Annotated in this window: 104 protein-coding genes and 1 pseudogene (1 of these 105 only partly in view); 64 read left to right on the forward strand and 41 right to left on the reverse strand. The window is 68.8% G+C overall.

All coding sequences use genetic code 11. The features are described from left to right. Positions 1 to 72: 72 nt before the first annotated feature. Entirely contained in the window at positions 73 to 819 is a 747-nt protein-coding gene (locus ABD255_RS10970) for a sulfite exporter TauE/SafE family protein (protein ID WP_344212577.1), read from the forward strand. On the opposite strand, the gene ABD255_RS10975 is transcribed toward ABD255_RS10970, so the two are convergent. Then, the gene (locus ABD255_RS10975) at positions 803 to 1,465 is read right to left on the reverse strand and encodes a TetR/AcrR family transcriptional regulator (RefSeq protein WP_344212579.1); all 663 of its coding nucleotides are present in this window, start codon (positions 1,463 to 1,465) and stop codon (positions 803 to 805) included. The genes ABD255_RS10970 and ABD255_RS10975 overlap by 17 nt on opposite strands. Before the next feature lie 69 nt (positions 1,466 to 1,534). On the opposite strand from ABD255_RS10975, the gene ABD255_RS10980 reads away from it, so the two are divergent. Together ABD255_RS10980 and ABD255_RS10985 are read left to right on the forward strand one after the other, a co-directional pair. Beyond that, entirely contained in the window at positions 1,535 to 2,488 is a 954-nt protein-coding gene (locus ABD255_RS10980) for a quinone oxidoreductase family protein (protein ID WP_344212581.1), read from the forward strand. 21 nt (positions 2,489 to 2,509) lie between these two features. Continuing rightward, entirely contained in the window at positions 2,510 to 2,941 is a 432-nt protein-coding gene (locus ABD255_RS10985) for an organic hydroperoxide resistance protein (protein ID WP_344212583.1), read from the forward strand. Positions 2,942 to 2,987: 46 nt separating this feature from the next. Here ABD255_RS10985 and ABD255_RS10990 read toward each other — a convergent pair whose 3' ends face one another. The 3 genes from ABD255_RS10990 to ABD255_RS11000 form a co-directional block, all read right to left on the reverse strand. Next, positions 2,988 to 3,812 carry a helix-turn-helix domain-containing protein gene (locus tag ABD255_RS10990; protein ID WP_344213856.1) on the reverse strand — a complete coding sequence of 275 codons (825 nt, stop codon included), beginning with the start codon at positions 3,810 to 3,812 and terminating at the stop codon, positions 2,988 to 2,990. Between the two features lie 117 nt (positions 3,813 to 3,929). Beyond that, a complete protein-coding gene (locus ABD255_RS10995; RefSeq protein WP_344212585.1) occupies positions 3,930 to 4,463 on the reverse strand; it encodes a YbaK/EbsC family protein in 534 nt (177 codons plus the stop codon). After that, the gene (locus ABD255_RS11000; RefSeq protein ID WP_344212587.1) at positions 4,460 to 4,756 is read right to left on the reverse strand and encodes a GNAT family N-acetyltransferase; all 297 of its coding nucleotides are present in this window, start codon (positions 4,754 to 4,756) and stop codon (positions 4,460 to 4,462) included. Before ABD255_RS11000 ends, ABD255_RS10995 begins: the two co-directional genes overlap by 4 nt. A gap of 153 nt (positions 4,757 to 4,909) precedes the next feature. On the opposite strand from ABD255_RS11000, the gene ABD255_RS11005 reads away from it, so the two are divergent. The 11 genes from ABD255_RS11005 (at position 4,910) to ABD255_RS11055 (ending at position 13,337) form a co-directional block, all read left to right on the forward strand. After that, positions 4,910 to 6,382, forward strand: coding sequence for a cobyric acid synthase (locus tag ABD255_RS11005; protein ID WP_344212589.1), 1,473 nt, complete (start codon positions 4,910 to 4,912; stop codon positions 6,380 to 6,382). Positions 6,383 to 6,397: 15 nt separating this feature from the next. Further along, entirely contained in the window at positions 6,398 to 6,961 is a 564-nt protein-coding gene (locus ABD255_RS11010) for a DinB family protein (protein ID WP_344212591.1), read from the forward strand. 3 nt (positions 6,962 to 6,964) lie between these two features. Further along, positions 6,965 to 7,150, forward strand: coding sequence for a hypothetical protein (locus tag ABD255_RS11015; RefSeq protein ID WP_344212593.1), 186 nt, complete (start codon positions 6,965 to 6,967; stop codon positions 7,148 to 7,150). Positions 7,151 to 7,213: 63 nt separating this feature from the next. Continuing rightward, a complete protein-coding gene (gene sigJ / locus ABD255_RS11020; RefSeq protein WP_344212595.1) occupies positions 7,214 to 8,128 on the forward strand; it encodes an RNA polymerase sigma factor SigJ in 915 nt (304 codons plus the stop codon). Positions 8,129 to 8,145: 17 nt separating this feature from the next. After that, positions 8,146 to 8,703, forward strand: a complete 558-nt coding sequence (locus ABD255_RS11025; protein WP_344212597.1) for an SDR family oxidoreductase — start codon at positions 8,146 to 8,148, stop codon at positions 8,701 to 8,703. Between the two features lie 195 nt (positions 8,704 to 8,898). Further along, entirely contained in the window at positions 8,899 to 9,309 is a 411-nt protein-coding gene (locus ABD255_RS11030) for a hypothetical protein (RefSeq protein ID WP_344212599.1), read from the forward strand. A 34-nt stretch (positions 9,310 to 9,343) separates the two neighbouring features. Continuing rightward, on the forward strand, positions 9,344 to 10,468 hold the full coding sequence (locus ABD255_RS11035; protein ID WP_344212601.1) for a CaiB/BaiF CoA transferase family protein: 1,125 nt from the start codon (positions 9,344 to 9,346) through the stop codon (positions 10,466 to 10,468). 80 nt (positions 10,469 to 10,548) lie between these two features. After that, a complete protein-coding gene (locus ABD255_RS11040; RefSeq protein WP_344212603.1) occupies positions 10,549 to 11,691 on the forward strand; it encodes an acyl-CoA dehydrogenase family protein in 1,143 nt (380 codons plus the stop codon). A gap of 52 nt (positions 11,692 to 11,743) precedes the next feature. Beyond that, positions 11,744 to 12,340 (forward strand): sulfite oxidase-like oxidoreductase, encoded by a 597-nt coding sequence (locus ABD255_RS11045; protein ID WP_344212605.1) that lies wholly within the window; start codon positions 11,744 to 11,746, stop codon positions 12,338 to 12,340. Then, a complete protein-coding gene (locus ABD255_RS11050; RefSeq protein ID WP_344212607.1) occupies positions 12,310 to 13,065 on the forward strand; it encodes a ferredoxin reductase in 756 nt (251 codons plus the stop codon). Before ABD255_RS11045 ends, ABD255_RS11050 begins: the two co-directional genes overlap by 31 nt. Then, complete coding sequence (locus ABD255_RS11055) at positions 13,062 to 13,337, forward strand: DUF6510 family protein (RefSeq protein WP_344212609.1); 276 nt, start codon at positions 13,062 to 13,064, stop codon at positions 13,335 to 13,337. Before ABD255_RS11050 ends, ABD255_RS11055 begins: the two co-directional genes overlap by 4 nt. A 37-nt stretch (positions 13,338 to 13,374) precedes the next feature. On the opposite strand, the gene ABD255_RS11060 is transcribed toward ABD255_RS11055, so the two are convergent. Continuing rightward, positions 13,375 to 14,115, reverse strand: coding sequence for a MerR family transcriptional regulator (locus tag ABD255_RS11060; protein WP_344212611.1), 741 nt, complete (start codon positions 14,113 to 14,115; stop codon positions 13,375 to 13,377). 84 nt (positions 14,116 to 14,199) lie between these two features. Here ABD255_RS11060 and ABD255_RS11065 point away from each other — a divergent pair, with 84 nt between their 5' ends. From ABD255_RS11065 to ABD255_RS11110, 10 genes are all read left to right on the forward strand, one after another. After that, positions 14,200 to 15,420: an acetyl-CoA C-acetyltransferase gene (locus ABD255_RS11065; protein ID WP_344212613.1), complete on the forward strand. Its 1,221-nt coding sequence runs from the start codon at positions 14,200 to 14,202 to the stop codon at positions 15,418 to 15,420. Further along, positions 15,417 to 17,561: a 3-hydroxyacyl-CoA dehydrogenase NAD-binding domain-containing protein gene (locus tag ABD255_RS11070; protein WP_344212615.1), complete on the forward strand. Its 2,145-nt coding sequence runs from the start codon at positions 15,417 to 15,419 to the stop codon at positions 17,559 to 17,561. The genes ABD255_RS11065 and ABD255_RS11070 overlap by 4 nt, the downstream gene beginning before the upstream one ends. 58 nt (positions 17,562 to 17,619) lie before the next feature. Then, entirely contained in the window at positions 17,620 to 18,492 is an 873-nt protein-coding gene (locus tag ABD255_RS11075) for an alpha/beta fold hydrolase (RefSeq protein WP_344212617.1), read from the forward strand. A gap of 4 nt (positions 18,493 to 18,496) precedes the next feature. Further along, positions 18,497 to 19,795: an aconitase X gene (locus tag ABD255_RS11080; protein WP_344212619.1), complete on the forward strand. Its 1,299-nt coding sequence runs from the start codon at positions 18,497 to 18,499 to the stop codon at positions 19,793 to 19,795. Then, positions 19,792 to 20,205 (forward strand): aconitase X swivel domain-containing protein, encoded by a 414-nt coding sequence (locus ABD255_RS11085; RefSeq protein ID WP_344212621.1) that lies wholly within the window; start codon positions 19,792 to 19,794, stop codon positions 20,203 to 20,205. The genes ABD255_RS11080 and ABD255_RS11085 overlap by 4 nt, the downstream gene beginning before the upstream one ends. Positions 20,206 to 20,353: 148 nt before the next feature. Beyond that, positions 20,354 to 21,619, forward strand: a complete 1,266-nt coding sequence (locus ABD255_RS11090; protein ID WP_344212623.1) for a branched-chain amino acid ABC transporter substrate-binding protein — start codon at positions 20,354 to 20,356, stop codon at positions 21,617 to 21,619. Between the two features lie 65 nt (positions 21,620 to 21,684). Beyond that, positions 21,685 to 22,779, forward strand: a complete 1,095-nt coding sequence (locus ABD255_RS11095; RefSeq protein ID WP_344212625.1) for a branched-chain amino acid ABC transporter permease — start codon at positions 21,685 to 21,687, stop codon at positions 22,777 to 22,779. Beyond that, a complete protein-coding gene (locus ABD255_RS11100) occupies positions 22,776 to 24,581 on the forward strand; it encodes a branched-chain amino acid ABC transporter permease (protein ID WP_344212627.1) in 1,806 nt (601 codons plus the stop codon). The genes ABD255_RS11095 and ABD255_RS11100 overlap by 4 nt, the downstream gene beginning before the upstream one ends. Positions 24,582 to 24,593: 12 nt before the next feature. Then, positions 24,594 to 25,376 carry an ABC transporter ATP-binding protein gene (locus ABD255_RS11105; RefSeq protein ID WP_344212629.1) on the forward strand — a complete coding sequence of 261 codons (783 nt, stop codon included), beginning with the start codon at positions 24,594 to 24,596 and terminating at the stop codon, positions 25,374 to 25,376. Then, positions 25,373 to 26,098 carry an ABC transporter ATP-binding protein gene (locus ABD255_RS11110; RefSeq protein ID WP_344212631.1) on the forward strand — a complete coding sequence of 242 codons (726 nt, stop codon included), beginning with the start codon at positions 25,373 to 25,375 and terminating at the stop codon, positions 26,096 to 26,098. The genes ABD255_RS11105 and ABD255_RS11110 overlap by 4 nt, the downstream gene beginning before the upstream one ends. A gap of 43 nt (positions 26,099 to 26,141) precedes the next feature. Here ABD255_RS11110 and ABD255_RS11115 read toward each other — a convergent pair whose 3' ends face one another. Both ABD255_RS11115 and ABD255_RS11120 read right to left on the reverse strand, forming a co-directional pair. Beyond that, positions 26,142 to 27,521 carry an LVIVD repeat-containing protein gene (locus ABD255_RS11115; protein ID WP_344212633.1) on the reverse strand — a complete coding sequence of 460 codons (1,380 nt, stop codon included), beginning with the start codon at positions 27,519 to 27,521 and terminating at the stop codon, positions 26,142 to 26,144. A gap of 86 nt (positions 27,522 to 27,607) precedes the next feature. Next, positions 27,608 to 28,993, reverse strand: a complete 1,386-nt coding sequence (locus ABD255_RS11120) for an LVIVD repeat-containing protein (protein ID WP_344212635.1) — start codon at positions 28,991 to 28,993, stop codon at positions 27,608 to 27,610. Between the two features lie 613 nt (positions 28,994 to 29,606). On the opposite strand from ABD255_RS11120, the gene ABD255_RS11125 reads away from it, so the two are divergent. Genes ABD255_RS11125 through ABD255_RS11135 form a run of 3 tightly spaced genes read left to right on the forward strand, consistent with a single transcriptional unit; the run spans position 29,607 to position 32,748 of the window. Next, on the forward strand, positions 29,607 to 30,893 hold the full coding sequence (locus tag ABD255_RS11125) for an ABC transporter substrate-binding protein (RefSeq protein ID WP_344212637.1): 1,287 nt from the start codon (positions 29,607 to 29,609) through the stop codon (positions 30,891 to 30,893). Continuing rightward, a complete protein-coding gene (locus tag ABD255_RS11130; RefSeq protein ID WP_344212638.1) occupies positions 30,890 to 31,864 on the forward strand; it encodes a carbohydrate ABC transporter permease in 975 nt (324 codons plus the stop codon). Before ABD255_RS11125 ends, ABD255_RS11130 begins: the two co-directional genes overlap by 4 nt. Next, positions 31,864 to 32,748 carry a carbohydrate ABC transporter permease gene (locus ABD255_RS11135; RefSeq protein WP_344212640.1) on the forward strand — a complete coding sequence of 295 codons (885 nt, stop codon included), beginning with the start codon at positions 31,864 to 31,866 and terminating at the stop codon, positions 32,746 to 32,748. The genes ABD255_RS11130 and ABD255_RS11135 overlap by 1 nt, the downstream gene beginning before the upstream one ends. Positions 32,749 to 32,814: 66 nt before the next feature. On the opposite strand, the gene ABD255_RS11140 is transcribed toward ABD255_RS11135, so the two are convergent. Next, positions 32,815 to 33,351 carry a YbhB/YbcL family Raf kinase inhibitor-like protein gene (locus ABD255_RS11140; protein ID WP_344212642.1) on the reverse strand — a complete coding sequence of 179 codons (537 nt, stop codon included), beginning with the start codon at positions 33,349 to 33,351 and terminating at the stop codon, positions 32,815 to 32,817. Between the two features lie 149 nt (positions 33,352 to 33,500). Here ABD255_RS11140 and cobT point away from each other — a divergent pair, with 149 nt between their 5' ends. Genes cobT through ABD255_RS11155 form a run of 3 tightly spaced genes read left to right on the forward strand, consistent with a single transcriptional unit; the run spans position 33,501 to position 36,585 of the window. After that, positions 33,501 to 34,541, forward strand: a complete 1,041-nt coding sequence (gene cobT, locus ABD255_RS11145) for a nicotinate-nucleotide--dimethylbenzimidazole phosphoribosyltransferase (protein ID WP_344212644.1) — start codon at positions 33,501 to 33,503, stop codon at positions 34,539 to 34,541. Next, positions 34,538 to 35,785 (forward strand): uroporphyrinogen-III C-methyltransferase, encoded by a 1,248-nt coding sequence (cobA, locus tag ABD255_RS11150; protein WP_344212645.1) that lies wholly within the window; start codon positions 34,538 to 34,540, stop codon positions 35,783 to 35,785. Before cobT ends, cobA begins: the two co-directional genes overlap by 4 nt. After that, the gene (locus ABD255_RS11155) at positions 35,782 to 36,585 is read left to right on the forward strand and encodes a TrmH family RNA methyltransferase (protein WP_344212647.1); all 804 of its coding nucleotides are present in this window, start codon (positions 35,782 to 35,784) and stop codon (positions 36,583 to 36,585) included. The genes cobA and ABD255_RS11155 overlap by 4 nt, the downstream gene beginning before the upstream one ends. On the opposite strand, the gene ABD255_RS11160 is transcribed toward ABD255_RS11155, so the two are convergent. Next, a complete protein-coding gene (locus ABD255_RS11160; protein ID WP_344212649.1) occupies positions 36,567 to 37,781 on the reverse strand; it encodes an MFS transporter in 1,215 nt (404 codons plus the stop codon). The genes ABD255_RS11155 and ABD255_RS11160 overlap by 19 nt on opposite strands. A gap of 231 nt (positions 37,782 to 38,012) precedes the next feature. Between ABD255_RS11160 and ABD255_RS11165 the strand changes: the two genes are divergently transcribed. Further along, positions 38,013 to 38,558, forward strand: a complete 546-nt coding sequence (locus ABD255_RS11165) for a GNAT family N-acetyltransferase (protein ID WP_344212651.1) — start codon at positions 38,013 to 38,015, stop codon at positions 38,556 to 38,558. On the opposite strand, the gene ABD255_RS11170 is transcribed toward ABD255_RS11165, so the two are convergent. Beyond that, complete coding sequence (locus ABD255_RS11170) at positions 38,501 to 39,562, reverse strand: LacI family DNA-binding transcriptional regulator (RefSeq protein WP_344212653.1); 1,062 nt, start codon at positions 39,560 to 39,562, stop codon at positions 38,501 to 38,503. The two genes, ABD255_RS11165 and ABD255_RS11170, sit on opposite strands and share 58 nt — an antisense overlap. A gap of 54 nt (positions 39,563 to 39,616) precedes the next feature. Here ABD255_RS11170 and ABD255_RS11175 point away from each other — a divergent pair, with 54 nt between their 5' ends. Together ABD255_RS11175 and ABD255_RS11180 are read left to right on the forward strand one after the other, a co-directional pair. Beyond that, entirely contained in the window at positions 39,617 to 40,186 is a 570-nt protein-coding gene (locus ABD255_RS11175; RefSeq protein WP_344212655.1) for a phosphotransferase-like protein, read from the forward strand. 176 nt (positions 40,187 to 40,362) lie between these two features. After that, positions 40,363 to 41,229: an EamA family transporter gene (locus tag ABD255_RS11180; RefSeq protein WP_344212657.1), complete on the forward strand. Its 867-nt coding sequence runs from the start codon at positions 40,363 to 40,365 to the stop codon at positions 41,227 to 41,229. Positions 41,230 to 41,314: 85 nt separating this feature from the next. Here ABD255_RS11180 and def read toward each other — a convergent pair whose 3' ends face one another. After that, positions 41,315 to 41,920, reverse strand: a complete 606-nt coding sequence (def, locus tag ABD255_RS11185) for a peptide deformylase (RefSeq protein WP_344212659.1) — start codon at positions 41,918 to 41,920, stop codon at positions 41,315 to 41,317. A 165-nt stretch (positions 41,921 to 42,085) separates the two neighbouring features. Beyond that, positions 42,086 to 42,901, reverse strand: a complete 816-nt coding sequence (locus tag ABD255_RS11190) for an LLM class F420-dependent oxidoreductase (protein WP_344212661.1) — start codon at positions 42,899 to 42,901, stop codon at positions 42,086 to 42,088. Positions 42,902 to 43,004: 103 nt separating this feature from the next. Between ABD255_RS11190 and ABD255_RS11195 the strand changes: the two genes are divergently transcribed. Continuing rightward, positions 43,005 to 43,508 (forward strand): DinB family protein, encoded by a 504-nt coding sequence (locus ABD255_RS11195; RefSeq protein WP_344212663.1) that lies wholly within the window; start codon positions 43,005 to 43,007, stop codon positions 43,506 to 43,508. 21 nt (positions 43,509 to 43,529) lie between these two features. Continuing rightward, positions 43,530 to 44,516, forward strand: a complete 987-nt coding sequence (locus ABD255_RS11200; protein ID WP_344212665.1) for an SMP-30/gluconolactonase/LRE family protein — start codon at positions 43,530 to 43,532, stop codon at positions 44,514 to 44,516. A 16-nt stretch (positions 44,517 to 44,532) separates the two neighbouring features. On the opposite strand, the gene ABD255_RS11205 is transcribed toward ABD255_RS11200, so the two are convergent. Both ABD255_RS11205 and ABD255_RS11210 read right to left on the reverse strand, forming a co-directional pair. Next, complete coding sequence (locus ABD255_RS11205; protein WP_344212667.1) at positions 44,533 to 45,330, reverse strand: dioxygenase family protein; 798 nt, start codon at positions 45,328 to 45,330, stop codon at positions 44,533 to 44,535. Between the two features lie 126 nt (positions 45,331 to 45,456). Beyond that, positions 45,457 to 47,223 carry a BCCT family transporter gene (locus ABD255_RS11210; RefSeq protein WP_344212669.1) on the reverse strand — a complete coding sequence of 589 codons (1,767 nt, stop codon included), beginning with the start codon at positions 47,221 to 47,223 and terminating at the stop codon, positions 45,457 to 45,459. A gap of 187 nt (positions 47,224 to 47,410) precedes the next feature. Between ABD255_RS11210 and ABD255_RS11215 the strand changes: the two genes are divergently transcribed. Further along, complete coding sequence (locus ABD255_RS11215; protein ID WP_344212670.1) at positions 47,411 to 48,268, forward strand: LLM class flavin-dependent oxidoreductase; 858 nt, start codon at positions 47,411 to 47,413, stop codon at positions 48,266 to 48,268. On the opposite strand, the gene ABD255_RS11220 is transcribed toward ABD255_RS11215, so the two are convergent. After that, positions 48,246 to 48,746 (reverse strand): DUF6328 family protein, encoded by a 501-nt coding sequence (locus tag ABD255_RS11220; protein WP_344212672.1) that lies wholly within the window; start codon positions 48,744 to 48,746, stop codon positions 48,246 to 48,248. The two genes, ABD255_RS11215 and ABD255_RS11220, sit on opposite strands and share 23 nt — an antisense overlap. A gap of 117 nt (positions 48,747 to 48,863) precedes the next feature. Next, positions 48,864 to 49,067, reverse strand: coding sequence for a cold-shock protein (locus tag ABD255_RS11225; RefSeq protein WP_012921273.1), 204 nt, complete (start codon positions 49,065 to 49,067; stop codon positions 48,864 to 48,866). 452 nt (positions 49,068 to 49,519) lie between these two features. Here ABD255_RS11225 and ABD255_RS11230 point away from each other — a divergent pair, with 452 nt between their 5' ends. Next, a complete protein-coding gene (locus tag ABD255_RS11230) occupies positions 49,520 to 49,795 on the forward strand; it encodes a protealysin inhibitor emfourin (RefSeq protein ID WP_344212674.1) in 276 nt (91 codons plus the stop codon). A gap of 21 nt (positions 49,796 to 49,816) precedes the next feature. Here ABD255_RS11230 and ABD255_RS11235 read toward each other — a convergent pair whose 3' ends face one another. Next, entirely contained in the window at positions 49,817 to 51,427 is a 1,611-nt protein-coding gene (locus tag ABD255_RS11235; protein ID WP_344212675.1) for a beta-N-acetylhexosaminidase, read from the reverse strand. Positions 51,428 to 51,490: 63 nt separating this feature from the next. After that, complete coding sequence (locus tag ABD255_RS11240) at positions 51,491 to 52,237, reverse strand: fructosamine kinase family protein (protein WP_344212677.1); 747 nt, start codon at positions 52,235 to 52,237, stop codon at positions 51,491 to 51,493. A gap of 157 nt (positions 52,238 to 52,394) precedes the next feature. Between ABD255_RS11240 and ABD255_RS11245 the strand changes: the two genes are divergently transcribed. Further along, positions 52,395 to 52,796 carry a VOC family protein gene (locus tag ABD255_RS11245; RefSeq protein WP_344212679.1) on the forward strand — a complete coding sequence of 134 codons (402 nt, stop codon included), beginning with the start codon at positions 52,395 to 52,397 and terminating at the stop codon, positions 52,794 to 52,796. A 19-nt stretch (positions 52,797 to 52,815) separates the two neighbouring features. Here the strand turns inward: ABD255_RS11245 and ABD255_RS11250 are convergent, their stop codons facing one another. Then, positions 52,816 to 53,607 (reverse strand): phytanoyl-CoA dioxygenase family protein, encoded by a 792-nt coding sequence (locus tag ABD255_RS11250; protein WP_344212681.1) that lies wholly within the window; start codon positions 53,605 to 53,607, stop codon positions 52,816 to 52,818. A 70-nt stretch (positions 53,608 to 53,677) separates the two neighbouring features. Here ABD255_RS11250 and ABD255_RS11255 point away from each other — a divergent pair, with 70 nt between their 5' ends. From ABD255_RS11255 to ABD255_RS11275, 5 genes are all read left to right on the forward strand, one after another. Further along, on the forward strand, positions 53,678 to 54,529 hold the full coding sequence (locus ABD255_RS11255) for a helix-turn-helix domain-containing protein (protein ID WP_344212683.1): 852 nt from the start codon (positions 53,678 to 53,680) through the stop codon (positions 54,527 to 54,529). 39 nt (positions 54,530 to 54,568) lie between these two features. Continuing rightward, positions 54,569 to 55,192 (forward strand): DJ-1/PfpI family protein, encoded by a 624-nt coding sequence (locus tag ABD255_RS11260; RefSeq protein WP_344212685.1) that lies wholly within the window; start codon positions 54,569 to 54,571, stop codon positions 55,190 to 55,192. Positions 55,193 to 55,207: 15 nt separating this feature from the next. Next, entirely contained in the window at positions 55,208 to 55,696 is a 489-nt protein-coding gene (locus tag ABD255_RS11265) for a MarR family winged helix-turn-helix transcriptional regulator (protein ID WP_344212687.1), read from the forward strand. Positions 55,697 to 55,835: 139 nt separating this feature from the next. Continuing rightward, complete coding sequence (locus tag ABD255_RS11270) at positions 55,836 to 58,499, forward strand: discoidin domain-containing protein (RefSeq protein WP_344212689.1); 2,664 nt, start codon at positions 55,836 to 55,838, stop codon at positions 58,497 to 58,499. 61 nt (positions 58,500 to 58,560) lie between these two features. Then, complete coding sequence (locus tag ABD255_RS11275; RefSeq protein WP_344212691.1) at positions 58,561 to 59,379, forward strand: alpha/beta fold hydrolase; 819 nt, start codon at positions 58,561 to 58,563, stop codon at positions 59,377 to 59,379. A gap of 10 nt (positions 59,380 to 59,389) precedes the next feature. Here ABD255_RS11275 and hrpA read toward each other — a convergent pair whose 3' ends face one another. The 4 genes from hrpA to ABD255_RS11295 form a co-directional block, all read right to left on the reverse strand. Next, entirely contained in the window at positions 59,390 to 63,475 is a 4,086-nt protein-coding gene (hrpA, locus tag ABD255_RS11280) for an ATP-dependent RNA helicase HrpA (protein WP_344212693.1), read from the reverse strand. A 100-nt stretch (positions 63,476 to 63,575) separates the two neighbouring features. Next, complete coding sequence (locus ABD255_RS11285) at positions 63,576 to 63,977, reverse strand: universal stress protein (RefSeq protein WP_425554413.1); 402 nt, start codon at positions 63,975 to 63,977, stop codon at positions 63,576 to 63,578. Between the two features lie 70 nt (positions 63,978 to 64,047). Further along, positions 64,048 to 65,652 carry an AMP-binding protein gene (locus ABD255_RS11290; protein ID WP_344212696.1) on the reverse strand — a complete coding sequence of 535 codons (1,605 nt, stop codon included), beginning with the start codon at positions 65,650 to 65,652 and terminating at the stop codon, positions 64,048 to 64,050. After that, entirely contained in the window at positions 65,649 to 66,533 is an 885-nt protein-coding gene (locus ABD255_RS11295) for an SDR family NAD(P)-dependent oxidoreductase (protein WP_344212698.1), read from the reverse strand. The genes ABD255_RS11290 and ABD255_RS11295 overlap by 4 nt, the downstream gene beginning before the upstream one ends. Positions 66,534 to 66,758: 225 nt before the next feature. Between ABD255_RS11295 and ABD255_RS11300 the strand changes: the two genes are divergently transcribed. Further along, complete coding sequence (locus ABD255_RS11300; RefSeq protein WP_344212700.1) at positions 66,759 to 67,892, forward strand: M24 family metallopeptidase; 1,134 nt, start codon at positions 66,759 to 66,761, stop codon at positions 67,890 to 67,892. Between the two features lie 35 nt (positions 67,893 to 67,927). Here ABD255_RS11300 and ABD255_RS11305 read toward each other — a convergent pair whose 3' ends face one another. Beyond that, on the reverse strand, positions 67,928 to 68,914 hold the full coding sequence (locus ABD255_RS11305; protein WP_344212702.1) for a GlxA family transcriptional regulator: 987 nt from the start codon (positions 68,912 to 68,914) through the stop codon (positions 67,928 to 67,930). Positions 68,915 to 68,984: 70 nt separating this feature from the next. On the opposite strand from ABD255_RS11305, the gene ABD255_RS11310 reads away from it, so the two are divergent. The 4 genes from ABD255_RS11310 (at position 68,985) to ABD255_RS11325 (ending at position 73,467) form a co-directional block, all read left to right on the forward strand. After that, entirely contained in the window at positions 68,985 to 70,256 is a 1,272-nt protein-coding gene (locus ABD255_RS11310) for an MFS transporter (protein ID WP_344212704.1), read from the forward strand. Positions 70,257 to 70,309: 53 nt separating this feature from the next. Further along, complete coding sequence (gene soxR, locus ABD255_RS11315; RefSeq protein WP_344212706.1) at positions 70,310 to 70,789, forward strand: redox-sensitive transcriptional activator SoxR; 480 nt, start codon at positions 70,310 to 70,312, stop codon at positions 70,787 to 70,789. Positions 70,790 to 70,855: 66 nt separating this feature from the next. Next, the gene (locus ABD255_RS11320) at positions 70,856 to 72,973 is read left to right on the forward strand and encodes a RecQ family ATP-dependent DNA helicase (RefSeq protein ID WP_344212707.1); all 2,118 of its coding nucleotides are present in this window, start codon (positions 70,856 to 70,858) and stop codon (positions 72,971 to 72,973) included. Positions 72,974 to 73,080: 107 nt separating this feature from the next. Then, positions 73,081 to 73,467 carry a DoxX family protein gene (locus ABD255_RS11325; RefSeq protein WP_344212708.1) on the forward strand — a complete coding sequence of 129 codons (387 nt, stop codon included), beginning with the start codon at positions 73,081 to 73,083 and terminating at the stop codon, positions 73,465 to 73,467. Between the two features lie 60 nt (positions 73,468 to 73,527). Here ABD255_RS11325 and ABD255_RS11330 read toward each other — a convergent pair whose 3' ends face one another. Beyond that, a complete protein-coding gene (locus ABD255_RS11330; RefSeq protein WP_344212710.1) occupies positions 73,528 to 74,382 on the reverse strand; it encodes an ArsR/SmtB family transcription factor in 855 nt (284 codons plus the stop codon). Between the two features lie 121 nt (positions 74,383 to 74,503). Here ABD255_RS11330 and ABD255_RS11335 point away from each other — a divergent pair, with 121 nt between their 5' ends. The 4 genes from ABD255_RS11335 to ABD255_RS11350 all read left to right on the forward strand — a co-directional run bounded on the left by ABD255_RS11335 (position 74,504) and on the right by ABD255_RS11350 (position 78,462). Continuing rightward, complete coding sequence (locus ABD255_RS11335) at positions 74,504 to 76,015, forward strand: SDR family oxidoreductase (RefSeq protein ID WP_344212712.1); 1,512 nt, start codon at positions 74,504 to 74,506, stop codon at positions 76,013 to 76,015. Positions 76,016 to 76,036: 21 nt separating this feature from the next. Continuing rightward, the gene (locus ABD255_RS11340; RefSeq protein WP_344212714.1) at positions 76,037 to 76,837 is read left to right on the forward strand and encodes a GNAT family N-acetyltransferase; all 801 of its coding nucleotides are present in this window, start codon (positions 76,037 to 76,039) and stop codon (positions 76,835 to 76,837) included. 4 nt (positions 76,838 to 76,841) lie between these two features. Then, on the forward strand, positions 76,842 to 77,582 hold the full coding sequence (locus ABD255_RS11345) for an SDR family oxidoreductase (RefSeq protein WP_344212716.1): 741 nt from the start codon (positions 76,842 to 76,844) through the stop codon (positions 77,580 to 77,582). A gap of 175 nt (positions 77,583 to 77,757) precedes the next feature. After that, positions 77,758 to 78,462, forward strand: a complete 705-nt coding sequence (locus tag ABD255_RS11350; protein WP_344212718.1) for a MerR family transcriptional regulator — start codon at positions 77,758 to 77,760, stop codon at positions 78,460 to 78,462. Here the strand turns inward: ABD255_RS11350 and ABD255_RS11355 are convergent. Further along, positions 78,445 to 80,001, reverse strand: coding sequence for an adenylate/guanylate cyclase domain-containing protein (locus ABD255_RS11355; RefSeq protein ID WP_344212720.1), 1,557 nt, complete (start codon positions 79,999 to 80,001; stop codon positions 78,445 to 78,447). The genes ABD255_RS11350 and ABD255_RS11355 overlap by 18 nt on opposite strands. Before the next feature lie 129 nt (positions 80,002 to 80,130). Between ABD255_RS11355 and ABD255_RS11360 the strand changes: the two genes are divergently transcribed. After that, positions 80,131 to 81,522, forward strand: coding sequence for a CapA family protein (locus tag ABD255_RS11360; protein ID WP_344212721.1), 1,392 nt, complete (start codon positions 80,131 to 80,133; stop codon positions 81,520 to 81,522). Here the strand turns inward: ABD255_RS11360 and ABD255_RS11365 are convergent. After that, positions 81,519 to 82,529: a M28 family metallopeptidase gene (locus tag ABD255_RS11365; protein WP_344212724.1), complete on the reverse strand. Its 1,011-nt coding sequence runs from the start codon at positions 82,527 to 82,529 to the stop codon at positions 81,519 to 81,521. The two genes, ABD255_RS11360 and ABD255_RS11365, sit on opposite strands and share 4 nt — an antisense overlap. 163 nt (positions 82,530 to 82,692) lie before the next feature. Here ABD255_RS11365 and ABD255_RS11370 point away from each other — a divergent pair, with 163 nt between their 5' ends. After that, a complete protein-coding gene (locus tag ABD255_RS11370) occupies positions 82,693 to 84,525 on the forward strand; it encodes a M1 family metallopeptidase (protein ID WP_344212726.1) in 1,833 nt (610 codons plus the stop codon). A gap of 146 nt (positions 84,526 to 84,671) precedes the next feature. Next, the gene (locus tag ABD255_RS11375) at positions 84,672 to 85,376 is read left to right on the forward strand and encodes a GntR family transcriptional regulator (RefSeq protein ID WP_344212728.1); all 705 of its coding nucleotides are present in this window, start codon (positions 84,672 to 84,674) and stop codon (positions 85,374 to 85,376) included. 16 nt (positions 85,377 to 85,392) lie between these two features. On the opposite strand, the gene ABD255_RS11380 is transcribed toward ABD255_RS11375, so the two are convergent. From ABD255_RS11380 to ABD255_RS11435, 12 genes and pseudogenes are all read right to left on the reverse strand, one after another. Then, positions 85,393 to 87,162, reverse strand: coding sequence for a gamma-glutamyltransferase family protein (locus ABD255_RS11380; protein WP_344212730.1), 1,770 nt, complete (start codon positions 87,160 to 87,162; stop codon positions 85,393 to 85,395). After that, positions 87,159 to 88,202 (reverse strand): ABC transporter ATP-binding protein, encoded by a 1,044-nt coding sequence (locus ABD255_RS11385; protein ID WP_344212732.1) that lies wholly within the window; start codon positions 88,200 to 88,202, stop codon positions 87,159 to 87,161. Before ABD255_RS11385 ends, ABD255_RS11380 begins: the two co-directional genes overlap by 4 nt. Next, complete coding sequence (locus ABD255_RS11390) at positions 88,202 to 89,230, reverse strand: ABC transporter ATP-binding protein (protein WP_344212734.1); 1,029 nt, start codon at positions 89,228 to 89,230, stop codon at positions 88,202 to 88,204. Before ABD255_RS11390 ends, ABD255_RS11385 begins: the two co-directional genes overlap by 1 nt. Further along, entirely contained in the window at positions 89,227 to 90,111 is an 885-nt protein-coding gene (locus ABD255_RS11395; RefSeq protein WP_344212736.1) for an ABC transporter permease, read from the reverse strand. Before ABD255_RS11395 ends, ABD255_RS11390 begins: the two co-directional genes overlap by 4 nt. Continuing rightward, positions 90,111 to 91,064, reverse strand: a complete 954-nt coding sequence (locus ABD255_RS11400; protein ID WP_344212738.1) for an ABC transporter permease — start codon at positions 91,062 to 91,064, stop codon at positions 90,111 to 90,113. The genes ABD255_RS11395 and ABD255_RS11400 overlap by 1 nt, the downstream gene beginning before the upstream one ends. A gap of 40 nt (positions 91,065 to 91,104) precedes the next feature. Beyond that, the gene (locus tag ABD255_RS11405) at positions 91,105 to 92,814 is read right to left on the reverse strand and encodes an ABC transporter substrate-binding protein (protein WP_344212740.1); all 1,710 of its coding nucleotides are present in this window, start codon (positions 92,812 to 92,814) and stop codon (positions 91,105 to 91,107) included. Positions 92,815 to 93,065: 251 nt separating this feature from the next. Further along, entirely contained in the window at positions 93,066 to 93,575 is a 510-nt protein-coding gene (locus ABD255_RS11410) for a GNAT family N-acetyltransferase (protein ID WP_344212742.1), read from the reverse strand. A gap of 176 nt (positions 93,576 to 93,751) precedes the next feature. Beyond that, positions 93,752 to 94,978 (reverse strand): SWIM zinc finger family protein, encoded by a 1,227-nt coding sequence (locus ABD255_RS11415; protein ID WP_344212744.1) that lies wholly within the window; start codon positions 94,976 to 94,978, stop codon positions 93,752 to 93,754. After that, positions 94,975 to 97,770: a DEAD/DEAH box helicase gene (locus tag ABD255_RS11420; RefSeq protein WP_344212746.1), complete on the reverse strand. Its 2,796-nt coding sequence runs from the start codon at positions 97,768 to 97,770 to the stop codon at positions 94,975 to 94,977. Before ABD255_RS11420 ends, ABD255_RS11415 begins: the two co-directional genes overlap by 4 nt. Before the next feature lie 42 nt (positions 97,771 to 97,812). Further along, a complete protein-coding gene (locus tag ABD255_RS11425) occupies positions 97,813 to 99,693 on the reverse strand; it encodes an ABC transporter ATP-binding protein (protein ID WP_344213858.1) in 1,881 nt (626 codons plus the stop codon). A 239-nt stretch (positions 99,694 to 99,932) separates the two neighbouring features. Further along, complete coding sequence (locus tag ABD255_RS11430) at positions 99,933 to 101,021, reverse strand: RNA-guided endonuclease InsQ/TnpB family protein (RefSeq protein ID WP_344212748.1); 1,089 nt, start codon at positions 101,019 to 101,021, stop codon at positions 99,933 to 99,935. A 52-nt stretch (positions 101,022 to 101,073) separates the two neighbouring features. Beyond that, a pseudogene (locus tag ABD255_RS11435) lies at positions 101,074 to 101,169 on the reverse strand (hypothetical protein); the annotation flags it as partial. 17 nt (positions 101,170 to 101,186) lie between these two features. On the opposite strand from ABD255_RS11435, the gene ABD255_RS11440 reads away from it, so the two are divergent. Genes ABD255_RS11440 through ABD255_RS11455 form a run of 4 tightly spaced genes read left to right on the forward strand, consistent with a single transcriptional unit; the run spans position 101,187 to position 106,341 of the window. After that, positions 101,187 to 101,942 carry a TetR/AcrR family transcriptional regulator C-terminal domain-containing protein gene (locus ABD255_RS11440; protein WP_344212750.1) on the forward strand — a complete coding sequence of 252 codons (756 nt, stop codon included), beginning with the start codon at positions 101,187 to 101,189 and terminating at the stop codon, positions 101,940 to 101,942. Positions 101,943 to 101,984: 42 nt separating this feature from the next. Next, positions 101,985 to 102,587: a TetR/AcrR family transcriptional regulator gene (locus ABD255_RS11445; protein ID WP_344212752.1), complete on the forward strand. Its 603-nt coding sequence runs from the start codon at positions 101,985 to 101,987 to the stop codon at positions 102,585 to 102,587. Continuing rightward, positions 102,587 to 104,320: an ABC transporter ATP-binding protein gene (locus ABD255_RS11450; RefSeq protein ID WP_344212754.1), complete on the forward strand. Its 1,734-nt coding sequence runs from the start codon at positions 102,587 to 102,589 to the stop codon at positions 104,318 to 104,320. Before ABD255_RS11445 ends, ABD255_RS11450 begins: the two co-directional genes overlap by 1 nt. Next, the gene (locus ABD255_RS11455; protein ID WP_344212756.1) at positions 104,317 to 106,341 is read left to right on the forward strand and encodes an ABC transporter ATP-binding protein; all 2,025 of its coding nucleotides are present in this window, start codon (positions 104,317 to 104,319) and stop codon (positions 106,339 to 106,341) included. The genes ABD255_RS11450 and ABD255_RS11455 overlap by 4 nt, the downstream gene beginning before the upstream one ends. Positions 106,342 to 106,445: 104 nt before the next feature. Here the strand turns inward: ABD255_RS11455 and ABD255_RS11460 are convergent, their stop codons facing one another. Further along, entirely contained in the window at positions 106,446 to 107,726 is a 1,281-nt protein-coding gene (locus ABD255_RS11460) for a PucR family transcriptional regulator (protein WP_344212758.1), read from the reverse strand. Between the two features lie 86 nt (positions 107,727 to 107,812). Here ABD255_RS11460 and ABD255_RS11465 point away from each other — a divergent pair, with 86 nt between their 5' ends. The 5 genes from ABD255_RS11465 (at position 107,813) to ABD255_RS11485 (ending at position 111,658) form a co-directional block, all read left to right on the forward strand. After that, a complete protein-coding gene (locus tag ABD255_RS11465; protein WP_344212760.1) occupies positions 107,813 to 108,883 on the forward strand; it encodes a ferredoxin reductase in 1,071 nt (356 codons plus the stop codon). Positions 108,884 to 108,896: 13 nt separating this feature from the next. Next, entirely contained in the window at positions 108,897 to 110,045 is a 1,149-nt protein-coding gene (locus ABD255_RS11470; RefSeq protein ID WP_344212762.1) for a fatty acid desaturase family protein, read from the forward strand. A 100-nt stretch (positions 110,046 to 110,145) separates the two neighbouring features. Beyond that, positions 110,146 to 110,565, forward strand: coding sequence for an Hsp20/alpha crystallin family protein (locus tag ABD255_RS11475; RefSeq protein WP_344212764.1), 420 nt, complete (start codon positions 110,146 to 110,148; stop codon positions 110,563 to 110,565). Positions 110,566 to 110,609: 44 nt separating this feature from the next. Further along, positions 110,610 to 111,275, forward strand: a complete 666-nt coding sequence (locus ABD255_RS11480; RefSeq protein ID WP_344212767.1) for a hypothetical protein — start codon at positions 110,610 to 110,612, stop codon at positions 111,273 to 111,275. Further along, the gene (locus tag ABD255_RS11485; RefSeq protein WP_344212769.1) at positions 111,272 to 111,658 is read left to right on the forward strand and encodes a VOC family protein; all 387 of its coding nucleotides are present in this window, start codon (positions 111,272 to 111,274) and stop codon (positions 111,656 to 111,658) included. The genes ABD255_RS11480 and ABD255_RS11485 overlap by 4 nt, the downstream gene beginning before the upstream one ends. 34 nt (positions 111,659 to 111,692) lie before the next feature. Here the strand turns inward: ABD255_RS11485 and ABD255_RS11490 are convergent, their stop codons facing one another. After that, positions 111,693 to 113,086, reverse strand: partial view of an FAD-dependent oxidoreductase gene (locus ABD255_RS11490; RefSeq protein WP_344212771.1) — the 3' portion only. It continues 100 nt past the right edge of the window; only the last 1,394 of its 1,494 coding nucleotides appear in the window; the start codon falls outside the window, past its right edge; its stop codon occupies positions 111,693 to 111,695.

A 113,086-nucleotide genomic window follows, 5' to 3' on the forward strand; every position in this document is an offset into this window, starting at 1 on the left:
GTGGAGCGGGCCGCGTTCATTCGTCGGACTGATGCACAAGTTGTTCGGTCAGGTGCGTAGAGTCTCTCAGCGATGACATGGTTCGAGGCGCTGTTCGTCTTCGTGGCGGGAATCGGCGCGGGCACAATCAACGCGGTGGTGGGTTCGGGCACCTTGCTGACCTTCCCCGCGTTGCTTGCTGTCGGCATCCCACCGGTCCTGGCGAACGTGAGCAACAGCGTCGGCCTGGCCCCCGGTACAGCGGCCGGCGCGATCGGCTATCGGCGTGAACTCGAGGGCCAGCGCGGCCGGATGCTCCGGCTGATTCCGGCGTCCCTGATCGGCGGTGTCGTCGGAGCGGTCCTCCTGCTCAAGCTCCCGGGCTCGGCGTTCCAGGCGATCGTGCCCGGCCTGATCCTGCTCGGCTGCTTGCTGGTGGCCCTGCAGCCGTGGCTCTCCAAGTGGATCAGCGTTCCCTCGCACACCCACCGCGGTGCTTGGTGGGTGATCCCGGCGGTCTTCGCCACCGGTGTGTACGGCGGCTACTTCGGCGCCGCCCAGGGCGTGCTGCTGATGGCGATCCTCGGGCTCGGCATGGACCCGAACCTGCAACGGATGAACGGCCTGAAGAACGTCCTCGCGACCGTGGTGAACTCGGTGGCGGCGATCTTGTTCATCATCGTCGCCGACGTGGACTGGCTGGCCGCCGGGCTGATCGCGGTCGGGTCGACCATCGGCGGTTTCCTCGGCGCCCGCTACGGCCGCAAGCTGCCCCCGATGGGGCTGCGGGCCCTGATCGTCGTGATCGGCGTCGTCGCCATCGTCACGATGGTCTTCTGAGCTCCAGCCCGGCCAGCAGCAGGTCGAGGCCGTAGTCGAACTGCTCGTCGCCGCCTGTCGTGCGCGCCAGTTCCGGCGCCAGGTCGACCACAGTGGGGAACTCCTTGGCGGACAGCGATTCCATCGTCGTCCGCAGCCGTCGCCAGGCCTCGGGATCACGGCGTTCCGCGGCCATCTGGATCTCCCACGAGGTGGCGCCGAGGACGTAGGTGAACAAGGTCGTGTGGGTCCGGGCCGCCGCTTCGGCGTCGAACCCGGCGGAGCGCAGTACGCCGAGCAGTCCCTCGGCGACCCGGGCGGTCTCGTGACCACTCAGCGGGCGGCTCCCCAGTAGTTGCGCCAGGCAAGGGTGCTGCAGCATCAGTGCGCGCAGACCTCGACAGACGGCGCGCACCTGGTCCTTCCAGTCGACGTCCGCCGGCACCGGGGGGACGAGCGCCATCAGGTGGTCGCGGACCGCGTCGTACAGGTCGTCCTTGTTGCGGAAGTAGGTGTAGAGGGCCATCGGGCCGACCCCGAGCTCGGCGGCCAGCCCGCGCAGGCTGAAGGCGTCGGTGCCCTTGGCCTCCATCAGATCCAGCGCGGTCCGCACGATCAGCTCGGAACTGAGCGTGTTCCGCGGGGTCCGGCTCTTTGTTACCGACATCTCATCCACCTCCCTAACGTACACTGTATAGTACAGCGTAGAGGAACCACGATCGAGAGGAGTTCGACGGTGCGAGCCGTACAGATCACCGAGTTCGGTGGCCCGGAAGTGCTGAAGATCGCCGACGTGGCGGAGCCGGTCCCGGCCGAGGGCCAGGTGCTGATCACTGTCGACCGGGCAGGGGTGAACTACGCCGACACGCACCAGGTCGAGAACAGCTATCTCTCGAAGGCCGAACTGCCGCTCATCCCGGGTGGCGAGGTCGTCGGTCGTACCCCGGACGGCCGCCGCGTCGTCGCATTGGTCGGCTCGGGTGGCTATGCGGAGAAGGCAGTGGCGCACGCGCCGTACGCGTTCGACGTACCGGAAGGTGTCAGTGACGGGGACGCGCTGGCGCTGGTCCTGCAGGGCACGACCGCGTGGCATCTGCTCAAGAATTCGACCCACCTGAAGCCGGGGGAGTCCGTGCTCGTCCACGCCGGTGCCGGTGGGGTCGGCTCGCTCGCCGTGCAGTTGGCGAAGCTGTGGGGTGCGGGTCGCGTGATCGCGACCGCCTCCACCGAGGAGAAGCGCAAGCAGGTTCTGGAGCTCGGCGCGGACGCCGCGATCGACGGCGACCCCGAGGGTCTGAAGGAGCGCATCCTCGAAGCCAACAACGGCAAACCGGTCGACATCGTGCTGGAGATGGTCGGTGGCAAGACGTTCGACGAGTCGTTCGACGCGCTGGCCCGGTTCGGCCGGCTGGTCACCTTCGGCGCGGCCTCGCGGCAGAGCGCCAAGGCGATCGAGCCCGGCCGGCTGATGAAGGGCTCCAAGACCATCGCCGGCTTCTGGCTGGCCGACTGTTTCAAGAACCCGGCGCTGCTGGGCGACCCGCTGGCCGAGCTGTTCGGCCTGGCCCAGGAAGGCAAGTTGCGTCCGATCGTCGGCGGCGACTATCCGCTGTCCGACATCGCCACCGCCCATGAAGACCTGCGAGCCCGGCGGACCGTCGGCAAGCTCGTGCTCGACCCCACCCGCTGAACACCATCAGGGAGTCAATCGATGACCATCGCAGTCGAGAAGGTTCTGTACACCGCCCGCGCCACCGCCCAGGGCGGCCGCGACGGGCACACCGCGAGCGACGACGGCAAGCTCGACGTCACCGTCGCGCCGCCGAAGGAGATGGGCGGCAACGGTGAGGGCACCAACCCGGAGCAGTTGTTCGCCGCCGGTTTCGCCTCCTGCTTCCACAGCGCGCTGAAGCTCGTCGCCCGCAAGGCGAAGCAGAACTCCGACGATTCGACCGTCACCGCGGCGGTCGGCATCGGCCCGATCAACGGCGGCGCCGGTTACGGCCTCGAGGTCGAACTCGTCGTCGCGCTGCCGAACGTCGAGCGCGCCGTCGCCGAGCAGTTGATCGAGAAGGCGCACCACGTCTGCCCGTACTCCAACGCGACCCGCGGCAACATCAAGGTCGCCCTCACCGTCGCCTGACGCACCCTGCGTCGGCAGGAACTGGTCGGCAGCACCGGACCGGTGCTCAGGCCATCCGCTCGAGAGCCTCGGCGAGCAGGGTCTGGGTGGCGCTGACCGGTGCTGCCGAGATCGTCAGCGCTTCCATGATGGCGGCGTACTCGTCGAGGTCCTCGAGTTTGTCCAGGTAGAGCGCGCTGGCGGCGTGCTCGATGTAGACGACGTCGGGCAGATCCCCTTCCGGGAACCGCAGGATGCTGAACGCGCCGCCCGCGCCGGGATAGCCCACCTTGCTGAACGGCATCACCTGCAGCGTGATGTTCGGCTGCTTGTCGACCGCCATCAGGTACTCGATCTGCTCCCGCATGGTCTCGCGCCCGCCGACCGGCCGATGCAGAACGGCCTCGTCGATGACGACCCACAGCCGGACCGGATTCGGCCGGGTGAGGATCTGCTGCCGGGTGACCCGCAGCGCGACCCGCTGGTCCACCTCGTCGGCCGGAAGGTACGTCTTGCCGAGCTGCACGACGGCTCGCGCGTAGTCCTCGGTCTGCAGCAACCCGGGCACGAAGAGCACCTCGTACGTCCGGATCAGCTTGGCCGCCACCTCGAGCCCGACGTAGTTGGAGAACCAGCTCGGCATCACGTCGCCGTACCGGGACCACCAGCCGGGGTTGTTCGCGGCGCGGGCCAGTTCCATCAGCCGATCGCGTTCCTGCGGGTCCTTCAGCTCGTACAGGTCGAGCAGGTCGTTGACGTCGCGTTCCTTGAAGCCGACCCGGCCGAGCTCCATCCGGCTGACCTTGGACTCCGAGGCCCGGATCTGCCAACCGGCGTCGGCGCGGCTGATGCCCGCCGTCTCGCGCATCCGGCGCAGGTGTCCGCCGAGCATGATCCGCAGCGCGGTCGGCCCGCCGTCTTCACCCGTCACACCGTCATCCCGTCCCCACAGATCGCTCCCGGGTCGGTCGAACCGGGTTTCATGAGCAACCTGATGTTATCCCGGGGATCAGCCGGGCACGGAGAGCGCGAGCACCGTGGCGGTCGGAAGTTTGGCCAGATCGGCGCCGTCGACGAGCAACTTCGAGCCGCGGATCCCGCTGCCGATCACGACCAGCCCGGCCCGCGCGACCGCCTCGTCGACGAGCACGGGCCACTCAGCGGGCAGCCCGATCGGAGTGATGCCGCCGTACTCCATCGCGGTCGAGGCGACCGCGTCGTCCTGTGCGGCGAAGGAGATCTTCCGGACCCCGAGGTGCCTGCGGATCACCCCGTTGACGTCCGCCCGGTGGGTGGCCGGCACCATCACCGCGGCGTACGTCGACTCGCCGGCCCGCTTGCCGTGCACGATCACGCAGTTCGCCGACGCGGCCATCGGTACTGCGTACTGCTCGCAGAAGGCCGCCGTGTCCGCCAGCGCCGGGTCGATCGCCGCCGCGTACGCCGGGATGTCGCCGAGTGCGGCGCGGACCGGAGCGGCCAGCAGGTCGGGAACCTCCGTGGCGGCCTGCCAGTCGAGGTTGCCCAGTTCCGGTGTGGTCACCGCTTCTCGTCCACGAGGTCGGCGTACTCGGTGTGCTCAGCCAGGAAGTCCTGGTAGTAGGGGCACAGCGGCTTGACCCGCAGACCCGCCTCGCGGGCATCGTCCAGCGACTTGACGGCGATCCGCCCGGCCACACCGCGGCCGCGGTACTCGGGCAGCGTCTCGGCGTGCAGGAACGCGATCGCCGGGCCGGTGAGCCGGTAGTCGACGAAGCCCATCAGGTTGCCAGCGGCGTCGCGGGCCTCGTACCGGTTGCTTTCCCGGGCGTCCGCGACGGTGATCTCGGTGTCCATGCCAGCCACTGTATCCAGCCGTCCGCAAGCCCTCCGACGACGGTGGGTCTCGCGGTGGTGACTGCCGGGGTACGCGGGTGACAGGCTGGAGATCCAGCGGCCGGAGGACAAGCCGTAGGCTGCCGACGAGCAAGCCGGCCGTAGGATCGCCGGGTGGGTTCTCTCCTGGTGGCCGGTACGACGTCCGACGCGGGCAAGACGACGGTCGTGACCGGGCTCTGCCGATGGCTGGCGCGCCAGGGGCTCCGGGTGGCGCCGTTCAAGGCGCAGAACATGTCGAACAACTCGATGGTCTGCGCGGACGGCGCCGAGATCGGCCGGGCCCAGTGGATCCAGGCCGTGGCCGCGGGGGCCGAGCCCGAGGCGGCGATGAACCCGGTCCTGCTCAAACCCGGCAGCGACCGCCGCAGTCACGTAGTACTGATGGGGGAGCCGTGGGGTGAGCTCACCGCCCGCGGCTTCCTCACCGAACGCGCCGAACTGGCGAAGGCGGCGTTCGCGGCGTACGACGATCTGGCCTCGCGGTACGACGTCGTCGTGAGCGAGGGCGCGGGGAGTCCCACCGAGATCAACCTGCGCCGGTCCGACTACGTGAACATGGGCCTGGCCCAGCACACCCAGGCACCGGTGGTGGTGGTCGGCGACATCGATCGCGGCGGGGTGTTCGCGTCGATGTTCGGCACGGTGGCACTGCTCGACGCGGCGGACCAGCGGCTGATCAGTGGATTCGTGGTGAACAAGTTCCGCGGCGACGTGTCGTTACTGCGGCCCGGGATCGACATGCTCGAGTCGGTGACCGGGCGGCCGACGTACGGCGTCCTTCCGTGGCTGCCGGAGCTGTGGCTGGATTCCGAGGACGCGCTGGACGTGCCGGCTCGGCGGGTGTCGGCTTCCTCTGACGTTCTCACCGTGGCCGTGGTGCGGTTCCCGCGGATCAGCAACTTCACCGATCTGGACGCGATCGCCGTGGAGCCGAGCACGAGCGTGTTCTTCACCGCCAGCCCGGCCGAGGTTCGCGACGCCGACCTGGTGGTGCTGCCGGGATCACGTGCTACCACAGCGGATCTGGCCTGGCTCCGCTCGACCGGGCTCGCCGACGCGGTGACGGCGCGGGTGGCCGCCGGGCGTCCGGTGCTGGGGATCTGCGGGGGATATCAACTGCTGGGCGGGGTGATCTCGGATCCCTTCGGGGTCGAGGGCGGCGGATCGCACTCCGGGCTGGGGTTGTTGCCGGTGGCAACCACGTTCGCGGTGGAGAAGGTGCTCGCGCGGCCGGCGCCGACGGCGTACGAGATCCATCATGGGGTGGTGTCCGTGACTGGTGAGGCTTCGGCCTTCCCCGGTGGCTGCCGGTCCGGGGCGGTCTGGGGGACGATCTGGCACGGGCTGCTGGACGACGACGATGCCCGGCACGCCTTTTTGACCGAGGTCGCTGGATTGACCGGCAAACCCGCGCCGGACGACACCACGTCGTTCGCGGCTCAGCGCGAGGCCCGGCTGGACCGCCTCGCCGACGCGATCGACGAACACCTCGACACCTCCGCCCTGCTGGCGTTGATCGAATCCGGTGCGCCGGCCGGTGTGCCCTTCGTGCCGCCCGGGGCGCCGGAACTGTCGGCGGGCTGATCTAGCGTCGTTCTCGTGGATATCAAGGCAGAGCTACACCAGAAACTCCGGACCACTCGCGCCCTCATGCCGGCGAAGCTCGAAGGCCTCAGTGAATACGACATGCGCCGGCCGCTCGTGCCGTCGGGGACCAATCTGCTCGGCCTGGTGAAACACCTGGCCGGCTTGGAGTACCTGTACCTCGGAGAGTGTTTTGGCCGGGTCCCGCCGGAGAAGCTCGCCTGGGTCGAGGACAAGACGATCTGGGAAGGCGCCGACATGTGGGCGCTTCCGTCGGAGTCGAGCGAGTACCTGATCGGCCTGTACCAACGGGCGTGCGCCTTCGCGGACGAGACGATCGCCACCCTCGAACTGGACGCGCCGGGCTCGGTGCCACACTGGCCCGAGGATCGCCGCGCCACCACCCTCGGCGTCCTCCTGATCCGCATGGTCGACGAAACCGCCCACCACGCGGGCCACGCCGACATCGTCCGCGAACTCATCGACGGCACCGGCGGCTCCGACGCCGACATGCTCGACGAGGCCGGCTGGACGGAGTACTGCACGAAGATCCAGCAGGCCGCGGAGACGTTCAAGTAGGGGGTGACGCGGCAGATTGTCGGACGGGGGTTTGTTAGCGGTGGTGCGGTAAGTCAGCGAGGAGACGCCTACGAAGGCGCGTTCGTCGTGGTCAGCCACGACGAACGGTTCCTCACCGCGCTCAAGGTGTCCCGCCGGCTCCGCCTCGCCGGGCGGCTGCTGGAGATGGGTGCACCTGACCGTGGCTGAGCTCATGATCGCCGGCTTCACGCCCGCTGTCCCACGCTCACTTGAGGCTGAGAGCATGACCGGGTGAGTGACGCGTTGGAGGTATTCGAGCGGCATCGTGGCCGGATGTTCGGGATCGCTTACCGGATGCTGGGCTCTGTCATCGACGCCGATGAGGTGCTGCAGGAAGCGTGGTTGCGGTGGCAGGGCGTGGAGCATTCGAGGGTCGAAGAGCCAGCAGCCTTCCTGGCGAAGACCGTGACCAACCTCTGCCTCAACCAGCTGACTTCAGCTCGTGCCCGGCGTGAGACCTATGTCGGGGAGTGGCTTCCCGAACCGGTTCTCACTGGTGGCAGGTTCGACGACCTCGGTCCGCTCGACGAGGTCGCCCAGCGTGAATCCGTCTCCTTCGCGCTACTGACCGTCCTGGAGAAACTCACCCCGGCCGAGCGCGCGGCGTACGTGCTGCGGGAGGCCTTCGCCTACAGCCACCGCGAGGTCGGCGACCTGATCGGTACTACGGAAGCCAACGCCCGCCAGCTCCATTCACGAGCGCGCAAGCGGGTCGCCGCCGACCAGCCTCTGCGGCCGGTGGATCCGGGACATTGGCGCACGCTGGTCGAACGCTTCCTCGCCGCCGCGCAACTCGGTGACCTCGCCGGCCTCGAGTCGCTGCTCGCGGCGGACGTGGTCTCCCGCGCGGACGGCGGTGGCAAGGTCGTCGCGGCCCGGAACCCGGTCGCGGGCCGGGATCGCGTGGCCCGCTACCTGGTCGGCGCACTGGGACGCTTCGGCGCCGGCATCGCCGCGTACTTCGCCCACGCCAACGGCGAGCCGGTACTCGTTGCCGCCGACCCCGAAGGAGTCCGGGCGGTCGTCTTCCTCAGGTTCGACGGGGAGACGCTCAGCAGCCTCGAGTTCGTGATGAATCCGGACAAGCTCGGCGGGGTCGAGCGGCAGTTGTCACGAATCGGAGGGGTGTCTGGTCTCGGCTGCTGAGCGAAAGGACATCAACCATGCGAACCATCCTCGTCACCGGGGGAACAGGCGTTCTCGGCCGCCCGACAGTCGCCAGACTGCGCAGCGCCGGGCACGACGTCCGGGTGCTGAGCCGCAAACGCGGCCCCGGCCTGATGACCGGCGACTTGTCCACCGGCGAAGGCGTCCGCGAGGCGGTGAACGGCGTGGACACCGTGCTGCACCTGGCCACCAGCCTCGGAAAGGGCGACGTCGAGCAGACCCGGCAACTCCTGGAGATCGCGCGGCCGTCGGGAGTCGAGCATCTGATCCTGATCTCGATTGTCGGCGTCGACCGGATCCCGCTGCCGTACTACCGCCACAAGCTCGAGGGCGAGCGCTTGGTGACGGAGTCACCGATCCCGTACTCCGTACTCCGCGCGACCCAGTTCCACCACCTCGTCGACCTGGTCCTGAGCGCCCAGCGCTTCTCGCCGGTCCTCCTGGCTCCGTCGGTCACGCTGCAGCCGATAGCTGCCGAGGATGTCGCCGAGCGGCTGGCCGAGGTGGTCGCCGCTCAGCCGGGCGGGCCGCCTGCCGGACATCGGTGGCCCTGAGCAACGAGCTGTGCCCGAGCTTGCCCGGGCCTGGAAGCTCGCTGCCGGATCGCGTCGGCCCGTGGTTCCGCTTCGGCTGCCCGGGAAGGTGTTCCGGGGGTATGCCGAGGGAGCCGCGATGCCTGAGGGTACGCCGTACGGGCGGAAAACTTTCGAACAGTTCCTCACCGAACGCTTCGGTGCGGAGGTGGGACGGTGAGTGCCCGAGTGCTGCGGAGCGGGCTGGTGGTCCTTGCTCTGATCCAGTTGGTGGTGGGGGCGTGGACCCTGTTCTTCCCGGCTAGCTTCTACAACGACGTGCCGACGGTCGACTGGACTCCGCCGTACAGCGAGCATCTGTTCCGCGACTTCGGCAGCACGACGCTGGGGATCGGCATCGTGGTGGCCGCCGCCGCGATCTGGCTGGAGCGGCGCCTGGTGATTGTGGCGCTGCTGGCCTATCTGGCGTACTCGCTGCCGCACCTGGTCTTCCATGCGCACCATCTGGAAGGCGAATCCTCCACGCTGTCTGCCGGGCTGCTGGCCGCCCTGATTCTGTCGGTGCTGCTCCCGCTCGCGTTGCTGGCCCTCGTCCTCAAGCCTTCACCACAGCCCACGGTGACTTGACGACTGTGACAGTCGTACTGTCACAATGGTCCGCATGGGGCCGCTGCGTGGGGTGAAGGTTGTCGAGTTGGCCGGGATCGGGCCGGCGCCGTTCGCCTGCATGATGCTGGCCGAACTCGGAGCCGAGGTGCTGCGGATCGAGCGCCCGGGCGGTGGGATCGCGCTCGGGCCGCCGGAGTTGGAGTTGATCAACCGTGGACGCCGCAGCGTCGCGCTGGATCTGAAGAACCCGGCGGCGATCGACGCCGTGCTCCAACTGGTCGCGGGCGCCGACGTATTGGTGGAGGGCTTCCGGCCGGGCGTGGCTGAGCGGCTCGGGCTCGGGCCGGAGGCCTGTCACGAGGTGAACCCGAAGTTGGTCTACGGCCGCATGACTGGTTGGGGCCAGGAAGGTCCGCTGGCCCAGTCGGCCGGGCACGACATCGACTACCTCGCGCTGTCCGGCGCGTTGCACGTGATCGGCCGGGCCGACGGGCCACCGCAGGTACCGGCGAACTTGCTCGGCGACTTCGCGGGCGGCTCGCTGTACCTCGTCGTCGGCGTACTGGCTGCGCTGGTCGAAGCGCGGGGAAGCGGGCGGGGCCAGGTCGTCGACGCCGCGATCGTCGACGGCGCGGCGCACCTCACCACGATGCTCCTCGGCGTCTTGGCGGGCGGGAGTTGGAAGCAGGAGCGCGGTACGAATCTGCTCGACACCGGAGCGCCCTTCTACGACGTGTACGAGACGTCGGACGGGAAGTTCATGGCGGTCGGCGCGCTGGAGCCGCAGTTCTACGACGAGTTGATCAGGTTGCTCGAGGTCGAGGCGCCCGACCGGTACGACGTGGCGAACTGGCCCGACCTGCGGAAACTGCTGGCCGAGACCTTCGCCCAGCGGACTCAGGCCGAGTGGACCGAGGTGTTCGACGGCACCGACGCGTGCGTATCGCCGGTGCTCCCGCTGGCTGCCGACCATCCCCATCTGGTGGCCCGCGGCACCTTCGTCGAGAAGGACGGCGTCCGTCAGGCAGCCCCGGCGCCGCGCTTCTCTCGCACCCCGTCCGAACTGTCGGAGCCGCCCGCCCGGGCCGGGCAGCACACCCGCGAGGCGCTGGCGGACTGGGGAGTGACCGGGATCGACGACTTGCTCGATTCCGGTGCCGCCGTGCAAGCCGACTGACCGACCACCCACCCACTCGCAGCCGACCAACCGCGCCGGCTGCCGACCCGCAGTACGGGATCAACGACAGGAGACCGCCCGTGGAACGTCACCTCTTCGACGCCGATCACGATGCCTTCCGGGAGACCGCGCGAGCGTTCTGCGAGAAGGAGATCGTGCCGCACCACGAGAGCTGGGAAGAGGCCGGCATCGTGCCGCGGGAGTTGTGGACCGCGGCGGGCGAGGCGGGCCTGCTCGGGTTCATGATGCCCGAGCAGTACGGCGGTGGCGGCGTGCGGGACTTCCGCTTCAACGCGGTGGTGATCGAGGAGGTGACCAAGGCTCGCGCGAGTGGTCCCGGGTTCACGATCCACGCCGACCTCGTCTCGGCGTACCTGCTCGACTACGCCTCGGAGGAGCAGCAGGCGCGCTGGCTGCCGAAGTTCTGCAGCGGCGAGATGATTACCGCCATCGCGATGACCGAGCCGGGAGCCGGCAGCGACCTGCAGGGCATCACCACGACGGCCAGGCGCGACGGTGACGACTACCTCCTGAACGGCCAGAAGACCTTCATCTCCAACGGCATCCTGGCCGACCTCGTCATCGTGGTCGTGAAGACCGACCCGGAGGCCGGCTACCAGGGCATCTCGCTACTGGTCGTCGAGCGCGGGATGGAAGGTTTCGAGCGGGGGCGCAACCTCGACAAGATCGGCCTGAAGGCGCAGGACACGGCCGAACTGTTCTTCGACAACGTCCGGGTGCCGGCCGCCAACCTCCTCGGCGAGGAGGGCAAGGGCTTCATCTACCTGATGGAGAAGCTGCCGCAGGAGCGGCTCGCCATCGCGGTGGTGGCAGCCGCGGCCTGCGAGAGCCTGCTCGCGACGACGCTGGAGTACGTGAAGGAGCGGAAAGCGTTCGGCCGGTCGATCGGGTCGTTCCAGAACAGCCGCTTCGTGCTCGCCGAACTGGCCACCGAGACGCAGATCGCCCGCGTCTTCGTCGACCGCTGCATCGAGGAACTGAACGCCGGGACGCTGTCCGTCTCCGACGCCGCGATGGCGAAGTGGTGGACCACCGAACTGCAGAAGAAGGTCGTCGACCGCTGCCTGCAACTGTTCGGCGGCTACGGCTTCATGACCGAGTACCCGATCGCCAAGGCGTACCTGGACACCCGGATCCAGACAATCTACGGCGGCACCACCGAAATCATGAAAGAGATCATCGGCCGGACGATGGGAATCTGACCTCTTCATGGAAGACTGCCAGGCAGTGCTTCCAGCTTGAGGGAGGGTCCTGATGGGCATCGTGTCGCCTGGGTTCACCGGTCGTGGCCGGAGCGGATCGGACTTGCCGCCCGGGCAGTATCTGACTCATGAGTTCCCGGTGCTGTCCGCCGGGCCGACTCCGCACGTCCTCCCGGAGCACTGGGAGTTCACCGTGGCCACCGAGACCGGCGAGACGTCGCGGTGGGACTGGTCGGCGTTCATGGCGTTGCCGAGTGAGGACATCACCAAGGACCTGCACTGCGTGACCAGGTGGTCCAAGCTCGGTACTGACTGGAGGGGTGTCTCGCTGGACACCCTGCTGGCGGATGTGGAGACCGGCGCCGACTACGCGATGGCGCACAGTTACGGCGGCTACACCACGAACCTGCCACTGGAGGACCTCCTGGATGGGCAGGCCTGGATCGCCTACGAGTACGACGGCGAGCCGCTGCACCCGGAGCACGGGGGACCGGCCCGCCTCCTGGTGCCGCACTTGTATCTGTGGAAGAGCGCCAAGTGGGTGCGCGGCCTGGTCCTGTCCGACACGGAGGACCTGGGCTTCTGGGAGACCGCGGGCTATCACGAGTACGGAGACCCATGGAAAGAACAGCGCTACGCAGGCGACTGACCTGGCAGGTCGGCACCGTCACCGAAGTACGGCAGGAGACGGCGACCGCCAGGACACTGGTGCTGGACATGCCCGACTGGCCGGGTCACCTGGCCGGGCAGCATGTCGACGTGCGCCTGACCGCTCCGGACGGGTATCGGGCCTCGCGCTCGTACTCGATCGCCTCCGCCTGGAACGGTGGAGGCGTCGAGTTGACGGTCGAGCAGGTGCCCGAGGGCGAGGTCTCGCCGTACCTGGCCGAGGTGCTCGCTGTCGGTGACCCGCTCGAACTCCGCGGACCAGTCGGTGGCTGGTTCGTCTGGAAGCCCGAGCAGCCCGGACCGGTCCAACTCATCGGCGGGGGATCCGGCGTTGTCCCGCTGATGGCGATGCTGCGCGCCCACGCTGACGCCGGCAGCCAGGCTCCGGCCCGCCTCCTGTACTCCGTACGCAGCCCGGCGTCGGTGTTCTATCTGAACGACCTCAAGGAGGTGGCCATGTCCGAGGACGTGGCGATCACCTTCGCCTACACCCGCGAGGCGCCGCCGGGGGAGTCGCGTCCGCCGAAACGGATCGACGCGGAACTGCTCAAGTCGGTCGCCTTCCAGCCGGAGGACGAGCCGACCACCTACGTCTGCGGGCCGACGCCGTTCGTCGAGGCGGTAGCCGACCTGCTCGTCGCCGCCGGGCACGACCCCGCGCGCGTGAGAACCGAACGCTTCGGACCTACAGGAGGACCGCGATGACTGCGGACGTTCCGACCTATTTGGATGGCAATGCCGCGGCGGGTGCGCTGCGGGAGGTGTTCGCCGTCGACATCACCGCCGCGATCGGCCAGTGCGGCGGCTGCGGCCGTACTGGCGTCTTCGCCGAGGCCCGCCTCTACGTCGACGCCCCCGGCATGGTCGCCCGCTGCTCCGGCTGCGACGACGTCCTCCTCCGCGTCGTCACCACCCCGACCGACACCGTCCTGGACCTCCGCGGCATGACCTACCTCCGCATCCCCAACGCCACCTGACCCGGCCTCTGAGGTCTCCGGAGGTCAGCGGCGAGTTTCAGCGGCGTGGGGGCTTGGTGCGGGAGCGGCGGATGGTGTCGCGTTGGGTTTCGCCGACGGCTCGTTCGTAGGCGAGGACCAGGCCCTGGATGGTGACGGGCTTGAAGCGCTCGACCAGTTGCTGGATGTGCTCCGGCGGACCGCCCGAATCGCGGTAGTGCGGCCAGACCTTGGTCCGGAAGACCTCGGTCAGTTCCTCGGCGAGCGCGCGGCCGTGCTCGGTGAAGATCCGGCCGGCGTCGAGGACCGCCTCCACCGGGAGATCGAGGTCGAGCAGTTCGACCCCGAGGCTGAGATGCGCCGTGGCGACCTGGAAGACGTCCTCGTCGGGGGTCGGCTCGACCACGCCGAGCGCGACCAGCATCTCGATGTCGTCGTCGGTCAACTCCCGCCCGGTACGCCGTACCAGCGTCGCGCGGTCGAGCGTCTCGGGCAGGTCCCGCATCCACGGGGTCAGCAGGGTCCGGTGCAACGCGATGTCCTGCGGGGTGGCGTCGGCCGGGATCCGGTCGAGGTATCCCTCGATCGCGGACAGGGTGAACCCGTGCGCCTGCAACTCCCGGACCAGGTCGAGCCGGGCGATGTGCTCGGGCCCGTAGTACCCAACTCGCCCACGGCGTACCGGCGGGGGGATGAGTCCACGGCCGGCGTAGAAGCGCAGCGTGCGGACCGTCATCCCGACCCGGGCGGACAACTCATCGACGGTGAGCGTCGCCTCTTCCGTGCTGACTTCCGACATGGCGGAGATCATACGAGCCCCCCTTGACCACCGTGACACCATTACTGTCACAATCGGGAGGACGACTCGACCGACGGGATCCTGATGACTACTGAAGCATTCCTCTACGACGCGATCCGGACACCGCGAGGCAAGGGCAAGGCGGTCGGCGCCCTGCACGAGGTGAAGCCGGTCCAACTGGTCACCGGCCTGCTGCAGGAGCTCCGTACCAGGCATCCCGACCTGGACGAGGAAGCGATCGACGACGTCGTGCTCGGCGTGGTCACGCCGATCGGCGACCAGGGCATGGACATCGCCCGTACTGCGGTGCTGGCGGCGGGCTATCCGGAGACCACCGGTGGCGTCCAGCTCAACAGGTTCTGCGCGTCCGGCCTGGAGGCGGTGAACCAGGCGGCGCAGCGAGTCCGTTCGGGCTGGGAGGACTTCATCCTGGCAGGTGGGGTCGAGTCGATGTCACGTGTGCCGATGGCCTCCGACGGCGGCGCCTGGGCGATGGACCCGGAGACCGCGATGCAGACGAACTTCATCCCGCAGGGCATCAGCGCGGACCTGATCGCGACGACGGACGGGTTCTCCCGCACCGACGTCGACGCGTACGCCGCCGAGTCGCACGCGCGCGCGGCCAAGGCCTGGGCCAACGGGTACTTCGCCCGCTCGGTGGTTCCCGTCGTCGACCGCAACGGCCTGCAGATCCTCGACCACGACCAACTGGTCCGGCCCGGGACCACCGTCGAGACGCTCGCCGGGCTGCCGGTGTCGTTCGCGGCCATCGGTGAGCACGGCGGCTTCGACTCGGTCGCGCTGGAGAAGTACGTGACGGTCGAGCGGATCGACCACGTCCACCACGCCGGCAACTCGTCCGGCATCGTCGACGGCGCCGCGCTGGTGGCGATCGGCAACGAGAAGGCCGGCCAGGCGCTCGGCCAGGCACCGCGCGGCCGGGTGGTCGCGGCGGCGGTGAGCGGCACCGATCCGACCATCATGCTGACCGGTCCCGCGCCGGCCGCCCGCATGGCGCTCGCGAAGGCCGGTCTCCAGGTCGAGGACATCGACCTGTTCGAGATGAACGAGGCCTTCGCTGCCGCGGTGCTGCACTTCATGACCGATCTCGGCGTCCCGCACGAGAAGGTGAACGTCAACGGCGGCGCGATCGCGCTCGGCCACCCGCTCGGCGCGACCGGCGCGATGCTGATCGGCACCCTGCTGGACGAGTTGGAGCGCCGCGAGCTCCGCTACGGCCTGGCCACCCTGTGCGTCGGCGGCGGCATGGGCGTCGCCACCATCATCGAGAGGCTTGCCGCATGATCGACTGGAAGAACACCGACGGCGTCATCACGTTGACGATGGACGATCCGGCGGCGTCGGCCAACACGATGAACGAGACCTACATCGCCGCGATGGCGAAGACGGTCGAGCGGCTGCAGGCTGAGAAGGACCAGCTCAAGGGCGTTGTCATCACCAGCGCCAAGCAGACCTTCTTCGCCGGCGGCAACCTGGAGATGCTGTCGAAGATCCAGCCGGAAAACGCGGCCGAGGTGTTCGAGACGATCGAGGAGGTCAAGCGCCAGCTCCGCGTGCTCGAAACCCTGGGCGTCCCGGTGGTTGCCGCGATCAACGGCGCTGCGCTCGGCGGCGGCCTGGAGATCGCGCTCGCCTGCCACCACCGGATCGTTGCCGACGACAACCGGATCGAGCTCGGCGTGCCCGAGGTGACACTCGGCCTGCTGCCCGGCGGTGGCGGCGTGACCCGCACCGTCCGGATGCTCGGTCTGCAGGACGCCCTGATGAAGGTGCTGCTCCAAGGCCAGCGGATGAAGCCCGCACACGCCAAGTCGGTCGGGATCGTCGACGAGGTGGTCCCCGCCGACGACCTGCTCAACGCCGCCTACCGCTGGATCGACGAGTTCGACGGCGACGCCAAGCAGCCCTGGGACCGCGACGGCTACAAGATCCCCGGCGGTACTCCGTCCTCGCCGAAGCTGGCCGCGTTCCTGCCGGCCTTCCCGGCGAACCTGCGCAAGCAACTCAAGGGCGCGCCGTACCCGGCCCCGAAGGCGATCATGAGCGCGGCCGTCGAGGGCAGCCAGGTCGACTTCGCCACCGCGAGCCGGATCGAGTCCCGGTACTTCGTGTCGCTGGCGACCGGCCAGATCGCCAAGAACATGATCAACGCGTTCTTCTTCGAACTGCAGGCGATCAACGCCGGGGCATCCCGCCCGGCCGACGTCCCGCAGTACCGGGCGCGCAAGGTCGGGGTGCTCGGCGCCGGGATGATGGGCGCGGGAATCGCCTACGTCTGCGCGAAGGTGGGGATCGAGGTCGTCCTCAAGGATGTCTCGCTCGAGGCGGCGGAGAAGGGCAAGGCGTACTCCGAGAAGCTGCTCGCCAAGCAGGTCCAGAAGGGGCGCAGTACGCCGGAGAAGGCGGAGCGGTTCCTCAGCCTGATCACTCCGACCGCCGACCCGAACGACCTGGCCGGCTGCGACCTGGTGATCGAGGCGGTGTTCGAGAGCGAGGAACTGAAGCGGAAGGTGTTCGCCGAGATCGCCGGCGTGGTCGAGCCGGACGCGCTGCTCTGCTCGAACACCTCCACGCTGCCGATCACCTCGCTGGCCGAGGGCATCGACCGGCCGGACGACTTCGTCGGCATGCACTTCTTCTCGCCGGTGGACCGGATGCCGCTGGTCGAGCTGATCGTGGGGGAGAAGACCTCCGACCGCGCGCTGGCCAAGGCCTACGACGTGGTCCGGCAGATCAAGAAAACGCCGATCGTGGTGAACGACAGCCGCGGCTTCTTCACCTCCCGGGTGTTCGGGACGCTGGTGATGGAAGGCGCCGCGATGGTTGCCGAGGGCGTCAATCCGGTGACGGTCGAGCGGGCCGCCACCCAGATGGGCTTCCCGGCGCCGCCGCTGGCGATGCTGGACGAGGTCACGCTGACGCTGCCGATGAAGATCCGCGACGCGGCCCGGGCGGCCGGCGACAACGCGGGTGCCTTCGACGACCATCCGGGGATGGCGGTGGCCGATCGGCTCGTCACCGAGTTCGACCGCAAGGGCAAGGCGGCCGGGGCGGGCTTCTACGAGTACCCGGCGGACGGGCCGAAGCACCTGTGGCCCGGGCTGTGGGAGCACTTCGTCAGCGAGGGCGCCGACGTACCGCTGATCGACCTGCAGGAGCGGATGGCGTTCGCGATGTCGCTGGAGACGGTCAAGTGCGTGGACGAGGGCGTACTGCGCTCGGTCGCCGACGCCAACATCGGCTCGATCTTCGGCATCGGCTTCCCGCCGTTGCACGGCGGCGCCCTGCAGTACATCAACGCCTACGCGGGTGGGCTGGCCGGCTTCGTGGCGAGGTCGCGCGAGCTCGCCGCGAAGTACGGCGCGCGGTTCGAACCACCGGCCCTGCTGGTGCGGAAGGCGGAGGCTGGAGAGACCTTCGCCTGACCCCGGTCGCCGATGCCGCCTAACGCCCGATGGGGTTACGGTGGTCGAGGAGGCAGTGATGGCGACACGTCCAGCGTGGGTCAACGATGAGTTGTTCCCGTTCGAGAGCCGGTTCGCCGACGTGGCCGGCGCGCGGGTCCACTACATCGACGAAGGTGACGGTCCGGTGTTCCTGGGCCTGCACGGGAATCCGACCTGGTCGTTCCTGTACCGGCATATCGTGCAGGGTTTGCAGGATCGGTTCCGCTGCATCGCGCTGGACTACCCGGGCTTCGGCCTGTCGACCGCTCCGGCAGGGTACGGCTATACAGTCAGTGAGCACGCCCGGCTGGTGGAGGCGTTCGTCGAGCAGCTGGATCTGCGCGACATCACGCTGATGGTGCAGGACTGGGGTGGCCCGATCGGGTTCTGGGTGGCCGGCCGTCACCCCGACCGGTTCAGGGCGTTCGTGATCGGCAACACCTGGGCTTGGCCGATCGGGGACAGGGCGACCAAGACCTTCTCCAGGACCCTCGGCAGCGCTTTCGTCGGCGGGCTCCTGGTGGAGCGCGCGGACGTGTTCACCAACGTCTTCCTGCGAGGCGGTATCAGGCGAAGGAAGCTCTCGCTCGACGAGCGGTTCATGTACAGGCGCCCGCATCCCACCCGCGAGTCGAGGGTGCCGGTGCACGTGATGCCACGCGAGATCCTGGCTGCCCGCGAATTCCTGGCGGAGGTCGAGCAAGGACTGGCGCGGGTCGCCGGCAAGCCTGCGCTGGTGGTGTGGGGTGACAAGGATCCGGGCTTCAGGACGCCGCACCGGCTCCGCTGGGAACGGACGTTCCCGAACCACCGGACCGAGATCCTCCAGGGTGCGTCGCACTACATCCAGGAAGACGCACCGGACGAGATCGTCGCCGCGATCCGGGACTGGTGGCCGGGCGAAGGCTGAGCAGATGTCGCGCGCTGAGCTGGTTCTCACCGCCCAGGAGGCGCGGATGCTGGCCGGCGAGTACGGCGACGGGGTCGCGCTGGCGATGCGCGTCGTCGTCGGCCTGGGCCGGACCGTCGGCGCGTCGCGGCTGGTGGAAATCACCTCGGCGCACGTCGACTCGTGCCTCTACCACGGCAGGGTGAGCCTCGATTTCGCCGGCCGCCTCGTCGCACTCGGCGCGACCGTGTGCGTGCCCACCACGCTGAACGTCGGGTCGATGGATCTGCTCCACCCCGACCTCGTTCGTACCGATACCGAGGTCGAGCGCGAGGTCGCAGTCGGTGGGCGGCAGGTGATGTCGGCGTACCTGGCGCTCGGCTGTACGGCGAGTTGGACGTGCGCGCCGTACCAGCTTCCGGATCGGCCTGGCCTGGGCGAGCACATCGCGTGGGCGGAGTCGAATGCGATCGTCTTCGCGAACTCGGTGCTCGGTGCGCGCACGGACCGCTACGGCGACTTCCTGGACATCTGTGCCGCGATCACCGGACGGGTGCCCTTCTCCGGTCTCCAGACCGACGAGGCCCGGCGAGGAACCTTGGTGTTCGACTGCAGCCTCCTCGACCGTGCCGTTCTGCGGTCCGAGCTGGCCTATCCGCTCCTCGGTCACTATGTCGGCTCGGTCGCCGGTCCAGAGATACCGATCCTCGTCGGTTTACCGGCCGACATCGGCGAGGACAGGCTCAAGGCCTTCGGTGCGGCGGCCGCGTCCTCTGGTGGCGTGGCGATGTTCCACGTTGTCGGTGTGACGCCGGAGGCAGCCACCCTCGACGACGCACTCCAGGGCAAGCATCCGGCCGGTCAGCGGAACGTCAGCCCGGGAGTCCTTCGGGCGACCCGGGCCGAGCTGTCGATGTTCTCCTCGGGTCGCCTCGACGCGGTGAGCGTCGGGACGCCGCACGCGTCGTACGCGGAGTGCGAGGTGCTCGCCGACCTGCTCCGCGACGGTCCACCGATCCACGGCGATGTCTCGTTCTACTTGTCGACCGGTCGGGCGACGCGGGCCCGGGCCCAGCAGAGCGGCGTACTGCGGATCCTCGAGTCTGCCGGGGTGACCGTCGTCGTCGACACCTGCACGTACGTGACGTCGATCCTGTCGCCGGCGGCGAAGAACGTGATGACCAACTCCGGTAAATGGGCCTACTACGCGCCCGGCAACCTCGGGGTCGACGTGGTGCTCGGCTCGATTCAGGACTGCGTGGCCTCCGCCCGCCTCGGGCGCGTAGTCCTCGACGACTCTCTCCTCGGGGAGGATCCGAGATGATGATCCACGCCGAGGTGCTCACCAGCGGGACCGCGGAAGGGTTCACCACCAGGCTGACCGAACCGCTGTCCTTCTGGGGCGGCACCGACGCGCGCGGACGCATCGTCGACCCGCGCCACCCGCAGTACGGCGCCGCACTGGCGGGCTGCGTGCTCGTCATGGAGTCGGGGTGCGGATCGAGTTCGAGCTCGAGCGTGCTGGCCGAGCAGATCCGCTCGCAGGCCGCGCCGGCGGCGATCGTCCTGGCCAGGCCGGACGCGATCGTCGTCCTCGGTGCGATCGTCGCCAGTGAGCTCTACGGCCTCGACGTCCCGATTCTCCTGGTCGAACCACCGGGCCACACCAAGATCCCGGCCGGCATCGTCGTCCGGGTCGAAGCCACCCGCGGCGGCGGTGCCATCAGCTGGTAAGACTCCGGGTACGTCGAGTAGCAGGTGCTCACGATCGGCGGTGGCGGGTGGGGTCGAAGGGGTGGCTGCCGGTCCGACTCGGAGTAGCATCACGCTTATCGCCACCCCAACCGAAGTGGCGCAAGAGGGGCCTCCTGAAGGAGGTGCGATGAGGACACGCAAGTATCAGTTCACGGCCTGTCTCATCGGTGCGCTGGCGCTCGTCGGCGCCGCGTGCGCACCCGAAGAGGAAGAGGCCGGAGAGTTCACGCCGGGCCCGCTGGGCGCAATCACCGTCGAGACGGGCGCACCGATCAAGATCGGGCTCATCCAAGCCATCAGTGGCGACACCGCCAGCCTGGGGACGGACCAGGTGCGAGCGGTCCAGATCGCCATCGACGACAAAGGTGGAAACCTACTCGGGCATCCGATCCGGAACCAGGTCGAGGACGACCTGTGCAAGGCCGAGGGCGGCACCACCGCCGCCCAGAAGCTCGCCGCCGATCCGCAGATCGTCGCCGTCATCGGAACCAGTTGCTCCGGTGCCGCGGTGCCGGCGATGGAGATCCTTTCGGCTAAGGGCGTCCTGATGATCTCGGGGTCGAACACCTCGCCGACCCTGACGTCCGACCTGCGCGGTACGAAGGGCGCCGCCAACCAGAAGGGATATCTCCGCACGGCTCACAACGACATCATCCAGGGCCAGGCCGCGGCGACTTTCGCGTTCCAGCGGCTGGGGGCGAAGCGGGCGGCCACGATCCACGACGGTGACCCGTACACCGAGGGCCTGGCGAACGCCTTCGGTTCCTCGTTCAAGGAACTGGGCGGCACCATCAGCCTGGCGACCGCGATCAGCAAGGGCGACACCGACATGCGGCCGGTGCTGACCGAGGTGGCCGCGTCGACACCGGATGTGGTCTTCTTCCCGATCTTCCAGCCGGAGGCCGACTTCATCGTCAGGCAGGCCAAGGGATTCCCGCTGCTGGCCGACACGAAGAAGCTGTTCGGTGCCGACGGTCTGCTCTCCGATACGTTCATCGTGATCAGTCAGACCGAGGGCATGCACTTCTCCGGTCCCGCGACGCCGACCGGACCGGCGTACGAGGAGTTCGTCGGCAAGTACGAGACGAAGTTCGGCGAGAAGCCCATCCAGGCCTTCCATGCGCACTCCTACGACGCCGTCAACATGATCTTCGCTGCCATCGAGAAGGTGGCGGTGGAGGAGGACGGCACGGTGCACATCGACCGCCAGAAGCTCATCGACGAGTTGCACGCGACCAAGGACTACCAGGGTCTGACCGGGACGCTGTCCTGCGACGAGTTCGGCGACTGCGCCGACCCGAAGATCGACATCGTCCAGAACACGGCGGGCCAGCGGACGATCGACCAGGTCCGGGGCAACGTGCTGTTCACGTTCGAGCCGCCGGAACGCTGAGCGCGCACGGCCGGGCACCCGAGAGCGGGTGCCCGGTCATGCTCGCCTGACGCTCGAGGAGGCACATGGCCAGGACCAACCTCCCGCCGCGAGGACGGGCGGCCGGCCGGCGGGCATTTCGGCTCCCGATCGTCGGTGCGGTCCTCTGGCTGGTTCGGATCGCGGCGATCGCCCTGCTCCTGATCGGCGCTTCCCGCAGTATCGCCAGCATGCGGCTGAGTGGCCAGCAGTGGCGCGACCTGGTGGTGTTCGGGATCGCCCAGGGCTCGGTCTACGCGCTGATCGCCCTCGGCTACACGATGGTCTACGGCGTGCTCCGGTTCATCAACTTCGCGCATGGCGAGGTGTTCATGATCGGCGCGATGACCGGCTACTTCGTCACCGACGGCCTCTCCCGTACGGCGCTGTGGGAGGCCGCCCCGGTCCTGGCACTGCTGATCGCGCTGAGCTGTTGTATGACCGTCTCGGCGGTCGTCGCTCTGGGGCTCGAGCGGGTGGCCTATCGCCCGTTGCGTGGCGCTCCGCGGCTGATCCCCTTCATCACCGCGATCGGCGCGTCGTTCTTCCTGCAATACACGATGGCCAGCCTGTTCGGCACGTCGGTGAAGGCCTATCCGGAGGTGGACATCCTCACCGGGACGTTCACGGTCCTCGGCTTCCGGATCCTCCGGGTCCATCTGCTGGTGATCGTCGCGGCGCTGCTGCTCATGGCCTGCCTCTACCTGTACGTGGAAAAGACCAGGGCCGGGAGGGCGATGCGGGCGGTCTCCGAGGACCCTGAGATCGCCCGGCTGATGGGGGTCGACGTCGACCGGACGATCGCCAGGGTTTTCGGTGTCGGTGGCGCGATGGCGGGGGCGGGCGGCCTGCTGTTCGGGCTGGTGTTCCAGAACGTCTTCTTCCTCAGCGGGTTCCTGCCGGGCATCAAGGCGTTCACCGCGGCGGTGCTCGGCGGCATCGGCAACATCCCGGGCGCCGCTGTCGGTGGGCTGACCCTCGGCATGGTGGAGTCGATGGGCCCGAGCCTGGTACTCGTCGGGCTCGGCATCCCCGCCGCCCACCAACTCAAGGACGTGGTCGCGTTCCTGACCCTGGTCCTGGTGCTGATCTTCCGCCCCACCGGCATTCTCGGTGAACGGGTGAGGGAGGACAGGGGATGACGACGGCCATCGAGATTCCGGTGACCGGCACCGGCCCGCGGGCGCTCAGGCTCGGACTCGTCGGCGGAGCCACTGCGGTCTTCGTGTCCGCCAACGGCATGGTCGAGGCTTTCTCCGAACGCGGGCTGGTCGGTCCCCTGACGCTCGGAGAGCTGTTGCTGCTGGCCGTCCCGCTGCTGGCCGGGTACTTCGCCGGGCGGCCGGAGCCGGTCCGCGAGGGGGTCGAGACCCGGCGCCCCGGCTGGCGGAATGCCGCCGCCGGCCTGCTGGCGGGGCTCACCGGTGGCGTGATGATGGCTGCGTTCGTGCTGCTGATCGCGAGGGTCGATATCCGCGGTGTGTTCCTGAACGTCACCCCAGAGCTGGTCCGCGATGATCCCCGGATCCTCACCCTCGGGCTGGAGCTCGGAGCAGGTATGGGGCTGCTGATCGGCCTGTACGCCGGGCTGGGCGGTCTCGCCGGTGCGGTTCACCTGCTTCCGGACAGTTGGCGCCGAGCTGTCCTGGCCGCGGCCGGGTGGGTGATCGGCTTCGGGTTGATGCAGCAGGTCGTCACCCAGGTCCTTGGCGGGATCCAGGAGCAGCTAGGGATCTGGACAGCACCGCTCAGCGACTTCTTGTACGACGACAGCGGTGCTCTCAGCATTCCGGGCGTCGCCGTGGTCGCGGTGGTGGGGTTCTGCCTTCAGCTGCAGGCATCGCGGCGGCGGCCCAATCCCGTCCGGACCCGGTTCGAGGGGCTTCCTGACCGGAGCCGCCGGATCCTCCGGATTGCTGCCCTGGCCGGGCTCCTGCTGCTGCTCGGCCTTCTCCCGCAGGTGATCGGGCCGTTCCTCAGCGAGGTGCTCAACATCGCCGGCATCTTCCTGCTGATGTCGCTCGGGCTGAACATCGTGGTGGGGTTCGCCGGTCTGCTCGATCTCGGCTACGTCGCGTTCTTCGCGGTGGGCGCCTACACGGCCGCGCTGCTGACCTCGCCCCAGTCGAGCCTCGGCGTCGGCTGGGTGTTCTGGCTCGCGGTACCTTTCGTGGTGCTCGCCTCGGCGGTGGCGGGGCTGTTGGTGGGTACGCCGGTGCTGGGCATGCGCGGCGACTACCTTGCCATCGTCACGCTCGGATTCGGCGAGATCGCCCGGCTGCTGTTCCTGTCCGACTGGCTCAAGCCGACGTTCGGCGGGGCGCAGGGGATCATCCAGGTCGGCGACATCACCATCGGGCCACTCGAGATCCGAAGCCCGCAGGCGTTCTTCTACGTCATCTTCGCCTTCGTCCTGCTCGCGGCCTACGCGACGTACGCGCTGCAGGACTCACGGATCGGCCGGGCCTGGATGGCGATGCGCGAGGACGAGGCGGTCGCGGAGGCGATGGGTGTCGACATCGTCACCGCCAAGCTCTCGGCCTTCGTCGTCGGGGCCGTGCTGGCCGGCTTCGGAGGCGCCCTGTTCGCCACCAAGATCGGCTCGGTGTTCCCGCACAGCTTCAACGTCATCGTGTCGATCACGGTGCTGGTGGTGATCATCGTGGGCGGCATGGCCAGCGTGCCCGGCGTGATCCTCGGCACCCTGGTGCTCGTGGGTCTGCCGGAGCTGCTGCGCGAGTTCGAGGAGTATCGCTTCCTCATCTACGGCGCCCTGTTGATCTTCATGATGCTCCGGCGACCGGAAGGGTTCGTGCCGAGCAAACGCCGGGCCGAGGAGCTGCATGAAGAGGAGCTGGCGCAGGACGACTGGCTGCAGCCGCAGGACACCGGCACCCAGGACCCCGGCACCCGGGACCCCGGCACCCAGACCAGGCCGAGTTGAGGGGGGATCGGCATGGCACTGTTCGAGATCCGCGGGCTCACCAAGGACTTCGGTGGAGTCCGGGCCGTCGACGACCTCGACCTCCACGTGGACCAGGGCGAGATCGTTTGCGTCATCGGCCCGAACGGCGCCGGCAAGACCACCCTGTTCAACCTCGTCACCGGGATGATCCGGCCCGACCGGGGCGAGATCGTCTTCGATGGGCGCAATGTCGTCGGCCTGCGTCCCAGCCAGGTCATCGAGCTCGGGATCGCCCGCACGTTCCAGAACGTCCGCTTGTTCCCGGAGATGAGCGTCCGGGAGAACGTCATGGTCGCCCGGCATTGCAGGACCGGGTCCGGGATGCTCAAGGCGGTGCTGCGGCCGCCGTCGTTCCGGCGGGAGGAGGCGGAGACCCGGCTTCTAGCCGAACAGGCGCTGGCGTTCTTCGGCAGCCGGCTGGTCGGATGGCGGTTCGACACCCCGGCGCGCTCCCTGTCGTACGCCAACCGGCGGCGGCTGGAGATCGCCCGCGCGCTCGCGTCGGAGCCGAAGCTGCTGCTGCTCGACGAGCCGACCGCTGGGATGAACCCGCAGGAGACCGGGGAGTTGATCGGTCTGATAAGGCGGATGCGGGACGAGATCGGCGTCACGATCGCCCTCATCGAGCACGACATGCGGCTGGTGAAGGGGGTGTCCGAGCGGGTCGTCGTCCTCGATTACGGACACCTGATCGCCGAGGGCCGCTACGACGAGGTAGCGAGCAACGACCGCGTGATCGAGGCCTACCTCGGCCGGAAGGCGAGCGCGACATGACTGACGCCGAGCCGCTCCTCAGGCTGCGCAACGTCAGTACGCACTACGGCGCGATCCAGGTCCTGCGCGAGATCGACCTCGAGATTCGCCGGGGCGAGGTGGTCTGCCTGCTGGGCGGCAACGCCAGCGGCAAGACCACGATGCTGAAGACGATCCTCGGCTCTGTGGTCCCGACCCAGGGCGAGGTGCTGCTCGACGGCCGGCGCATCACCGGCCTGCCGACGCAACGACTGGTCGGCCTGGGCTTGTCGATGGTCCCGGAGAACCGCCGTTTGTTCAAACGCATGACCGTGCGCGAGAACCTGGAGCTCGGCTGCTACCTCAGGCGGGACACCGAGGAGGTCGAGAAGGACTTCGAGCGGGTCTACACCCTCTTTCCGAGGGTGAGACAGCGACTCGGCCAGCGGGCCGGGACGCTGTCCGGTGGCGAGCAGCAGATGGTGGCGATGGCCCGGGCGCTGATGGCACGGCCGAAGCTGCTGCTGATGGACGAACCCTCGATGGGCCTGGCCCCGGTCCTGGTCGAGCAGAACTTCGAGATCATCCGCGAGATCAACCAGCAGGGGACCACGGTCTTCGTCGTCGAGCAGAACGCGACCATGGCCCTCTCGATCGCCGACCGCGGCTACGTGCTGCAGACCGGGAAGATCGTGCTGGCCGACACGGCGGAGAAGCTGATGAGCAATCCGCGGATGCAGGCCGCCTACCTCGGCGAGCTGTGAGGAGCCGGGCCCGCCGGCTGCCGACGGGCCCGTGTCGAGGTGGTCAGGGGAGTGAGAACTCCTGAGTCTGCGGGTTGAGGTGGCCGAGGCGCAGTGCACCAGCGGTCGTCCGGTCGCTGAGCCGGAAGACGTTCAGCCCTTCGGTGATGCTCGACTCGTAGATGAAGTTGTTGTACCAGTACGACGACCAGGCGCCGCCGAGGTCGGGTGGGGAGATGGCAGGCGGGTCGGACCAGCCGACGGTGACCGGGTTGGCCGGGTCGGTGAAGTCGGTGGCCCAGGTGCCGGCCTGGTAGTGCCCGCCGATCGCGACGTACCGGCCGCTGCGAAGCGGCACGATGTTGTAGTTGTGGATCGTGCAGTTCTCGCCGACGCCATCCTGTCCGCGCGGCAGGGTCCACTGACCGAGCTTGGCGCCGGTCGTGGCGTCGTAGAAGAACATGCTCTTGTCCACCGCGGGATCGGTGGTCTGACACTCCGGCTCGGCGCCGCCACCGGGCTCCCAGCCGGCGGCGATGATCTTGCCGTCCCAGGTGAAAATGGTCGAGTGCCAGCGGCCGTTCGTGCCGGCCTGGCCGACGCCGGGTTCGGTGATCGTGAACAGCAGGACCGGATCCTCGGGGCTGCCGCCCGGCGTGCCGTTCGCGCCGATGTCGAAGACGTTGATGGTGTCAGCGCTCGCGCAGACCACCTTGTTGACCTGGCCGAGGATTGCCCCGGCGTCGTGGCATCCGGTCCGGACGTCCGTGGTCGGTCCGGCCAGCGGCTCGCGATGGATCAGGCTCGCGGCGGCCGGATCGTCCACCGGTACGGCGATGACGTCCATGAAGTCACCGACCGGGTCGTCCAGGGCTCGGGTGCCGTCGACACAGCCCGCGCTGCTCGAGTTGTTGCTGTAGACGATCAGACGTCCCTGCGAGACGCCGGCGCCCGTGAGGGTGTGCGAGCCACAGGGCAGCGAGACGGACGCGACGAGCGCGGGGTCCGCGAGGTCGCTGATGTCGAAGACATGCACGCCCTCCCAACCGGCCGGTACGGTCTGGCCGTCACAGAGCCGAGGGGTGGTCTTCTTGGAGTTCCACGACCGGACCAGGATGTCGCCCCGGACGTAGATGTCTCCCTGGTCGCCGTTGCACCGCTGGTGCAGGATCTCCCGCGGGGCGTCCGGGTCGGCGATGTCGATCACCCGGAAGCCGTCGTAGTTGCCGTGGAACGCCAGCCTCCCCCGGAAGGCGAGATCGGAGCTGATGTGGCGCACGCCGTCCGGCTCCCCCAGGAACGTCGCCGGGTGCGGGCTGTGCCCCAGGGCGTGCATGTTCGGTGTGTGCGGGTTGGTCGCGTGGTCGGCGACCGCGGTCGAAGGGATGATCAACACCCCGGCGCTCAGTATCGCGCCGAGGATGTGACGAACGTGCCGTGACATGGTGATGCCTCCCTGATCGTGTGACGGGTTGTCAGGCACGGACCGGATGGCCGGCCCCGGCGGTTCCGGGGCCGGCCAGTCGGCCTTCAGCGGAACAGGATTTCCTGGGTCTGCGGGTTGTCGCGGGACAGGCTCGCCGCGCCGGCCACCGCCGGATGGTTGATGGAGAACACGTCGAACCCACGAGTGATGTCGTTCGCGTAGATGAACCCGTTGTGCCAGTACGACGACCAGGTGTCCGCCGCGATCGGGTCACCCGCCCGGTAGAAGCCGATCTCCACCGGGTTCGCCGGATCGGTGAGATCGGCCACCGTGGTGCCGCCGGTGTACGCGGCAGAGACCAGGATGTCCCGGCTCACACCCGGTACCAGGTTGAAGTTGTGCATCGTGCAGACGCCGGTCTCGGCGCGTGGCAGCTTGTAGTGGCCGAGCTCCGCGCCCGAGGTGACGTCGTAGATCCACACCGCTCCGGTGGTCGGCGGGTCCTGCGCGCGGCACCGCGGGAGGGCGCCGCCGCCCGCCTCGTCACCGAACACGACGCGCTCACCATCCCAGGTGAACGCCGCCGAGTGCCAGGCCCGCACCTCCTCGGTGGTCAGCGTGTGCAGCACCGTCGGCCTGGTGGGATCACTGATGTCCCAGATCTGGCCGACGCTGAGGCACGCCGCCGCCGCGAGCTTGAGCGGCTTGAGAACGGAGAAGTCGTGGCAGCCTCTGGTGTCCAGCAGTGCGCCCGGCGGCACGAGATCGTCGAGTTCCAGCCGCGACGCGTCGAAGGTCGGCACCCCGGTGGTTGGCGGAGTCGCGACGACCCTCGCCTTGTCCGGGTTGTTCACAGCGACGTGGATCACCGAGATCTTGCCGTGGTCCTGCCGGCAGTGCGGTCCGAGCGAACCAGGCGTCACCCCGTACGACGCCACATAGATGAACACGCTGTTCCTGCCGGCAGGAACGAGCGCGTGGGTGTGCGAGCCGCAGTCGGTGCGTACCGACGCGATGTGTTTGACGTTGGCCGGGTCCCGCACGTCGAAGATCCGCACACCTTCCCAGGCGGCGGGGTTGGACGCCGTGGTGTTGGTGCTGTCGCAGCTGGGCTTGGTCTGCGGCGTGTCGACCGAAGAGAACAGCAGGCCGTTGTAGATGGACACGTCCCCCTGCCCGCCGTTACACGGGAAGAACGTGACCTGCTGTGCGGCCGCCGGGTTCGAGATGTCGATGATGCGGAATCCCGTGAAGGTTCCCGCATAGGCGTACCGGCCTTCGAAGGCCAGATCGGACTGGGTCGCGTTGTCGACCTTGGGGAGGTTCTTCAGCAACGTCATGTTGTCGCTGTGCAGATCTGGAGCACCGCCGCCGGTGGGCGGGTGCGTTCCGTGATCGTGTTCCGGATCGTGTGCGCCGGCCGAGATCGGGAGCAGCATGATGCCCATTACCGTCGTCCCGATCGTCAGGAGGCGCCATCGCCGCCTCATGTCCACTCCTTCCGAGAGACGTGCAGTGGCGCTGTTGCCACTGCCCCGTGAGGTGGCCGTGATCGGGCCGAAAGTGTCAACCGGCGAACCAGTCTGACCTGCGCCCCGCGCCGGCCGGCCTGACCAGCCGGCAGCGGATTCCCTCGTGATCGGTCGACAAACCGGGCGCCCCCCGAGGATGCGCGACCTCTGTTGACGATCCGCACGCCTCTGGGCGATGTCAATGGTTCGCGCTCGGTCGCCGACGCCGACCTCGACTCGATCTTCCGCATGGCTTCCCGCCGTCGCACCGCTGGTCCGATGCCGAGACCGGGAGACCCTTCGGCTGACCAAAACGAACACCGAGCGCGGCGCCGGATCGACCCGATGCCTCGCTCGTTTCGGTGATGCTGCGTGATCGCCCTCTCGCGCAGCGCCGGCCTTTCGACCAGTTGGCAAGAAGGGTTGCAACGTTTCATCCGACGGTAACCGCCCAGGCACGCAGCGCTGTGCCCGAACTGTCACCGGCTCAAGGCTGTTGCGATGTTTGACTTAGTTGTAACGTGTGCGAAACCGGAGATGCTTAACCCCGTTAAGTAACCACCGGATCCGCTCGTTTTCGGAGGTGCGACCCATGCCTGCTCGAATCCCGAACGCCGGTCTGTCCCGGCGCGATCTGCTCAAGCGAACCGGTGGACTGGCGGCACTCGCCGCCTTCACCGCGGCCTGCGGCAGCAATACCGGCCGACCGGCCGGCACCGGGGGTGACGGCGGCGGCAGCAAGGCGACGCTGTCGCAGTGGTACCACCAGTACGGCGAGGCAGGCACCAAGGAAGCCGCGCTCAAGTACGCCAAGGGCTACGGCGACGCGACCGTCGGCGTGCAGTGGGTGCCGGGGGACTACGGCGCCAAGCTGGCCTCGGGTCTGCTGTCCAGCAACGGCCCGGACGTCTTCGAGAGCCAGTTGAACGTGGCGATGGTGAAGAGCAACCAGGTGGTGCCGCTCGACGACATCCTCGGCGACGTCAAGGACGACTTCAACCCGAACGACCTGAAGACGAACACCATCGACGGCAAGCTCTACGGCATCAAGATGATCGACGACCCGCAGGTCTTCTACTACCGCAAGAGCCTGTTCGACCAGGCCGGGATCAAGCCGCCGGAGACGGTCGACGACCTGATCGCGGCGGCCAGGGAACTCACCACCGACAAGGTGAAGGGCATCTTCGTCGGCAACGACGGCGGCTCGATCATCGGCGGTCCGGCGCTCTGGTCCTCCGGCGGTGCCTACCTGACCGACGACAACTTGCCCGGTTTCGCGAACCCGCGGGCGGCTCAGGCCTTCGGGAAGCTGCACGAACTGTTCGCGAGCAAGAGCGTCCTGCTCGGCGCGCCGGCCGACTGGTGGGGCCCGGGCGCCTTCGTCCAGGGCCTGGCCGCGATCCAGTGGACCGGCCTGTGGGCGATGCCGGCCATCCAGAAGGCGCTCGGCGACGACTTCGGCGTCTTCGCCTATCCCAAGCTCGATGCCCAGGGCAAGCAGGCGCTGCCGTCCGGCGGCTGGACCCAGTTCGTCTCGGCCAAGAGCGCGAACATCGAGGCGGCGAAGAAGTTCGTCAAGTGGCTGTGGGTCGACAACACCGAGTTCCAGGAGGACTGGAACCTCAACTACGGCTTCCACATCCCGCCGCGCAAGAGCCTGGCCGCCAAGGCGACCAAGCTGCAGAGCGGTACGGCGGCCGAGGTGGTCAAGCTCAACCAGGACTTCGGCGTCGTCGACCGGCCGGCCTGGACGCCGAAGATGGGCACCGGGTTCACCGACCTGCTGACCAACGTGATCCGCAAGGGCGCCGACCCGGCCGCCGAGATCACCAAGCTGGACAAGACCGTGAACACCGAGTTGGCGAGGCTCTTCGGGTGAGCAGCGGGGCCGCCACCAAGACCCGGAAGGCCGGCGCCGCGAAGGCGCCGGCCGGTCCGGCCGGCGACAGGAAGTCGCGGCAGTCGGCAACGCGCGGCAACATCCTGTGGTTCTGGGCGTTCGTCGGGCCGTTCGTGCTCGGCCTGCTGGTCTTCTCCTACCTGCCGATCCTGTGGAGCCTGGTGCTGAGCTTCTTCGAGGCGCAGAACACCGTCACGCCGTCGAAGTTCGTCGGGCTGCAGAACTACCTCGACATGCTGACCGACCGCAACTTCCTCAGCAGCCTGGGCACCTTCACGGTCTTCGCGATCTTCATCGTGCCGCTGACCTTCGTGATGTCGCTGGCGCTGGCATTGCTGGTGAACCAGGTGAAGGTGGCCCGGGCGTTCTTCCGGTCGGTGTTCTTCCTGCCGACCGCCTGCTCGTACGTGGTGGCCTCGCTGATCTGGAAGCTCTCGATCTTCAACGGCGTCCGGTTCGGCCTGGCCAACACCGTGCTCGGCTGGTTCGGGATCGACCAGATCGCCTGGCTGTCCACGGTCGACCCGCCGCTGTACTGGATCCCGATCGTGTCGGTCCGGCTCTGGCTGCAACTGGGCTTCTACATGATCCTGTTCATCGCCGGACTGCAACGGATCTCGCCGACGCTCTACGAAGCGGCGTACGTCGACGGCGCCAGGCCCGGCTGGCAGGTGTTCCGCTACATCACCTGGCCGCAACTGCGGGCCACCTCGGTCGCAGTACTGCTGCTGAACCTGATCGCGGCCTACCAGGCCTTCGACGAGTTCTACAACCTGGTCGGCAACGTGAACTTCGCCCGGCCGCCGCTGGTCTACCTCTACAGCATCTCGCTCGGCTCGATCCAGGATCTCGGCCACGGCAGTGCCGGGGCGATGATCCTGGCGGTGGTCATCATGGTGCTCACCCTGTTGCAGAGCAAGATCTTCGGCTTCGGGAAGGCGAACGACTGATGGCCGCCATCGAGAGGACCGCCGGGACCCCGCAACCGATCGGCTACACCCGCAGCCCGCTGGGCATGGCCGGATCCGTACTGCGCTGGATCGCGCTGATCATCGCGACCGCGCTGTTCATGATCCCGTTCTACCTGGTACTGCGGAACGCGTTGTCGACCGAGGCGGACATCACCGCGGTGGACTGGAAGTTCTTCCCCACCGATCTGCAGTGGGGCAATATCGGCGAGCTGTTCAACGACGAGAACGTGCCGATGGCGCGGGCGCTCTACAACTCGGCCGTGGTCGGCATCCTCGGCACCGGCGGGCAGTTGCTGCTGGCATCGATGGCCGGCTACGGGCTGGCCCGGATCCCGTACCGGCACGCCGACAAGGTGTTCTACGCGGTGATGGCGACGCTGATGATCCCGGCCGCGGTGAGCTTCATCCCCAGCTTCATCGTGGTGTCGTCGCTGGGCTGGGTCTCCACGCTGCGCGGGCTGATCATCCCGACCCTGTTCAGCGGGTTCGCGGCGTTCCTGTTCCGGCAGTACTTCCTCGGCTTCCCCAAGGAACTCGAGGAGGCGGCCCGGGTGGACGGCGCCGGGTACTTCGCCACCTTCTGGCGGATCGTGGTGCCGAACTCGCTGCCGTTCTTCGCGGCGATCGCGGCGATCACGTTCATCGCCAACTGGAACTCGTTCCTCTGGCCGCTGGTGATCGGCCAGGACTCGAGTTCGTGGACGGTGCAGGTGGCGATGTCGACCTTCATCACCGCGCAGACGATCAACATCCACCAGCTCTTCATGGCCGCGGCCGTGTCGATCCTGCCGCTGGTGCTGATCTTCGCGTTCCTGCAGCGCTATCTGATCCAGGGCGTCACCCAGTCCGGCATCAAGGACTGACAAGGTCCGGAAACTGGCGGGGAAAGACCGCGGCGGGAGCCCCTGACCGGCTCCCGCCGCACCGCCTCAGCTTTCGGCCGGCACCTGGTAGGTGGGGGTGATGATGGCGCGGGCGAGCGTGTGGAACGCCAGGTTGAAGCTGACCACCGCGGCGCTGGCCTCGCCGTCGATGTCCAGCGCCTCGACGTCGATCGCGTGCACCACGAAGTAGTAGCGGTGCACCTGGTCGCCCGCGGGCGGGGCGGCGCCGCCGTACGACTTGGTGCTGAAGTCGTTGCGGAGGTGGAAGGCGCCGTTCTCCAGCCGCTCGGTGGTGCCGGCACCGGCCGGGAGCTCGGTCACGCTCGCCGGGAGGCCGACCAGGATCCAGTGCCAGAAACCGGACGGCGTGGGCGCGTCCGGGTCGAAGCAGGTGACGACGAAACCCTTCGTCTCGGCCGGGAAGCCCTCCCAGCTGAGCTGCGGCGAGGTGTTGCCGCCGGCGAAGGCGTGGTCGTCGCTGAGAGGCTCGCCGTCCGTGACGTCGGTACTGGTGACCGTGAACCGGCCGACCTCGGGAAGCAGGCTGTACGGGTCCGGTGCTACTGGCCGTTCGAGCGACATCGGTGATCCTCCGGGATCTTCGCTGACATGTGGTGAATCCGACATTACTGTTCCCGCTGCACGGGACCTGGCCGGGGACCGATCGCAAAGATGGGAAGATCGGTGCTGGTCGTGTCCAGGCGGCCCGAGGCGAGTGGAGGGACCCAGCGGTGGAGGAGTATCTGGCCCGGATCGGGCCGGCCGACCAGACGGCGATGCGCGCGGCCACGGAGCGTCAGCTGGCGCTGACGAAACCGGCCGGTTCCCTCGGCGTGCTGGAGGAGCTGTCGGTCCGGGTGGCCGGGATGACCGGTGTCTGCCCGCCCGCGGTCCCGACCGCCGCCGTCGTGACCGTGTTCGCCGCCGACCACGGCGTGCACGCCCAGGGCGTCTCGCCCTGGCCGCAGGAGGTCACCGGCGCGATGCTGGCGAACTTCGCCGCCGGAGGCGCCGCGGTGAACGCGTTCGCGGCGAACAACCGGGTCGACGTCCGGGTGGTCGACGTGGGCGTGGCCGCTGACGTGGGCGAACTGGACATCGTGCACGCCAAGGTACGTCCCGGCAGCCGGGATCTGTCGGTGGAGAACGCGCTGACCGAGGACGAGGTGCTGGCCGCGGTCGCGGTCGGGTTCGAGCTCGCGGACAAGCTGGTCCGCGACGGGTACCAGTGCCTGTTGACCGGTGACATGGGCATCGCGAACACGACGGCCTCCGCCGCGTTGATCGCGACCTTCACCGGGGCGACGGCTGACGACGTCACCGGGCGGGGGACTGGCATCGACGACGCCACCTTGGCCCACAAGACGGGCGTAGTACGGGATGCGCTGGCGTTGCACGAGGTGCCCGCTTCGGAGCCGCTCGCAGCGCTGGCGGCGTACGGCGGGCTGGAGCACGCGGCGCTCGCCGGGTACATCCTCGGAGCGGCGGCGAACAAGGTGCCGGTGATCCTGGACGGCGTGATCGCCGGGGCTGCCGCACTCGTTGCCCAGGCGCTGCATCCGGCCGTGATCGACTACTGCATCGCCGGACACCGCTCGGCCGAGCCTGGCCACGCGGTCGCGCTGAAGACGCTCGGGCTGCAGCCGCTGGTGGATCTCGACCTGCGGCTGGGGGAGGGGACGGGCGCAGTACTGGCCTTCCCGATCCTGACCTGCGCGGTGCGGGCCCTGGCCGAGATGGCGACCTTCGAGTCGGCGGGAATCGACGCGTGAGCGATCAAGCGCCGTACCTGTCCGGGCTGGTTCTCACCGGCCGCCGGGTCGTGGTCGTCGGCGGCGGCGGTGTCGCCCAGCGACGGCTGCCGCGGCTGCTCGAGACGGGTGCGCAGATCGACGTCATCTCCCCGGCGATCACGCCGACGATCGAGGGCCTGCTGACCAATCCCGACCTGCGCTGGATCGAGCGCGGGTACGCCGACGGCGACCTCGCCGGCGCCTGGTACGTCGTGGTCGCGACGGATGATGCCGCGGTCAACGACCAGGTCTCCGCCGAGGCCGAGGAGCGGCGGATCTTCTGCGTCCGCTCCGACGACAGGTCCCGGGCGACGGCCTGGACGCCTGCCTCGGGACAGCACGACCAGGTGACCATCGGCGTCCTCGGCGGCGGGGACCACCGGCGGTCGGCCGCGGTACGGGACGCGATCCTGGAAGAGTTGCGTGAAGGAGCGCTCGGCGCGCGGGACTCGCTGGCCAAGCAGCCCGGCGTGTACCTCGTCGGCGGTGGCCCGGGCGACCCGGATCTGATCACCGTGCGCGGGCGGCGGCTGCTGGCCGAGGCGGACGTGGTGGTCGCCGACCGGCTGGCTCCGCAGCCTCTGCTGGAGGAACTGCACTCCGACGTCGAACTGATCGACGCGGCGAAACTGCCCCGCGGGCGATCGGCCCAGCAGGAGGAGATCAACCGGATCCTGGTCGACCGCGCCCTGCAGGGCAAGGTGGTGGTCCGGCTCAAGGGCGGCGATCCGTACGTGTTCGGCCGCGGCTTCGAGGAGGCGCTGGCCTGCGCCGAGGCCGGAGTGACCTGGACCGTCGTGCCCGGGATCACCAGTTCGATCGCGGTTCCCGCTGTGGCGGGGATCCCGGTGACGCACCGCGGGGTGACGCACGAGTTCACCGTGGTGTCCGGCCACATTCCGCCCGGTCACCCGGACTCACTGATCAACTGGGAGGCTCTGGCGCAGCTGCGCGGGACGCTCGTACTGCTGATGGCGGTGGAGAACCTGCCGGTGATCGCCTCCACTCTCATTTCTGCCGGCAAGGATCCCGGTACGCCGGCGGCGGCGATCGCCGACGGCACTCTGCCGGGCCAGCAGCAGGTGACCTCCAACCTGGCCGGGATCGCCGAGGCGATGTCGGCAGCGGGTGTCGGGGCTCCCGCGATCGTTGTCATCGGCAACGTAGTGGACGTGGCGTCCGGGCTGGCCACGGCTGGTGCCGCGCCGGCTGAGGGGTCATGAGTCCACTCGTTCCGGTCCAGGACGCCGCGGACGCGCGGCTGGGGGACTACGTCCAGTTGCGCGAGGTGAATCTGCGCCGGCTGCTGGAGGAGGAGCACGGGCTCTTCATCGCCGAAGGCGACAAGGTGATCCGCCGGGCGGCCGAGGCGGGGTACGAGCCGCGGTCGTTCCTGCTGGCTCCGCGCTGGCTGGACTCGCTGGCCGACGTGCTGGAGAAGTGGCCGACGGTGCCGGTCTACGTGGTGACCGAGGAACTGGCCGAGCAGGTGACCGGATTCCACGTACACCGCGGCGCGCTGGCGTCGTACCGGCGTCGGCCGGCGGCCGGGCTGGACGGGCTGCTGACCGGCCGGCGGATCGCGATCTTCGACGACATCGTCGACCACACCAACGTCGGGGCCGGCTTCCGCGCCGCCGCGGCGATGGGCGTCGACGCCGTGCTGATCACGCCGACCTGTGCCGATCCCTTGTACCGGCGCTCGATCAAGGTCTCGATGGGCACGGTCTTCCAGGTGCCGTGGACCCGCCTGACGTCCTGGCCCGGTGACCTGGCGCAGGTGAAGGACCGCGGCTTCGTCACCGCCGCCTTCGCGCTGACCGACGACTCCATCAGCCTCGACGAGTTGACCGCCCGCCGAGACGAGAAGCTCGCCCTGATCTTCGGCACCGAAGGCCACGGCCTCAAGCCACACGTGCTCGACCAGGCCGACCTGACCGTACGCATCCCGATGGCAGGCGGAGTCGACTCCCTGAACGTGGCATCCTCAGCAGCAGTCGCCTTCTACGCCACCCGGCCCTGACCGCGAACTTCTCGCGTGCTCAGCGCGACGAAGGCCGCGGTGGCGAAGGCGGTCAGCGCTGCCGGTACGAAGAACACGTGCGGGAGGCCGATGGCCGCCACGCCCAAGCCCCCGATCGCGCCGCCTATCGCGGAGCTGACGGGGATGGCGCTGAGGAAGACGCCGGATGCGGTCGCGACGCCCTCGGGGTAGAGCCGTTGGGCGATCGACACTCCGAGCGCTCCGACGCAGGCCCAGAGGCCGGCCGTCAGCGCTTGTCCGAGGAACAACATGCCGACTGAGCCGCTCGTCGCGTACGCGAGGTTGCCGGCCAGACCCAGCGCGGCCCCGCCGGTCATGACCGGCAGCGCTCCGAATCGATCGGCCAGCCTGGCCACCACGGGGAGCAGCAGCAATTCCAGCAGCGGCTGGATTCCGATCACCGCGCCGCGCATCGAGTCGGACAGGTGCAGCTGATCGGCCATGTAGATCGGGAGGTAGCCGAACTTGATCGTGTCGCCGGTCATCGCCAGCACGCAGACGGCGGTGAAGACCAGCAGCGGCATCATCTGGTCGATCTGTCGCCGGCCCGTGGGGCGCTCGGGCAGGACCAGATCTTGATAGCGCTCCACCTTCTGCCGACCGAACGGGATCATTTGGGCGAAGACGCAGGTGGCTGTCGCCACCAGCAGAGCGCGAAGGCCGAAGACCCCACCGAACCAGCTGCCCAGGACCGGGCCGAGGATCCAGCCGGCCGTGAAGGCCATCCGGATGGTCGCGACGACGCGGTTGTCGGCTTTCGTCGGGTGCCGGCTGAGTTCGTCGCGGCAGGCCGCGAACAGTAGTGCCATCGAGCCGCCGGAGATGCTCAGGGCCACCGCGCTGATCACGAAGGGAAGCCAGACCGAGTTCGCGGCTGCCATCGCGAGCCAGCCCGCGGCGCCGATCAGCGCGCACAGCCGGAACAGGAGCAGCCGGTCGTGGGTCCGGTCCGACAGCCGGCCGACGAGGAAGCCCGCCACCGGGGCAGCCAGGTTCGTCACGTAGTAGAGGCCGGCCACGGGGAGCGGAGTGCCCAGTTCGCGGACCAGGAACAGGGTGAGTTGAGGTGTCGCGGCCGACATCCCGATACCGGCGATCAGCAAGGACAAGAACGCCGAACGGTAGAAACGCGACCGGAGAACGACGCTCAGCGCAGACTCGGACCGGTCGAGCATCAGCCTCCACCTCGTCGATCGGGACAATCCCGCGCCAGGGTCGGGGCGGCTCATTGACGAGGCGTACGCCGAGGTCGGCGCGACGAGCGGGTGCGTCGCAGTGGGAACGATATCCGGCCGTTCGGGGCGCAGCCTTGCCGTCTCGCCGTGCGGGCAGGTGGAGCCGACTCCCTCGACATGGCATCGTCGACTTTGCCCATCCATCAGGCGCTGCTCACGCGGAGGTTGCTGATGCGCACAACAGAACGCCTGTTACTGCGCCCTTTCCGCGACGAGGACCTCCCGGCCTGGGGCGACCTGAACACCGACCCCGAGGTGATGCGGTACCTCGGTGGTCAACCCTTGAGTCGAGCCGAGTCGGACGCGATCGCCGCCGGCGTGAACGCGCAGTACGTGGCCGAGGGCATCGGATTCCTCGCGATCGAACGCCGCTCGGACGGCGCCTTCCTCGGCGCCGCCGGCCTCACCCGCGAGCAGTGGCACCCAGACGACATCGAAATAGGCTGGCGCCTGGCCCGCTTCCACTGGGGCCACGGCTACGCCTCAGAAGCTGCGTCCTCTTGGCTGGCCTACGCCTTCACCGACCTGTCGTTGCCTCGGGTGATAGCCACCACGGACGCTCCTAATCTCCACAGCATCGCGGTCATGAAGCGCATAGGCATGACCTTCGACCACGCCACCGAACTGGTCGAAGATGGCGAACCATTCGACGCCGTCATCTACTCGATCACGCAAGAAGCCTGGAGCGGTGGCGTGCTGGCTCGCAGTACTGGATAGGCAGGGACTGTGGTTCTGGTGGGCTCAGAGTCAGAGGTAGTCGCCCGGTAAATAGCCTCCTGAGCCACTGCGTTAAGCGCGACATGCACCGTAGTCAACTGCGGCACTACGTCGCGCAGCGTCGTGATGTCGTCGAAGCCGGCGACGCCGATGTCCTCGGGGATCCGGAGGCCGCGTTCTCTGAGGCCGGCGAGGGCGCCCAGCGCCAGGTCGTCGGTCACCGCGAAGACGAGTTGGAGGTCGCGTACGTCGGCGTCGGTGAGCGCGAGCACGAAATCGCGGGCACCGGTCCAGCTGAACTCGGGATGGTGAACCCTGGCGCCGTTGACGCCGGACTCGACCAGCCCAGCGACGAACCCCTCGACCCGCCTCTGCATCGAGAGCAGGGGAGTGCCGCTGCCGAGGATCAGGCACCGCTCGTAGCCGAGCGCGGCCAATTCGCGGGCGAGTTGCCGGGAGCCCTCGTGGTTGTCGAAGTCGACGGTCTCGAACGGTAGGTCGGACCGGCTGATGAGGACCACCCGGCCGCCGGTCTCCTCGTACCGGCGCAGTTCGTCGATCAGCTGCTGCTCGGACGGCGGATCGACGTACCCGGTGCCGGCCAGGATGATCGCCCGCGGCTGCTGGCCGCGCAGTTCGCGGACCAGGTCGAGCTCGCGATCGGCCTGCCGCTCGGTGACCGCGATCGAGACGTGCAGGCCGATCGCCTCGGCCTGCTTCATGATCTCGGCCGCCATCGCGGCGAAGTACGGGTCGGAGATCAGGCTGATCACCAGGGCGATCGTCCGCGAGGTGCCACGCGCCATCGCCTGGGCCGGCAGGTTCGGCGTGTAACCGAGCTCGCGGGCGGCCTGCAAGACGCGCTCCCGGTAGGCCTCGGCGACCTTGCGGGAGCTGCCGTTGAGCACCCGGGAAGCAGTCGGCTGGGACACCCCGGCCTGCCGCGCGACGTCGTCGAGCGTGACGGGCCGCCTCGATCCCGAGCCACCTGACAGCGCACTCACCGCGGCAGCTTATCGGCCGGAAAACCGCTGGACGTGGCTGATGGGATGGACGGCATGCGGAAAGTCGTCCTGATCACCGGTATGCAGGCCGCCGGGAAGTCCACCATCGCGCCGTTGCTGGCCGCCCGGCTCGGCCCACCGGCCGCGACCGTGGACGGCGACGTCTTCTTTCACGCGGTCGTCTCCGGCGCGGTAGGCATGACCCCGGACCCCGATCCCGAGGCCGTCCGCCAGCTCGAACTCCGGTACGACGCCAGCGCGCTCGTCGCCCGGCACTACCTCGACGCAGGCTTCGACTTCGTCTGCTCCGACTTCATCCTCGGTTCGCACGTCACCCGCTGGCTCGACTCCTTCGCGGGGTTCGCCGAAGCACATTTGGTCGTGCTGGTCCCCTCCGTCGGGTCCATCGTCGAGCGAGAACTGAGCCGCGGCTCCAACGCCTACCGGGACTGGCAAGGACCCGGGATGACGCTGGCCGACGCAGTCGCCGCTCTGCAGGAAGGCTTGGCGGATACTCCCCGACGCGGCCTCTGGCTCGACACCACCGATCAGACCGCGGCGGAGTCGGTCGAGGCGATCTTGGCTGCCGAAATGCGGTCGTCGCGCTGGCAGCCCGTCGAGTAGGGTCGAATCGCTAGTGCCTAGGGTTCCGCTGTCGTCCGTTCCGATCTGAATCAGGACCGACAGGACTGGTCCGAGCGGCACCACCGAGCCGGCCTGATGCCGGTTCGGTCATCTGACGGGACAAAAGCCTGGAGGACCCGGCTGTTCGCGTGCGCGGACGCCCTGGAGGGTCCGGCATGAATCTGACAGCATTGTCACTCGTTCTGATCGCGGCGGTTCTGCACGCCGGCTGGAACTTCTCCGCCAAGCGGGTGCAGTCCGGCGGCACTACCTTCGTCTGGGCCTACTACACCATCGCCGCCGTCGTGCTCCTGCCCGCCGCGGTGGTTGCCGCCGCGGCCGGGGGCTCGGATTTCCGCTGGACCTGGCTGATCGCGGCGCTGGTCACGGCGGTGCTGCACATCGCCTATGCCCTGGTCCTGCAGCGCGGGTACGACGTCGCGGCGTTGTCCGTGGTCTACCCGGTGGCGCGCGGACTCGGTCCGCTGTTGTCGATCGTGCTCGCCGTCTTGTTCCTCGGCGAACGGCCGGGGCCGATCGGATTGGTCGGTGGCGTGCTGATTGTGAGTGGTGTGTTCGTCATCGGCTGGAGCGGGCGAAGTGCCGCGACTCGCGGCGCGGTCAAGGCCGGCGTGTTCTACGGGGTCGCGATCGGTGGACTGATCGCGGGCTACACGCTCTGGGATGCCTACTCGGTCGCCACGCTCGATGTCCCGCCGCTCATCTACTTCGGCACGGCGTCTGTGATGCAGAGCGTACTGTTGACGCCTCATGCGCTGAGGGATCGCGGCCGGCTCCGGCTGCTGTGGCGTGAACACCGACGGGAGGTGCTGATCGTCGGGATGCTGTCGCCGGCGGCCTATCTGCTGGTGCTGTACGCGATGCGCCTCGCGCCGGTGAGCCTGGTCGCTCCCGCGCGCGAGGTCAGCATCGTGCTCAGTGGGCTCGCGGCCTGGCTGCTGCTGGGCGAGGCCAACGCCGTACGGCGGCTGGGCGGGAGCGTGATCGTGCTCGCCGGGATCGTGGCGATCGCGCTTTCGTGAGCCCTTTCGTGAGCCGCTTTGTGAGCCGTTTTGTGAGCCCTTTTGTGAGCCACAGCCTGAGCCAGACCCTGAGCCCAGCCTGGGGTCAGGCGTTGAGGCCCTCGCCGCTGTGCTCTTCCTGGTTGAGCATGGGGGAGACCGGCCAGTCCGCGGGGTAGTCCGGGGCGAACTCCTCGGCCTCGGCGAAGAGGCGCTTCTTGTACTTGCGGGAGAGGCGGTCGCCGAAGACCATGCCCTGGGTGTGGTCGGCCTCGTGCTGCAGGCAGCGAGCCAGTAGGCCGTCGCCCTCATAGCTGACCGGCTCGCCGTTCTCGTCCACGCCGGTGACGCGGGCCCAGTCCGGGCGGGCGCACTTGGTGAAGGCGCCGGGGAGCGACAGGCAGCCTTCGTCGCCCTCGTCCAGGCGGCGGTCCTTGCCCTCGGGGAGTTCCAGCACCGGGTTGCAGACCACGCCCTGGTGCCGGACGCCCTCCTTGTCGGGGCAGTCGAACACGAACAGTTGCAGGTCGACGCCGACCTGGTTCGCGGCCAGGCCGACACCTTCGGCGGCGTTCATCGTCGCGACCATGTCGGCGACGAGTTTGTGCAACTCCGGGCCGAACTCGGTGACCGGCTTGTTCACGTGGTGCATCACTTCTTCGCCCCACCGCGTGATGGGCAGCACGGAACCGTTCGTAGGCAGCGTAGGCATGCCAGAAATCCTAGCGAAGCCCGCGCCCGGGACTCACGCCCGCACCCGCACCCGGGCCGGCGCTCGGGACCCGCGCTCGGGACCCGCGCCCGCGGCCCGCCCCGGGCCCGGGCCCGCGCCCCGGCGCCCGGGGGGAGTTGCGGCGGCGCCGGGCGGGCATCGTGCTCAGGCCTGGTTGACCTCGTCGCGCCAGGCGACCCAGTCGCGGACCAGGCCGAGGTCGTAGTCGGGGCCGGAGGTGCTGATGGTGAACAGCCGGGTGCCGACGTCGAGCATCGACTTGCCGAGTTCCTCGGGGCTCTTGTGGCCGACGCCGGCGGACCGCTCGATCTCACCGGGGTCGCGCCCGATCGTCGCGCAGTGCGCGTCCAGCACAGCGTGCTTGTGCGCGATCGTCTCGGCGTCGCCGAAGCCGTGCCAGATGTTCGCGTGCTGGGCGACCAGTTTGAGGGTCTTCTTCTCGCCGCCGCCACCGATCAGCACCGGGATGTCCCGGGTCGGCTTCGGGTTGAGCTTCTCCCAGCGCGCCTCGATCCGCGGCAGCGCCTCGCCGAGCGCGTCGAGCCGCCCGCCGGCGGTGCCGAACTCGTAGCCGTACTCGTCGTAGTCCCGCTCGAACCAGCCGGAGCCGATGCCGAAGATCAGCCGGCCGTCGCTGATGTGGTCGACCGTCCGCGCCATGTCGGCGAGCAGATCGGGGTTCCGGTACGAGTTGCAGGTGACCAGCGCGCCGAACTCGATCCGCTCGGTCGCCTCGGCCCAGGCCGCGAGCATCGTCCAGCACTCGAAGTGCAGGCCGTCCGGCTCACCGGACAGCGGGTAGAAGTGGTCCCAGTTGAACGCCACGTCGACGCCGATCTCCTCGGCCGCGGCCACGGTCCGCCGGATGTCGGCGTACTCGGCATGCTGGGGCTGAACCTGAACGCCGATCCGGACCGGGAACTTGCTGTACGGACGGGCAGTGGACTCAGTCGATGTCATACCCGAAATCCTATACGGCGTTTCGGAGGATCCTCCGGTACGGTCACGATGCGAACCGGCGCCACGGCAGGACGCAGACCGGGCGAGGCGGTAAGTTCCGGGCATGGACCTCGACGGCAGACCTGATCCGCCCACCGAGGCCGGCGAGAAGGAGACGCTGGCCGGCTTCCTGGACTTCCAGCGCGCCACGCTGCTGTGGAAGTGCGAGGGCCTGACGCCCGCACAACTCGGTACGCCGGCGGTCGGCCCGTCCTCGATGACGCTGCACGGGCTGATCCGTCACCTGACCGAGGTCGAACTCGGCTGGTTCGTCGGGACCTTCACCGACGAACCGGTGGAGTACGCGTACTCCTCCGCGGAGCGCCCCGAGGGCGACTGGATCGGGCTTGACCCACGCCAGTACGCCGCCGACCTGCACCGGTACCACGAAGCTGTCGACAAGGCGCGAGCCGTCATCGCCGACCTGGAGCCGGGCACGATCGGCGAGGACGACGGCCGGCGCTACACGCTCCGCTGGGTGCTCGCCCACATGATCGAGGAGTACGCCCGCCACAACGGCCACGCCGACCTGTTGCGCGAACGGCTGGACGGGGCCACAGGCGAGTAGTCCTCGCGTTACTGTCTGGGCATGAGTCCGAAGTCGAGCATCGCCCCGGTTCGTTGGACGCCCCCGCCTGTGCCGTCGGACAGGCAACCACGACGGATCGAGGTGACGACCGTCGCGCTGCCGGGCTCCGGGCCGGAGGACGCGCTGATCGACGAGGACGGCAGCGTCCTGACCGGGTTGCTGGACGGGCGGATTCTCCGCGTCAGCGCGGACGGTAGGACCATCTCCACGCTCGCCGACACCGGCGGCCGGCCGCTCGGGCTCGAGTGGCTGCCGGACGGCAAGGTGCTCGTCTGCGACGCGAACCGTGGGTTGCTCACGCTCGACCAGGACGGCCATGTCGCCACCCTGCTCGGCGAGATCGACGGCCGGCCGATGAGGTTCTGCAACAACGCCGACGTGCTGCCCGACGGCACGATCTACTTCACCGACTCGTCCACCCGGTTCGGCGTCGACGAGTGGATGGCCGATCTGCTGGAGCACTCGGCCACCGGCAGCCTCTACCGGCTGACCCCGGACGGCGAACTCACCCGACTCACCACGAACCGCCCGTTCCCGAACGGCGTCGCGTTGAGCGGCGACCGGAACACCCTGTTCTACGCCGAGACCGCCAGTTACGGACTGTTCAAGCTCGACCTGACCACGCCCGGCGCCGAGCCCGAACTGGTGACGATGATCCCGGGCCTGCCGGACAACATCGCGCGCGGCTCGGACGGACTGATCTGGGTCGCGGTCGGCTCACCGCGCAACACGCTGCTTGACTTCCTGCTGCCGAAACCGCCCGTACTCCGGAAGGTGGTCTGGGCGCTGCCCGAGTCGCTGAAGCCGAAGGCGGCCGACATCATCGAGATCCAGGCGTACGACGACGACGGGAACCTGGTGCACGATCTGCGCGGCAAGCACCCGGACTTCCGGATGCCCACCGGAGTACGGGAGCGCGATGGCCAGGTGTGGCTGAGCAGCATCGGCACCACTCACCTGGCCACCTTCCCGACGCCTCCGCGCTGAATCGCGGGCGCCAGGGTCAGCCGATCTGCCAGGAGCGCTTGGACAGGCCGTACCAGAAGCCGTCCACGACCGTCTCAGCCTTTCCGAGGGTGTCTTCCGAGGCGCCGAGCGAGACGAACAGCGGAGCGAAGTGCTCGGTCCGCGGGTGCGCGATCGAGGCGGCCGGGCCCTTGTGCAGGAAGTCGATCAGCGAGTCGATGTCCTGCGCGGCCAGCGCGCGCTTGGCCCAGTCGTCGAACTCGATCGACCAGTTCGGCGCGGCGGCATCGGCCGGCCCGCCGAGGTTGACCGCGCTCAGGTTGTGCGTGGTGAAGCCGCTGCCGACGATCAGTACGCCCTGGTCCCGCAGCGGGGCCAGCTTCCGGCCGATCTCGAACAGTTCCCTCGGGTCCAGGGTCGGCATCGACACCTGCAGGACGGGAATGTCCGCGTCGGGGTACATCTCCTTCAGCGGCACGTAGGCGCCGTGGTCGAGCCCGCGGTTCGGGTCGTCGTACACGGGGGTCGCGGGGGAGTGGAGGAGCTTGCGCACCTGCGCGGCGAGATCCGGCGCACCCGGCGCGGCGTACTGGACCTGGTAGTAGCGCTCGGGGAAGCCCCAGAAGTCGTAGAGCAGCGGCACTGTCTCGGTCGCGGCCAGGGTCAGCGGCGCCGCTTCCCAGTGCGCGGACACGATCAGGATGGCGGTCGGCTTCTTCATCCCGGCGGAGATGGCGGCGAGTTCGGCTGTCCACTGCCGGTCGTCGGCCAGCGGCGGTGCGCCGTGGCTCAGGTACAGGACGGGCGTCCGGCTGATCTCAAGGGTGTCGCTCATGGGTCCTTCTCCACCTCTCCGGGGTCGTACTCCTTCCAATGTAGTTGAACCCTCAATTTATTCCCAGCCCTCAGGCAAACGGGTCCGGAGAAACCTCTCCGGACCCGTTCGCTGACGTGAGACGTGTCAGGGTTTCGGTGGCGGGACGTCACCGGGCGGTTGAGGGGAAGGTGGGATGTCGGTGGTGGCGTCCTGGACGCCGCCCGCGACGACGAGGGAGAAGTCGTCGCCGTGGGTGGTGACGCCCTCGATCACGGCGGCTTCGACCGCCTCGGTGCCGATCGCCTTGCGCAGCATCAGGGGATCGGTGCGCAGGTCCTTCGCCAGCGCCACCGCGAGGCCGACCATCACCAGCGCGAACGGCAGGGCCGCGACGATGGTGAGGTTCTGCAGACCTTGTAGCGCCTTCGCGCCGCCGCCGCCGACCAGCAGCATCACCGCCGCCACCGCGCCGGTCAGCACACCCCAGAAGATCACCAACGGCTTACGCGGATGCAGCGCGCCGCGTTGCGACAGCGTCCCCATCACGATCGAGGCCGCGTCCGCTCCGGAGACGAAGAAGATCGCCACCAGGACGACGACCAGGACGGTGGTCACCGAGGAGAGCGGGAACTGCTCGAGCAGCCCGAACAACTGTCCCTCGGTGGTGGACTGCCCGGCGATGTCGACGCCGCCGCGCTGGGTGTCGATCGCGGCACCGCCGAAGATGCAGAACCACACCAGGCTGACCATCGACGGCACCAGCAGGACGCCGGTGACGAACTGCCGGATCGTCCGGCCGCGGCTGATCCGGGCGATGAACATCCCGACGAACGGCGTCCAGGAGATCCACCAGGCCCAGTAGAAGACGGTCCAGCTGGACAGCCAGGTGGCCGTCGCGTCGCCGCCGCTGGCTTCGGTCCGCGCCGCCATGTCGGCCAGGTCGCGCAGGTAGTCGCCGATCGCGGTCGGCACCAGGTTGAGGATCAGTACGGTCGGCCCGACGACGAACACGAACGCGGCCAGCGTGACCGCCAGCACCATGTTGATGTTCGACAGCCACTGGATGCCCTTGGCAACACCGGACACGGCCGACGCGACGAAGGCGGCGGTCAGTACGGCGATCACTCCGACCAGGACGGCGTTGCCGGTCTCGTCGAGCCAGCCGAGGATGGTGACGCCCGAGCCGATCTGCAACGCGCCGAGGCCCAGCGAGGCGGCCGAGCCGAACAGCGTCGCGAAGATCGCCAGGCCGTCGATCACCTTGCCGATCGGGCCTTCGGTGCGCCGGCCGAGCAGCGGGGCGAAGGCCGAGCTGATCAGTTGCGAGCGTCCGCGCCGGAAGGTGCCGTAGGCAATCGCTATGCCGACGACGGCGTAGATCGCCCACGGGTGCAGGGTCCAGTGGAACAACGTGGTCGCCATCGCCGTCTGCAGCGCCTGGTCGGTGCCGCCCTCGACGGTGCCCGGCGGCGGGGCGATGAAGTGCGACAGCGGCTCGCTGACGCCGTAGAACATCAGGCCGATGCCCATCCCGGCGCTGAACATCATCGCGACCCAGGAGACCGTGCGGAACTCCGGCTCCTCGTCGTCGGCGCCGAGCGGGATCCGTCCGTACTTGCCGGCCGCCAGCCACAGCACGTACACGACGAACCCGGAGGCGAGCAGGACGAACAGCCAGCCGGTGTTGTGCTCGACCCAGCCGAGCGCCGACGTGGACGCGGTACCGAGCCCGGAGGCGTCGGCGAAGCCCCAGGCCACGAAGGCGAGGGCGATCAGGGCGGTGACGGTGAAGACGACGAGATCGAGCCCGGAGCCGCGACTTCGGCTGCCGGGTGGTGGTGGAGCGGCGAGAGCAGGGTGCTCGCTTGCGTGGTCAGAGTTCTGTTGCCGGCTGTCGATGTCGATCGCCACAGCTGATTCACGCCTCGCTTCGGCGCGCCTCCGTTTCGGGTTTGCTAGGGGGACTGCCTGAAGACCGTGTCGAAGATCGTGGCGAAACGCAACTATCGTGGCCTGGACCACACCGGCGCGTCGTTGCCTCGGCACCCCGGTCGAGGCTTCGCCGGTGCTGTCCGGGCGAACGGCTACTGTGCGGAGCATGCGATTCGGAATCACGATCCTGCCCGAGTACCGCTGGTCGGAGGCGGCGCCGAAGTGGCGCCGGGCCGAAGATCTCGGCTTCGACCATGCCTGGACCTACGACCACCTCACCTGGGGCGGCCTGCAGGACTCGCCGTGGTACGGCACCACTCCGACGCTGACCGCGGCTGCCCTGGTCACGTCGACGATCAAGCTCGGCACCTTCGTCACCTCGCCGAACTTTCGGCACCCGCTGACACTGACCCGCGACGTGCTCGCACTGGACGACATCTCGAACGGGCGGTTCCTGTGCGGGATCGGTTCGGGTGGCGGGATCGACTCCTCCATCCTGGGCGGTGACGATCTGACCCCGCGGCAGAAGGTGGACCGGCTGGAGGAGTTCGTCGAACTGCTCGACAAGTTGCTGACCACCGACAAGGTCGACTACAAGGGCGAGTACTTCGAGACCCGCAACGGCCGCACCCTACCCGGCTGTGTGCAACAACCCCGGGTGCCGTTCATCATGGCCGCGAACGGACCACGCTCCCTGCGCCTGGCCACCCGGTACGGCGCCGGCTGGGTCACCACCGGGCTCAAGTCGGACGACTTCGACACCTGGTTCGGCTCGGTCCGCGACCTCAGCCACCGGCTGGACGACGTACTGGAAGGTCGGTCCTTCGACCGCTATCTGGCCCTCGACTCCGCCCGCTACTCGCTGAGCAGCGTCGACGCCTTCGAGGACGTCGTCGGCCGCGCCGCGGAACTCGGCTTCACCGACGTCATCACCCACTGGCCCCGCGCCGAGGGCGTGTACGCCGGCACCGAGGACACCCTCGAGCGGGTCGTCGCCGAGGTCATTCCCCGGTGGGGCGGCTAGTGCGGCGGACGTAGGTCGGCAGGACGTACCAGAAGCCGATGAACCACAGGGCGACCACCGCGACGATGACGACCGCGATCGTTCGGCTGAGGACGACATCGATCGCCAGCAGCACACCGCCGCACATCGCGACGACCAGGAGCGCCATCCCGCCGCTGGCCAGGTGGTGCGCGATCGGGATCATCTGGTCCCGCAGCCGCTTCTGGAACACGATCCGGTGGAAGGCGACCGGGGCGAGCAGCAGGCCGACCGCGAAGGCGGAGGCGATCAGGGTGACGGCGAACACGTCGTGGGTGAAGTTGTCCGCATCCTGGAACCGGGGCTGGAAGGCGATGCTGAGCAGGAAGGCGAACAGGATCTGCGTGCCGGTCTGGGCCAGCCGCAGTTCCTGGAGCAGTTCGTTCCAGTGCCGGTCGAGGCGCTCGTGCTCGTCCTCGCCGTCGCGGCTGTAGCCGCCGCGTGGCTGTTCCTCGGTCATCAGTCTCCTCACCCGGTCCTGGCTCCTGGTACCCCGCGGAAAACACTGAAGAGGGCCGTACACCGATCGGTGTACGGCCCTCTCTGTATTCAGTTCTTAGAAGGACTGATCCTGAGATCAGATCGGACGGATGTTCTCCGCCTGCAGGCCCTTCTGGCCCTGGGTGATCTCGAACTCGACGCGCTGGTTCTCGTCCAGCGAGCGGAAGCCCGAGGTCTGGATGGCCGAGTAGTGCGCGAACACGTCCGCGCCACCGTCATCCGGGGTGATGAAGCCGAAGCCCTTGTCAGCGTTGAACCACTTGACAGTACCGACAGCCATTTGTGTCTATCTCCTTGATGGCTTGTAACAAGACGCGATCCACACCTCATGAACCGCGTGTCGCCGAAAGGCCCCAGACGACAAAACCGGCCATGCAGCACAGCGAAAGTCAGTGGGAGTCCAAAACTGCAACGCGATAACTGTAGCCGATCCGGGGCCCCGTGTGGGGGGTGACCGGGAACACGTGTCGCGGAAAGTTGCCGCTTGCCACGCTCCGTGAAGGCAGCGTCGCCCGATTCACCGGTTGCCACGGGGCAGCCCGGGGCAGGCCCGAAGACAACGAAACCCCCGCCGACCTGCTCGTTCGTTGCCCGCGTCGCCGGGCGGAGCCGCCCCAGGTCGAGACAAGGTCGGACAAACCGCCCTGTACGCCGGGTGATGGCGCCGCGAGTCCTGTTGATTCTTCCGGCGTGTCGTGCGGGGATGAACACACACGGAAGAAGGGCGTCGAAGTGATTCTGAAGGTGGCGCGCAGCGGCGGATTCGCCGGTTTGACGGCGCAGGGTGAGCTCGACACGTCCGCTCAGCCCGACAGTGAGCGGCTCGAACAGGCGGCCCGGGCTCTTGACCAGGCGCGGCTGGGGACCGGACGACCGCAGCCCGATCGGTACGTCTATCGGCTCCAGTTGCAGGACAGAGCTGACCAGGATCCGACCGAATTGACCGTCGCAGAGCAGGATCTGGACGAGGAAACGGCCTGGCTCCTGGACCGCGTACTGCGGTCCTGAAGCCAGGCCGTTCGGGCTGCATCAGCGCCAGTTGATCTCCGGCGCGCGGTAGAAGTTCACGCTGAGCGCGTCCCAACGGGATCCCTGCGCGCCCAGACGCTCCTTGTAGGAGTTCCAGTCGAGTGCGGAGGCCTGGGACCACCCCAGTTCGGCGATACCCGGCAGACGCGGGAAGGCCATGAACTCGAGCTTGTCGAGATCGTCCAGCGTCTCGGTCCAGAGCGGCGCCTCAACACCCGCGATGGCGCTCTCCGGCAGGTTCGGGATCAGCGTGGAGGGGTTCCAACTGTAGGACTTCTCCACGCTGACCAGGCCGGCCCAGCTCAGCCCGTACGGCGTGCTGGCGTTGTACTTCATGTCCAGGTAGGCCCTGTTGGCCGGGGAGAGGACGACCTTGGCCCCCTGGGCCGCTGCTGCGCGAGCCAGCCCCTGCGACCTCGCGTCGTCGGTACCCCAGTACTGCGCGATGCTGCCCGGCGGCAGGGGAGTCTCGGCGATCTCCTGCCAGCCCATCACCCGCTTGTTCTGCTTGGTGACGAGTGCGGCCGCCTTCGGGACGAAGGTGAGGTAGTCCGAGTGCGGTGTGGAGTGTGCCTCGTCGCCACCGAGGTGGAGGATGTCACCCGGCGCCTGCTCGGCGACCTCGCGGAACACGTCGTCCAGGAACTCGTAGGTGATGTCCTTGGCGACGCAGAGCGAACTGAAGCCGACCGCGGTACCGGTGTAGAGCGGCGGAGCCACCCCGTCGCAGTTCAGGTCGGCGTACGAGGCGAGGGCCGCGTTGGTGTGACCTGGGGTGTCGATCTCGGGGACGACCGTCAGGTAGTGGTCGGCGGCGTACCGGATGATCTCGGCGAAGTCCGCCTTGCTGTACGAGCCGCCGGGCGTGCCGCCGACCTCCAGGCTGCCCCCGTACGTCGTGAGCCGGGGCCAGGAGTCCACCTGGATCCGCCAGCCCTGGTCGTCGGCCAGGTGCAGGTGGAGCTTGTTGAGCTTGTAGAGCGAGATGAGGTCGATGTAGCGCTTCACCTCCGCCACGGAGAAGAAGTGCCGGGACACGTCGAGCATGGCGCCGCGGTACGCGAACCGGGGGGAGTCGGCGATCGCAGTACCGGCGATGCGCCAGGGGCCGGCCTGGCGGGTGGAGGCCTCGGCCTTGGCGGGCAGGAGCTGCCGCAACGTGGTCACGCCGCGGTAGAGGCCTTCGGGAGTCGCCGCTGTCACGCTCAGGGCCGAGCGGTCAACGCGCAGTTCGTAGCCCTCGGCTCCCAGGGAGGCGGGGCCGTTGGTGGACAGCTTGATGTTGGCCTTGCGCGGCACCAGCGGGACCACTGGCAGCGGGAACCCGGTGGAGCGGCGTAGCTGGGACGTGAACTGCTCTGCGATCTTCTTGGCCGCGCGGCTTTCGTTGGCGCTCGAATCGAGGCCGACCATGCTCCAGTGGGTCAGGGTGAAGTCCTGGCCGGCCAGCGCGTGCTGCGACACCGGCTTGGGGATCAGTCCGGGCGCTGGAGTGGACTGCGGCTGAGCGGCCGCAGGCGTGGTGATGGCAATCAGGGGAGTCGCTAGCAGGGCGGCTGTGAGGAGGCCGGCCAGCGAGACCCGACGGCGAGGGCGGGCGAGTCGTGTCATGACCGGAAGTGTTCGTCTGCTTACTCCGCGAGTCAAGATCTTTCAGCAAACTCCCTTCGTTACTCAGGCGTAGCGCCGCGCCGCGGCTACAGCCTGCCCGACGTACGACGAGCCGAACAGCACCACGTGCACCAGAAGCGGGTGGACCTGGTGAAGGGACACCCGATCGCGCCAGCCGTCTGCCAGCGGATGCGCCTCGTCGTAGGCGCGTAGTACGCGGTCCAGGTGCGGCAGACCGAACAGGGCGAGCATGGCGAGGTCGGTCTCCCGGTGGCCGCCATGGGCCGCGGGATCGATCAGGTGGACGCCTGCGCTGCTCCAGAGCACATTGCCCGACCACAGGTCACCGTGGATCCGGCCGGGCTCTTCACCCGGATCAGCGGCGACTCTTTCGCACACCCGGTCGAACACGGCGAGTTCACGCTCGCCGATCGTGCCGCGGTCGTAGGCCGTCCGTAGAAAGGGCCGAAGCCGGTAGGTCGCGTAGAACTCGCCCCAGGACCCGACTGGCTCCTGTGCGTGGGGCAGGTCGGCAGTGCCGATGTAGCCGTCTCCATGCCACCCATCCGGCGGTACTCCGAAGTGCCGCGCGCCGGCGTCGTGCATGACGGCCAAGCGCCGGCCGAAGTCCTCCGCAGCCGCCGGAGTTGGGGGCGCCGAGTCCACCTGCGGGAGTACGAGGCGACCGGCGGAGACCTCGAGCGGCTGCACCACGGGAGGTCCGCCGGGAACGCTCAGCCAGCGCAGGCCTGCGGCCTCGACCTCGAAGAAGCCGGCCGGGACGTCGTGCCGCTCTTTCACGAAGGGCATGCCGGCACTCTGCCAGGCGTGACGATCCGTGACTGCTCAATAAGGCGTGTCGAAAGGTGCGAACTGTCGGTCCGACCTGCCATTGTTTGCGGCCGGGCCTTCTGACCAGGACGGGTCTGGCCGTACGAACGAATGTGTTACCGAAGCTGGAGGACAGATGACGCAGGTGGCAGAGCAGCCGGGCACCAGTGCCGGGCGGCTCGGCTCGGTGGTGCTGGATTGCCCGGACCCACTCGAGCTCGCCCGGTTCTACTCGACGCTGTTCGGTCTGGAGATCGATGAGCACGGTGACGACGACTGGCGGAGCCTGACCGGCCCCGGGTCGACGCTCGGTTTCCGGCGTTCGGAAGACTACGTACCCGCCACCTGGCCGGGTGCTGAAGCACAGCAACTCCACCTCGACCTGATCGTCGAGGACCTGGCCAGTGGTCACGCGACCGTTGTCGCCCTCGGCGCCGAGCCGCTGGACCCGGTCGACGCCCCGCCGGCCGAGAACGAGCGCGGCTGGCGGGTCTACGCCGACCCGGCCGGCCACCCCTTCAGGATCTGCCTGGAGTGACGAGTGCGTTGGGTCGGGCTTAGATCCATTCCGACCGACCGGTGAACGGATAGTCGCGGCCCTCGACGTACCGGGGTCGCGGCTGGTAGCTGTTCACGCCCGGGGACCCCTGCAGGTGGAACGCGCTCGGGTAGGGGACCTCGGGATCGGTGATCCGGGTCGAGGTCGGGATGTAGCGGATCGTCAGCCCGCAGCGCCGGTTCGGCGAGGTGTTCGCGCTGCTGCCGTGCACGATGTTCGGGTGGTGCACCTCGACGTCGCCCGGCGCGAGCACGATGTCGACCGCCTCCGACTCGTCCACCTCGACCGCGATCTCCTTGCCGAGCACGCTCTGCACGCTGTCGTTGTCGCGCATCTCGGCGATCGGCCCGAGGTGGCTGCCGGGAATCACCCGGACGCAGCCGTTGCCGGGCGTCGAGTGGTCGACGGCCAGCCAGAGAGTCACCACGCTCATCGGATCGAGCGGCCAGAACGCGGCGTCCTGATGCCAGAGCACCGGCTGGCCGGAGTACGGCGGCTTGGAGATGTAGTGCGAGGCGAACAGGGCCAGATCGGGCCCGACGAACACCGACGCGATCTCCAGCAGCCGCGGGTCGCTGACCAGGCGGACCCAGAACGGGTCGTCGCGCAGGAAGACGTGGCCGAGTTGTTCCGGCCGGATGTCCGGGTGCTTGGCCTGCAACCAGTCGACGTGATCGTTCACTTCGTTGATCAGTTGCCGGTCGAGAACGTTGCGGAAGATGACGTAGCCGTCGCGCTGGTAGGTCTCCAGGGCGTTGTCGGCGACCTGGTTGTCTGCCACTGAGGTCATACCGGAATGCTCCCCGGCGGAAGCGCTGTGCGACTAGCAGCTCACTGACGCAAACTTGTAGCCTGTTGATGTGAGCCAGGTACTGCGCTTCGAGTGGTCCGCGTTGGGTCGTCCGTACCACGCGGCCCGGATCCGCTTCGCCCCACGGGCGAGGGACTCCGAACTGCACACGCACGCCGACTTCCACGAGTTCATGGGCGTCGTGTCCGGGAACGGCGAGCACCTCCTGGAGACGGGCACGCTCCCGCTGGCGGCGGGTGACGTGGTGCTGGTCCGGCCGCGAGATCGGCACGCCATCAGGGGGTCGGCGCCCGACGGGCTCGAGTTCATCAACGTCGCCTTTCCGAGTTCGGCCTGGCAGGGCTTTCTCAACCTGACCAGAACCAATCCGACCGGCAGTTGGGACGCGGCCCGGCATCCGGTCGTCTTCCGGCCGGACGACGCCGCCGCGGTGGTGACGGTCTTCGAACACGCTTTGCGCAGCTTCGCCGACGAGCCCGGGCACTTCGATCTGATGCGGTTCTGGATCGACTTGCTGCCGTTCGTCTCGCCCGAGGAACTGCCGGCACGCGCTTCGGGAATCCAGGCGCCGGAGTGGCTGGCGAAAGCCTGCACGGCGATGCGCGCCGAGGAGAACCTGCGGCTCGGAGTGCCGCGCCTGCTGGAACTCGCCGGCGTCAGCGCTGCCCACTTGTCCCGCACCCTGCGTACGGCGTACGGGATGACGCCGACGGACTTCGTCGCGGATCTCCGACTGGAGCAGGCCGCCTCCTTGCTGGCGGCGACCTCCGACCCGATCGCGGAGATCGCCGCTCGCTGCGGCTTCTCCAGCCAGTCCTACTTCACCCGCTGCTTCACCGCCGCGCACCAGGTGTCACCCCGCGCGTTCCGGCATCAGTCCCAACGCGCTTTCGTGCCCTGAGCTGTTGACAACACCTTGTCAAAATGACAAGGTGTTGTCATGAATGAGATCACGAAAGCCACCGTCCACGTCGCCGTCTACGACACGTTCTCCGACTGGGAGATCGGCTTCGCCACCGCCCACGTCAACGGGCCGTTGTGGCAGAAGAATCCCGGTCGCTACGAGGTGAAGACGGTCGGGCCGAGTCTCGAGCCGATCACCACGGCCGGCGGGTTGCGGATCCTGCCGGACCTCGCGTTGGCCGACCTGCGGCCCGAGGACAGCGCGATGCTGGTGCTGGCGGGCAACGACCTCTTCCCGACCGAGGCGTACGTGCCGTTCACCGCCAAGGCCAGGGAGTTCCTCGACGCCGGTGTGCCGGTGGCGGCGATCTGCGGAGCGACCGGTGGGCTCGCGCTGGCCGGGCTGCTGGACGACCGCGAGCACACCAGCAACGCCGCCGAGTTCCTGAACAGCCTCGGCTACGGCGGGGCACACCTGTACCGCGACGAGCCGGCGGTGACCGACCGCGACTTGATCACCGCCGCCGCCAACGCTCCGGTCGACTTCGCGCGGGCGATCTTCGAGCGCCTCGACGTCTACGAGCCGCACGTGCTCGACTCCTGGTACAAGCTGTACGGCGCCAAGGACCCGGCCGGGTTCTACGAACTGATGTCGGCCTGAGTGGATACTCCTGTGGTGAGCAATGACCAGGAACTGCTCGGTGCCGCCGCGCTGATGGCGTTCAAACTCAACGGGCAGTTCCTCGAACTGGCCGAGCACCTCGCTCGGCCGGTCGGGGTGACCGCGACGTGGTGGCAGGTCCTCGGTGCCGTGCTCCACACGCCGCTGACCGTCTCGGCCATCGCCCGCGAGATGGGCATCACCCGCCAGGCCGTCCAGCGCACCGCGGACGTGCTGGTCGGCAAAGGCCTGATGGAGTACCGCGACAACCCGGCGCATCGCCGCGCGAAACTGGTGGCCGGGACGCCGGAGGGTCTGGAGGCGATCCGGGCGATCAGTCCGCACCACGCGGTACATGCCGCCCAGTTGGCCGACCTGCTCGGCCGCTCGGAATTCGCGGCCGCGGTGGCGACGCTGACCAAGCTGTCCGAGGCGCTGGACGCTCTCGACCTCGAGCCGTGTGCCGGTTCCGCCGCGCCTGTCCCGCCGTCGGCAGTGGACTGAGCGGCTCGTCGACGGACTGACTCAGAAGTTCCGGACCAGACTCGGGGAACGTTCCCTTGACAGTCGAGCAGGGACCCATCACTCTTCGAGAGAGCGCTCTCTCATCCCGCCGGACGTCCCCTCCTGATTGGTTCCGCCCATGCAGAATTCCCGACCGGCCGGAGCGCGCTCTCCGGCGTTCCGGCGCGCGCTGACCCTGGTGTCGGCCGCGCTCCTCCTAGCCACCGCCCTCGTGGTCTCGCACCCCGGCGGCGACGCCCAGGCGAGCGGCAGAGCTCAGACTGCCGTCTCGCTGCTGTCGCAGGGCAAGCCCGCCACCAGTTCCAGCACCGAGAACGCCGGTGCTGCGGCTGCCGCGGCCGTCGACGGCAACACCGGTACGAGATGGGCCAGCGCCTTTTCCGACCCCCAGTGGTTGCAGGTCGACCTTGGTGCCTCCGCGCCGATCACGCGCGTCGTCCTGAACTGGGAAGCCGCGTACGGCAAGTCCTTCCAGATCCAGGTCTCGGACAACGGGTCCACCTGGTCCCCGATCTACACGACCACCACCGGCACCGGCGGAGTACAGGATCTCGCCGTCACCGGCACTGGTCGCTACGTCCGGATGCTCGGCACCCAGCGCGGTACGGGCTTCGGCTACTCCCTCTGGGAGTTCCAGGTGTACGGCGGTACCGACGGCGGCCCGACCGCCTGCGGTACCAACAACGTTGCTCAGGGCAAGGTTGCCACCGCGTCGTCCGCCGAGAACGCGGGTGTCCCGGCCTCCGCCGCGGTCGACGGCAACCTGGGCACCCGGTGGGCGAGCGCGTTCTCGGATCCCCAGTGGCTCCAGATCGACCTCGGCTCGACCCAGTCCATCTGTCAGGTCGTCCTCAACTGGGAAGCGGCGTACGGCAAGGCTTTCCAGGTCCAGGTGTCCGGCAACGGGTCCACCTGGACCTCGATCTACTCGACGACGACAGGCACCGGCGGCACCCAGACGCTCGATGTCACCGGCAACGGTCGCTACCTGCGCGTCAACGGAACGCAGCGCGGTACGGGGTACGGCTACTCACTGTGGGAGGTGGTCGTGCGCACGACCGACGATGGCAGCGGACCGGTCATTCCGCCGACGGATCCGCTGAACCCGGACTTCGGCCCGAACGTCGACGTCTTCACCCCGGCCACACCGCAGGTCCAGATGCAGGCGAGGCTGGACCAGGTCGCCGCGCTGCAGCACACCAACCAGTTCGGCACCGAGCGCAACGCGTTGCTCTTCAAGCCGGGCACGTACACCGCTGACGTGAACCTCGGCTTCAACACCCAGGTCGCCGGCCTCGGTCTCTCGCCGGACGACGTGAACATCAACGGCCACGTCCGGGTCGAGGCCGACTGGCTGCAGCAGGGCGACAACCCGAACAACAAGCAGAACGCCACCCAGAACTTCTGGCGATCCGCCGAGAACATGGCGGTGACCCCACCGGCCGGGCAGATCGAGCGCTGGGCCGTCGCGCAGGCGGCGCCGTACCGGCGGATGCATCTCAAGAGCGCACCCGAGATCCAGCTCTGGAGCGGCGGCGACGGCTGGGCCAGCGGTGGCCTGTTCGCCGACACCAAGATCGACAACACGGTCGTCTCCGGATCGCAGCAGCAGTGGCTGTCGCGGAACTCGGAGTTCGGCGGCTGGAACGGCTCGGTCTGGAACATGGTGTTCGTCGGCACCACCGGCGCACCGCCGCAGAACTTCCCGAACCCGTCCCACACGGTCGTCGGCACGACACCGCAGATCCGGGAGAAGCCGTTCCTGTACGTCGACGGCGCCGGCAGCTACAACGTGTTCGTCCCGGCCCTGCGGCAGAACTCGTCCGGCACCAGTTGGTCCCGCGGTCCGGCGGCGGGTTCGTCGATCTCGCTGAGCCAGTTCCTCGTCGCCAAGCCGAGCACGCCGGTCGCGACGATCAACGCGGCGCTCAGCCAGGGCAAGCACCTGTTGTTCACACCGGGGATCTACCACCTCGGCGACACCATCAAGGTGACCCAGCCGAACACCGTCGTCCTCGGCATCGGGTTGGCCACGCTGACGCCGGACACAGGCAAGACGGCGATCTCGGTCGCCGACGTGGACGGGGTCAAGCTCGGCGGTCTGCTGATCGACGCCGGACCGGTGAACTCGGCGGTGCTGGTCGAGGTCGGCCCGGCCGGCTCGACCGCGAACCACGCGGCGAACCCGACCTCGCTGCACGACGTGTTCGTCCGCATCGGCGGCGGCGCGCATCTCGGCAGGGCGACGGTCAGCGTGCAGGTGAACAGCCACAACGTGATCGGCGACCACCTGTGGCTGTGGCGCGCTGATCACGGTGACCAGGTCGCCTGGGACCTCAACACCGCGGACACGGGTCTCGTGGTCAACGGCGCCAACGTGACGATGTACGGGCTGTTCGTCGAGCACTACCAGAAGTACGAGACCATCTGGAACGGCAACGGCGGCCGCACGTACTTCTACCAGAACGAGTTCCCGTACGACGTTCCCGATCAGGCGTCCTGGTCGAGTGGCGGCGGGACCCGCGGCTGGGCGGCGTACAAGGTGGCCAACAACGTCACCAGCCATGAGGCGTGGGGCGTCGGCAGCTACTCGTTCTTCAACGTGAACCCGTCGATCGTCGTCGACCGCTCGTTCGAGGTGCCGGACACCCCGGGCGTCCGGTTCCACGGCCTCGTCTCGGTCTCGCTGGGCGGCGTCGGCACCATCGCCAACGTCATCAACAGCACCGGCGGCACCGCGAACGCCGCCACCCAGCAGCGGTACGTCGTCAACTACCCCTGACCGCTCGTCGGGTGCCCCCTGAACCTGATAGTCAGGGGGCATCCGACCAAGGGGAGACGCTGTGACTGAGAAGAAGACCGGGTACGCGCCGGTCAACGGCCTGCAGATGTACTACGAGATCCACGGCGAGGGCGGTACGCCGCTGCTCCTCCTGCACGGCGGGTTGTTCAACATCGACCTGCAGTTCGGCCAGGTGCTGCCGAGCCTGGCCGAGACCCGCCAGGTCATCGCCGCCGACTTCCAGGGGCACGGCCGGACCAACGACCTCGACCGGCCGCTGGGGACCGAGGCGCTGGCCTCCGACGTCGTCGGCCTGCTGCAACACCTGGACGTGCCGCAGGTCGACGTCTTCGGTTTCAGTGTGGGCGGCGCCGTCGCGCTGCACCTGGCGATCCGGAACCCGGAGCTGATCCGCAAGGCGATCATCTCGTCGGTGTCGTACCACCCGGACGGCGACCGGCCGGAGAACGCGGCGGTGGGGGAGATGAAGGTCGAGATGATCGCCGGCACGCCGATGGAGGCGGAGTACCTGGCGAAGTCGCCGCACCCGGACCTCGAACACCTGCAGGGCCTGCTCGACAAGCTCGGCGGCTACGACCGCGGTGCGAACGGCTGGTCCGACGACGACATCCGCGGGATCGCGGCACCGACGCTGTACACCGTCGGCGACAACGACGCGGTGAAGCTCGAGCACGCGGTGAAGTTCGCCCAGTTGCGCGGCAGCGACGTCAACGGCGACTTCGTCGGTGTGCCGGCCTCCCAGCTGGCGGTGTTCCCCGGCACGACCCACTTCTTCGGCATGGCCCGCACCGACCTGGTCCGCGACGTCGTGCTGACCTTCCTGGATGCGCCGATGCCCGAACCCACCGAGGAGAGCTAGGCCTCAAGAGCTAGGCCGCGGCCAGCGCCTTCCGGATCCGCTTGTCGGAGACCGGGTACGGGGTACCGATGGTCTGAGCGAACAGGCTGATCCGGAGTTCCTCGAGCATCCAGCGCACCTCGAGGAGCTCCGGGCTCGGGTACTTGCCGGTCGGAACGGCCTTGAGGCGTTTCTGGTACTCGTCGGTCAGCATGTGGACGACCGCCATGCCGGAGCGGTCCCGCATCGCGTTGGCGCCGATCTTGTCCAGCCGCTGCTCGATCCCGCGCAGATAGCGGACGAGATCGGGCAGCCGCTTCGCCCCGGTCTCGGTGATGAACCCGCGGTGCACCAGACCTTCCAGCTGACCCCGTACGTCGGACAGCGCCGCGAGCAGGGCCGGGCTCGACGAGCGGGAGATCTGCTTGTCCACCGTGCGGGCATGGGTGAGCACCTGCTCGACCTGCTGCAGGATCGTCAGCACCGTGTCGGCGAGATCCGACCGGACGGCGTCGCGGAGGAACGAGAAGGCGGTGAGGTTCCAGACCGGGCCGCCGGCAGCCGCCATCAGTTGGTCGACGGCGGCGGAGATCGCGTCGTCCAGCAGGTCGCCGACGTTGCGGTGCGGGCCGGCCATCAGGGTCATCTTCTGCTGGTTGGTCAGGTTGCGCTGCACCACGTCGATGACCGACGGCATCGTCAGCAGCAACAGCCGGCGGGTGCCGTTCCACATCGCCGCGGCCTGGTCGCGTTCGGTCTCCTGCAGGCGGATCGCCACGCTCTTGCCCTCGTCGACCAGGGCCGGGTAGCCCGCCACGGTCAGGCCGTTGCGGTGCTCGGAGAAGCTGCGCGGCAGGTCGCCGAAGGTCCAGTCGGTCAGCCCGGAGCGCTCCAGTCCGCTGACCGCCTTCGACGCGACCTGCGAGATCGCGGCCGTTGTCCTGGGCTTCAACCGCTGCTTCAGCGCGGCAAGATCCTTGCCCTCGGCCACCGTCTTGCCCTTGTCGTCGACGACCCGGAACGTCATCCGCAGGTGCTCGGGCACCCGGGTCCAGTCCCAGTCGGCCGGCTCGATGACGACGTCGCGAAGGTTCCGCAGCTCGCGGGCCAGCGCGTCGATCAGCGGCCCGGACGACGGGTCCAGCTGGGGGAGCACCTGCCGGGCGTGGTCCGGCGCCGGCACGATGTTGCGCCGGATCGCCTTCGGCAACGACTTGATCAGGGTGGTGACGAGTTCCTCGCGGAAGCCGGGCACGCTCCACTCGAACCCGTCGGCGGTGACCTGGTTCAGCACCAGCAGCGGCAGATGCACGGTGACACCGTCGGCGTCGGTCCCCGGCTCGAAAGCGTAGGTAAGGTCGAAGGTCATCCCGTTCTGCGTCCAGGTGAGCGGGAACTCCTCCTCCCGAACCTCCGCGCCCTCACGGACCACCAGGGACCGCTCGAAGTCGAGCAGGTCGGGGTCGCGCTGCCGGGCCTTCTTCCACCAGGTGTCGAAGTGGCGTCCGGTGACGACGTCCGGGCCGAGCCGCTCGTCGTAGAAGGCGAACAGGGTCTCGTCGTCGACCAGCAGGTCGCGGCGCCGGGTGCGCTCCTCGAGCTCCTCGACCTCCTCGATCAGCTTGCGGTTCTCGTGGAAGAACTTGTGGTGGGTGTCCCAGTCGCCTTCCACCAGCGCGTGCCGGATGAACAGCGCGCGGGACACCTCCTGGTCCACCGAGCCGTAGTTGATCTTGCGCCGGGCAACGATCGGTACGCCGTACAGGGTGACCTTCTCGTACGCCATCACGGCGCCGGCCTTGCGTTCCCAGTGCGGCTCGGAGTAGCTGCGCTTGATCAGGTGCTGGGCGATGTCCTCGGCCCACTCGGGCTCGATCTTCGCGTTCACCCGGGCCCACAGCCGCGACGTCTCGACCAGTTCGGCGGCCATCACGAACTGCGGCGGCTTCTTGAACAGGCCCGAGCCCGGGAAGATCGCGAACTTGGTGCCGCGGGCACCGAGGTACTGGTGCTGGTTCGCGGGGTCCTTCATGCCCAGGTGGGAGAGCAGGCCGGACATCAGCGAGACGTGCACGCGCTGCGGGTCGGCGGCTTCGCCCGAGTTGAGGGTGACACCGATCTGGGTGGCGACCTGGCGGAGCTGGGCGAAGATGTCCTGCCATTCGCGGACGCGCAGATAGTTGAGGTACTCGCTGCGGCACATCCGGCGGAACTGGTTGCCGGACAGGTCCTTCTGCTGCTTCTTCAGGTAGTTCCACAGGTTGAGGAAGCCGAGGAAGTCCGAGTTCGGGTCGCGGAACCGGGCGTGCGCCTGGGTGGCCTGCGCCTCGGCGTCGGTCGGGCGCTCGCGCGGGTCCTGGATCGACAGGGCGGACGCGATCACCATCACCTCGCGGACGCAGCCGTGCTTGTCCGCCTCGACGATCATCCGGGCCAGCCGCGGGTCGAGCGGGATCTGCGCCAACTGCCTGCCGACCGGGGTCAGCCGGCGGGAGCGGTCCGACGCCTTGGCCGAGTCGATCGCGCCGAGCTCGGTGAGCAGTTGCAGGCCGTCGGTGATGCTGCGCTTGTCCGGCTCGTCGATGAACGGGAACGCGGCGATGTCACCGAGGCCGATCGAGGTCATCTGCAGGATCACCGAGGCGAGGTTGGTGCGCAGGATCTCGGGGTCGGTGAACTCGGGCCGGCTCTCGAAGTGCTCCTCGGAGTACAGGCGGATGCAGATGCCGTCGCTGGTCCGGCCGCAGCGGCCCATGCGCTGGTTGGCGCTGGCCTGGGAGACCGGTTCGATCGGCAGGTGCTGCACCTTCGTGCGGTGCGAGTAGCGGCTGACGCGCGCTGTTCCCGGGTCGATCACGTACTTGATGCCGGGGACGGTCAGCGAGGTCTCCGCGACGTTCGTGGCGAGCACGATCCGGCGGCTGGAGCCGTGGGACTGGAAGACGCGGTGCTGCTCGGCGTTCGAGAGTCGCGCGTAGAGCGGGAGGATCTCGGTGTTGCGGAGGTTGCTGTCGCTGAGCGCGTCGGCGGTGTCGCGGATCTCGCGCTCACCGCTGAGGAACACCAGTACGTCGCCCGGCGCCTCGTGCGCGAGTTCGTCGACGGCGTCCAGGATCGCCTGGGTCTGGTCGCGATCGAGCGTGCTCGGGTCGTCCGGGTCGTTGATCGGGCGGTAGCGGGTCTCGACCGGATAGGTGCGGCCGGAGACCTCGACGATCGGTGCGGGGTGGCCCTTGGCGTCGGCGAAGTGCTCGGCGAAGCGCTCGGGGTCGATCGTCGCGGAGGTGATGATCACCTTGAGGTCGGGGCGGCGGGGGAGCAGTTGCCTGAGGTAACCGAGGATGAAGTCGATGTTCAAGCTGCGCTCGTGCGCCTCGTCGATGATGAGCGTGTCGTACCGGCTGAGGTCGCGGTCGCGCTGCAGTTCGGCGAGCAGGATGCCGTCGGTCATCAGCTTCACCAGAGAGCGGTCGCTGACCTTGTCGGTGAAGCGGACCGCGTAACCGATCGTCTCGCCGAGCTCGGTACCGAGTTCTTCGGCGATCCGCTCGGCGACCGTTCTGGCGGCGAGCCGGCGGGGCTGGGTGTGGCCGATCATGCCTTGGACGCCGCGGCCGAGCTCGAGGCAGATCTTCGGGATCTGGGTGGTCTTGCCGGATCCGGTCTCACCGGCGATCACGACGACCTGGTGGTCGCGGATCGCCGCGGCGATGTCGTCCTTGAGCTGACTGACCGGCAGCTCTTCTGGGTACGTGATCTCGGGTACTGCGAGGCGCCGCTGCTCGACCCGGCGCTCGGCCTGCTCGATCCGGGACGAGATGTCGGAGAGCGCGCTCTCCCGCTTCGCTTCCTCTCGCAACCCCCGTAGCCGCTCCAGACGGCGCCCGAGTTGCTCCCGGTCAGCCCCTATCAACCCGTCCAGCCGACCCGCCAACGCGGCAACGTCGCCGCTGCCCGCCTCACCGCGCCGCGTGGCGCCGGCCTTTTGGTCCGTGGAGTCGGCGGAGCCGACGGCCGGCTTCTTGCGGCGACGTCTGGGGCGGCGGGGGCGTGCGGGGTCCTGGGCGGGACCGGTGGCTGGGGTGGGACTCTGCGAATCGGTCCGGGCATCAGGCATGGCACCGATCAGTTTAGGCGGCCCACCCCAGCCGCTCACCCCGATTTACCAGAACCGCCCCGCAAGCCTCCGAAAGGCGGCGGGCAGGTCGGTCTTGACGTCAGTCGCGCGGCGTCTTGACCTTGACCGCGAGCACGGGCACCGGGGACTCGAGCAGGACGCGCTGGGCGGTACTGCCGAGGATGAGCTTGCCGACGGGGCTGCGGCGGCGCAGGCCGAGCACGATCAGCTCGACGTCGCTCGCCTCGGCCGCGCGAAGCAGTTCGTGGGCGACGTCGCCGGTGCCGATCGCCTGCTGGATCGTCACCGAGACCCCGCGTTCCCGCAGCCGGGCCTCGGCCGCGTCGAGCTCGGCCTGGTCCGCGTACCGGGGGTCGGGGTGACCGTCATCGCGATGCGTGTTCAGCAGCAGCACGGAGCCACCGCGCAGTTCGGCCTCGGCGGCGGCGGCATCCAGCGCGGCCTCGCCCTCGGCAGTTGGCACGTAGCCGACCAGGATCATCACGAGGTCCACTCTCCCACGGTCGGGTGTCTGGCGATCCCCGACGTGTTGCGCGGTGTGGCTGGACAGCTCAGCTCTCGCCGAGTTGGTTCCGCAGGATCTTCCCCGTCGCGTTGCGCGGAAGGTCCGCCACCAGGACGACCTTCCGCGGCGCTTTGTACCGCGCGAGGTTGGCGCGGACGTGCTCGATCAGTTCGTCCTCCGTCACCTCAGCAGCCGGTACTACGTACGCCACCAGCCGCTGGCCGAACTCCTCGTCGGGCACGCCGACCACGACGGCTTCCACAACGGCCGGGTGGCTCATCAGACAGTCCTCGACCTCGACCGGGTACACGTTCTCGCCGCCCGACACGATCATGTCGTCCTCGCGGCCGTCCACGAACAACCGGCCGGACCCGTCGAGGTGCCCGAGGTCGCCGGTGCTCATCCGGCCGTCGACCACGGTCTTGCTGCTGCCGTCGGAGTATCCGCCGAAGACGAGACCGCCGCCCGCGAAGATCCGGCCGGTCTCCCCGACGGGCAGTGGCTGGTCGTTCGGATCGAGGATCCGGACCGAACTGCCCAGACAGGGCCGGCCGACCGTCCCCGGCGCCGCGAGGAGATCGGCTGAGGTGGCGATCGTGGCGATGCCGATCTCACTGGACCCGTAGGCGTCGCACAGCACCGGCCCGAACTGCCCGATGAACCTCTGCGCCAACGCCGGTCCGAGCGCCGAAGCGCCCGAGATCACCGCCCGCAGCGACCCGAGGTCGTACTTCGCGATCTCTTCCGGCCCGAGGTCGAGCATCCGCTGAAGCATCACCGGCACCGCGACGATCGACCCGGCCCGGGTCCGATCCACCGCGGCGAGCACCTCCGCCGCGTCGAACCGCCGCGCAAGGACCAGGGGCGACCCGAGGAACAACGCCAGCATCGAGTTGAGCAACCCGAGGCCGTGGAACAACGGCGGACAGATCACCATCGGCTCCCCGGCCCGCAACCCGATCCGGTTCAACGTACTGGCCGTCAGACCCGCCAATCCGACAGCGGTAGGCGTCCGCGGCGCCGCCTTGGGTGCTCCGGTGGTCCCCGAGGTCAGGATCGTGATGTGCCCCGCCTGCCGCGGCTTCGGCGCCTCAGGCGCGGTGGACTCGGCAAGGTGATCGAGCGCGGTGACGGTAGGAAGGTCGGCGGCTGCGGCCGTGAACTCTTCGTCCATGACCAGCAGGTCCGGTTTGTGGCGTTCCAGGACTGTCTTCAGTTGAGGTGCGGCGAACTCCGTGTTGACGAACAGCACGTCGGCGCCGAGGCGGGAGGCAGCGAGGGTCGCCTCCAGGAAGCCTCGGTGGTTCCTGCAGAGGATGGCGACCTTGCTGGTGTCGCCGATTCCGTGGTCGGCATGCATGGCCGCGGCGATCCGCGAGCAGCGGCGATCGAGTTCGCGGTACGTGATCGTGCCGCGCTCGTCGATGACGGCCGGCTGGTCGGGGTACCGGATCGCCGCGATCACCCCTAGCGCGGCCATCGACTGGCCCCACTGCCGTAGCGCGCGCTCGATCGGGACCAGGTGGGACGGCCGGGCCGATCTCCACACGCCGGACCTGATCAGCGCGACCGAGACACCACCGGCCTCGGCCGCTCCCCGCACCAGCCAGTCGGGCGGCCGCATCGGCCCGATCGGGCGCGGGCCTCTCACGGCTCGTCCTTCCGCGGCCGGTTCGTCCGCCGGAAGTACTGCCGGAAGAGCAGATCGGTCGGCACCCGGAAAAGGTTGCCCAGAGCATCGGCCGGACGCACGAGCGGCGGGGTGATGTTGTTCGGCCGGTCCGCCACCGCCGTGCAGACCATGTCGGCTGCCTGCGCCGGACTCAGGCCCGGCATCTGGTTCAGGAGCGGCGTCGGCTCGCTCATGCGAGTGTGAACCAACCCCATGTAGACGGTCGAGGCCGTCACCCCGTCGTCCCGGATCTCCTGCGCCACGCATCGCAGCCACACGTCGAACGCACCCTTGGACGCCAGATACGCCGACCATCGAGCCAGCGGCGGAGTGCGAACCCCCGCGGTCGACACGTTCACGATGTGCCCCGACCTGCGCTCGCGCATGGACGGCAGCAACTCCAGCACCAGCTTGGCCGGGCCGAGATAGTTGACCGAGTTGGTCCGCTCGATGTCGTGGAACCGCTGGTAGGAATCGGCGACGGACCGCCGGATCGACTTGCCCGCGTTGCTCACCAGGACGTCGACGTGACCGTGCTCGGCCAGCACCTTGGCCACCATCGCCTCGATCGCGGCCGGCTCGGCCAGATTCGCCGGGTAGGCGAACGCCTTGCCGCCGGCCGCCCGGATCTCCTCGGCGACGATCTCCAACTGATCGGCCGTCCGCGCCACCAGGAGGACCGTCGCACCCGCCCGCGCCAGCCGCTTCGCCGTCGCCTCACCGATCCCGTACGACGAGCCGGTCACCAGCACGACCTTGTCCCGCACGGCCGCGGCGAGCCGGTCGTCGGGGATCCTGGTCCGCCCGTTGGTCAACGCGACGAGCAGAGGCCAGCCGATCGGGCGCTTCCCAGTCTCCATGGCTCGACATTACCGGCTGGTAGCCATTCTGGGCAGCCTCAATCGTCTGCAGGACGGTAATCTCGGTGAAGTCCTCCAGCCGTGCAGTGCGAGCACCGGAGTGCCCTCGCTATGACTGACGTGATGCAGCGTCATCGTGAAGCCCTTTCAGCAGTGCCGATCCAGCTGCCGGCAGTTGTAACAAAGGCCTCTGACAGTTTTCGTCCCCTCGCCTAGGCTCGCCCCATGACACGTCGAACCTCAACGCCGCCCGTGCCCGCCGCCGCCGTACTGCGTACTCGGCTGGATCGTGCTCGCCAGGCCGCGGCCGGCACCGGACTGCTGATCGCGCCGGGCTCCGACCTGCGCTATCTGCTCGGCCAGGAAGGCAGTTCGTTCGAGCGGCTGACCACGCTCGTCATCCCTGCCGACGGAGCGCCCGCGCTCGTGGTGCCGAAGCTCGAGGCGCCCGGATTCTCGGCGGTGCCGATGAGTGACCTCGGCGTGGACGTGATCACCTGGGTCGACGGCGACGACCCGTACCTGCTGGTCGCCGACCGGCTCGGCAAGCCCGATCGCCTCGCGGTGAGCGACTTCACCCCGGCGTTGCATGTGCTCGCGATCCGGGACGCTCTGCCTGCCGCCGAGCAGGTGCTGGCCGGCCCGATCGTTCGCGAGTTGCGGATGCGGAAGGACGCGGCCGAGGTCGAGGCATTGCGGCAGGCCGGGGCGGCGATCGACCGGGTCCACGCGCGCGTCGGCGAGTGGCTTCGGGCCGGCCGGACCGAGGCGGAGGTCGGCGCGGACATCGCCGCCGCGATCGTCGAAGAAGGCCATGCCGCGGCGGACTTCGTCATCGTCGGCAGCGGCCCCAACTCGGCCAGCCCGCACCACTCGCTGTCGGACCGCGTGATCGAGGCGGGCGACATGGTGGTCGTGGACATCGGTGGCCCGGTCGCCGAGGGCTACAACTCGGACTCCACCCGGACCTACGCGGTCGGCGAACCACGCGACGCCGATGCCGTGACGACGTACGAGGTACTGCGGCTGGCCCAGCAGGCGGCGGTCGACGCCGTACGGCCGGGTGTCACCGCGGAGTCAGTGGACGCGGCTGCGCGGGAGGTCATCACCGAGGCCGGATTCGGTGAGTTCTTCATCCACCGGACCGGCCACGGGATCGGGCTGGACGTTCATGAGCACCCGTACATCGTCAGCGGTAACAAGCTGGTCCTCGAGCCGGGCATGGCGTTCAGCATCGAGCCGGGCATCTACCAGGCAGGCCGCTGGGGAGCCCGGATCGAGGACATCGTGATCGTCACCGACACCGGTGTGGAGTCGGTCAACCAGCGTCCGCACGAGCTGGCCATCCTGCCCGGCTGAGCTCCTGCCTGGCTGAGCTCCTGCCCGGCTGATTGTCAGCCGGCCCGGAAGGTCTTGCGGTAGGCGAGAGGGGAGATGCCGACCTCGGTGCGGAGGTGGTGGCGCAGGGACGCCGCAGTGCCGAGGCCGGCTGTGTCGGCGACCCGGTCGACGGACAGATCCGTGGTTTCGAGCAGGTGGCAGGCGTGCCGGACGCGCTGCTGAAGCAACCAGGTGCCGGGGGACTGGCCAGTCTCCGCCTTGAAGCGACGGCTGAAGGTGCGCACGCTCATCCGTGAGTGCGCCGCCATGATGCCGAGGCTCAGGTCCTGGCCGAGTCTTTCCAACGCCCACGCCCGGGTCGGCGCCGTACCGTCGGTGCCTTCGTCCGGGACGACACGCTCGATGAACTGGGACTGACCACCATCACGCCAGGGCGGAACTACGCAGTGCCGCGCCGCGCGGTTGGCGACCTCGCTGCCGAAGTCGCGGCGGATCAGGTGCAGGCACAGGTCCACGCCCGCGGCGAGTCCGGCCGAGGTGACGATGTCGCCGTCGTCGATGAACAGCAGGTCCTCGTTCAGCCGCACCTTCGGGTAGAGAGCGCGGAACATCTCGGCTCGCTGCCAGTGCGTGGTCGCGTCCCGGTCGTCGAGCAGGCCCGCTGCGGCGAGCACGAACGCGCCGGTGCAGATCGACGCGATCCGGGTGCCGGGCCTGATCGTGCCGAGGGCCTTGGCCAGGTCGTCGGGGAGGGTTCCCTCGTACCGGGGCTGGCGGATGTAGGTGCCGGGGATGATCACGGTGTCCGCCTCGGCCAACGCCTCCGGGCCGTAGTCGGGGATCAGGCTGAACCCGGCGCCCGCCCGGATCGGAGCCACCTCCAGGCCGCAGATGCGGACGTCGTACAGCTCGGCGCCGTCGGCTCGGGTGGCCGCGCCGAAGACGGTCGGCGGGATGGTCAGGTCGAAGCCGACGACCGGCGCAAGCGCCAGCACGGCGACCCGGTGCACGCCGGCGGATTCGGACGAGGGTTTGGCCATGGCCATATCTTGACACATGCTGGCGTTCTGGCCACTTTTTCGACAGGATCATGTCCTGCAAACTCGGCTGGTGACACAGATCCTGGAGAAGAAGACGGTCCGGCTGCACCGCGCCTGGCCCGTCGCCGCCGTCGGTTTCATCACCCTGATCGGAGCGGCCGGCTTCCGGTCCGTACCGAGTGTGCTGCTCGACCCGTTGCACGAGGAGTTCGGCTGGTCACACGCGACGATCTCGGCCGCCGTCTCGATCAACCTGCTGCTCTACGGCCTGATCTCGCCGTTCGCGGCGGCTCTGATGGATCGGCTCGGCCTGCGTCGAGTGGTGAGCGGCGCGCTGGTGCTGATCGCGCTCGGCAGCGGTCTCACGATCTTCATGGACTCGTCCTGGCAACTGATGCTCTGCTGGGGTCTGCTGGTCGGTGTCGGCACCGGCTCGATGTCGATGACCTTCGTCGCGACCATCACCGGCCGCTGGTTCGTGCATCGCCGGGGACTGGTGACGGGAATCCTGACCGCCGCCGGAGCCACTGGTCAACTGATCTTCCTTCCCCTGATCGCGCAACTGGCCGGCGCGTACGGCTGGCGGGTACCTGCCCTGGTGGCGGCTGGTGCGGCGCTTGCGGTGGTTCCCCTGGTGCTGCTGTTCCTGCGTGACTACCCGAGTGATGTCGGGCTGCGGGCGTACGGCGCTCCGGAGGGGAGCACGGCAGGGCAGAGAGTGGAGACGACGGGGAGTAGCGCAGTACGGGCGTTGACTGCGTTGTGGTCGGCCATGCACAAGCCGGCGTTCTGGATGCTCGCTGGTGGCTTCGCGATCTGTGGGGCGTCGACGAACGGCCTGGTCGGGACGCACTTCGTGACCGCGGCGCATGACCACGGCATGCCGGTGACCACTGCGGCCTCGCTGCTGGCGCTGGTCGGTGTGTTCGACGTGGCCGGGACGATCGTGTCGGGCTGGCTGACGGATCGCTGGGACCCGCGCTACCTCTTGATCGGCTACTACTCGCTGCGGGGGCTGTCGTTGCTCGTACTGCCCTCGCTGCTCGGGCCGACCGCGCAGCCGAGCGTCTGGGTGTTCATCATCTTCTACGGGCTCGACTGGGTCGCGACGGTGCCGCCGACGGTCGCGCTGTGCCGGGAGTGGTTCGGCGTGGACGGGCCGATCGTGTTCGGGTGGGTGTTCGCCTCGCACCAGATCGGTGCCGCGATCGCCGCCACCGGTGCCGGTGCGATTCGAGACGCCGCGGGGGAGTACGACCTGGCCTGGTACCTGGCCGGAGGGTTGTGTGCGGCCGCCGCGCTGATGTCGGCGAGCATCGGACGGCGCATCGCCGTCGCCTGAGTCTCTCCGCTAGCCTCGACCTTGGTTGAGGTTCGAGCGGGGAGGGCGTCGGAGTGGACATCGAGCCGGGCGAGATGACGGTCGGGCAGTTGGCGGAGCGCAGCGGGGTGGCGATCTCCGCGCTGCACTTCTACGAACGGCAGAACCTGATCGTCAGCCGGCGGACGTCGGGCAACCAGCGCCGGTACAAGCGGGACACGCTGCGCCGGGTCGCGATGATCCGGATCGCCCAGCGGGTCGGCATCCCGCTGGCCGAGGTGGCCGCGATCCTGCGGCTGCTGCCGGACAACCGGACGCCGACCCGGCAGGACTGGGAGTACATCTCGCAGTGCTGGCAGGCCGAACTCGATCGGCGGATCGTGCACCTCGAGCAACTCCGCGACGACTTCAAGGACTGCGTCGGCTGCGGTTGCCTCTCGCTCGACCGGTGCGGTTTGGCCAACCCGTACGACGTCCTCGCGACGAAGGGGCCGGGGCCGCAACGGCTGGTGGACTCGGCCGGCGAGCCTTGCCATCCGGCTGGCTGCCGCTGAGCGGTTGTCCACAGCCTGGCAGTGCGGGCGAGCGGGCTGGGGGTGGCGGCGTCTAGGGTCGTCGGCATGGGTGAGATCAAGCTGTCGGATGTTCGGGCGACGACCGCCGCGGGAGTGATCCGCGCGATCGCCGGCGACGGCGCGCGGCTTCGGGACGACCAGGAGACCGCGGTCGCCGCCTTGTGCGAGCCGAACGCCCGGGTGCTGGTCGTCCAGGCGACCGGCTGGGGAAAGTCGGCGGTGTATTGGGCGGCCACCGCGATCCGTCGCTCCGAGGGCGCAGGTCCGACTCTTGTCGTCTCACCTCTGCTCTCGTTGATGCGTGACCAGGTGGCCGCCGCGGCTCGTGCCGGTCTGCGTGCGGCGACGCTGAACTCGTCGAACGTGGACGAGTGGTCGAGCATCGAGAGCGATCTTCGCTCGGGCGCGATCGACGTACTGCTGGTATCGCCGGAGCGGCTCGCCAACCCCGGGTTCGGGCGGCGGGTGCTGGATGGGCTGGCCGGGCAGATCGGTTTGCTGGTGATCGATGAGGCGCACGCCGTGTCTGACTGGGGTCACGACTTCCGGCCGGATTACCGCCGCGTGTCCGACGTGCTGCAGAAGCTCAACCCACAGACTCCAGTGCTCGCGACGACGGCGACCGCGAACGCTCGCGTGACCGATGACGTCGCGCACCAACTGGGCGAGTCGACCCTCGTACTGCGTGGGCCGCTGGCGCGGTCGAGTCTGCAACTGGCCGTGGTGGACGCGTTGTCGCCGCTGGATCGGTTCGCCTGGGTGGTCGACCATCTGCCGAAGTTGCCGGGGTCGGGCATCGTCTACACGCTGACCGTCTCCGACGCGCAACGGCTGGCTGCCGCGATCCAGGAGGTGCACGGCGCGGCGGTTCCGGTCGCGGCGTACACGGGTGGTCTGGAGGCGGGGGAGCGGGAGCGGCTCGAGGATGCTCTGCGGGGCAACGAGTTGAAGGCGCTGGTGGCGACGTCCGCGCTGGGGATGGGCTACGACAAGCCCGACCTCGGATTCGTCGTCCATGTCGGCTCGCCACCTTCGCCCGTGTCGTACTACCAGCAGGTCGGTCGTGCCGGGCGTGGCATCGACCACGCCGTGGTCGCGCTGCTGCCCTCCGACGCCGATTCGGGGGTCTGGGACTACTTCGCGACCGCGACGATTCCTGTTCCAGAGCAGGTGAATCGGCTGCTGCGCGGCCTCGAGGCCTACGGGCCGGACCAGCCGGCGACCGTGCCGTCGCTCGAGGCGGAGACGGGTCTGCGCCGGGGCCGGGTCGAGTTGATGCTGAAGCAGTTGGCGGTCGACGGCGCGGTGGAGCGGGTCGAGCGGGGCTGGGTGCGGACGGGCGTCGACTGGACGTTCGACGCCGCGCACTACGACGGCATCGTGTCGGTACGGCGGCGCGAGGCCGACATCATGCGGGCCTACACCCGCGGTGAACGTTGCCTCATGCAACTGCTTCAGGAGTCCCTGGACGATCCGTCCGCCGAACCATGCGGCCGTTGTTCGGTCTGTCTCGGCCTGCTGCCGGATCCGTTGAGCGCGAAGCCCTCGCCGGAGACGGTCCAGGCGATCACCCGCCTGCTGCGCGGCGAGACCCACGTGCTCGAACCACGCAAGATGTGGCCCGGCGGTGCCTTCGGCGCGAAGGGCAAGATCCCACCGGGCCTGATGGCCGAGCCCGGCCGGACCATCGTTTTCGCCGATGCCCCGGAGTGGCGCGAAGTGATCCGCGCGATCTTCAGTGCGGACGGCCCTGACACTGCCTCCCTGGATGCGCTGAAGGCCGGCTGCGTCGCCGCCCTCTCCCGCTGGCGCGACGCGTGGTCCCGCCGTCCGGAGGTGGTGGTGACGCTGCCGGCCGCCGGCTACGGCCGCCTGACCACCGAGATCGCCGACCACCTGGCCGAGATCGGCCGGCTGGAACGAGCCGAGGTCTCGGTCGACCCCACCGGCTTCACTCCCGACCTCTCCTCAGCCGAGGAAGCCAAGGTCTGGCGCGACGGTGTGACAGTCGACCCGCTCACCGCCCAAGCCATCACCGAGCGCTCGGTCCTGCTGGTGGTCGACGCCTCCTCTTCCCAATGGCCGATCACGGTCACCACCGCCAAACTCCGAGAAGCAGGCGCCTCCGCGGTCCTTCCACTCCTGATCCACCGCCGCCCCTGACTGGGCGACGCACGTCACACGGCTGGGCTGTCACAAACCTCGCCTGCTCGGCATCTCGTGGGCGCACCTCTTCGGCCGGAAGTGGTTGCAGCCTTGAGGAGAATGCCATGAATCTCACCTTGTGGATCGTCGCCGGTGTCCTTGCCTTCGCCTACCTGATGGGTGGCCTCGGCAAGGTGATCGTTCCGAAGGAGAAGATCGCCGCCTTCGGGCCGAGTGCGAGATGGACCGACGACTTCAGTGCCGGGAGCGTCAAGGCCATCGGAGGCCTCGAGGTCCTGGGTGCGGTGGGTCTGATCCTGCCCGCAGCGCTCGACGTCGCACCGGTGCTGGTGCCGCTGGCCGCAGTCGGTCTGGCGCTGATCATGGTCGGTGCGGTGATCACCCGCGCCCGGCGGGACGAGTTCAAGTTCATGGCGTTCGACCTGGTCTATCTCGTGCTGGCCGGGTTCGTGGCGTGGGGACGCTTCGGCCCGGAGTCGTTCACCGTCTGAGCCCAACAGCCCACCGGGACGTCTGCCGACCTCGCCGGCCGACAGCCACCAGGGACCGGTCTAGGCCTTCGGCGCGGTCGCCACGTCCGGCTCCGACGACGTGCTGTCCTCGTCTTCCGCCGGCGACTTGAGTTCCGGCGAGGACTCGACGAAGGACTTCAGGTCCGACACCAGCCGGGTCCACCCGTCGCTGATCATCGCGCGGATCTCCGAGCCCGGCTCGAAACCGCCGTGGATGACGGTCAGTTTGACCTGGTCGCCGTCCGGTTCGAGTTCGAAGGTCGCGCGGGACAGCGGTTCGGCGGCGGTCGTCGCCTGCTGCTCGTCGCTCATCTCGACGGCCTTGGCGAACTCGGGCGTGATGTGGTGCCAGGTGAACGCGAGCCGCCGGTAGGGGTCGTACTCGAGCACCTGCTGACCGGGACCGGACATGGTGACGTCGCCCATCTTCCAGTCCATCGGGGACCCGACCTTCCAGTCGGTGTCGTGGTGGAGCCCCCAGTACTGCTGGGTGAAGGCGGGGTCGGTGAGGGCCCGCCAGAGCTTCTCCGGGGTGGTCTTGATGTAGGTCGTGTAGACGAAGTCGTTGTCGTTGTCGCTCACGGTCTCCTGCTCCAATGCGGTCTTGAGGTCGGCGAAGAACTGGACCCGCCGACGGTCGTACTGGGTGATCCAGCGGTCGGCGATGGCGTTGATCGGCTCGGCGTTCAGGTAGTGCAACTTCTCCCGGCCGCGCCGGACGGTGGTGACGAGGTTGGCTCCTTCGAGCACGGCCAGATGCTTGCTGACCGACTGCCGGGCCATCTCCAGGCCGCCGCAGAGTTCGCTCAACGTCTGCCCGGTCCGCTGGTTCAGGCTGTCGAGCAGCCGTCGCCGGGTCGGATCACCCAGCGCCCGGAACACCTCGTCGTCCATCGCCACTCCAGTTCCATAGGCAGCCCATCGGCTGCATGTCCACAATAGGCAGCCTCAAGGCTGCATGTCAAAGCGTGTGCGATCGCATGATCAGGGGGCGAACGGGAACCAGACTGCTCTCATGGACGCATCTGACGCGAAGCTCGTTCTGGTCACCGGGGTCACCGGCTACATCGGCGGCCGGCTGGTGCCCGAACTGCTCAAGGCCGGGTATCGCGTCCGCGCGATGGCCAGGAATCCGCGGCGGCTGCAGGACCGCGACTGGTACGACGACGTCGAGGTGGTCGAGGCCGACGCGGGGGATCGCCGTCAACTGGACGCCGCCCTCGAAGGCGTGGACGTCGCCTACTACCTGATCCACGCGCTGGGCACCGGCAAGCGCTTCGAGTCGCGCGACCGGCACACCGCGCTCACCTTCGGCGCCGCGGCCCGCGAGGCCGGCGTCGGCCGGATCGTCTATCTGGGCGGGCTCTATCCCCAGGGCGAGGAGCTCTCGCCACACCTGGACTCCCGCCGCGAGGTCGGTGAGATCCTGCTCGCCTCCGGCGTCCCGACCACCGTCCTCCGCGCCGCGGTCATCATCGGCTCGGGCTCGGCCTCCTTCGAGATGTTGCGTCATCTGACCGACCGGCTGCCGGTGATGGTCACGCCGCGCTGGCTGTACACGCGGATCCAGCCGATCGCGGTCAGGGACGTTCTGCACTACCTGGTGGGCAGCGCCGAGATGCCGGCCACGGTCAACCGCGGCTTCGACATCGGCGGGCCGGACGTCCTCACCTACCGCGACATGATGCAGCGGTACGCCGCCGTCGCGCAGCTGAGCCGGCGGCAGATCGTCACCCTGCCGCTGCTGACGCCGTCCCTGTCGAGTCACTGGGTCGGCCTGGTCACCCCCGTCCCGAGCAGTATCGCCCGCCCGCTGGTCGACAGCCTGATCCACGAGGTGGTCTGCAAGGAACACGACATCGAGCCGTACGTCGCCGATCCCGCGCCGGGCTTGATCGGCTTCGATCGCGCCGTCGAGCTGGCTCTCAAGCGAGTCCAGGATCTCGACGTCACTACCAGTTGGGCCTCGGCGTCGACACCGGGTGCGGCGAGCGATCCCTTGCCGGGAGACCCCGACTGGTCCGGTGGGTCGCTGTACGTGGACGAGCGAGAGAGCACGGTCTCGACCACCCCCGAGCAGCTCTGGTCCGTCATCGAGGGCATCGGCGGCCGCAACGGCTGGTACTCCTGGCGCCTCGGCTGGTGGGCCAGGGGAGTGCTGGACCGGATCTTCGGTGGACCGGGCCTGCGCCGCGGCCGGCGGAATCCGAACGACCTGTCGGTCGGTGATCCGCTCGACTGGTGGCGGGTGGAGGAGATCGAAGACCTCAAGCTGCTGAGGCTGCGCGCTGAAATGCGGTTGCCGGGCCTGGCCTGGCTTGAGCTGGTCGTGGACACGGACGACCAGAAGCGGACGGTGTTCCGGCAGCGTGCGCTCTTCCATCCGCACGGCCTGCCGGGTCATCTCTACTGGTGGGCGATCAAGCCGTTCCACGGGGTCGTCTTCGGTGGCATGCAGCGCAACATCGCCGACGCCGCGCAGCGCAGTGGCGCGCCGACCTGGAAGGCCTCGCGCAAATCGTCTTGACGACGTCCCGACGATGGAGAGGTGAAAATCACCAGCCTCGGCTATCGGACCGACCTGATGCTGCTCCAGTTGAGCGGCAGCGAGCTGACCGACCAGGGCGAGTACGTCGTGGTCCGCACTCCGGCCAACCCGACCTTCTGGTGGGGCAACTACCTGCTGTTTCGGACGCCGTTCGCGCCGGGTGATACCGCGGCGCGGCTGGCGACGTTCCGCGACGAGTTCCCGTCGGCGGCTCATGTTGCCATCGGCATCGACACCACCGCCGGCGAGGTGGGTGCCGAGGACGAGGTGACCGCGGCGGGGTTCGAGATCGAGCGCAGTACGGTGATGACGGCGACCGAGGTGAAAGCGCCCGCTCGGCCGAACGACAGCTCGCAGTACCGGTTCCTCAGCAGTGATGAGGACTGGGAGCAGCTCGTCGAGCTGTCGCTGGCGGCGAACCCGCGGGAGATGCCGGGATACGAGGAATTCAACCGGCTCCGGGTGCAGGCGGAGCGTGCGCTGGTCGAGACGGGGCACGCGCGGTGGTTCGGCGCGTTCGACGGTGACCGGCTGCAGGCTTCTCTCGGGCTCGCGTCGGACGGCTCAGACGTCGCCCGGTTCCAGAACGTGCAGACCCATCCGGACGACCGCGGCCGCGGCATCGCCGGCACCCTGGTCCACCGCGCGTCGCGGTACGGGCTGGACGAGTTGAAGGTTCGCACGCTGGTGATGGTCGCGGATCCCGACTACCTGGCGATCCGGATCTATCGCGCGCTCGGATTCGGCGACAACGAGGTGCAACTCCAGCTGACCCGGCGACCGGCCGACATGGAAAGCTGACGGCATGACGGAGCGCGGAACGGCATTGGTGACGGGTGGCAGCCGCGGGATCGGCGCGGCGGCGGCGGTGGCACTGGCGGCGGACGGATGGGACGTGGGGGTCAGCTACCGGACCCGGGTCGACGAGGCCGAGCAGGTCGTCGCCGCGTGCGAGAAGCTCGGGCGGCGGGCGGTCGCAGTACAGGCTGAGGTGTCGGAGGCGGCGGAGATCGAGCGACTGTTCGAGGCCGTGACCGCCGAGCTCGGGCCGATCAGGGCCGTCGTCAACAACGCGGGTGTGGTGTCGCCGGCGGGACGGGTGGCCGACTACGACGTGGCGCGGTTGGAGCGGGTGTTCCGGATCAACACGATCGGCGCGTTCCTGGTCGCGGGCGCCGCGGTGCGGCGGATGTCCACCGAGCGTGGTGGGCAAGGCGGCGTGATCATCAACGTGTCGTCGCGGGGTGCGGTGCTCGGATCGGCCAACGAGTACGTCGACTACGCGAGCAGCAAAGCGGCGGTGGACACGCTCACGATCGGCCTGGCGAACGAGGTGGCGAAGGAAGGCATCCGGGTGCTCGGCATCAGGCCCGGCCTGATCGAGACCGAGATCCACGAAGAAGGCCGGCTCGACCGGATCGGCACCACGCCGCCACTCGGCCGGCCCGGTACTGCGGACGAGGTCGCCGCGCTGATCGCGTTCCTCGCCTCGGACCGATCGTCGTACATGACCGGCTCGATGGTCGACGTCGCGGGCGGCCGCTGACGCTTGGTGCGGATCGGGTACGGCGCGCTCGGCTGCATTTGGTGTCTGCCGAGCGACGGCTTCGGCAGCGACGGCTCCCAATCGGGCGAGTTGTCACGATCGCCGGTTGTGTTGGCCATCTCCCTGTCTTCAACCGTATCTTTGAAGTATTTGTTGAGACTTTGGAGGATTCGGGATGAGCTTGCGGCCGGTGGACCTGGCCAGACAGGCGGGGATCTCCACTCAGGCGGTCCGCAACTACGAGGCGGCGGGGATCCTGCCGGAGGCGCCGCGCACCGAGTCGGGGTACCGGAGATATGAGCGGGAGCATCTCCAGGCGCTGCTGACGTATCGGGCGCTGGCTCCCGGGTTCGGTGCGGAGACGGCCGCTGGGATCATGCGGGCGATCCATGACGGTGACGAGGCGCTCGCCTTACGGATGCTCGACGCGAGTCACGCTGCTCTGCACGAGCAGCGGCTTGCGACCGATGCGGCCAGTGAGGCTTTGGGTGCGGCGGCTGAGGAGTTCCTGGATGAGCCACCGGCGGTGGTGGGTCCGCCGCTGTTGGTGGGGGAGTTGGCGCATCAGTTGGGAGTGCGTACTTCGACCTTGCGAGTGTGGGAGGCGGCCGAATTGTTGACGCCGGCGCGCGAGCCGGGGACGAAGTACCGGCGGTACGGCGCGGTTCAGGTGCGGGATGCGCGGATCATCAACATGTTGCGCCAGGGGCGGTATGGCTTCGAGCAGATCCGGCCGGTGCTGGACGGGTTGCGGAAGACCGGAAGTGCGGAGGCGTTGCGCGCGGCGGTCGCGGAGAGGCGTGCGGCGCATGATCGCCGGACCCGAGCGATGATCAACGGCTCCGCCAAACTGCATGAGTATCTAGCTGGGAACAGCTAGCTGGGTGGGGCGGTTGCGGCCTCGGACGGTGACTTCGTCGCCTGCCTTCCAGCACGCGGCCTCGGCGGGGGCGGCTTCTTCTACTGCTGTCATCGAGGCGACCAGACGTCCGGGGACCGACTTGGCCAGTTCGGTCAGGCGGGCGGCCTCGTTCACCGGGTCGCCGATCACGGTGTACTCGTGCCGGCGGATGTCACCGATGGTGCCCGCGACCACGGTGCCGGCGGTGATCCCGATCCCGGCCGTTGCCTCGGGCAACTCCTCGCTGAGCCGGCGGGCGAGTTCGCGGCCGGCCTGGAGAGCGCTCCCAGCCGGGTCCGGGAGCTCGGCCGGTGCGCCGAAGACCGCCAGCACGGCGTCGCCGGCGAACTTGTTCACGAAACCGCCGTGCTGGTCCACCTCGTCGACCACCACCTCGAAGAACCTGTTCAGCACCTGAACCACCTCGGCCGGCGGACGCGAAGCGGCGAGCTCGGTCGAGCCGACCAGATCCACGAACAACACCGCGACGAACCGTTCCTCGCCGCCGAGCGAGTCGCCGGCCAGAGCCTCCCGAACCACCGCCGGGCCGACGTACCGGCCGAAGAGGTCGCGGATCCGTTCCCGCTCGCGCAGCCCCGCGGCCATCTGGTTGAAGCCGGCCTGCAGCGAGCCGAGTTCGGTGCCGTCGAAGACCGGGATCCGGACGTCCAGTTCGCCGTCGCCGATCACCTTGAGGGCGTTCCGTACCGACCGCACCGGCGCGACCACCGACCGGGCCGACAGCAGCGTCAGCAGCCAGCCGCAGACGAGCACGACGGTGCCGAGGGCAAGGATGATCACCGAAAGCCGGGTCGCCGAGACATCCTTCTCGATCAGGGCGAGCAAGGCGGTCAGCATCAGCCCGACCACGGGCACGCCCGAGCCGACGGCCCAGAAGAACACCGTGCGCGCCTTGAGCCCGGCGGCGAGCAGCCGCTTCGGCGGCGCTTGGTCGGCCAGCGCTCGCGCCGCGATCGGGCGGAGGGCGAACTCGGTGAGCAGGTAGGACGCGGCGCAGGTGACGATGCCGCCGTCGAAGATGACGATCATGATCCGGAGCAGGTTGTCCGGCTGGTGGATCAGCGCGAGGACGCTGAAGACGATGGTCGCCAGCAGCCAGAGGTAGACCTCGATCAGGGTCAGCCGCAGGGGGAGTTGCAGGGTGGCGATCTGCTCCTTGCGGGTGGCCGGGCGGTCTTCGAGGACCCAGTGGGTGACGCGGAGGGCGTACCGGGTGCTCCAGATCGCGCCGACGACGAGGGCGAAGAGGAAGTACGCCGGGAAGCCGATCGCGCGGACGAGTTGGAACGCGTCGTTGGCGGGCGGGCCGGGCAGGACGAAGACGCTCAGCACGAAGACGACCGAGGCGCCGATGATGTTGGTGCCGACCGAGAAGAAGGTCAGAAGCAGTTGGCCTCGCACCCGCAGCATCCGAGGGCTCTGGTCGGCCGGTCCGAGCAGCCCGGAGCCGAATGGCCGCCGCTGCAACACCACCTCGGGCCTACTGTCCGGCAACATGCCCGCCAGTCTGCTATTTCCCCGGCTCAGTCCTCCATTCGCCGCGCGGTTGGAGGCATTGGGTGGTGAGTGGCGGACGCCGCGCGGTTGGGTGAGGTGTGCGGTGGGTGGGCTGGCTACCGTGGTGGGGTGGCTGGTCGGGTGATGCTGGTGGCTGCTGCTGCGCTGACCGTGGCAGCCTGCTCATCCACGGGGTCATCCACCCCCACCGAGCCGTCGACCACCGCCTCCGGGCGCGGCCTGTCGACGTTAGTACCGTCTGTGACGCCCAGCCGTAGTGCCGCGGCAGCACCAGGCACCTCCGCCGGTCCGGCCACCGAGCCGCTGGTGGTGGCGATCAACGCGACCAGAGCCGCTCAGAACCTGGATCTGACGACCGCACGAGCACTAGCCGACGGTACGGCGAAAGCGTGGCGAGGCTTCCGGCTCGTCGGATCGGTGGCGGAGGTACTGCGCGATCCGGCGGCGCTCACGGTGGTGGCGGCCTCCAAGGCCGGGCCGAGCGTGAGACCGGTGACGGTAGGTGGGATCGACCCGTTCCGCGATCCCGACCGCTACCCGCTCAGGATCGCCGGCCCACCGCCGGCCGGTCCCGCGGTCGACGTAACGTTCGGGGGAGACATCATGCTCGGCCGAAGGGTCGCGACCGCGGCCGCCCGGGCCGGTGACCCCTCGGCGCCGCTGCGTGCGATCGGGCCGCGTCTCGCCGCCGCCGATCTCACCATCGCGAACCTCGAGAGCACGCTCTCCCGCGCCGGTGAGCCCCAGCAAGGCGGCGACTCCTTCGCTGCTCCACCGGCAGTGATGACGGGCCTCCGCGAAGCCGGAGTCGACGTATTGTCGCTGGCGAACAACCACACCGGCGACTTCCAGACCGAGGCCTTGCTCGACACGGTGCAACGCGTCCGGGCCGGCGGGATCCAGCCGGTCGGTGCCGGGCGCAACGTCTCCGAGGCGATCAAACCGGTCATCGTGAGCCGCAACGGCATCCGCTTCGGTTTCCTTGCGTTCAACGCGATCGGCGAGACACCCCGAGCGACCTCCACCGCTCCCGGCGCCTTCTCCGTGCGGATGCCGCCCAGAACCGGCCCGCTCAACCAGAGCGATCTGGCGGCGCTCACCAGCGCTGTCGGCGCGCTACGAACCGCGGTGGACGTCGTGGTCGTCCTGCCGCACTGGGGTCAGCAGTACACGCACAACCCGGTCGCAGCTCAGCGAACGGTCGCGGACGCGCTCGCGGAGGCAGGTGCGGACCTGGTGATCGGCGGCCACCCGCACTGGGTGCAGTCCGTCCAGTTCCTGCCCAACAAGTTGATAGCCCACTCGCTGGGCAACCTCGTCTTCGACATGGACTTCTCCCAGCAGACCCAGGAGGGCGTCCTGCTCGAACTCACCTACTGGGGCAAGATCCTCAAGGCGGCTCGACTGACCCCCTACGTCATCGACGCCCAGTTCACCCCACGGATCGTCTCGGGCAACCGCGCCGAGCAGATCCTCGCCGACATCCGCAACGCGGACTAACCCCGCAGCCAGGCGGCAAGCACCCGCCCCATCCGCCCCAACTGTGCCGCCTGTACTACGGCCGGCAGGTCCCGCGCGCTGTGGTAGGCCGCGTACGGCGTACTGCCGAGTCGTACGCCAGGCAAGCCCGCCCGCACGAACGACCAGTGGTCACTAGATCTGTTGGTGCAGCCCCGAGTTTGCACCCGAGCGCGGGTGGCTGCGGCTCGTACTGCGCGCTGTAGATCCAGCTGGTTCGCCTGCGCCGAGCAGACGGGGACGACGGAGCCCACGCCCACCCGGTCCAGGGAGACCATGCCGCGCATCGCCCGGCGTTGTGCGGCGGGCATCGAGGCCACGTAGGCCCGCGATCCGTAGTGGTGCCGGTTGTCGCCGTCACCACGCGGCTCCTCTGCGCCGAAGGCGATGAACATGGTCGGAAGACCGTTGTTCTGCAGGGTTTCCGCGGTTCCGAGCAGGACCGCGATGCCAGAGGCGTTGTCCTCGGCGCCCGGCGCCTGGGGCACGGTGTCCAGGTGCGCGCCGACGATCACGTGCGGTGCGGCCGGGTTGAAGCCGGGGCGGGTGGCGATGAGGTTCCAGGTCGTGCCGGCCCGGACCGGTACACCCCAGGAGTTGCCTGAGGGGACTTGCAGGGCTTGGCGGGTCACTTGGTAGCCGGCTGCTTTGAAGCGGGTCTCCAGCCACGCCAGCGCCCGCCGGTACGCCGTACTGGTTGCTTCGCGCGGGCCTATCTCCTCGGCCAAGTAGCGGACGGTCTCCTTGGCCGCGGCCGGGTCGAAAGCCCTGGGGGACGGAGGGCTGGGCGTGTCCGGGGCGGACGGGGAGGCAGCCGGCGAGGAAGGAGTGGCAGAGGGCGACGGCTGAGTGGCCGCCACCGAGGGGGAACTGGTCGACGGCGCGGGGGAACTGGTGGACGGGCGGGGCGCAGGGGTGGAGGTGCTGCTGTCGCAGGCGACGGTCGCCGCGAGCAGCAGGGCGGCGAGGGGCAGTGCGCGGGCCCGCATGTCCCCATGGTGCCCGGGGGCGCCAAGACCGACGGGAAGAACGCGGAGAGCGTGGCGCTGAACCGGTTTTTGGCACGGTGCTGCCCGTGGCTCTAATCGGCCGCGTCAGCGGGGGTCCGCGTGGGTAATGTCCTGCGAACGACATTCTGCCTCGGGAGCCCTAGTGACCCACGACCGCCACTCCTACGCCGAACCGGCGCTGGTGCGCACCACCCACCTCGAGCTCGAGCTCGACCTGGACTTCGCCGCCAAGGTGCTCTCCGGGACGGCCACCCACACCCTGGCCTGGAGTGGCCCGGGCGACCGGCTGGTGCTCGACACCCGGGACCTGACCGTCCTGGCGGTGGAAGGTGCGGTGGAGGGTTCTGGAGAAGGTGCGGTGGACGAGGGCTGGGAGCCGCTGGAGTACAGCCTGGCCGTTCCGGATGACGAACTCGGCTCCGCGCTGAGCATCCGGACCCGGCAGCACGCGCAGGTGCGGGTCAGCTACCGGACCGCTCCGACGGCCACCGGGCTGCAGTGGCTGGAGCCGTCGATGACGGCCGGCGGGATGACGCCGTTCATGTTCAGCCAGTCTCAGGCGATCCACGCCCGGAGTTGGGTGCCGGTGCAGGACACCCCGGGCGTGCGGTTCAGCTACGCCGCGCACGTGACCGCTCCGCCTGAGCTGATGGTGCTGATGAGCGCCGACAACGGGACGACCTCCCGCCGTGCAGATTCTGACCCCACGCCACCACCTCGGTCAGGCAGCGGCTCGTTCGACGTGCACATGCCCGAGCCGATCCCCTCGTACCTGCTGGCGATCGCGGCCGGGGACCTCGTCTTCGAGGCGATCGGCGAGCGTTCGGGGGTCTGGGCCGAGCCGGAGATGGCCAAGCGGGCCGCCACCGAGTTCGCGGACACCGAGGAGATGATGCGGGTCACCGAGGCGTTGTTCGGGCCATACCGGTGGGGCCGCTACGACATCCTCGTGCTGCCGCCCTCCTTCCCGTATGGCGGGATGGAGAACCCGCGGATGACGTTCGCGACTCCCACGGTGGTGATCGGCGACAAGTCCCTGGTGAGCGTCGTGGCGCACGAGTTGGCGCACAGCTGGTCGGGCAACCTGGTCACGCAGGACAGCTGGGACGACATCTGGCTCAACGAGGGCTTCACGTCGTACGTGGAGAACCGGATCGTCGAAGCCGTCTACGGCACCGAGTTCGCCGTGATGGAGACGGCGATCAAGCAGCACTCGACGGTCGTGAAGCTCGACCCGCTGTCGCCGGCCGAGCAGGCTGTGGAGTTGCCCGGGCTCAACCACCGTTCGCACTACTACGGCACGACCGCGCTGGGCCCGTTGAAGGGCTGCTGGTTCCTGGCCTGGCTGGAGGAGCGATTCACCCGCGAGGTGTTCGACCCCTTCCTGCGCGGGTACTTCGACCGCTTCGCCTTTCGCAGCATCAACTCGGAAGACTTCGCCGAGCACCTGCGGGAGCAACTGCTCGACCAGCACCCGGGCGTGGTCACGGAGGCTGAGATCGCTGCCTGGCTTGACGAGCCGGGTATCCCGGCCTTCGCCGAGCGAGCGGTGTCGGCCCGCTTCGAGGTGGTGGACGAGCTGCGCGACCGCTGGCTGACCACTGGTGAACTACCGGATGGTGCCAGCCGCTGGACGACCCAGGAGTGGCTGCGCTTCCTGGACGCCGCTCCGGACGTGCTGGACGCCTCGCAGCTGCAGCAGTTGGACCGCGAGTTCGGCCTCACCGGTACTGCGAACGGCGAGATCGCCCGCCGCTGGTACTCGATCGTCGCCGCCAGCTCCTACACACCGGCGTACGACGAACTCGCGAGCTTCCTGACCCGGGTAGGCCGGATGAAGCTGGTGGTACCGGTTTACAAGGCGTTGATGAGCACCGAGGAGGGCAGGGAGCTCGCCGGCAAGGTGTTCGCAACCGCGAAGCCCGGCTACCACCCGATCACCACGGCCGCGGTCCAGAAGGTCGTCATCAGCTGAGTCGGCTCATTCGAGCTGCAGGGCACAACGGCGTTGGTGCCAGCCATGTCGGTCAGCAGGCCCGCGAGGTCCGGGAACTCCGCGGCAACCGGCTTTGGTTGGCGCCCGGGGACAACTCTGACCGGTAGGGTGCTCCGAAACCTGGCATGGTCAGACGGGAGTTCGGGGTGGAGCAGCAGTACGGGGGAGATCAGCCGCGCACGATCGGCGGGGACCACCTGGCACTACGGGATCAGGTGCTGGTCGAGTTGCGGCGGCGGATCGTCGACGGCGAGTACGCGCAGGGTGAGCGACTGACCGAGAACAGGCTGGCCGACGACTTCGGCGTGTCGAGGAATCCGGTCCGCGAGGCGCTGCGGGTGGTCGAGGCCGAGGGCTTCGTGCGGATCCTGCCGCGCCGGGGTGCGGTGGTGGCGACGCTGGACGAGTCGGCGATCCGGGATCTGTTCGCAGTACGGGAGCAGTTGGAGACGCTGGCTGCCGGGCTGGCGGCCGAGCGGGCCACCGAGGCTGACGTGGCTCGGCTGCGGACGCTGCTGGATCAGGCGAGCGCGGCGACCGAGGCGGAGGATTTCGACCGGGTTGCCGAGTTGAACAGCGCGCTGCACCTGGCCGTCATAGACATCAGCGGGAACCGCTGGTTGGCTTCGCTGTCGGCGGCGATGTACCAGCATGTCCACTGGGTCTTCCGCGTCGGCGCGGCCCAGCGTGCACCACACTCCTGGAAAGAACACATCCGCGTAGTGGATGCCATAGCCGCCGGCGACCGAGCCGCCGCCACCCAGGCAGCCCGCCAGCACGTGGAAGCCGCAGCCTCCGCCGCGCTGGCGGCGTCGCCAAGAGAAAGCTAGTGTCCTGAGTCGGACACTAGCGCCCGGTGGCGTAGCCCTGCATGCCTCGGGGGTTGGCACCGGCAGCCAGTACGCCGTCTGCTTCTCGGGAGACCGCGCACAGGCGGCCGAGGCTCCACGGGTCGGCCTCGGTGACCACATGGCCGCGGCGGGTCAGTTCGTCCCGTACTGCGGTGCCCAGGCGGCTCTCCATCACCAGGCTGGCCGGCTCGGTAGTCCTTGGGTAGAAGGACGACGGGAACGACGTGGTGTGCCAGGCAGGCGCGTCGATAGCCTCCTGCAGATCTTCGCCACCGACCAGGTGACGCAGCAGGAAGAGGAGTTGCCATTGGTCCTGCTGGTCGCCACCAGGTGATCCGCAGGCGAGCACGGGCGCGCCGTCACGCAGTACGAGCGTCGGCGTGAGGGTGGTCCGCGGACGCCGACCGGGGGTCAGGGAAGAGGCGAGACCTTCCTCCAGCCAGAACATCTGCAACCGGCTGCCGAGACAGAACCCCAGCGAGGGAATCGTCGGTGACGACTGCAGCCACCCACCACTCGGCGTGGCCGAGACGACGTTGCCCCACTGATCGATCACGTCGACATGGCAGGTGTCGCCGCGCGTCACCCCGTCAGAGGAGACCGTCGGCTCGCCGGTGGTCGCATCGCCGTGGTTGTCGCCGGTGGCGATCGAGGGGAGTAGCGGCTGACGCCCGTCCGGGCTACCCGGGCGAAGCTCAGCGCTGGCCTCAGGGCCGACCAGCTTGGCCCGCTGGGCGGCATACGCCGGGGACAGCAGCGTCTTGAGCGGCACCTCGCCGTCGCCGTACCAGGCCTCGCGGTCGGCGTAGGACAGCTTCGTGACCTCGGTAGTGGTGTGTACTGCGTCGGCGCCGGCCAGGTCGAGTGCAGCCGGGTCGCCGAGTTCGTCGAGGACTGCAAGGGACTGCAGGAGCGCCGGACCCTGGCCCCACGGACCTGTCTTGGCGATCGTGTGGCCCTGCCAGTCAAGCGTGGCAGCCTCTTCCCAGCTCGCTTGGTACGACGCCAGGTCGTCGCCGGTGATCAGCCCGGCATGGTCCTCGCCGCTGGAGTCCCGATGCGGCAACCGCGAGAACTTGTCGATCGCCTCGGCGATGAAGCCCTCCCGCCAGGTCAGCCGTGCCTTCTCGACCTGGGCGACCCGATCCGTACCAGCGGTCTCAGCCTCGACCAGTAGCCGCTCGAGGGTGTCGGCGTAGGTTGTGTTGCGGAACAGCTTGTTGGCCCGCGGCGGCTGACCACCCTGCAACCACAGGTCGGCTGACGTCTGCCAGTGCTCAGTGAAGAGTTCCTGCACAGTGGCGACCGTGTCACCGACCCGAGCGACCAGCGGATGACCGTTTCGCGCGTACCCGATCGCAGGCTCCAGCACCGTCCGCAGCGGCAGACTGCCGTGGTCCCGGAGCAGCAACAACCAAGCATCAACAGCCCCCGGTACTGCGGCCGCCAGCGGCCCCGAGCCGGGTATCAGCGCCAGGCCGAGCGACCTGAAGTGCTCGATCGTGGCGCCGGCAGGAGCAACCCCCTGCCCACTGAGCACGCGTGGTGTCGGGTCGGACGCGGTGGCGATGATCACGGGCACCTCGCCGCCTGGTCCGTTCAGGTGCGGCTCGACCACGTGCAGCACGAAGCCCGCGGTCGCGGCGGCGTCGAAGGCGTTGCCGCCGAGCTCGAGGATCCGCATCGCCGACTGCGAGGCGAGCCAGTGCGTGGAGGAGACCATCCCGAACGTGCCGCGCAGGGTGGGCCGGGTGGTGAACGTCATCGAGCAGCTCCTCTTGCCGTGATCGCTTCGGTCACTGGGGATTCCTGGGGTAGGTCGCGGACATCCGGACCGGTGCCGTCGTCGTTCACCAGGTGGCAGGCGACCTGATGGCCACCGTCTCCGATGACTCTGGACTCCGGCACAACGGTCCGGCACTTGTCGATGGCTACCGGGCATCGGGTGTGGAACCGGCAGCCCGGTGGTGGGTCGATGGCCGACGGCAGGTCGTCTCCGAGCAACACCGGCCGCCGGGCGCGCTGTGTGGTCGGTTCGGGCACGGGCGCGGCCGAGAGCAACGCCTGTGTGTACGGATGAGCCGGTGCGCCGAAGATCCGCTCCCGCGGGCCTTGCTCGACCAGTTGGCCCAGGTACATCACCGCGACCTCGTCTGCGAGGTATTCGACGGCCGACAGGTCATGGGTGATGAACAAGCAGGCGAAGCCAAGGTCTCGTTGCAAATCCGCCAGCAGGTTCAGCACGGACGCCTGCACCGAGACGTCGAGCGCACTGGTCGGCTCGTCGGCCACCAGCAGCCGCGGTGATGAGATGAGAGCACGCGCGATGCTCACCCGCTGTCGCTGTCCACCGGAGAGTTCGTGCGGAGATCGCTGCGCCACCTCCGGCCGGAGACCCACCCGGCGGAGCGATTCAGCTACTGCTGCCGGGATGTCCTTCTTGTCGGCAGGCAGATCGCCGCGACGACGCATGAGCTGCAGTGGCTCGCCGACGATGTCGCCGACGGACAACCGTGGATCCAGGGAACCGGCCGGGTCCTGGAAGACGATGGAGACGTCCCGACGATGTGGCCGGAGTCTGCGCCGGTTGAGGTGGGTTATGTCGGCATCGGCCAGGCGGACCGTGCCGTCGGTGGGTTCCAGCAGCCGCACGATGCAGCGGCCGACGGTGGACTTCCCCGAGCCGCTCTCGCCGACCAGCGCGACCACCGCACCCTTGGGGATCCGGAGCGAGACACCGTCGACTGCCCGGACCGCACCGAAGTGCATGACGAGGTCCTCGAGTTCCAGTGCGTATTCGGTCATCAGACCTCCACCCGCTCTCGGACGGGATTCCAGCAGGCCACTTGGTGACTACCGGCATCGAGAGTGGGTTGCTTCGTAGTACAGGTGTCGAGTGCTCGGGGGCAGCGGTCGGCGAAGGTGCAGGCATCCGGCTGCTCGGAGAGGACAGGGACCAGACCGGGGATCTCGTTGAGGCGGTGGGTCCCCGCGTGCCGGCCTGCTGATGGTGAGGCAGCCAGCAGGCCGGCTGTATAGGGGTGTTGAGGCCGGGCGAACAGTTCGTGGACCTCGGCCGTCTCCACGACTCGTCCGGCGTACATGACTGCCACCCGGTCGGCCAGGTCGGCGACGACGCCGAGGTCGTGGGTGATCAGCACGATGCTGGTGCCGAGCCGCTCGCGCAGCGCTCGCAGTACGTCGAGGATGCCGGCCTGGATCGTCACGTCGAGGGCGGTGGTCGGCTCGTCCGCGATGAGCACCTTCGGGTCGCACGCGACGGCCATGGCGATCATCACCCGTTGCCGCATGCCGCCGGAGAGTTGGTGCGGGTAGTCGTCGATGCGGCGTTCGGCGGAAGGGATGCCGACCAGTTTGAGCAGTTCGACGGCTCGGCTGCGGGCTGCCCGCCGGGACAGGCCGACGTGGACCTGCAGGACCTCGCAGATCTGGTAGCCGACGGTGAAGACCGGGTTCAGCGACGTCATCGGCTCCTGGAAGATGTACGCCACTTCGCGGCCGCGGATCGACCGCAGCGTCCGCTTGTCCGCGCCGATGAGTTCGACGCCGTCCAGTCGGACCGACCCGTCGACAGTGGCGGTGCGGGGGAGGAGCGAGGCCAGGCTCATCGCCGTCACGCTCTTGCCGCAGCCGGATTCGCCGACGATCGCGAGCACTTCGCCGTCGGCGACCTGCAGGTTCACCCGGTCGACGGCCGACAACGGTCCGTCCTCGGTCCGGAACGTCACCGACAGGTCTTTGACCTCCAGCACAGGCCCAGTGACCGGCCCGGAGACCGGCCCGGTGATCGGCCCAGAGATCGACGTGGTCATCGGCGGCTCGCTTTCGGGTCGAGGGCGTCGCGCAGGCTGTCGCCGACGATGTTGAAGGCCAGGGCCAGCAGCATGATCGCCACGCCCGGCATCACCGCGGCCCACGGTGCCCGGGACGCGAACTGCTGCGCGTCGGACAGCATCGTGCCGAGGCTTGGGGCGGGTGGCTGGATACCCAGGCCGAGGAACGACAGCACGGCCTCGCCGAGGATCGCCGCCGGAATCGCGACGGTCGCCTGGACGATGATCACCGAGGCCGCGTTCGGCAGGATGTGCCGGCCGAGCACCCAGGGATCACCGGCCCCCTCGACGATCGCGGCGGAGACGAAGTCGAGCGACTTCAGCCGCAGCGTCTCCGAGCGGACGATCCGGATCACACCGGGAATCTGGGCGATCCCGATCGCGATCGCCGCGTTGCCCAGGCTCGCGCCGCGGATGGCGGCCAGGCCGACCGCGAGGATCAGGAACGGGAACGCGAGGACCAGGTCGGTGAACCGGGAGATCAGCGCGTCGATCGCCAGGAAGTACCCGGCCATCAGGCCCAGCGGGACGCCGACCACCAACGAGGTGGCGACGGCCAGCAGCCCGACGTGCAGGGAGGCCCTCAGCCCGAACATGATCCGGGACAGCACGTCCCGGCCGAGATCGTCGGTGCCGAGCAGGTAGCCGGGGGTGCCCGGTGGCGCGAACGCGTTGCTGAGGTGGGTGTCCGTCGGCTCGTGCGGCGCCAGCCAGGGCGCCAGCACCGCGGCCAGGACCGCGATCGCGAGCACGACGAGCCCGGTGATCGCCAGCGGGTTGCGCAGCATCCGGCGAACCACCTTGCGGCGGCGCGACGTCAGCGCGGTACCGGCGGCGACAGTGACTTCAGGGACGGCCATCACGCCTCACCTCGGACCCGGATGCGCGGATCGATCACCGAGTAGAGCAGATCGACCAGCAGGTTGATCACGATGTACGCCGTCGCGGTGACCAGTACGACCGCCTGGATCACCGGGTAGTCGCGCTGGAAGACCGCGTCGACGGTGAGCTTGCCGAACCCGGGCAGCGCGAAGATCCGCTCGGTCACGACCGCGCCCGAGATGAGCGCGCCGAGTTGCAGGCCGACGATCGTGATCACCACGATCAGGCTGTTCCGCAGTGCGTGCCGGCCGATCACCGCCCGCGGCGGCAGCCCCTTCGCCTCGGCCGTCCGGATGTAGTCCGCCGACAGGGCATCGAGCATCGAGGACCGGGTCTGGCGCATGATCACCGCGGCCAGGCCGGTTCCGAGGATCACCGCGGGAAGCACCAGGTGGTGCAGGTTGTCGATCGGATTCTCGAAGAACGGTACGTAACCCGAGGCGGGGAACAGGCCGAGCGCGACCGAGAGATACAGGATCGCCATCAGACCGAGCCAGAAGTTCGGCACCGACAACCCCAGCAGGGCCAGGGCGTTGGCGGCCCACTCGGCCGGCCGCCCCCGGCGTACGGCGGCGACCACGCCGGCACCGACGCCGAGCAGGGTGGCGACGAAGATCGCGAGAGCCGACAACTCCATGGTGACGGGGAGCGCGCTGGAGAGCATGGTGGTGACGCTCTCCCCGGTGCGGATCGACTGGCCGAGATCACCGCGGGCCGCGTGGCTGACGAACTGCCAGAACTGGACCAGCATCGAGTCGTCCAGGCCGTACTGCTCGCGGATCGCCCGCAGCGACTCCGGATCCCGGTCCTCCCCGGCCAGCGCGAGGGCCGGATCGCCGGGCAGCGCCCGGACCCCGAGGAAGACCACGATCGTTGCCAGCAGCAACGTGACCAGCGACTGCCAGAGCCGGCCGAGCAGGTAGCGCCTCATCTCGCCACCTCCCGCTCGGCCGCCTCTGGAGTGGATGACATCACTTGGCGAAGCCCGCGAAGGCGGTCCGGATGACGCCGTCCGGGTAGGTCTGGACGCCGAGCACCTTCTTCGAGACACCGGTCAGGTTGCGCTGGCGGTACAGGTAGATCAGCGGGTCGTCCTGCTGGAGCTTGGTGACCACCTGACCGTAGAGCTGGACGCGCTGCGCCTGGTCCTTCGACTGCCGGGCGTCGGTCAGCAGCTTGTCCACCTCGGGGCTGTTGTAGCCGGCAACGTTCTGGCTGCCCTGCGACCCGACGAAGTTGAAGATGTTCGCGTCCGGGTCGACCCGGCCGGACCAGCCGAGCTGCAGCAGTTCGAAGTCGCCGCGGTCCTGCTGGTCGAGCAGCGAGGCGTACTCGATCGGCTTGATGATCAGGTCGAAACCACCCTCCTTGACCATCGCCTGCAGGGCCTGGGCCAGCCGCAGGCTGTCGGGGTTGTTCGACGTGATCATCGTGACCTTGTACGGCGTCGCGACGCCGGCCTCGCCGAGCAGTTGCTTGGACTTGGCCGGGTCGTGGGCCGGGCAGGCCTGGGCGGCGTCCGCGGTGAACTCGCTCTTCGGCGAGATCGGCGAGCAGGCGACCGTGTTCAGGCCGTTGAAGATCGACTTCACCAGCGCCTCCCGGTCGATCGACGCCTCCAGCGCCTGCCGGATCCGCGGGTCCTTGGCGATCGGGGTCTCCAGCTGCTTCTGCGGGTTGCCGATGCCGTTCGCGTTGCCGATGTTGATGGTCAGGCCCTGGTAGCCGAGCGACTGGGACTGCAGCACGGTCATGCTGTTGTCCTTCTGCAGCTGGGGCGCGTCCTGGGTCGACAGCGAGTCGGCGACCTGCGCGTCACCCGAGCGCAGGTTGGCCGAGCGGATGCTGGAGTCGGTGATGATCCGGTACTCGATCGCGTCCAGGTGCACCTTGGCGGCGTCGTAGTACTGCGGGTCCTTGACCACCTTGATCGAGTTCTGCGCGACCCGGCTGGCGAACTTGAACGGGCCGACGCAGACCGGCGCGGTGGAGAAGTTCGCGCCGAGCTTGCTCACGGCGGCCGGGCTGAGCACCATCCCGGCCCGGTCCGCCAGCGCCGCGGTCAGCGGGGCGAACGGCTTGGACAGCTTGATCACCACGGTCTTCGGGTGGGGCGTCTCGACCGAGGAGATCGGGCCGAGTTCGCTCTTGCGGCCCGAGCCGGCCAGCGTGAGGCCGCGCTCGATCGACACCTTCACCGCCGTCGAGTCGAGGGTGCCGCCGTCGGCGAACTTCACGCCCTCACGCAGTGGGATGGTCAGGCTGAGGCCGTCGGCGGCCACGGTCGGCAGCGCGGTGGCCAGTTGCGGCACGATCTTGGCGTCCGGGCCGAGGTCGTAGAGCTTTTCGCACATGGTGTGGAAGACGTAGCGCGAGTAGAGGCTGCGCGACAGGGTCGGGTCGAGCTTGTCGGGGTCGGCTGACAGCGCCACGGTCAACGTGCCGCCGGACTTGACCTTCGCCGCGTCGGCGGCGTCGCCGAACACGTCCTGGTTCGCGTCCGTCTGTCCACCGCCGGCTTGGTCGGCGGTCGGCTCGACCGGCGAACAGGCGGTGCCGACGAGCGCCAGCACGACCACCGCGACCGCGGCCCCGAGTGGGCCGGTCCGGGGGCGCCTGATGGTGGGGAAGGGGGCGAGTCTGCTGGAGCGGTTCAGTGGCGAGAGAGTTCGACGGGGCATCTCGGTCTCCTGAATGAGCGGTTCTCCAGACTGTTTCATGTATACAAGGTGGGAGCGCAAGGGATTGAGCGACTTTGTCTCAACTTTTTGACCTGACCCGGCGCGGACAAGTGGAAACCTTCGGCCCGGCAGGCGGAATGGGAGCCTTCGGCCGGCCCGTCGGCCCCGCTCAGGTGAGTGTCGACGAGATCACGCAGAGTGCCCGGGCGGGCCGTTTGTATACGGAACCCGCCCGGGCGCTTGTCATGCGGTCAGCAGTCCCAGGCGGCCGGGGTGCGGATCATCCCGGCGGGAACAGCCGTCGAGTCGAGCGGAAGGGCCATCAGGTGCGGCCCCGGCTCGGCGAAGGTCGAGGTGATCCCGAACGTCGATGCCGGCTTGAAGCCGAACCGCGGGTAGTACTCGGTGTGGCCCAGCAGCACGACGAGATGATGACCCTGCGCCCGCGCCGCGGCCAGCGCCGTACGGATGACGGCGTCGCCGACGCCCTGCTGCTGGTATTGCGGCAGCACAGCACACGGCCCGAGGATGAGGGCCGGGGTCTCGCCAACGTGGCAACGGCTGAGCAGGACGTAGCCGACCAACTCGCCGTCGTCGGTGCCGGCGACGATCGACAACTCAGGCACCCATGCGGCCGGATCGGCGCGGAGTGCCTCGACGATGTCCGGCTCGTAGGTGCCGCCGAACGCCTGCAGATTGATCTCGCGGATCGCCGCCACATCGGCGGCGGTCTCCGGTCGGGTGATCCAGGAAATGGACAACAGAAAATCCCTTTCGAGCACAGGGATTCCGGCCGCGAAGGTCAGGCCGGAACCCAGGAGATGAGGATGACAACGGAAACGGCGGTCGCCGCGATCGCGCTCATCAACTCAGCTCCTGTCCCTGCTCGAAGGTCTGCCCAGATCCTAACCACATATCGCCGGTCGTCGCAGGTGATTTACCAGACGTCCGGTACTGCGAGCGCCGCCGTCGGGTCCCGGTCCGCCGGGCCCGCGGGGACCCAGGCCTCGTCGACCAGCCGGTACGGGTGCCAGCGGCCGAGGCGATCCAGCCGGACCTGGCAGACGACCTCGCCCGAGGTGGTCAGCCGGTTCTGGTCGATCGAGATCTCCAGCTCGTCGTCCGCCGCCGCGAGCAGCTCGGTGCGAGCCCGGGCCAGGTCGCCGGGCTCGGGCGTCCACTGGTGTTCGAGCACGTCGAGGCCGGGTGCGCCGCCGTACGACCAGGCCTGTACTCCGAGGGCGAGGTCGGCGGGGCGGTTGAACGCAGTACCGAGTCGGTCCGCGAGGCTGGGATAGTCGGCGGCGAGGCGGACCGCGTCCTGCCACTCGTCGAGCTCCCAGGGATCGGCGTCACCGGTCAGTAGCGCCTTGAGCTCGGCGCGAGCCCGGCGAGCCGCGTCGAGCACGAGCAGCGGCAAGGTCGCCGGCTCCAGCTCAGGCAGCGGCTGGGTCTCGCTGACCACCAGTTCTTCCAGCGCGATCTTGGCAGGCAACGACGGCAACTCCGGGAGCTCGCCCGGCTGCCGCGCGAAAACCTCTAGCGCCGGATCGCCTTCCTCCACGGGCGCTTCGACAGCGGCGGCGGAAGACGTCGTGGACCGGTTCTGCAGTTCGTCGAGCAGATCCTCGCGGGACTGCCCGCGCATCAGCAGCAGGACGAACGGGTCCTCGTCGAGCAACCAGCCGACCTGGTAACAGAGGCCCGCCGCGTGCTGACAGGGCAGCTCCCAACCGTCGCACGTGCAGGACGGATCGAGATCACCGATCCCCGGCAGCAGCGGCACCCCGGCGTCAGCCGCGGCCTCCACCAGTTCGTGCGGCATCTCGCCGTCGAGCAAGGCGGCGATGTGCCCGGCCCGGGCCGCGACCTGGTCGAGGAACCGTCGCCACTCGTCGTCGCTCAACCGGTCGACCTGCACGACCGCCTCGTACGTGTCGTCGGGCGCGTAGACCGTCGCCGCGATCCGGCCTGGGCTGATCGTGATCGTGCCGACCTGGCCGGAGTTCGCCGTACGCCGGCCCTTGCGCAGCTGGTCGGAATCCAGCGAGGTGTCCTCCAGCGCCTGCACCCAGGCACGTCCCCACCACGACCTGCCCGAGGTACTGCGACGCCCGGTCTGCGCCGGGAAGGCCGGGAATCCGCGTGCCTGCTCGCCGCTCATCGGGCACCCCGCAGTTCCACCAGAGCGGCGAGCTCTGAGTCGGTCAGCTCGGTCAGTGCGGCCTCCCCGGCGGTCAGTACGGCGTCGGCCAGTTCGCGCTTGCTGCTCAGCATCGCCGCGATCCGGTCCTCGATGGTGCCCTCGGCAATCAGTCGGTGCACCTGGACCGGGCGGGTCTGGCCGATCCGGTAGGCGCGGTCGGTGGCCTGGTCCTCGACCGCGGGATTCCACCAGCGGTCGTAGTGCACGACGTGGTCGGCGCGGGTGAGGTTCAGGCCGGTGCCGGCGGCCTTCAGGGACAGCAGGAAGACCGGGACCTCGCCGGCCTGGAACCGCTCGACCATCTCCTCGCGCTTGCGGACCGGAGTACCGCCGTGGAGCAGTTGGGTGCCGATGCCCCGGTCGGCCAGGTGCCGCTCGAGCAGCCGCGCCATCGCGACGTACTGGGTGAAGACGAGCACCGCGCCGTCCTCGGACACGATCGTCGCGAGCAACTCGTCGAGCAGTTCGAGCTTGCCGGACCGTCCGGACAAACGGGCGTCGTCGGGTTCCTTGAGGTACTGCACCGGGTGGTTACAGATCTGCTTCAGCCCGGTGAGCAGCTTCACGATGAGGCCGCGCCGTGCCATCTGGTCGCTCGCCGCGACGGCGTCGAGCAACTCGCGCACGGTCGCCTCGTACAGAACCGCCTGCTCCCGGGTGAGGGAGACGGCCTGGTCGGTCTCGGTCTTGGGCGGCAGTTCCGGCGCGATGCCCGGATCTGACTTGCGCCGCCGGAGCAGGAAGGGACGGACGAGTTTCGCCAGTCGCTCGGCGACTTCCTCGTCCTTGTCCGCCTCGATCGGCGTCGCCCAGCGGCTGCGGAACGTGCCGAGCCGGCCGAGCAGGCCGGGCGTCGTCCAGTCGAGGATCGCCCACAGCTCGGACAGGTTGTTCTCGACCGGGGTGCCGGTCAGCGCGACCCGGGACAAGGCCGGCACGGTGCGAAGGGCCTTCGCCGTCCCGGAGGTCGGGTTCTTGACGTGCTGCGCCTCGTCGGCGACCAGCAGACCCCACCGGTGCCCGGCCAGCTTCGCCGCGTCCCGCCGCAACGTCCCGTACGTCGTGAGCACGAACCCGGTGTCGGCGCCTTCGAGGGAGCGGCCGGAGCCGTGAAAACGCAGTACGGGAGTGCCCGGCGCGAACCGTTGCACCTCACGCTCCCAGTTCCCCAGCAGGGACGCGGGGCAGACCACGAGCGTCGGCCCGGCGGTCTCCTCGGCGAGTTGGCGGTGGAGGTGCAGGGAGATCAGCGTGATCGTCTTGCCGAGCCCCATGTCATCGGCGAGACAGCCGCCGAGCCCGAGCGAGGTCATCCGGACCAGCCACCGCAGGCCGCGCAACTGGTAGTCGCGCAGGGTCGCCTGCAACGCGGCCGGGGCGTCGACCGGTTCGTCGGTGTGGTCGGGGTCGGCGATCTTCGCGCGGAGGTCGTCGAGCCAGCGGGTCGGGGTGACGGCGATCTGCTCACCGTCAAGCTCGGTGCTGCCGGTGAGCGCGGCGCTCAGGGCGTCGATGGCAGTGACGGGCTTGAGGACGCGTTCGCGGGCTTTGCGGGCCAGGTCCGGGTCGATCAGCATCCACTGGTCCCGGAGCCGGACCACCGGGCGGGTCGCCTCGGCGAGCTTGTCCATCTCCTCGTCGGTCAGCGGATCGTTGCCCAGAGCAACCTGCCAGCTGAAGTCGAGGGTGGCGCCGCCGCCGAAGAATTTCGGCATGTCCGAGGGTGGTCCGTCGGCGGACGTGAGCGCCGCGCGCGCGGTCAGCTCGCGCCCGAGGCTGCGCGGCCAGTGCAGGTCGACTCCGGCAGCCGAGAGCCGCTGAGCCCCAGTCGCCAGCAACCCGGCGACCTCTTCGTCGGACAGCTCGAGCCGATCCGGCACTGCGGAGTCGAGCAGCCGATTCAGCGGCACCCAGACCCGCGCGGCCCGGCGAATCGCCAAGGTCGCGTCGATCCTGGCCCGTGGACCGAACCCGCTGACATCCTCCGCCCAGACCTCACTCGCATCCCGTACCAAGGTCGGATCGTTGAGGCTGTGCAACTGCACCACGGCCCGGAACCCCAGCGACTCGGGCAACTCGATCCGCAACGAGATCCGCACCCCGGTGTCGAGGCCGGCTGACACCTCGTCAGCCCACCCGCGCAACCGCCCTGCCTGCTGCGGAGCCTTGGCCGCGAACAGATTCGTCCCCTGAGCCTTCGCAGCAGCGGGCGACCGAGGCATCCCATCAGCAACCGCGTCGAGGAACGCGCGCACCAGGTCCTCGGACGCGGCCACGCGCAGCTCTTCAGAGGCCGAGGAGACAGGCACAGCTCGGGCTTCGGGGGGCATGGCTTCGGCGAGCGTCAGGATGCGCTCCACGTCGGCGGCATCCAGAGGGCCGACTCGCCAGGCGTCGTGATCGGCGGGGGAGACGCCGGGGAGGAGCCGGCCGCGGGCCACCAGTTGCAGGCCGATCAGCGCGGCCGCTCCCCAGAACGCCGCGGCCGGGTGTGCTCGTGGCGCCGTCCGAGCGCGACCCAGTACAGGGACCGCCTGGTCGATCGGTAGCTCGATCGTGCGGACGGGGCGGACGACGAGACCGTCGGGCTCCTTCACCACCAACTCGAGCGTCGACTGTTCGCCGACGCCGAGTGGCAGCTCACCGCCGTCCGGATCCCAGAACGCGACCCGCCCGTCCCGTGGTGGATCAGCCGGAACGAACACCGCCGCCAACCCGGCCAGCGCCCCCGCCTGCACACTTCCAGCCAACCCCGCACTCCCTCTCAGTCACCGTGCACTGCGAAACAACTCTCAGGACGCGCCGACCGGGAGCTCCCCGGCGACTGCCTGGTCGAACTGGGTCCGGTGCAGTTCCTCGTACCGTCCGCCCGCGGCGAGCAGTTCGGAGTGGGTGCCGCGCTCGATGATCTGCCCGTCCTCGATCACCAGGATGAGATCGGCCGCACGGATCGTGGACAGCCGGTGCGCGATCACCACGGCGGTCCGTCCGGTCAGCGCCTCGGTGAGCGCGGCCTGCACGGCGGCCTCGGAGGTGGAGTCCAGCGCGGCCGTGGCCTCGTCGAGAATCACCACCCGGGGCTGCGCGAGCAACAGCCGCGCGATCGTCAGCCGCTGCCGCTCGCCACCCGACAACCGGTAGCCGCGCTCACCGACGACCGTCTCCAATTGGTCCGGCAGCGATCGGATCAGGTCACCGAGCCGCGCGCGCGTCAGCGCCTCCCACAGCTCGTCCTCGGACGCCTCGGGACGGGCGAGCAGCAGGTTCTCCCGGATCGAGTCGTGGAAGAGGTGCCCGTCCTGCGTGACCATGCCGAGTGTGTCCCGCAGCGCCTCCGCGGACAGGTCCCGGACGTCGATCCCGGCGAGCTTCACCGCGCCCGCGTCCACGTCGTACAGGCGCGGGATCAACTGGGCGATCGTCGACTTGCCGGCGCCGGAGGAACCGACCAACGCGACCATCTGCCCGGACTCGGCCGTGAACGACACGTCGTGCAGCACCTCGACGCCGCCACGGGTGTCGAGCTTGGCGACCTCTTCCAGCGACGCCAGCGAGACCTTGTCGGCCGAGGGGTAGGCGAACTTCACGTGCGAGAACTCGACCGACACCGGACCGGCCGGCACCGTGCCCGCGTCCGGCTTGTCCTTGATCAGCGGCTCCAGATCGAGGATCTCGAAGACCCGCTCGAAGCTGACCAGCGCGGTCATCACCTCGAGCCGGGCACTGGCCAGCGCGGTCAAGGGGGAGTAGAGCCGAGTCAGCAGCAGCGCCATCGCCACCACCGCGCCCGCGTCGAGTTGGTCGCGCAGCGCGTAGAAGCCGCCCAGGCCGTAGACGACGGCCAGCGCGAGCGCCGACACCAGGGTCAGCGAGGTGACGAACACCCACTGCACCATCGCGGTCCGGACGCCGATGTCCCGCACCCGGCGCGCCCGTACGGCGAACTCGTGCGACTCCCGCGTCGGGCGGCCGAACAGCTTCACCAGCGTGGCGCCCGGAGCCGAGAACCGCTCGGTCATCTGGGTGCTCATGGTGGCGTTGTAGTCGGCGGCCTCGCGCTCGAGCGAGGCGAGCCGGTTGCCGAACCGGCGGGCCGGGATCACGAAGATGGGCAGGATCACCAGCGCCAGCAGGGTGATCTGCCACGACACCCGCAGCATCACGACCAGGGTGAGCGCCAGCATCACCACGTTGCCGACGACGCCGGACAGCGTGTCGCTGAACGCGCGCTGGGCGCCGATCACGTCGTTGTTCAGCCGGGAGACCAGCGCGCCGGTCCGGGTCCGGGTGAAGAACGCGATCGGCATCCGCTGGATGTGGTCGAACACGGCGGTGCGCAGGTCGAGGATCAGGCCCTCACCGATGCCGGCCGAGAGCCACCGGGTGACCAGGCCGAGCGCGGCCTCGGCCACGGCGATCAGGGCGATCAGCCCGGCCAGCCAGACGACGACGCTGACGTCCTTGCCGTTGACGATGGCGTCCACCACCCGGCCGGCCAGCACCGGGGTGGCGACGGCGAGCACGGCGCCGCCGATGCTCAGCAGCAGGAACGCGATCAACTGGCGCCGGTGCGGCCGGGCGAACGCCAGGATCCGTTTCAGCGTGGCCTTGGAGAACGGTCGCTTCTCGTCCTGTCTGTGCATCGCGTGGTACATCGACGTCCACGCGGTCATTTCCATACTCACAGCGAAGCTCCGGCGGTTCGGGTGTTCGTGGTAGCGGTGGCGTGCCGATGATCCCGCGGACCACCGACAGTTTCCGACGGTAGAACCTCAACGTTGCTAGAGGTCAAGCTCACGCCTTTACTGAGTACGCTGTACGAGGTAGACCGTGGAGTGTAGCCAATCGGGGAGAATCGCGCACTTGACGTCCTCCCCGCCGGAGACGATGAGGATTCCAACCCAACCCCAATCTATGCGGAGGTAGTGAGTTGAGGTTCACGCTTCACAGACATCCGTACAGGCCTGTCTCCGCGCGCACTGACCGCCCGTCCGGCGGCGATGTTGATGGCAGCATTCAGGTCGGCGTGGTCGCAGTAGCCGCAGGACTGGCACCGGAACGCTTGGCTCTCGCGGTTTCCTGGTACACAGTGCCCGCAACGCGAACACATCTGACTGGTGTACGCCGGGTTTACCTTCTCGATCCTGCCAGCGGCCTTGTGCTCGAGCCGCTGGACAAGCAGACCCCAGCCACTCGCGAGAATTCCCCGGTTCAGCCCGGTCTTGGCGCGTCGCCGGTTCGGCAGGTAGCTACCCGGGCGGGCCGGGTCCGGCTTCGGCTTCGCTCGCCGAGTCATTTGCTTGATCCGGAGGTCTTCCACTCGGATTACGTCGAAGCGGCGCGCAAGATCTGTGGACAGCTTCTCGACCCAGTCCTTGCGACGAGCAGTAGCACGGGCATACAGCTTGGCTATCGCGACTCTGACGCGGCTCCGGCGGTTCGAGCCAGGCCGCGCTCTGGCAAGTCGCCGCTGAAGGTGCGCGAGTCGCCGCTGCTCGGACTCCGACAGTCCAGGGCACGCAAGGAGCTCACCGGTGGACAGTGCGGCGGACACGGTGACGCCACGATCGATGCCGACAACCTCACCGTTCCTGGGGGCGGGGATCGGGTCCGGCGCGACTGCGAACGCGATGTGCCAGCGCCCCGCATTGTCACGGTTGACCCGGTACGACTTGGCCTCGGGCACTGGGCGGCTGACCCGGAACCGCACCCAGCCGACCTTCGGGACCAGCACCCGCGCCCACTTCCGGCTCACCTGCTCAACGCGGCCGGCTTGCGAGCCGACGATCCGGAATCCTTCGTGTTTCCCGGCTTTGCGCCACGTCGGGCTGCGGTGGCTCCCGGTAAAGTAGTTTCGGCGTGCTTGGTCGAAGTCCCGCAGCGCTTGCTGCTGGACGGTTTGCGACCCGCCACGCAACCAGCCGATCACGGCTCTCGCCTCGGCCAGTTGCCGGGCCTGCTCGACGAAACCCGGTGTGGTGCCTTGATCGCGCGTCCACATCGACCATTGTTGCGACGGCAAGGTTCCATACGTACCGGGCATGTCCGCACTGCTCCAGAAGTCCCGCGGCCTGCGCGGATGTCGGATACAAGCGATAGCGAGACACGGCTGTGATCCAATCAGCCACCGCCGACAATTCGCCTGTCACGGTGAACGGAGGTTGTCATGAATCAGGAGTACAGCGGGGGCGGCGACCCGGCGAAGAGCTTAGAGCTGCTGTGGGGTCTTCAGTCGAAGCCCACCCGCGGGCCCAAGCCTGCTCTCACCGTCCCGCGCATCGTCGAGACGGCATTGCGGGTGGCCGATGCCGAAGGGCTTGCGGCGATGTCGATCCGGCGGGTGGCGGACGAGTTGGGCGTCGGTGCGATGACGCTGTATCGCTACGTGCCCGGCAAGAACGAGTTGATCGACGTCATGCTCGACACCGTGTACGGCGAACTGCCCCTGCGCGAGGTCGAGGGGGATTGGCGGGCCCGGCTCGACGAGGTCGCCCGGGAGAATCGCAAGCTGTACCTCGCCCACCCCTGGCTGCTCCAGGTCGCGACGAGCCGGCCGCCGCTCGGCCCGAACCTGATGGCGAAGTACGAGTGGGAGTTGCGGGCGGTCGAGGGCATCGGCCTCACTGATGTCGAGATGGACGCCGCCGTCGCGCTGGTGAACGGATATGTCCACGGCGCGGTGCGCAGTGCGGTCGAGGCCGCCACCGTGATCCAGCGGACCGGGATCACCGACAAGCAGTGGTGGGAGGCGCACGAGCCGCTGCTCGACAAGATCGGCGACACCAAGAGATTTCCGCTCGCCAGCCGGGTCGGGACCACCGTCGGGATCGAGTTCGACGCGCCGTACGACTCCGAGCACGGCTTCGAGTTCGGCCTGGCCCGGGTGCTCGACGGAATCGCGACCCTGCTGGACGGTCGGTAAATGCGGTTGTGAGTGAGTGCTCACTCAGTTAATCTCGATCGAGTGAGCCCACGAGCAACCCCTTTGCCTCCCGACGAGCGCCGCGCCGCGCTGGTCGCCGCGGCCATGCCGTTGCTGGAGGAGCACGGCCCGGCCGTCAGCAGCCGGCAGATCGCCGAGGCGGCCGGCGTTGCCGAAGGCACCATCTTCCGCGCCTTCGGCAGCAAGGACGCGCTGATCGACGCGGTGATGCAGACCGCCTTCGACCCGGCCGGCATGATCGAGGCGCTCCAGGCGGTGGACCCGTCGCTGCCGCTGCGGGACCGGATGGTCGCCGGCGTCGAGGTCGGCCAGAAGCGGCTGCGGTCGGTCTTCAAGCTGATGTTCGCGATGCGCCTGCAGCGTCCGCCGGACCTGAAGAACCCGCCTGAGGAGGAGGCCCGGCGCAAAGAGCAGTCCGACCGCACCGACGCGGTGTTCGCCGACCTGCTCCGCCCGGACGCCGCCCAGTTCCGTCACCCGCCCGAGGAGGTCGTCCGCCGGCTGCGGATGCTGACCTTCTCCGCCACCCACCCACTGATTTCCGGCGGCCGGCCACTGACCGCCGAGGAGATCGTCGACTTCGCGCTCGACGGTGTCCGCATCCACGACTCCGGGGACCGCTGATGCTGCTTCGCCTGTTGCGTACTCACTTACGTCCGTACGCCGGCAACCTGTCCATGGTCGTCGTCCTGCAACTGATCGGGACGATCGCCTCTCTCTACCTGCCCAGCCTGAACGCCGACATCATCGACAACGGCGTCGCCAAGGGCGACACCGGCTACATCATGCAGACCGGCGGCTGGATGCTCGGCGTCAGCCTGGTGCAGATCGTCTGCACGGTCTTCGCGGTGTACTTCGGCGCCAAGACGGCGGCGCTGTTCGGCCGCGACGTCCGGGCCGCGGTGTTCCACCGGGTCGGCGAGTTCTCCGCCCGCGAGGTCAACCAGTTCGGCGCGCCGACGCTGATCTCGCGCAGCACCAACGACGTCACCCAGGTGCAGATGCTGGTGGTGACGACCTGCACGATGCTGGTCGCGGCTCCGATCACGATGGTCGGCGGCGTCATCATGGCGGTCCGCGAGGACGTCGGCCTGTCCTGGCTGGTGGCCGTCGCGGTGCCGTTGCTGGCGGCATCGATCGGGCTGATCGCCAGCCGGATGGTGCCGCAGTTCCGCAAGATGCAGGTCAACATCGACGCGGTCAACCGGGTACTGCGCGAGCAGATCACCGGCATCCGGGTGGTCCGCGCCTTCGTCCGCGAGCCGCACGAGACCGAGCGCTTCGCCGAGGCGAACACGAACGTCACCGACACCGCGACCCGGGCCGGCCGGCTGATGGCGCTGGTCTTCCCGGTGGTGATGCTGATCCTCAACCTGTCCACGGTCGCGGTGCTGTGGTTCGGCGCCTCCCGAGTGGAGAACGGCGCGATGGAGGTCGGCGCGCTGACCGCCTTCATCAGCTACCTGATCCAGATCCTGTTCTCGGTGATGATGGCCACCTTCGTGATGATCATGGTGCCGCGCGCCTCGGTCTGCGCGGACCGGATCAGCGAGGTACTGAACACCGAGTCGTCGGTCCGCCCGCCGGTCACCCCGATCAAGGCCTTCGTCGGCCGCGGCGAACTCGTCTTCGAGAACGCCACCTTCCAGTACCCCGGCGCCGCCGAACCCGTACTGCGGGACGTCAGCTTCGCCGCTTCCCCCGGTCAGACGACCGCCATCATCGGCAGCATGGGCGCGGGTAAGACCACCCTGCTGTCGCTGGTACCGCGGTTGTTCGACGCCACCGGCGGCCGAGTGCTCGTGGACGGCATCGACGTGCGCGACATGGCGCCCGACGCTCTCTGGGAACGGATCGGCCTGGTCCCGCAACGCCCGTACCTGTTCTCCGGAACGGTGGCGAGCAACCTTCGCTACGGCAATCCGGACGCCACCGACGAGGAACTCTGGGAGGCGCTGGAGATCGCCCAGGGCCGGGACTTCGTCGAGGCGATGACGGAGGGCCTGAACGCTCCGATCTCGCAGGGTGGCACCAACGTGTCCGGTGGTCAGCGGCAGCGGCTGGCGATCGCCCGGGCGCTGGTGCGCAAGCCGGAGATCTACCTGTTCGACGACTCGTTCTCCGCGCTCGACCTGTCCACCGACGCCCGGCTGCGGGCGGCCCTTGCCCCGGTGACGGCGGATGCGTGCGTGGTGATCGTCGCGCAGCGGGTGTCCACCATCATCGACGCCGACCAGATCGTGGTGCTCGAGGACGGCGCGATCGTCGGCCGGGGCAGCCATGAAGAACTACTCGAGACCTGTCCGACATACGTCGAGATCGTGGAGTCCCAGCGGTCCGCGGAGGAAGCAGCATGAGCGACCAGAAGACCGCCGAGCGCGGCACCGGTGAGGGCGACGAGCCGGCCGTGACGGTGAAGGCGACCGAGCGGCCGACCACCGGGCGCTCGTTCGGCCCGCCGGGAGGCATTCCGGGGGACAAGTCGATGAACTTCGGCCCGTCGGCCAAGCGGCTGCTCGGGCGGCTGCGGCCGGAGCGGGTGCACGTCTTCGGCGTGATCCTGCTGGCGATCGCCAGCGTCGGGCTGGCGGTGCTGGGCCCGAAGATCCTCGGCCGGGCCACCGACATCATCTTCGCCGGCGCGATCGGCAAGCAGTTGCCGGCCGGAATCACCAAGGAACAGGCGATCGAGCAGGCCCGGGCCGCGGGCAACGGCCGGCTGGCCGACCTGCTCGGCGGGATCGACCTGATCCCGGGCGTCGGCGTCGACTTCGATGCCCTGCGCAACGTCCTGATGCTGGTCCTGGCGCTGTACGCCGGCTCGTTCCTGCTCTCCTGGATGCAGGGCTACATCCTCAACGGCGTGGTCCAGCGGACTGTCTACCAGCTGCGGTCCGAGGTCGAGGACAAGCTGAACCGGCTACCGCTCAGCTACTTCGACGGTGCGCCGCGCGGTGAGCTGCTGAGCCGGGTCACCAACGACATCGACAACATCTCGAGCAGCCTGCAGCAGACCCTGAGCCAGCTGCTCACCTCGCTGCTGACGGTGATCGGCGTGGTCACGATGATGTTCGTGGTGTCGCCGCTGCTGGCGCTGATCGCGCTGGTGACGATCCCGATCTCGATGATCCTGACGGCCGCGATCGCGAAGCGCTCGCAGAGCCGGTTCGTCGCCCAGTGGCGGCACACCGGCGCGCTGAACGGCCAGATCGAGGAGGCCTTCACCGGCCACGAGTTGGTCAAGGTGTTCGGCCGGCAGAAGGAGATCGAGGCGAGCTTCGCGCAGAAGAACGAGGAGTTGTACCAGGCGTCGTTCGGCGCGCAGTTCATCTCCGGCCTGATCATGCCGTCGATGATGTTCATCGGGAACCTGAACTACGTGGTGATCGCGGTGGTCGGCGGACTGCGGGTGGCGTCGGGCACGATGTCGCTGGGCGACGTGCAGGCCTTCATCCAGTACTCGCGCCAGTTCACCCAGCCGCTCACCCAGGTGGCGTCGATGGCGAACCTGCTGCAGTCCGGGGTCGCCTCGGCCGAGCGGGTGTTCGAAGTACTGGACGCGGCGGAGCAGGTGCCGGACGACGCGACGCCGGCCAAGGTGACCGAGTCTCGCGGCCGGGTCGAGTTCGAGCACGTGTCGTTCTCCTACACCGCCGACAAGCCGCTGATCAGCGATCTGAGTCTGGTCGCCGAGCCCGGGCAGACGGTCGCGATCGTCGGGCCGACCGGCGCCGGCAAGACGACGCTGGTCAACCTGATCATGCGGTTCTACGAGCTGAACGACGGCCGGATCACCCTCGACGGCGTGGACATCACCGAGCTGACCCGGCACGACCTGCGGTCGCGAATCGGGATGGTGCTGCAGGACACCTGGCTGTTCGGCGGCACGATCCGGGACAACATCCGCTACGGCAACCTGGACGCGACCGAGGAGAACATGCTCGCCGCGGCCAAGGCGACGTACGTCGACCGCTTCGTGCACAGCCTGCCGGACGGGTACGACACGGTGATCGACGAGGAGGGCAGCAACGTCAGCGCCGGTGAGAAGCAGTTGCTGACCATCGCTCGCGCGTTCCTCTCGGACCCGCAGTTGCTGATCCTGGACGAGGCGACCAGTTCGGTCGACACCCGGACCGAGGTACTGGTCCAGCGGGCGATGGCCGCGCTGCGGTCGGACCGGACCAGCTTTGTGATCGCGCACCGGCTGTCCACCATCCGCGACGCCGACCTGATCCTGGTGATGGAGAACGGTGCCATCGTCGAGCAGGGCAACCACCAGCAACTGCTGACGGCGGACGGCGCCTACGCCCGCCTCTACAACGCGCAGTTCACCGCGGCCCTGACCGACGCCGACGAGGAAGTCGTCACCCCGGCCTGAACATCACAGGGTTGCGATGGCTGATGCCCAGGGTCACTCCGACGGCGTAGGTGCCCAGGGCGCGTGATCCGCGACGTGCTCGCCCGCGTCGTCGACCTGCTCGATCAGTGGTCGGCGGAGGAACCGGACTCCACTGATCCCCGCCCGGCGGCCGCCTCGGGGTGACGCGGCCCAGCCAGCGCGATGGTGAGGTCCTGGATCGTGCGGGGATCGTCAAGTGTGGCGCCGAAGAGGTCGCGGATCTGGGTCATGCGGTAGCGGACGGTCTGCGGGTGGACGTGGAGAGCGGCGGCGACGGCATCGCGGTGGCCAAGATGCAGCAGCCATCCGCGGAGGGTCTCGGTGAGGCGCTCGGCGGTGGCTGGTCGGAGGGTGTCGAAGGGGGAGAGGACCCGACGGCGGAGATCGTGGAGGGCGGCGGGGTCCGACGTCACGACCAACGCGGCCAGGTGGCGCTCGGTGTCGATCGGTGCGTCGGGGGAGTCGGACAGTCCGAGTCTCCGCGCACGAATCACCCGGAGGTACGACGTACGGACTGTCGTCCAGGGCTGGGGCGGTCCGACCCAGGCCTGGTGTCTGCGAAGGCTCTGGAGGAGTGCGGATCGCGCTGAGCCCTCGGCATCGGGGACGAGCAGTACTGCGAGTTCGGCGGCCTCCTCGTCCTGCAGTTCGGGCAGATCGTCTTCGGGGCGGAGCGTCCGCGGGTCGAGCATGGCGAGCACGCTGCGGACCTGGGCGTTCGGCAGTACGACGGCCGTCAGCGTGCGAGGTGGATCCCAGTCGGCGCGGTCGGCCCGGCTGGTCAGTTGGTCGACGGGATCACCGTGCAGGAGGCTCACGCCCAGCGCCTGGAGGTAGCGCTGCCGAACCCGGCCGGTGGTCGCAAGCTCGTCGGTGTGGCCGGCGACGCTGGCTGCGGAGAGTTCGTCGATGTAGGCGAAGACCAGTTCGGCGAATTTGGCGAGGGTCTCGGCCGGAAGTCCGACCTCGACGGCGGTGCCGGACAGTTCCCGCCAGGACACCCGGGCGCCGATCCGGTACGCGGCGAGCAGCGCGTCCATGGTCCGGCCGCTGCGTGCTTCGCCGCGCCCGAGGATGTACGCGCCCTCGAGTGCGGGGGCGAGCGGCGCGCCGGGGTCGCCGCTGCCGGCCAGCTTGAGGAATCCACCGAGGGCGAGTTGGACCGCGCCCTCGATCTTGGCCCCCATCGGCCCGGCCAGTGCGTTGGTGTAGCCGGGGACCTCGGCGATGATCGCGCTGACGGTGTTCTCGGCGATGTCGCCGAGCCGGGAGCGCAACTGGTCGATCGCCGCGCTGCCCAGATCCAGGTCCGCGGCGCCCCGGGCCGTGCGGCTGGCGTGCTGGATGCGCTCGGTGTCGGCCATAATTTGTTCGCTCCGTACAAATTCTGTGGACAGATTCACTGGATCTGGTCATGAAACTACACCGTGGCTAGAGGATGCTGGGAAGCATGACCAGTTTCGTGCGCGATCGGATCCGGCGGATCGCTGCCGCGGCCGCCTATCCGCTCGATCCGGCCGACTATCTCGACATGTTCCGCCCCCTGCGAGCAGGCGCCGACCTGCGCGCCCGCGTCGTCGAGGTCCGCGCCGAGACCGCCGCCGCGGTGACCGTCGTACTGCGACCCGGCCGCGCCTGGCGTGGCCACCTGCCGGGTCAGTACGTCCGGATCGGCCTCGACGTCGACGGCGTACGGCGGTGGCGTTCGTACTCGCTGACGTCGGCTCCCGGTGCCGCCGACGGCCTCTTGACCATCACGGCGAAGGCCGTTCCCGACGGTGTGGTCAGCGCCCACCTCACGCAGGAGTTGAAGCCGGGCCAGTTGGTGCACCTCGACCAGGCGGTCGGAGACTTCGTGCTTCCCGACCCGGCGCCCGGCAAAGTCCTCTTCGTCACCGGCGGCAGCGGCATCACCCCGGTGATGGGGATGTTGAGAGCCGGCCTCGACCGCCTCACCGATGTCGTGCTCGTCCACTCCGAGGCGTGCGCCGACGACGTCATCTTCGGCGACGAGTTGCGCGGCTTCGCCGAGCGCGGGCGGCTCCGCCTGGTCGAGCAGCACACCGACACGAACGGCCGTCTCGATGTGGCCGCGCTCGCGGACCTGGTTCCGGATCTCGCCGAGCGGACGACCTGGGCCTGTGGACCCGCAGGCCTGCTCGACGCCATCGAAGAGCAGTGGGCCACCCTCGGCCAGCCCGACCGGCTGCACACCGAGCGGTTCCGGACCGCGCTGGTCGAGCCCGGAGAGGGCGGAATCATCCGTTTCAGCGGAACCGGGATGGACACCGTGCTGGAGGTGGACGGCGCGACGTCGATCCTCGATGCCGGCGAGCAGAGCGGAGTACTGATGCCGTCGGGTTGCCGGATGGGGATCTGCTTCTCCTGCGTACTGCCCTTGCGGGAGGGCGCCGTCCGCGACCTGCGCTCCGGCGACGTGACCACGGCCGCCCCGGGCGACGGCGTACTCATCCAGACCTGTGTGTCGGCCGCGGCCGGCGCCTGCGACATCGACCTTTAGAGGAAGAGCCCCCATGACTGTGCTGCAGAAGAAGGCCGACAACCCCATCGGTCACCTGACTCCCGAGGACATCGAGGAGATCGGCCGCCGCCTCGACGCGATCCGGGCCGACATCGTCGCCCAACGCGGCGCCTCCGACGCGGCATACATCCGCAAGGTCATCAGCGTGCAGCGGAAGCTGGAACTGTCCAGCCGCGCCGTGCTGCTGCTGTCGCTGTTCCCGCCCGCGTGGCTGGTCGGTACGGCGGGCCTGTCGGTGGCCAAGATCCTCGAGAACATGGAGATCGGCCACAACGTCATGCACGGCCAGTGGGACTGGATGCGTGATCCCAAGATCCACTCGACCAAGTGGGAGTGGGACCACGCCTCGCCGTCGGACCAGTGGAAGCACTCGCACAACGAGTTGCACCACACCTACACCAACGTGGTCGGCAAGGACAACGACCTCGGCTACGGCATCATGCGGGTCGACGAGGATCAGCGCTGGCACCCGCTCTACCTGGCCCAGCCGCTGTGGAACTTCGTCAACGCCTGCTTCTTCGAGTACGGCATCGCGGCGTACGACCTCGAGCTCGGCAAGAACCTGGCGACGAAGAAGCGGCGCAAGGACCCCGCGTTCAAGGCCCGCACCCGGCAGGTGCTGAAGAAGATCCGCGGCCAGATGACCAAGGACTATGTCGTCCACCCGCTGCTGTCCGGTCCGTCGTTCCTGCACACCCTCGCGGCCAACGCGACCGCGAACGTGGTCCGCAACGTCTGGGCCCACTCCGTCATCATGTGCGGCCACTTCCCCGAAGGCGTGCAGACCTTCGAGCGGCGCTCGATCGAGGGGGAGACCCGCGGCGAGTGGTACCTGCGCCAGATGCTCGGCTCGGCCAACATCAGCGGCGGCAGGGCCATGCACATCATGACCGGCAACCTGTCGTACCAGATCGAGCACCACCTGTTCCCCGACCTCCCGAGCAACCGCTACCAGGAGATCGCGCCGCAGGTGCAGGCGATCTTCGAGGAGTACGGCCTCAGCTACACGACCGGGCCGCTCCCCAAGCAGGTGGCCTCCGCCTGGGCCAAGGTCTTCCGGCTGTCCCTGCCCAACGACTTCGCGGCGAACCTCACCGCGAAGGTGGGGCGCAGGAAGGGCCGGCAGCTCGCCACCGCCTGATCGAGTCATCAAGGCATTGACATCGGTCTTGTCATCGTTTCGTTGACATGCTAGAACTGCAGTGCGTGTTGACACCGAGGACGAACTAGGAGGTGGAACGATGTTGATGCGCACTGACCCGTTCCGTCAGCCGGCCGGCGCCACGCCGGGGACCTGGTCGAGGCCGACCCCGATGCCGATGGACGCCTACCGCTCGGGCGACGAGTACGTGGTCGTCTTCGACCTGCCGGGCGTGCCGCCGGAGTCCATCGACCTGGATGTCGAGCGGAACGTGCTGACGGTCAAGGCCGAACGGCGCCCGGACGCGGTCGCCGACGGGGTGGAGATGCAGGTGGCGGAGCGCCCGCTCGGGGTGTTCTCCCGGCAACTGTTCCTCGGCGACACCCTGGACGCGGGGCGGATCGAGGCGACGTACCAGCACGGCGTGCTGACGCTGCGGATCCCGGTCGCAGCGAAGGCCAAGCCGCGCAAGATCGAGATCAAGACCACGGCGTCCGATCCGCAGCAGATCGACGCCTGACCCGGCCGCGGACTGCCTGCGGCCACTCCGACGCGGGAGGCCCGATGACGCAGCAGCAGGACCGAACCACCAGTGGGCTGGACGACGCCACGACCGCGCTGGCCGTCGTCAGCGACGTACTGGGCCGGCTCGGTGACGGGCAGGATCCGGAGGATCTGCTCGACGCGCTGGTGCGGCTGAGGACTCTCAGGGACCAGTTGACCGAGTGGGAGCCCCAGTTGATCGATGCGGCCAGAGCCCAAGGGATCAGCTGGACCCAGCTCGCGCCGGCCCTGGGAGTGGCCAGCAGGCAGGCAGCCGAACGCCGGTATCTGCGACTCAACCCGAACGCCGCCGATCCGACGATGAACGGCGAGCAGCGCGTTCAGGCCGCGCGGGACGAGCGCGCCGGCGAGCGTGCGGTCGCCGCCTGGGCCCGAGGGAACGCCGCCGATCTGCGCCGGCTCGCGGGGCAGGTGGCGGCATTGGACGGTCTGGACACCGTGGCGCAGGAGAGTGTCGACCGCATCCATCACGCGCTCGGCGAGAACGACTCGGCCGCGTTGCTCGGGCCACTGGCCGACGCGGGTCCGCGGCTGGCTGAGTACCACCCGACGCTGGCGGACCGGATCTCCGAGCTCGGCGACCGGACCGACGAAGTACGACTGGCCGGCCGGCAGCGGCCGACCGGCCCAGAGTCCACCGATCAGACGAAGGAGAAGAGACGATGAAGCTGCTCTTCGAGCTCCGGCCGGTCGAGCATCTCGAGGCGAGCGTGGACTACTACCGCGGCCTCGGGCTGGACCCGGTCGGCTGGCCTGATGACGACACGGCGCTGCTGGCGCCGGCCGGCAGCGGCCCCACGATCGTGCTGGTCCGCGATCCCGCGGAGGGCGCCCTCGGCTGTGGCGGTGTGTACGACGTCGGCGACGTCGACACGTTCTTCGAAGGGCATCCCGAGCTGGACTGGCTGATCGCCCCGATCAGCGGGTCCCTCGGCCGGTACGCCGTCTTCGCCGACCGCACCGGCACCTGCATCCGGGTGCTCGACCCGGACCCACACCTCGGTACGGCGGCGGGACGGTCATCCACCCTCTACGCGATCGCCGGCTGACGACGGCGGCCGCACGGGTGGTGCGCCGGCGAGGTCAAGGAGTGTGGCGGTCCAGGGGCTTGGTGGCTGGGCCGTCCAGGACTTCGCCGTCGGGGGAGAAGCGGGAGCCGTGGCAGTTGCAGTCCCAGGTGGTGTCGGCGTTGTTCCAGGCCAGGGCGCAGCCGACGTGGGTGCAGGTCGGGTTGACGGTGTGGAGCTTGCCGTCGGGGTCGCGATAGGCGCCGACGGTCTTGCCGCCGAGGGTGAACAGGCCGCCCTGGCCGACTTCCAGGTGGTCGACGCCGCCGTGCAGGACGCGGGACAGATGGCCGGTGGTGAAGTCCTTGCCGACCTTGAGGTTGTCCTTGACCAGCTTGGCAACCGCGTGCACGTCGCCGATCCGGCCGGCGTCGTACAGGTCCGCGGCCGGGTTGTCGCGGCCGGCGACCAGGTCGCGGATGATGCCTGCGGCAACGGTTCCGTTGCTGAGCCCCCACTTGCGCATGCCGGTGGCAACAAAGGTCGCCTTGCTGCCCGACGATCGGCCGACGTAGGGGAGCAGATCCGGGGTGCTGTAGTCATGGGCAGACCACCGGTACTCCGGCTCCGGGTGGAAGTTCCAGGTGGACCCGACCCAGTCGATCAGCGACTGGTAGATCGCGGCCGTGTCCTCGACCGAACCGACCTCGTGGTCGCCGCCGACCACGATCAGGCCGTTCGGTCCGCCACCGGGCCACGGCCGGGTCGAGCGAACCGGGGAGTCGAGCGAGATCGCCATCCCCACAGGAGCCTCGACCGGGAGCCGCACCGCGATGCCGTGGGACTGGTTCGGCCTGGTCCGGGCGAAGAAGGCGCCGGTGAGCCCGAACGGAAGAAGCGTGGTCAGCACCGCGTGATCGGCTCTGACGATCGGGCCGTCCTCGGTCTGCACCTCGACACCCTCGCTCTTCTCGTCGACGCCGACCGCGCGGGTGTTCTCGAAGATCCGGCCACCGGCCCGGGTCAGCGCGTCGGCGACGCCGCCGAGATAGCGGGCCGGATGCAGTTGCACCTGGTCGTCGAAGCGAGCGGCGGCCACCGCGGCGGGGCCGATCTGCGGATTCTGCACGAACCGTGCCGGCAGTCCGAGTGACGCGGCGACCTCGGCTTCCCGGCGGACGGTCTTGTCGTCCTCCGCGGAGTACACGAACGCAGGTGTCCGGATCAGCTCGCAGTCGATGCCGTGACGCTGGGCCAGTTCGTCCACCTGGTCGACGGCGGCTTGGTTCGCGTCGGCGTACAGGCGCGCCTTCGTCGGGCCGTGGCGGTCCAGGAGGTCGGCGTAGATCGCGCTGTGCTGGGAGGTGACCTTGCCCGTCGTGTTACCGCTGGTGCGCGTCGCCAGCCGGCCCGCCTCGACGAGTACGACGCTCGCTCCGTCCTCGGCGAGCAGCAGGGCGGTCGTCAGCC

The sequence above is a fragment of the Kribbella sancticallisti genome, assembly GCF_039530625.1.
Classification (GTDB): Bacteria; Actinomycetota; Actinomycetes; order Propionibacteriales; family Kribbellaceae; genus Kribbella; species Kribbella sancticallisti.

Bases quoted from the DNA above. Each gene is read 5' to 3' on its own strand.
- ABD255_RS10970 (WP_344212577.1), top strand. From the start codon at position 73: ATGACATGGTTCGAGGCGCTGTTCGTCTTCGTGGCGGGAATCGGCGCG.
- ABD255_RS10975 (WP_344212579.1), bottom strand. From the start codon at position 1,465: ATGTCGGTAACAAAGAGCCGGACCCCGCGGAACACGCTCAGTTCCGAG.
- ABD255_RS10985 (WP_344212583.1), top strand. From the start codon at position 2,510: ATGACCATCGCAGTCGAGAAGGTTCTGTACACCGCCCGCGCCACCGCC.
- ABD255_RS10990 (WP_344213856.1), bottom strand. From the start codon at position 3,812: ATGCTCGGCGGACACCTGCGCCGGATGCGCGAGACGGCGGGCATCAGC.
- ABD255_RS11000 (WP_344212587.1), bottom strand. From the start codon at position 4,756: ATGGACACCGAGATCACCGTCGCGGACGCCCGGGAAAGCAACCGGTAC.
- ABD255_RS11025 (WP_344212597.1), top strand. From the start codon at position 8,146: ATGCGAACCATCCTCGTCACCGGGGGAACAGGCGTTCTCGGCCGCCCG.
- ABD255_RS11035 (WP_344212601.1), top strand. From the start codon at position 9,344: ATGGGGCCGCTGCGTGGGGTGAAGGTTGTCGAGTTGGCCGGGATCGGG.
- ABD255_RS11045 (WP_344212605.1), top strand. From the start codon at position 11,744: ATGGGCATCGTGTCGCCTGGGTTCACCGGTCGTGGCCGGAGCGGATCG.
- ABD255_RS11050 (WP_344212607.1), top strand. From the start codon at position 12,310: ATGGAAAGAACAGCGCTACGCAGGCGACTGACCTGGCAGGTCGGCACC.
- ABD255_RS11055 (WP_344212609.1), top strand. From the start codon at position 13,062: ATGACTGCGGACGTTCCGACCTATTTGGATGGCAATGCCGCGGCGGGT.
- ABD255_RS11060 (WP_344212611.1), bottom strand. From the start codon at position 14,115: ATGTCGGAAGTCAGCACGGAAGAGGCGACGCTCACCGTCGATGAGTTG.
- ABD255_RS11065 (WP_344212613.1), top strand. From the start codon at position 14,200: ATGACTACTGAAGCATTCCTCTACGACGCGATCCGGACACCGCGAGGC.
- ABD255_RS11070 (WP_344212615.1), top strand. From the start codon at position 15,417: ATGATCGACTGGAAGAACACCGACGGCGTCATCACGTTGACGATGGAC.
- ABD255_RS11075 (WP_344212617.1), top strand. From the start codon at position 17,620: ATGGCGACACGTCCAGCGTGGGTCAACGATGAGTTGTTCCCGTTCGAG.
- ABD255_RS11080 (WP_344212619.1), top strand. From the start codon at position 18,497: ATGTCGCGCGCTGAGCTGGTTCTCACCGCCCAGGAGGCGCGGATGCTG.
- ABD255_RS11085 (WP_344212621.1), top strand. From the start codon at position 19,792: ATGATGATCCACGCCGAGGTGCTCACCAGCGGGACCGCGGAAGGGTTC.
- ABD255_RS11090 (WP_344212623.1), top strand. From the start codon at position 20,354: ATGAGGACACGCAAGTATCAGTTCACGGCCTGTCTCATCGGTGCGCTG.
- ABD255_RS11095 (WP_344212625.1), top strand. From the start codon at position 21,685: ATGGCCAGGACCAACCTCCCGCCGCGAGGACGGGCGGCCGGCCGGCGG.
- ABD255_RS11100 (WP_344212627.1), top strand. From the start codon at position 22,776: ATGACGACGGCCATCGAGATTCCGGTGACCGGCACCGGCCCGCGGGCG.
- ABD255_RS11105 (WP_344212629.1), top strand. From the start codon at position 24,594: ATGGCACTGTTCGAGATCCGCGGGCTCACCAAGGACTTCGGTGGAGTC.
- ABD255_RS11110 (WP_344212631.1), top strand. From the start codon at position 25,373: ATGACTGACGCCGAGCCGCTCCTCAGGCTGCGCAACGTCAGTACGCAC.
- ABD255_RS11115 (WP_344212633.1), bottom strand. From the start codon at position 27,521: ATGTCACGGCACGTTCGTCACATCCTCGGCGCGATACTGAGCGCCGGG.
- ABD255_RS11120 (WP_344212635.1), bottom strand. From the start codon at position 28,993: ATGAGGCGGCGATGGCGCCTCCTGACGATCGGGACGACGGTAATGGGC.
- ABD255_RS11125 (WP_344212637.1), top strand. From the start codon at position 29,607: ATGCCTGCTCGAATCCCGAACGCCGGTCTGTCCCGGCGCGATCTGCTC.
- ABD255_RS11135 (WP_344212640.1), top strand. From the start codon at position 31,864: ATGGCCGCCATCGAGAGGACCGCCGGGACCCCGCAACCGATCGGCTAC.
- ABD255_RS11140 (WP_344212642.1), bottom strand. From the start codon at position 33,351: ATGTCGCTCGAACGGCCAGTAGCACCGGACCCGTACAGCCTGCTTCCC.
- ABD255_RS11155 (WP_344212647.1), top strand. From the start codon at position 35,782: ATGAGTCCACTCGTTCCGGTCCAGGACGCCGCGGACGCGCGGCTGGGG.
- ABD255_RS11160 (WP_344212649.1), bottom strand. From the start codon at position 37,781: ATGCTCGACCGGTCCGAGTCTGCGCTGAGCGTCGTTCTCCGGTCGCGT.
- ABD255_RS11165 (WP_344212651.1), top strand. From the start codon at position 38,013: ATGCGCACAACAGAACGCCTGTTACTGCGCCCTTTCCGCGACGAGGAC.
- ABD255_RS11175 (WP_344212655.1), top strand. From the start codon at position 39,617: ATGCGGAAAGTCGTCCTGATCACCGGTATGCAGGCCGCCGGGAAGTCC.
- ABD255_RS11180 (WP_344212657.1), top strand. From the start codon at position 40,363: ATGAATCTGACAGCATTGTCACTCGTTCTGATCGCGGCGGTTCTGCAC.
- def (WP_344212659.1), bottom strand. From the start codon at position 41,920: ATGCCTACGCTGCCTACGAACGGTTCCGTGCTGCCCATCACGCGGTGG.
- ABD255_RS11190 (WP_344212661.1), bottom strand. From the start codon at position 42,901: ATGACATCGACTGAGTCCACTGCCCGTCCGTACAGCAAGTTCCCGGTC.
- ABD255_RS11195 (WP_344212663.1), top strand. From the start codon at position 43,005: ATGGACCTCGACGGCAGACCTGATCCGCCCACCGAGGCCGGCGAGAAG.
- ABD255_RS11200 (WP_344212665.1), top strand. From the start codon at position 43,530: ATGAGTCCGAAGTCGAGCATCGCCCCGGTTCGTTGGACGCCCCCGCCT.
- ABD255_RS11205 (WP_344212667.1), bottom strand. From the start codon at position 45,330: ATGAGCGACACCCTTGAGATCAGCCGGACGCCCGTCCTGTACCTGAGC.
- ABD255_RS11215 (WP_344212670.1), top strand. From the start codon at position 47,411: ATGCGATTCGGAATCACGATCCTGCCCGAGTACCGCTGGTCGGAGGCG.
- ABD255_RS11220 (WP_344212672.1), bottom strand. From the start codon at position 48,746: ATGACCGAGGAACAGCCACGCGGCGGCTACAGCCGCGACGGCGAGGAC.
- ABD255_RS11225 (WP_012921273.1), bottom strand. From the start codon at position 49,067: ATGGCTGTCGGTACTGTCAAGTGGTTCAACGCTGACAAGGGCTTCGGC.
- ABD255_RS11235 (WP_344212675.1), bottom strand. From the start codon at position 51,427: ATGACACGACTCGCCCGCCCTCGCCGTCGGGTCTCGCTGGCCGGCCTC.
- ABD255_RS11240 (WP_344212677.1), bottom strand. From the start codon at position 52,237: ATGCCCTTCGTGAAAGAGCGGCACGACGTCCCGGCCGGCTTCTTCGAG.
- ABD255_RS11245 (WP_344212679.1), top strand. From the start codon at position 52,395: ATGACGCAGGTGGCAGAGCAGCCGGGCACCAGTGCCGGGCGGCTCGGC.
- ABD255_RS11250 (WP_344212681.1), bottom strand. From the start codon at position 53,607: ATGACCTCAGTGGCAGACAACCAGGTCGCCGACAACGCCCTGGAGACC.
- ABD255_RS11260 (WP_344212685.1), top strand. From the start codon at position 54,569: ATGAATGAGATCACGAAAGCCACCGTCCACGTCGCCGTCTACGACACG.
- ABD255_RS11270 (WP_344212689.1), top strand. From the start codon at position 55,836: ATGCAGAATTCCCGACCGGCCGGAGCGCGCTCTCCGGCGTTCCGGCGC.
- hrpA (WP_344212693.1), bottom strand. From the start codon at position 63,475: ATGCCTGATGCCCGGACCGATTCGCAGAGTCCCACCCCAGCCACCGGT.
- ABD255_RS11285 (WP_425554413.1), bottom strand. From the start codon at position 63,977: ATGATCCTGGTCGGCTACGTGCCAACTGCCGAGGGCGAGGCCGCGCTG.
- ABD255_RS11295 (WP_344212698.1), bottom strand. From the start codon at position 66,533: ATGGAGACTGGGAAGCGCCCGATCGGCTGGCCTCTGCTCGTCGCGTTG.
- ABD255_RS11300 (WP_344212700.1), top strand. From the start codon at position 66,759: ATGACACGTCGAACCTCAACGCCGCCCGTGCCCGCCGCCGCCGTACTG.
- ABD255_RS11305 (WP_344212702.1), bottom strand. From the start codon at position 68,914: ATGGCCAAACCCTCGTCCGAATCCGCCGGCGTGCACCGGGTCGCCGTG.
- ABD255_RS11320 (WP_344212707.1), top strand. From the start codon at position 70,856: ATGGGTGAGATCAAGCTGTCGGATGTTCGGGCGACGACCGCCGCGGGA.
- ABD255_RS11325 (WP_344212708.1), top strand. From the start codon at position 73,081: ATGAATCTCACCTTGTGGATCGTCGCCGGTGTCCTTGCCTTCGCCTAC.
- ABD255_RS11330 (WP_344212710.1), bottom strand. From the start codon at position 74,382: ATGGACGACGAGGTGTTCCGGGCGCTGGGTGATCCGACCCGGCGACGG.
- ABD255_RS11335 (WP_344212712.1), top strand. From the start codon at position 74,504: ATGGACGCATCTGACGCGAAGCTCGTTCTGGTCACCGGGGTCACCGGC.
- ABD255_RS11345 (WP_344212716.1), top strand. From the start codon at position 76,842: ATGACGGAGCGCGGAACGGCATTGGTGACGGGTGGCAGCCGCGGGATC.
- ABD255_RS11350 (WP_344212718.1), top strand. From the start codon at position 77,758: ATGAGCTTGCGGCCGGTGGACCTGGCCAGACAGGCGGGGATCTCCACT.
- ABD255_RS11355 (WP_344212720.1), bottom strand. From the start codon at position 80,001: ATGTTGCCGGACAGTAGGCCCGAGGTGGTGTTGCAGCGGCGGCCATTC.
- ABD255_RS11365 (WP_344212724.1), bottom strand. From the start codon at position 82,529: ATGCGGGCCCGCGCACTGCCCCTCGCCGCCCTGCTGCTCGCGGCGACC.
- ABD255_RS11375 (WP_344212728.1), top strand. From the start codon at position 84,672: ATGGTCAGACGGGAGTTCGGGGTGGAGCAGCAGTACGGGGGAGATCAG.
- ABD255_RS11380 (WP_344212730.1), bottom strand. From the start codon at position 87,162: ATGACGTTCACCACCCGGCCCACCCTGCGCGGCACGTTCGGGATGGTC.
- ABD255_RS11385 (WP_344212732.1), bottom strand. From the start codon at position 88,202: ATGACCGAATACGCACTGGAACTCGAGGACCTCGTCATGCACTTCGGT.
- ABD255_RS11390 (WP_344212734.1), bottom strand. From the start codon at position 89,230: ATGACCACGTCGATCTCTGGGCCGATCACCGGGCCGGTCTCCGGGCCG.
- ABD255_RS11395 (WP_344212736.1), bottom strand. From the start codon at position 90,111: ATGGCCGTCCCTGAAGTCACTGTCGCCGCCGGTACCGCGCTGACGTCG.
- ABD255_RS11400 (WP_344212738.1), bottom strand. From the start codon at position 91,064: ATGAGGCGCTACCTGCTCGGCCGGCTCTGGCAGTCGCTGGTCACGTTG.
- ABD255_RS11405 (WP_344212740.1), bottom strand. From the start codon at position 92,814: ATGCCCCGTCGAACTCTCTCGCCACTGAACCGCTCCAGCAGACTCGCC.
- ABD255_RS11415 (WP_344212744.1), bottom strand. From the start codon at position 94,978: ATGAGCGGCGAGCAGGCACGCGGATTCCCGGCCTTCCCGGCGCAGACC.
- ABD255_RS11425 (WP_344213858.1), bottom strand. From the start codon at position 99,693: ATGACCGCGTGGACGTCGATGTACCACGCGATGCACAGACAGGACGAG.
- ABD255_RS11430 (WP_344212748.1), bottom strand. From the start codon at position 101,021: ATGTGGACGCGCGATCAAGGCACCACACCGGGTTTCGTCGAGCAGGCC.
- ABD255_RS11440 (WP_344212750.1), top strand. From the start codon at position 101,187: ATGAATCAGGAGTACAGCGGGGGCGGCGACCCGGCGAAGAGCTTAGAG.
- ABD255_RS11450 (WP_344212754.1), top strand. From the start codon at position 102,587: ATGCTGCTTCGCCTGTTGCGTACTCACTTACGTCCGTACGCCGGCAAC.
- ABD255_RS11455 (WP_344212756.1), top strand. From the start codon at position 104,317: ATGAGCGACCAGAAGACCGCCGAGCGCGGCACCGGTGAGGGCGACGAG.
- ABD255_RS11460 (WP_344212758.1), bottom strand. From the start codon at position 107,726: ATGGCCGACACCGAGCGCATCCAGCACGCCAGCCGCACGGCCCGGGGC.
- ABD255_RS11465 (WP_344212760.1), top strand. From the start codon at position 107,813: ATGACCAGTTTCGTGCGCGATCGGATCCGGCGGATCGCTGCCGCGGCC.
- ABD255_RS11470 (WP_344212762.1), top strand. From the start codon at position 108,897: ATGACTGTGCTGCAGAAGAAGGCCGACAACCCCATCGGTCACCTGACT.
- ABD255_RS11475 (WP_344212764.1), top strand. From the start codon at position 110,146: ATGTTGATGCGCACTGACCCGTTCCGTCAGCCGGCCGGCGCCACGCCG.
- ABD255_RS11480 (WP_344212767.1), top strand. From the start codon at position 110,610: ATGACGCAGCAGCAGGACCGAACCACCAGTGGGCTGGACGACGCCACG.
- ABD255_RS11485 (WP_344212769.1), top strand. From the start codon at position 111,272: ATGAAGCTGCTCTTCGAGCTCCGGCCGGTCGAGCATCTCGAGGCGAGC.